Origin of the sequence: Stutzerimonas stutzeri, assembly GCF_002909485.1 — a bacterium.
Classification (GTDB): Bacteria; Pseudomonadota; Gammaproteobacteria; order Pseudomonadales; family Pseudomonadaceae; genus Stutzerimonas; species Stutzerimonas stutzeri_AH.
Map to the genome: position 1 here is coordinate 168,342 of NZ_PPXG01000005.1, position 113,880 is coordinate 282,221.

Below are 113,880 nucleotides of genomic sequence, written 5' to 3' on the forward strand. Positions count from 1 at the left end.
TCCAGGTCCGCCAGGTTGCGGTCACCCAGGGCTGCGAACTCTTGATCAATGAGCTCAAGGAGTTGGCGTGCTATGCCGATATCGTCGGCTAGCTGCTCAAGCAGGGCTGTGTCGTGCATTTCGGACTCTGGGCATTTTGCGTGGATGTTGGGTCCAGCCTCAGTGCTGCGTCTCGAATGCAAGCATCTTGGCTGCTACGCGCTGACTGTCGACTTGGTAGGAGCCATCAGCGATCGCCTTTTTCAGCTCTGCAACGCGCTCCTGATTGACTGTTGGTTGGTCATTGAGCTTGTCGGAAGCCTGCTGGAGGCGCTGAGCTTCTGGGCTCAGTTGTACTGTGTCGCTGGTGCTGGCGTTGCTGTTTACGGTGCCGGGCTTGGGCGCTTCGCTAGCAGGTGCCTGCTGAGGGCTACCAGTGCGCTCGTTACCTTGCACGCCGTTGCGCCCGCTAGGGGCATTCATAGGGCTGTTGGGCCGATTGAAGTCGATGACCATGATGCAAACCTCGAAGGGATCAGGACGCTTGCCATGTGTTCGGCAACAATGGACGAAACTTTAGCGCTTTTTTTCGAGAGGCACACTGGAAAACTGCATAGCCGGTTGAGTGGTTACATGGCTACTTCGACCTGGCCGGGCCCGGTTACCCGAGCCTTGATTGTGCGGCCAGATCGCTGGTTCTTCACAGAGATTTGTTTGCCTAGGGCGCCGCCGGCCATTGCCTCGCCGGGCATTCGGACGCTGATCGCGCCGCTTCTGGCGGTGATGACCACTTGGTCGCCTCTGCGGATCATCTCCGCCATTTCCAGCTGATTTGGCGAGATCACCTGATCTGGCTGTATTGGGCGAGTCAGCTTGTTGCCCATCACTTCGTCAAGTCGGGTCAAATAGCCTTGGTTGAGAACGGATATATCGCGTTCGGCGAGGCTAACGTCGCTGTCGCTGAGAATCGTATCGCGCAAAAGGGACTTGTTGGCGACGATGACTTCGCGATATAGCCGGACCTGCGCAGGAACGAAAACCGACCAAGGGCTACTGCCTTCGCAACTTACCCGCACCGTGACCCGTCCTATGGGGGGAGTGGTGTTGCTCAGCTTTGCGCCCAATGGCTGGTCGCATTGATTCAGGCGCAGTCGAGGATCAAGGCGGCTGACATTGACCTCATAGCGGGCTTCGATTCCGCTTCGGCTCAAATACTCGCTTACTTCGCGCTCAAGAAACTGCTCGGTCACGTCGATAAGCTGTTCAGGATGTGACATGGTTGATGCATGGGCGAGCTGTCCCATCGCGCAAAGCACGAGTAGCAGCACGTTTATGCTCAGCATTGGCCTGCCGCGCCGGAAAATAGTCATTTGGACGTTCATATCCGAACCCAAGCAAGGGGCGTGCCGCGTCTTTAATCGTCCGGCCCCGTTTATCTGCAAGCAGAGAGGAAGATTGGCATGGCCGGCGTACTGGATTCGGTTAACCAGCGTACCCAACTGGTAGGGCAAAACCGCCTGGAGTTGCTGCTGTTTCGTCTAGATGGCGACCAGCTTTATGGAATCAACGTCTTTAAGGTGCGCGAGGTACTGCAATGCCCGCGGCTGACCGTGATGCCGAAGTGCGGCAGGGTGGTACGCGGTGTGGCAAGCATCCGAGGCAGTACGCTACCTATCCTCGATCTGTCGCTCGCCACTGGCAAGTCGGCGCTGATGGACTTGGAAAACTCGTTCGCGGTAATCACCGAATATAACAACAGAACGCTTGGCTTCCTGGTGAGTTCTGTCGAAAGGATCGTCAACCTGAACTGGGAAGCCATTCTGCCACCCCCCAAGGGTGCTGGGCGGGACCATTACTTGACGGCTGTTACGCATATCGACAACAAGCTGGTGGAAATCATTGATGTGGAGAAAGTGCTGGCCGAGGTTGCACCCACTTCAGAAGAGGTTTCACCGGGCATAGTCGATGACGACACGCGCGCCAAGGCGCTCTCCTGCCGGGTGTTGGTTGTAGATGATTCGTCGGTGGCGCGTAAGCAGATTACCCGCTGTCTTGAAAATCTTGGCATTGAGGTCGTCCAGTTGAACGATGGGCGTGATGCGCTCAACTATCTTCGGCGCATGGCCGACGAAGGCAAAAAGCCCGCAGATGAATTCCTGATGATGATTTCCGATATTGAAATGCCGGAGATGGATGGCTATACCCTGACTACCGAGGTGCGACACGATCCGCGTATGCAAGGTATGCATATACTCCTGCATACTTCCCTCTCCGGTGTGTTCAATCAGAACATGGTGAAGCGGGCGGGAGCGGACGATTTCCTCGCCAAGTTCCAGCCTGACGATCTCGCCGCGCGGGTGGCAGATCGAATCAGGCAGGCGGATGCAAACTGAGGCTAGTTCCTCTAACGATGGTGAGGCTTTATTGGTGTCAGTCGATCTGGATTTCGAGCAGTTCCGGGTATTTCTTGAAAAGACGTGCGGCATTCTGCTGGGCACTAATAAGCAGTATTTGGTGACCAGCCGTCTGAATAAGCTGATGGAGCAGCAGGAGCTCAAGACGCTTGGCGACTTGGTCAGAAAGATCCAAGCGCAGCCGCGTAGCGGTCTGCGTGAGTTGGTCGTCGATGCGATGACTACCAACGAAACGCTATGGTTTCGCGATACCTATCCGTTCGAGGTGCTCAAGAGCCGGGTTCTGCCGGAGATGCTCAAGGCTGGATCTGGTCAGCGTCTGCGGATCTGGTCGGCTGCATGCTCGTCGGGTCAAGAGCCTTACTCGCTTTCAATGGCCATCGATGAGTTTGAGCGCAGCAGTCCCAGCCAACCGAAGACGGGTGTGCAAATCGTCGCCACTGAGCTCTCTGGGACGATGCTTGCCGCGTGCAAGGCGGCTGAGTACGACAGTCTGGCCATCGCTCGTGGCCTTTCGGCAGAGCGTTTGCAGCGTTATTTCGACGTAAAGGCCCCGGGGCGATGGGCTGTAAAGCCGCCCATCCGTTCAAGAGTCGAGTTCAGAGTGCAAAATCTTCTCGACAGTTATGCCGGCCTGGGCAAATTCGATATCGTTTTTTGCCGAAACGTGTTGATCTATTTTTCCGCCGACGTCAAAAAAGACATCCTCAAGCGGATCCATGCCACGTTGCGTCCCGGTGGCTATCTGTTCCTTGGTGCGTCCGAAGCGCTTAATGGCCTGCCGGAGCTGTACCAGATGGTGCAGTGCAGCCCGGGGATCATCTACAAGGCCAAGTGATCTGGTCGCTCTGGCGGCAGAAAACCGTCATGCAACATGACGGTTGCGGCAAAAAGGCGGTAAAGACTTGCCGCTTTTGACGCCGTGGGCCTTGGTCACGGTTCTTCATCCCTTTAAAATCAATGCTTTGCAATGAGTGGCACGAGCTTTGCTGGAGTATGCGCAAGCAGACTTGTATCCGGCAGAGGGCCAGATCATGAGCATCAGTTTCGACAAGGCATTGGGTATTCACGAAAAGGCGCTTGGTTTTCGCTCGCAGCGAGCCGAAGTGCTGGCCAACAATATTGCGAACGCCGATACGCCGCATTACAAGGCTCGTGATCTGGATTTCAGCAGCGTGCTTGCCCAGCAGTCGGCTCGTAGTCAGGGTGGGTTCGGCGTGGCGCTGACCAGCGACAAGCACATTGCGGCGGAGGGAATGGAGATCGCTGACGCCTCCCTGCGGTTTCGCATGCCCGCACACCCGTCGCTTGACCAGAACACCGTCGATCTGCAGATCGAGCAGTCCAATTACGCGAAGAACGCCATCGACTTTCAGGCGAGCTTCACCCTGCTCAACAGCAAGTTCAGGGGGCTTATGAGCGCCCTGCGTGGCGAATAAAGGAGCCTTCCATGTCCCTTAGCAGCGTATTCAACATTGCCGGCAGTGGCATGAGTGCCCAGAGCACCCGCCTGAACACAATTTCCAGCAATATCGCGAATGCCGAAACCGTTTCATCCAGCGTTGACCAGACCTACCGTGCCCGGCATCCGGTGTTCGCTACCGTATTTCAGCATGCCAACGGTCAGCCCGATCAGTCGCTGTTCGCTGGGCAGGATCAGGCGGGCGTCGGTGTCCAGGTGCTGGGCGTGGTCGAGGATCAAAGCGAGCTTCAGGCCCGTTACGAGCCCAATCATCCGGCTGCCGATGAGGCGGGGTATGTGTACTACCCAAACGTCAACGTGGTGGAAGAAATGGCCGACATGATCTCAGCCAGTCGCGCATTCCAAACGAATGCCGAGCTGATGAACACGGCTAAAACCATGTTGCAGAAAGTGCTGACGCTGGGTCAGTGATTGATACGAGAACGCACTTATGAGCACAACAGGCGGCGTCGGCGGTACCAGTTCGATACTCGACCAGTATCAGTTCGGTGAGAGCCGAGAGGCCAAGGGCAACGACCTCGGCAAGAATGAATTCCTTGAGCTGTTGGTCGCCCAGCTGAACAACCAGAACCCTCTGGAGCCCCAGGAAAACGGGGAGTTCATTGGTCAGCTGGCGCAGTTCAGCACGGTTGAGGGCGTCGAGAAACTGAACGCCAGCATGCAGACCATCCTGTCTGGCTATCAGTCTTCGCAGGCGCTGCAAGCGTCTTCGCTGGTAGGTCGCAAAGTGATCGTGCCAACGGATAAAGCCGTCGTGGATACCAGCGAAACCTTCAAGGCCAGCATGGTTTTGCCAACGTCCAGCAGCAACGTGTTCGTCAACATCTATGACAGCTCGGGGGCGGCGGTTGGCCGGGTCAACATGGGGCAGCAGGAGGCTGGAAACATCTCCTTCATGTGGGACGGCAAGGATTCCAGCGGCAATGTGTTGCCGCCTGGCACATATCGCTTCGAGGCGCAGGCTACGTATCAGGGTGAAACCAAAGGGTTGTACACCTTGCTACCTGCCAATGTCGACAGCGTCACCCTCGGTCAGAACGGCGGGGAGCTGATGCTCAATCTTGCCGGTATCGGCAGCATCGGACTTTCCCAGGTCCAGGTCATCGGACAATAACCGCCGGCACTCTCGGCAAAGGAGCGATTCAATGTCCTTCAATATCGGTCTTAGCGGCCTGCGTGCCGCAAGCAAGGACCTCAACATTACCGGCAATAACATTGCGAACGCCGGTACTGTTGGTTTCAAACAATCACGCGCAGAATTTTCCGACGTGTATGCGTCGTCGGTGCTGGGAACGGGGAAGAACCCGCAGGGCAGCGGTGTATTGATGTCCAACGTGTCCCAGCAATTCAATCAGGGCAACATCAACTACACCCAAAATGCGCTGGACTTGGCCATTAACGGCAACGGCTTCTTCCAGGTCAGCAACAACGGTGCGGTCAGCTACACCCGGGCTGGTTACTTCGGCACTGATCGCAGCGGTTTCCTGGTCGACAACTTCGGCTACAAACTGCAGGGCTTTCCGGTGGACGGTAACGGCAATCTGCAGAATGGTGTGGTTGGTGATCTGCAAATTCAGACCACCAATCAGGAGCCCAAGGCGACCACCAAGATTGATACGGCCTTCAATTTGAATTCGACGCAAAAGGCGCCTGCCACCTGGCAAGCCACTTATGATTCGGAATACGCCACCTGGATCAGCAACCCTGCGAACGTTGCCGATGTTGCGGCGCCGACTAATGCGGAAATGGTGCAGGCTGCCGCTTATGCGACGACGCAGGCCAGTGGGACGTTCAATCCGTCCGATCCGACCACCTATAACAATTCCACGTCCGTAAGAATCTACGATTCGCAAGGTAATGACCACGTCATGACGCAGTACTTCGTCAAGACTGGTGCCAATACCTGGGACATGAAGGTGCTCGTGGACGGTCGTAATCCGGCGGACCCTGCGCAGGAACCACCTCAGCCCTACGTTATGGGGCTGGGCTTCAACACCTCCGGTGCGTTGACTTCGATAGATACCGGTGGTTCTGCGCTGTTCAGCGTTTCGCCCGACCTGAAGGTGACGCTGAATTCAGCCACCGGCAATCCGCCCACTGGAGGCTGGATCCCCGCCATTTCCAACGGCGCCACGCCTGCTACCTGGTCCGCTAATGGCGCGCTCGCCAATCCGGACGGCATTGTGCTCGATTTTTCGAAATCTTCGCAGTATGCCAGCACCTTCGCGGTCAACAGTGTGAGCCAGGATGGTTACACCACTGGCGAGCTTGCAGGCTTGGAGATTGATGATAGCGGTGTGATTTTCGCGCGCTACACCAACGGCCAATCCAAGGTGCAGGGGCAGATCGTTCTGGCGAACTTCGCCAACGTTCAGGGCCTCACCCCGGTTGGCAAAACGCAGTGGGTGCAATCGTTCGAATCTGGCGAGCCTGTGGTCGGCACTCCGGGGTCCGGTACGTTGGGCGCGCTGCAGGCCGGTGCTCTGGAGGACTCGAACGTCGAGCTGTCGGATCAACTGGTCAACCTGATCGTCGCCCAGCGTAACTATCAGGCCAACGCCAAGACCATCGAAACTGAGAGTGCCATTACGCAGACCATCATCAATCTGCGCTGATAGGTACGGCAACGGAGCATTGCCGCCGACGGCAGTATTCCGCCGCTCTCGTAAAAGAAGGCCCGTCAGGGCCTTCTTCTTTTTAAGTAACCTTATTTGATTCAATCAGTTACGTTCCGATCGGAGTGGTGGCACGCGCCTTGCATTTTCTCTGATGAATAGAATCGCAAGTGTCAAACTCGCGTCTCGGAGATGTCGATGGACAAGATGCTCTACGTGGCCATGACCGGTGCCAGCCAGAATGCGCGGGCCCAGCAGGCCCATGCCAACAACCTGGCAAACATTACCACTACCGGCTTTCGTCGGGATTTCGAGCAAGCGCGCTCGATGCAAGTGTTTGGTGACAGCCATCCGGCGCGCGTCTATGCCATGTCGGAGCGACCGGGCACCGATTTCACCTCGGGTACGTTGCAGGAAACTGGCCGTGATCTGGACGTCGCTATCGAAGGAGAGGGCTGGATCGCTGTGCAGGCTCCGGATGGTAGCGAGGCGTATGTACGCACCGGCAGTCTGAATATTGACGCGCTCGGAATGCTGCGCACGGCGCAGGGCATGCCTGTTATGGGTAACGGCGGACCAATCGCGATTCCTCCGGAGGAGAAGATTGATGTTGGCCAGGACGGCACAATCAGTATCCGGGCTTTGGGCGAGAACCCGAATATCGTCGTTACGGTAGACCGAATCAAAATGGTCAATCCGGATCCGCAGCAATTGGAAAAGGGTACCGATGGCCTGATCCGCATGAAGGACGGTCAAGCCATCGAGCCGGACGCAAATGTACGAGTCGTTTCGGGCTTTCTCGAGGCAAGCAATGTGAATGCCGTAGCCGAAATGACTTCCATCCTGGCGCTGTCTCGCCAGTTCGAACTGCACGTAAAGATGATGCGCACCGCCGAAGATGATGCGGCTGCCATGGCGCGCGTACTGCAAATCAGCTAATAGCGTGGCGCCGGCGGCGCACGAGGAGAAAGCTCATGCTTCCAGCACTTTGGGTCAGCAAGACCGGATTGTCCGCTCAGGACATGAACCTGACGACCATATCCAACAACCTGGCCAACGTTTCCACCACCGGTTTCAAGCGCGATCGTGCCGAGTTTCAGGATCTGCTGTACCAGATTCGTCGCCAACCTGGCGGCCAGTCCAGCCAGGACAGTGAATTGCCGTCCGGTCTTCAGTTGGGTACTGGTGTGCGCGTGACCGGCACTCAGAAGATCTTCACGGCCGGTAGCTTGCAGACCACCGAGCAACCGCTGGACATGGCCATCAACGGTCGCGGTTTCTTCCAGGTGCTGCTGCCTGATGGCACCGTTTCCTACTCTCGCGACGGTAGCTTCCATCTAAGCTCCGATGGTCAGTTGGTGACCTCCAACGGTTACGCATTGGAGCCTGCCATCGTGGTTCCGCCGGAAACCCAGACGTTCACAGTGGGTGAAGACGGCACCGTGTCGGTGACGACGGTGGGCAACCCCCAGCCGCAGATCATCGGCAATCTCCAGACCGCCGACTTCATCAACCCGGCGGGCCTTCAGGCTATGGGGAGCAACCTGTTCCTTGAGACTGCTGCCAGCGGCGCGCCGCAGGTCAGCACACCGGGCCTGAACGGCCTGGGTACGGTTCTCCAGAACACTTTGGAAAACTCCAACGTCAGCGTCGTCGAGGAACTGGTGAACATGATCACCACCCAGCGCGCCTACGAGATGAATTCCAAGGTGATTTCCACCGCCGACCAGATGCTGTCGTTCGTCACGCAGCAGCTCTGATCGAGCGTTCGCCGTTGTATACGGGCACGCACCCTTGTGCTGCTCGCAGTAGTTTCGATGGCCTGTCATGGCTTGAGGTGTTTATGAGCCGTTTGTTGATTGTTGTCTCGCTGTCATCCGCCCTGGCGCTGGCCGGATGTGTTGCCCCTGCGCCGAAACCGAACGATCCGTACTACGCGCCGGTGCTGCCTCGTACGCCGTTGCCGGCGGCGCAGAACAACGGTGCGATCTATCAATCGGGCTTCGAAACGTTCCTCTATGGCGATCGCAAGGCTTATCGGGTCGGCGACATCATCACCATCACCCTCAATGAGCGAACTCAAGCCAGCAAGAACGCGACCTCGAAGCTTTCGAAGGACAGCAGCGCGAACATCGGCCTCGGCTCTTTGTTCGGTGGCGCGGTTTCGATGGCCAATCCGCTGACCGGCAATTCGATGAGCCTGGGTGCCGAATACGATGCGTCGCGGGATACCTCCGGGTCCGGCCAGGCGGGGCAGAGCAACAGTCTTTCCGGCTCGATCACCGTCACCGTTTCCGAGGTGCTACCCAACGGCATTCTGGCCATACGCGGTGAGAAGTGGATGACGCTCAATACTGGCGACGAGCTGGTGCGCATCGCGGGCCTGGTCCGCGCGGACGACATTGCCACTGATAACACCGTTGCATCCACTCGTATTGCCGACGCACGTATCACCTATTCGGGCACCGGCGCCTTTGCCGACGCCAGCCAACCTGGCTGGCTCGACCGATTCTTCTTGAGCCCAATGTGGCCCTTCTGACCGGAGCTGATGCTATGTGGAAAAAACTGCTTCTGCTCGCGGGTTTGCTCACGGTTTGTGCTGGCGCCCAAGCTGAGCGTTTGAAGGATGTTGCGACCATCCAAGGTGTACGCAGCAACCAGCTGATCGGCTATGGCCTGGTCGTCGGGCTGAATGGCAGTGGTGACCAGACCACCCAGACTCCGTTTACCGTGCAAACCTTCAACAACATGCTTGCCCAGTTCGGCATCAAGGTGCCGGCGGGCGGCAATATCCAGCTCAAGAACGTCGCTGCGGTATCCATTCATGCCGAGCTACCACCATTCGCCAAGCCCGGCCAGACCATCGATATCACGATCTCGTCCATCGGCAACGCCAAGAGCTTGCGCGGCGGCAGCCTGCTGATGGCACCGCTCAAGGGTATCGACGGTAACGTGTACGCCATCGCCCAGGGCAACCTGATAGTGGGCGGCTTCGATGCAGGCGGCGCGGATGGCTCGCGGATCACCGTCAATTCGCCGTCGGCCGGTCGGATCCCTGGTGGTGCAATGGTAGAGCGTCCCGTGCCAAGTGGTTTCAACCAAGGCAACACGCTGACCCTGAATCTGAATCGTCCCGACTTCACCACGGCGAAAAACATCGTCGACCAGATCAACGATCTGCTTGGCCCAGGCGTCGCTCAGGCACTCGATGGTGGCTCGATCAGTGTGACCGCGCCGCTCGATCCAAGCCAGCGCGTGGACTACCTATCGATCCTGGAAAACCTGGAAGTGGAGATCGGCCAGGCGGTTGCCAAGGTCATCATCAACTCCCGCACAGGCACCATCGTTATCGGCCAGAACGTGCGTGTTCAGCCTGCTGCGGTTACCCATGGCAGCCTGACGGTAACCATCTCGGAAGACCCCCAGGTCAGCCAGCCCGAACCGTTCTCGGACGGCCAGACGGTCGTCGTGCCCAACTCCCGGGTAAAAGCCGAACAGGAAGCCAAGCCGATGTTCAAGTTCGGCCCAGGTACCACGCTGGATGAAATTGTCCGGGCGGTGAATCAGGTTGGCGCTGCGCCCAGTGACCTGATGGCCATTCTCGAAGCTTTGAAGCAGGCCGGCGCGCTGCAAGCCGACCTGATCGTGATCTAAGGGTAGCGATATGGAAAATCGACTCGGAAACGGTGGCCGCGGCCTCGATAGCGGAAGCTACACCGACCTCAATCGTCTCAACCAGCTCAAGGTCGGCAAGGACCGGGATGGGGAAGAGAACGTGCGCAAGGTTGCGCAGGAGTTCGAGTCGCTGTTTCTCAACGAGATGCTCAAATCGATGCGTTCGGCTACCGAAGTCCTGGCCAAGGACAACCCGTTGAACAGTCAAGCGAGCAAGCAGTATCAGGAAATGTACGATCAGCAGCTGTCGGTCAGCCTATCGAAGGAAGGCGGCGGCATCGGGCTGGCGAATGTGCTGGTGCGCCAACTGAGCAAACAGACCGAAACGGTTACGCGTAATAACCCCTTCGCTCAGGTTGCGCAGACCGAAGGGGCAGCCTGGCCGAGCAAGCCAGCGGCGGCCGCCGAGTCTGCGCGAGATGATTCTCGACTGCTCAACCAGCGCCGTCTGGCGTTGCCGGGCAGGGCGAGCGAGCGGCAGGTGGCGAACGTATCGGCTGCCGTCCAAACGCCGGTTGCCGAAGGCGTACAGCCGCTGGTGGATATCGATTGGAAGCCAGCTACAGCGTTCGTGCCACCGAAGGACAAGCCGTTGACAGTTAACGGCGTCGAGAAGAGCGCGCCGAACGCGCCAAGCAAGACGCGTTTCGCCTCGTCCGAAGAGTTTATCGCCCATATGCTGCCGATGGCGGAGAAGGCTGCTGAGCGCCTAGGTATCGAGCCGCGTTTCCTCGTCGCGCAAGCCGCGCTGGAAACTGGCTGGGGCAAATCCATGATCCGTCAGAAAGATGGCAGCAACAGCCACAACCTGTTCGGTATCAAGGCCACCGGATGGAAAGGCGAGTCGGCCACTGTAATGACGACCGAGTATGTCAACGGCAAAGCCACCCGCGAAAAGGCTGGTTTCCGTGCCTATGAATCATTCGAGCAGAGTTTTGACGATTTCGTCAGCCTGCTGGAGAACAACGGCCGCTACAAAACTGCAATTCAGGTCGCTAGCAATACCGGCGATTCGGAGCGTTTCGTGAAAGAGTTACAGAAAGCTGGTTACGCCACCGACCCGCAGTACGCCCGCAAGATCACCCAGATTGCGCGCAAGATGCAGACCTATCAGACCGTCGCCGATGCGAATTCGGTGCCCGCCATGCGGACCAGAGGCTAAATCATGGCTGATCTATTGAGCATTGGCCTTTCCGGCCTGGCCGCCAGCAAAACCCAGTTGTCTATCACTGGCCACAACATCACCAACGTCAATACGCCTGGCTACAGCCGCCAAGATGCGACACAGGCTACTCGTTCGCCGCAGTTCAGTGGGGCCGGCTATATCGGTTCGGGTACTTCCCTGGTCGACATTCGCCGAACCTACAGCGAGTTCCTCACCAGCCAGCTGCGTAGCAGCACTTCGCTTAACAGTGACGTGAATGCCTACAAGAGCCAGATCGATCAGCTCGATTCATTGCTGGCTGGCACCACTACGGGTATCACCCCCTCGCTGCAGAAGTTCTTCTCGGCATTGCAGACCGCAGCCGAGGACCCAGCTAATATTCCGGCGCGCCAACTGGTGCTGGCCGAGGCCGAAGGACTGTCGCGGCGTTTCAATACCGTCTATGACCGTCTCTCTGAGCAGAACAACTTCACCAACAAGCAGATGTCCGCGGTCACCGATCAGGTCAACCGCCTGGCTGGCAGCATCGGTAGCCTGAACAATGCGATCGCCATCGCAGCGGCAAATGGCAAGCAGCCGAATGATCTGCTTGATGCCCGCGATGAAGCCGTACGCCAATTGTCCGGCTATATCGGCGTCACCGTGGTTCCGCAGGACGACAGCAGCTTCAACATTTTCATTGGCAGCGGGCAACCGCTGGTAGTGGGCAGCACGGTGGCACAACTCGCAGTAGTCCCAGGGCAGGGCGATCCAAACCGTCACGAGGTCCAGTTCATCAGTGGCGGCTCTCGGCAGGGCATTACCTCGCAGATAACCGGGGGTGAGTTGGGTGGATTGATCCGCTATCGCGAGGAAGTGCTGGATTCCACCATGAACTCGCTGGGGCGACTGGCGCTTGCCGTCAGTGATCAGGTCAATACTCAGCTTGGGCAGGGGCTGGATCTGAAAGGGCAGGTCGGCTCAGCGCTGTTTGGTGACTACAACGATCCGGCGCTGGCCAAGCTGCGCGTCAATGCGTTTGCCGGAAACAGCAATGCGCAACCAGTGTTGAATATCACCGACACCAGCGTGCTTACCACCAGTGATTATCTGATGGAGTACGACGCGAGCGGTCCAAAAGTCCGTCGCCTGAGCGACAACCAGCTGATGAACGTGACGGAAAATCCGGTCGGTACGCTATCCATCGCTGACAAGAATGGCCGTGATCAAGGGTTCCAGCTCGTGCTGGGAAGTCCTGCGCCGGCTGCAGGGGACAAGTTTACGCTGCAGCCTACACGGCGCGGCGCATCTGATATCAAGGCGACGCTGGATCAGGCCGATCAGCTGGCCTTTGCTGCGCCGGTGCGTGCGCAGAGTTCGCTGCAGAATAGTGGAACCGGTGCCATTGGGCAGCCAAACCTGATGTCCGCGCCGTCTCCGATTGATACTGCTGCACTATCGGCAGCGTTCGAAGGCTTGACGCTGACTTACGATGGCACCGGCCTGACACTACCGACCCCCGCACCGGCTGGCCTAACGCTGTCGCCGGCAAGCATCACGCCAGGGCAGACTAATACACTGAACCTGACACTCACCACCGGTACAGCGCCGAACGAACAGCAGTACAGTTTCGAATTCACGGTGAGCGGGAAGCCTGCAGCGAACGACACGTTCTCCTTCAATTTCAATCAGACCGGTGTCTCTGACAATCGCAATGCGCTGAAACTGGTGGACTTGCAAACCAAGCAGACTGTTGGCGTGGATACAGCGGTGAACGGTTCGGGTTTCAGCTTTACCGATGGCTACGGCGAGCTGGTCGAGCGCGTAGGCACGCTGACGGCGCAGGCACGGATGGACAGCGATGCGACCGGCTCGATACTCAAGCAGGCCACCGACAATCGGGACTCGTTGTCGGCAGTCAACCTGGATGAGGAAGCGGCCAACCTGATCAAGTTCGAGCAGTACTACAACGCTTCGGCTCAGATCATTCAAGTTGCCCGCTCTTTGTTCGATACATTGATCAGCACCTTCAGGTAATAGGCCCGTCATATGCGCATTTCTACCGTGCAAGCATTCAACAACGGCGTCGCCGGGTTGCAGCGCAACTATGCCAACGCGACCCGTACCCAGGAGCAGATCAGCACTGGCAACCGCATCCTCACACCTGCCGATGATCCGGTTGCTTCGGTGCGTCTGCTGCAGCTTGAGCAGCAACAGAATGTGCTGACTCAGTACAACTCCAACCTGACTGCCGCTAAGAATAGCCTTACCCAAGAAGAGGTCACGCTCGGGTCTTCGTATACCGTGTTGCATCGTGTACGGGAGCTCGCGTTGCAGGCTGGCAACGGTTCTCTGAGCGCAGAGGACCGTAAGTCCATTGCCGCTGAGCTGACTCAACGCGAGGACGAGCTGCTGTCTTTGATGAATACCCGTAATGCACGAGGCGAGTACCTCTTTTCTGGTTTTCAAGGGAAGACGCAGCCGTTCGTACGCACGGGCGATGGTAGCTATAGTTATCAGGGCGATGAGGGGCAAAGAAAGCTGCAAGTCGCCAGCTCGCTAAATATTGCCATCAGCGATAACGGTAAAGCAGTATTCGAAAATGTTACCAACTCAGGGCGCTATCAGGTATTACCCAGTTCGACCTTGAGCGTTTCCGCTCCGCTAGTTCAGGATGAGGTGGCAGTTGCGGGTAGTCCGGCATTCCCAGCTGCGGGCGTGGGCATCTATTTCACGTCTGATACCGATTACATCATTTACGATCGGGCCAACCCACCAGCAGATTTTGCCGATCCCTATGCCGATCCAACTCAGGTCATCGGTTCGGGGGTTGTCGATGGGAATGAAAAAACGGCCGACGAGCTTGTGTTCCGCGGCGTCATGGTTAAGTTCGATGGTGTACAGGCTCAAGGTCAGTCGGCAGAAATTCAGCTTAATCCGAATGTACAAAAGCAGGGCGTCCTCGACACGATCGCCAATCTTCGCAAGACATTGGAAGATCCGTCCTCTAGCAATATAGACATCCGCGATTCCGTGGCGGTGAGTCTGACCAATCTTGATTACGGCATGATCAGCGTGGATTCGGCTCGGGGTAATATCGGCGCGCGGCTCAACGTGATCGAGAGTACCCAGACGGACAACGAGGATGTAACGCTGGTAAACAAATCAGTCCAGGCCGAGCTACGCGAGCTGGACTACGCGGAGGCTCTGTCGAGATTGTCGTTCCAGACAATCATTCTCGAAGCGGCGCAGCAGAGTTACGTCAAAATCAGCGGGTTGAATTTGTTCAACGCTATGCGCTGAGGACCTTGACGAGGTTCGCAAAAAAGCGACCTCGTTTTGACTTTGCCTGGTAGGTAGCTAGATTGGCTGACGCGGAGCAGGAAGTCCCGCAATACGTACTTTACGACCTCATAAGGACATGACCATGCGCAAAGCATTTCTCACCGCTGCGGCTGTTGCCGCGCTTTCCTGCGTATCCTTCAGCGGTTTCGCCGCTCCCCAGGCACAGCCTGCACCAGTTGCTACTGTTGCCGTAGCTCAGGCCGCTGTAAACCTCAATACCGCCGATGCCGAGACGCTCTCTCGCGAGCTGCGAGGCATCGGTGCCACGAAGGCCAAGGCCATCGTCGACTATCGTGAAGAGCATGGCCCTTTTAGCTCGATCGACGAATTGCTTGAAGTGAATGGCATCGGCTCGGCAACGCTTGAGAAAATCCGCAACCAGCTCAGCCTTCAATAACGCGCTACCGAGGCCGATCGCAATGATCGGCCTTTTGCTTGATGTCGATCTCTCCGCGCTGCCCTGCGACTACCGATTTTGAAAGGGCGAACGCCCGCTGCCGCCACCAGTCGAAGTGCTTGTAAAGCCATTGACAATCTTCGGTTATGCACATTCGGAATAGCGCGTCTCTGGTTTTTCTTTCCCGCCGCTGTTTGATTTTCACCAACTCGTAAGTTGTTGATTTTAAATGCTTTGAGTTGCTGGATAAAAAAACACCGATCTGTTCAGCAGCCCCGTAGATAGGGCATTAGCGGCAGTCATCCATAAACTGTTCACAAGGTTATCCACAGGTTCGGTGGATAACGTTCTCAACGTCAGTGATGGCGCAGGCTGGAGGCATGAGATGAAGGCACCCTGGAATTTTCTGAGATATCTTCCACTCGCGCAGCGTCTGATCAAGCGCGGAAAAATTCCCGCACTGTTGCTTGCAGTGGCACGTAAGTCTTCGTCCAAGCGAGGGCTGCTCAAAGGGCTGAGAGAGGATCTGACTCTCTTGCAAGCGCTTTGCGTGGCCTGGTGGCGTGGAGAGTATCGGGCGATCAATCCGCAGGCTCTGGTGGCGGTGGTGGCGGGTCTGCTCTATTTCCTCTCGCCCATTGATGCAATTCCGGACTGGCTGCCGGGCCTCGGATTCGTCGACGATCTCGCTGTACTGAGCTGGGTGATGCGAAAGTGGGCGGGTGAGTTGGACGCTTTCAGGGCGTGGAAACAGGCCCAGAGCCCTGCGCGACAGGCCGGTCTGCAACAGCTCCCTGATTTAAATGAGGCAAAGGCTCCAGGCGAACCAATCTGATGCCGCGTTAGAGCGAGTGAGGAGTCCGTTGGTCGGTACCTGGCGCACATTTGCGGCGTCGATCTCGATTCGTTTCGGCATGCGGCAGCTTGGTAGCTTCAACGAGCCGCGTGGGCTGTTAAGATTCCGGCTCTGATCGACGAAGCCAGGGGAAAAGGGATGAATGTTCAGGTCATCATGCGTGACGGCGCGCCGGAGTACGCCGTACTGCCATGGGACGAGTATCAGGCGCTACTGAATGCGGTCGGCGTTCGTTCACCCGTCGCCTCCGTCCCTGCCTCTGAAGAGCAGCCCCGGCTACCATTGAGCAAGTTGCCTGCCCTGCGCGAGGCCAAAGGCCTGAGCCAGGAAGCTCTGGCCCGTCTGGTCGGGATCAGTCCTGCATACCTCGGGTTGATCGAGGTGGGCGAGCGCGAACCGGACGCCGCTATCCGCCGAGCGCTGGCCCGCGCGATGGATATCTCCGGCTGGGAGTGCGACGCTTGAACAAGCAGGCGGCGGTATCCATCAGTCGCCAGCACTGGCAGGCATTGATTGCCGAACTGGATGATGCGCGTCAGCAGCGACATCTGGTGACTTACCGTGCATTGGTCGAGCGCCTGCAGTTGCCTACACCAGCCATGCAAACCCTTACTGCGGCGCTGGAGCACCTCGCGGCATTGGATGCCCGCTCGGAACGCCCCTTGCGCAGTGCACTGGTCATCAGTCAGGGTGCCAGCCGTCTGCCCCGCATTGGCTTCTTTGAGTGTGCGTCGCGTCTAGGGCGTTTCGGCGGCCCGGTAGATGGTGCTGCGGCCGCGTCCTGGCATGCCGGAGAGGTGGCGCGGGTGTTCGAGTTCGATTATCCGGAGGAGCCCTGATGCTGGGGAGGTTACGTGCGCGGCTCGGCTATCTCGCTGCCCGCAAGATGATGATGTCGCACCATGCAGTCCAGCAGCCCAAACTCTGGCGCTGGATGGAAGGGCAGTTTGCACGAATGGCGGCGCTGGGAGACGTAGCAGCTCAGAGTTTCTATGGGCACATCCTGTATTTTCGCGGGCGCGGTTATGGCGCCAAGCAGGAAGGGGTCCGGCTCTTGCGGCTGGCGGCCACGGCTGGTGACATGAAGGCTGCTTACCAGATGGGTGTCGTCAGCCTTAGCGAAGATGCATCACATGGGCCTGACGGTAGCGAAGCCGCTCGCTGGTGGGCGAAGGCGGCGGAAGCCGGGCACCCGCTGGCTGCCGTCAGGCTCGAGCAGCTATACCGCGCTGGCGGCCATGGTTTGGTTGCTGATGTCCAGCAGGCAGACCGTTACAAGGCTAAGGCGGAGCAGCTGGGATTGTGATCGGCCTTCACCGGCTCGTCTGTATCAATGAGATGAAAGCTCGGGCCCTTAATTTGCTTCGCGTGGCGTTTGGCCTCTGAAGCCATAGCGGCCAGCCTGCCGGCATCCAGCCGATCAGTGTGTTCTGGGTGCACGTTTACTACACCTATGGATAGCGAAAGCAAGGCATAGCGCTGCTCAAAACCATCGCGACTGGATGAGATGAAATATTCGGTCTGGAGATGCTCTTGTTGATAGAACGCTCTGCTACGAAACATAAACTCACGCTGTAGTTGCTCAATGCGTTGCTGCCAATCATCGGTGCCGCTCAGTACCAGCATGAAGTCATCGCCGCCGATGTGGCCTACGAAATCCACGCGTGGGTCCACCCTCTCGTTTAGGCACTGAGCCAGGCACAACAGCACCTCATCACCTTTGGCGTAGCCGTAGAGGTCGTTGAAGGGCTTGAAGTTGTCGATATCCACATAGCAGACCAGTGCTCGCCGTCGTTGCAGCAACAGACGTGTCAGACATTGCTGGATTGGCACGTTGCCCGGAAGCAGTGTTAGTGGATTGGCGTAGCGCGCCTGCTGGATCTTCAGCTCAGTGATCAGTCTCAATACGTCGATCACACGGCCAAGGCCGTGGTAGCGCCCAGCTAGAGTAATGACGAAATCTTCCTCTATCCGCTGGCGAGCACGACTGGTTAGCAGCCGACTAACTTGCTGTAGAGATTGATCGAGACCGACGGCGAGGAAATCCTTGCTCATCAGCCGACTGAGTGGCTTGCGCGCCAGCAGGTCGGTAGCAAAGGGCTTCAATAGCGCATCAGAGATCAGATTGCGGTGGACGATGCCGACCGGCCTGGAGTCGCCGTCCAGCACTGCAATTGAGTTCAGGCTGGGCTGCAGACGAAACGCATCGAGGGCCTCGGCGACCGGGCGGTCTGCGGACATGGCCGGTTGCTGGACCAGCAGAGCGGACAGATTGACCGAGTCGTCGCTGAAACCAGTCTGCTGTATTTCTGAAGAAGGTAGTACTTCTTCGATATCTTGCGTTGGCAGCTCCTGCGGGCGTCCAAGCAGATAGCCCTGGACCAGATCGATGCCCATGCTGGCCAAAACCGCCAGCTCCTCCCGTAGTTCGATGCCTTCGGCAATGACTTGGGCGCGCGATGCCCGGGCGATCTTCAGGATTGATTCGACGAACTCGCGTTTCACCGGATCGAGGTGGATGCCGTCGATGAAATAGCGGTCGATCTTCACATAATCCGGTCGCAGTTCGGACCACAGGCGCAGACTCGAATAACCGGCACCCAAATCGTCGAGCGCGATGCCGAAGCCCATCGAGCGATAGTGGTGAAGCGCCTTGTCTAGCAGCTCGAGGTCATCGGCAGGTGCTTGCTCGGTAAGCTCGATGACCACCTTGTCGGCGGAAATTCCGTAGGCATGGAGCAGCTCGAGCGTACGTCCAGGCTTGTGCGTTGCGTCGAGCAAGGTTTCCGGGGAGGCATTGAGAAAGAGCTTGCCGCGCAGCGCACCCTGACTGTAGCGACGACATGCGGTTTCTCTGCAGGTCATCTCCAGCTCGTTGAGGCGGCCGGCATGGCGCGCGGTAGCGAGCAGGTTGATTGGGGAGTGTAACGGGCCGTTGGATGGACCGCGGCTGAGTGCTTCGTAACCGAGAATGCGACGTTCAGACAGCGAAACAATGGGTTGGAAGAGAGTGGTGATGTCGCCGTGAGCAAGGATATGTCCCAGCGTGCTCAACTGCTCGGTGACTGTCATGAGGTTCTCTGGGCGTGAAAGAAAAAAAGGGCCACGAATGTGGCCCTTCATTTCACGATGATGTGATGTCATTTTGATGACATCGGCTTCGCTAATTTAGATCAGTGCTTGGCCATGGCCGAGCTCAGACCCAGATAGTCCAGTAGGATACGCCCGCTTTCGGATAGATAGGCGTCGTCCTCAGGCTTGGGCTTCTCTGTTTCCTTGTGAGGTGTGGTTTCGTCTTCCTTCTCGAGCTTGTCCAGCGGTTGCTCGCCTTTGGCCAGCCGCAAGGCATTTTCCAGCGCCAGCTGACGCTTCTCGATATCGGCCTGTTGCGCGCGGCGCTTTGCTTCATTGAGGCTGACAGTCGTCTCGTGCATCAGCTCCTGAGCCAGCGCCAGGCGGTCGCGCGTGAAGACGAAGTCCGGGTTCTCTCCTGTGCGCGCTTCATGACGTGCCTTGAGTTCAGCAAGGAAGGGCTTGAACGGATTCATATCCGGGTTGATCGCTGCCTTGATGCTATCCCAGGGCAGGGCTTCCGGTAGCGCACTTTCTCCGATTTCCTTGGTGTCGACGTCGGCCGGATAGGCGATGTCCGGAATCACGCCCTGATGCTGGGTGCTCTGCCCGGAAACCCGGTAGAACTTGGCAAGGGTGAGTTTCAGTTCGCCGTGGTTCAGTGGCTGGATGGTCTGCACAGTGCCCTTACCGAAGGTCTGGCCGCCAAGTACGAGCGCGCGGTGATAGTCCTGCATCGCGCCGGCGAAGATCTCCGATGCGGATGCGGAGAGGCGATTCACAAGTACGGCGAGCGGGCCTTTGTAGTAAACGCCAGTTTGCTCGTCGGCGAGGACGTCCACACGACCGTCGCTATTGCGCACGAGCACTGTCGGGCCCTGGTCGATGAACAGCCCGGTCAGCTCGGTGGCTTCCTGCAGTGAGCCGCCACCGTTGTTGCGCAGGTCGATGACGACGCCGTCTACTTTCTCGGCTTCCAGCTCAGACAGCAGCTTCTTGACGTCCCGCGTGGTGCTCTTGTAGTTCTGATCTCCGGCGCGCAGGGCCTTGAAGTCGAGATAGAACGCCGGGATTTCGATGACGCCAAGCTTGAAGCTCTGCCCTTGATGATCGAGCTTGAGCACCGACTTCTTCGCCGCCTGCTCTTCGAGCTTCACCGCTTCGCGAGTGATTGCCACGACTTTGCTCTTCTGGTCGTTAGGTGCGTTGGTCGCAGGAATGACCTCCAGGCGAACCACTGAGCCTTTCGGGCCGCGAATCAGCTTGACCACTTCATCCAGACGCCAGCCGATTACATCGACCATATCGTCGTTGGCCTGGCCAACGCCGACGATTTTGTCAGCCGGAGCAAGCTGCTTGCTCTTCTCAGCAGGCCCTGCAGGCACCAGGCGTACGATCTTGACGTGCTCGTTATCGCTTTGCAGCACCGCACCTATGCCTTCGAGCGACAGGCTCATGTTGATGTCGAAGTTCTCCGCGTTGTCCGGAGAGAGGTACTGAGTGTGCGGGTCGTAGGACTGAGCGAATGCGTTGATGTATGCCTGGAATACGTCCTCGCCACGGGTCTGGTTCAAACGCGCCAGCTGGTTCTTGTAGCGCTTGGTGAGCAGCTCCTCAATGGCTTTGGGCTCCTTCCCCGCGATCTTCAATCGCAGGACTTCATCCTTCACGCGTTTGCGCCACAGGTCGTCCAGCTCGGCTGGATTCTTGGCCCAAGCGGCTTTCTCACGGTCGACCAGCAGTTCTTCGTCGACGGTGAAGTCGAAGCTATCGACGCCCTTGTCGAGCAGCCCCAATGCATAGTTGAGTCGGTTCTGCAGTCTCTCCAGATGACGCTTGTAGATGGCGAAGCCGGGCTCGAGGTTGCCGCCCTTGAGAAAGTCGTCGAACTGGTTACGCCACTTGCCAAACTCCTCGAGATCGGAGGCGAGGAAAAAGCTGCGTGACGGATCAAGCATCTGGATATAGCTGTCGAAGATCTTCGCAGAGCGCGCGTCGTTCAACGGTGGCTTGTTGTAATGATGACGCTTTAGCAGCTCGACGACGTTCAGGCTGGCAATCACCTGGTCACGATCAGGTTGCAGGTAGTCCCAGTTCTCAGGCGTGCTGACGGCTTTGGCCATCGCCAGGGAGGCATGGAGGCCGAAAAGGACGGCGAGGACGGTGCAGGTCAGCGATCGTTTCATGGCTTTGGGGCGACGTAAGGCTAGGGAATAACGCATATTAGGCCATCTAAAGTAAGCGCCGGTTCGGTTTTCCGTCCGGCGGTGGAAAGCACAAGCCCGATGGTACAGGTGGTCAAATAAGGCCAGCGAGCGATCAGTTGGGTGGGCACAGATAGGAACCACTATGGAGGCAGCATGAAGGCATTGCAAGGCATCGAGGGGCATCTGGACTGGGCCGAGCGTCCGGCTCCGGTATGTGGCGAAGGCGAGGTCCGCATACGCGTGGCTGCTGCGGGACTGAACCGCGCAGACCTGCTGCAGCGTGCCGGGCACTACCCGCCGCCTGCGGGTGTTACCGACATCCTGGGGCTGGAATGTGCTGGTGTTATCGCCGAGGTAAGCGGGCGCAGCCGCTGGAAGGTCGGTGATCGTGTCTGCACGTTACTGGCCGGAGGTGGCATGGCCGAGGAGGTGGTCGTCGATGCCCGTCATGCGCTGCCGGTTCCAGAAGGCATGTCGTTGCACGAAGCGGCAGTGATCCCCGAGGTGTATGCCACGGCTTGGCTCAACCTCTATCGGCTTGGCGCGTTGCTGGCCGGCGACAAGGTGCTGCTGCACGCTGGTGCCAGCGGTGTCGGCTCGGCGGCGATCCAGCTGTGCAAGGCGTTCGGTAATCCGTGTTGGGTCAGTGTCGGATCGGTGGAGCGATTGGCCTACTGCGAATCGCTGGGCGCGCAGGGTGGAGTGCTGCGTGGCGACTCGCTCGAAGCGCTGCGTGATTTCGGCCCGTTCGACATGATCCTTGACCCGGTTGGTGCCAAGTACGCGGCGCTTAACATGCAGCTGCTGGCTATGGATGGACGCTGGGTGATGATCGGTCTGATGGGGGGGCGCAAGGCCGAGATGGACCTGGCCGGCCTGTTGGCCAAACGCATCCAGTTGATAGGCTCGACCCTGCGCAGCCGTGACGCCGATTACAAGGCCGGGCTGCTGGCGGAAATGGAAGAGAAGGTGTGGCCGCTATTCACTCAGGGCAAGCTGTCCCCGCGCCTGGAGCGGACCTTTGCTATCGGTGATGTAGAAGCCGCGTTCGCCGCGCTGGCCAGCAACACTGTATCTGGCAAGGTGGCGCTGGTAATCGATAGCGCGCTTTCCTGATCCATGGGACCCGGTGCCGGCGCTAGGTAGCGCGCCGACCTCAGCACGCTGGCAGGCTTGCCCATAGCGCAAGCCTGCCAGTCGAGGGGTTAACGCTTCAAGGCAGCTGGCTGCTTGCGTAGAAGGCGGTCAGCACTTTGACCAAATGCGCCAGGTCCTGACTTCCTGCGAGTTCACGTATCGAGTGCATGGCGAAGGTGGGCAGACCGATGTCGACCGTGCGCACCCCGAGCTGGCTGGCGGTGATCGGGCCGATGGTCGAGCCGCAGCCCATATCGCTGCGGGTGACGAAGCTCTGCACCGGTACTTCGTTCTCCAGGCAAAGATGACGGAAGAACCCGGCGGTTTCGCTGCTGGTGGCGTAGCGCTGGTTGTTGTTGACCTTGATCACCGGTCCGGCGTTGAGCTTTGGCCCATGATTGCCGTCGTGTTTGTCCGCGTAGTTCGGGTGTACCGCGTGAGCATTGTCGGCAGAGATCAGCAGGGATTGGCTGATCGCGCGCTGGAAGTCGTCCTCGTCCGGCAGCAGGCGGCGTAGCACTTGTTCCAGAAAGGGTCCATCCGCGCCGCATAGCGAGGTGGAGCCTACTTCCTCGTGGTCGGTGCAGACCAGCACGCAGGTGTGTTCGGGATCGGCACCTAGCAGCGCCTGTGAGCCGGCGAAGCACGAAAGCAGATTATCCAGGCGCGCTCCAGCGATGAAATCACCGTGCAAGCCAATGACCGCGGCGCTTTGCGTGTCGTAGAAGCTCAGTTCGAAGTCCAATACCACGTCGGCTACCAAACCATGCTCGCGCCCGAGCTGATCGGCGAGCAGGGCGCGGAAGTCAGGGCTTTCCTGGCTGGCGACCTGCGCCAAAATCGGTGGCAGCTCGTTCTGAGCGTTGATCGCCCAGCCCTGATTAGCTTCCCGATTGAGGTGAATTGCCAGGTTCGGAATCGTCGCGATCGGCACCTTGAAGTCGATCAGCTGGCTTTCGATGCGGCCGTCGCGGCTGTAGGTGACACGACCGGCCAGCGACAGGTCGCGGTCGAACCAAGGGGCGAGCAGCGCGCCGCCATACACCTCGACACCCAGCTGCCAGAAGCCTTGACGCTGTAGCTCGGGCTGCGGTTTTACGCGTAGGCACGGGCTGTCGGTATGGGCGCCGACCATCCGCAGACCGTGCTCGACGAGCGACTTGCTGCCCAGTTGGAAAGCAATGATGGCCGAGTCATTGCGGGTGACGTAATAGCGCCCGCCGGCCTCGGTATGCCATACCTCGCGTTCGTCCAGTGCACGGTAGCCTGCAGCCTGCAGCGCCTGGGCGAGATTCTGGGTTGCATGAAAGGGGGTTGGCGAGACCTGCAGGTACTCGATCAGGCCTTGGTTGAGAGCTTTGCGCATTTCGGACTCCGGACTGCAAGCTTCGAAGTCTATCCCATCGCAATGCGCGGCTGCAGTCCTGAACCGAGGGAATGCTCAGGTGCGTTGCGCAACGACCTCGAATAGGTGCCAGTGCTTGCTGCGACCTATCGCGGTCTTGCCGTCGAATTCGAACTCATTGAGCTCCAGTAGGGTCCACTTTTCTAGCTGTCGTAACAGCTGCTCGCGGCTATGAATGGTGTATTCCTCCCCCGCCCAGCTGTCGCGAGGCCCGAAGAAATGGCCTGTAAATAAACCGCCTCGATGTAGGCAATGGTTTATCCGCGTCCAGAAATCGGTGAATGCAACCGGTTGGCAGAACGGCAGCGCGAAGCTGGCGTTTACGAGATCAACTGTGGGTAGCGGAGTGTTGTCCTCGAATGTCTGACACAGGGTAGTGAGCTTGCTGGACATGGCGCCGGCATGCGTATGCAGAGCTTTGAGGGCCTCGGAGGATCGGTCTACAGCCACCACCTCCCATCCGGCGCGTAGCAGGGCGAGGCTGTCGCGGCCGGCGCCGCAACCCAGGTCCAGAGCCAGGCCGGGAGATCCGCGCCACAGATCGAGCGCTTTGCGAAGGCTTGGGTGCTCTGGCGCGCCTTGGGTCGCTTCGAGAAAGCCGTCCATCAGAACGGAGCAGCGCACTCGAAGCGCAGACGCTCGCCGGTTTGCGGATGGGTCAGAGTCAACATGCTCGCATGCAGACACAGGCGTTCATAGGCTTGCAGCGCCCGCTCATGCGCGTACAAGCGATCGCCGAGCAGAGGATGACCGATCGACAGCATATGCACCCGCAGCTGATGGGAGCGGCCGGTGATGGGTGTCAGCTCGACACGACTGTAGTCGCCGCAGCGTTCGAGGACGCGCCAGAAGGTCAGGGCATGTTTGCCCAGCTCATGATCGACCACGTGGCGCGGTTTGGTCGGCGGGTCGTAGCGCAGCGGCAAGTCAATGCTGCCGCTGTCCTGTTCGGGCTGGCCCCAGCACAGGGCGGTGTAGGCCTTTTCCGTTTCGCGATCGTGAAACTGGCGGGACAGTTCGCGATGTGTGTCTGCATCGCGGGCGAGCACGATCAGCCCGGAGGTTTCCCAGTCCAGGCGATGCACGATGCGCGCTTCGGGATAGCCGTTTTCCTGCAGGCGGGTCACCAGACAATCGCGGTTGTCTTCAGCGCGGCCAGGCACGGAGAGCAGCAACGTTGGCTTATTGATCACCAGCAGGGCGGGGTCCTGATGGACGATCTCGATAGCGCTAAGAGGCATTCAATTTTCCACAAACGAAGACGGCGACCCGTGGGCCGCCGTTTCTGTACGCCGGTGCCGCTCAGCGATCCGGCAGGGTGATGTTCAGTTCGAGAATCGAGCAGCTGCCCTGATCCTCAAGTGCAACCTGGACCTGATCACTGTCGATGTTGACGTACTTGCGAATCACCTCGACCAGCTCTTTCTGCAGGGCCGGCAGGTAATCCGGCTCGGTGCGCTGGCCGCGCTCATGGGCGACGATGATCTGCAGACGCTCTTTGGCGATCGCAGCTGGGGATTCCTTCTTCTTGCGTTCACGGAAGAAGTCGAAGAGGTTCATTCGCGGCCTCCGAAAAGTCGTTGCAGGAAGCCAGGCTTCTTCACGTCGAGGAAGCGGTGTACCACTTCCTTGCCGAGCAGACGGTCCACGGCATCGCTATAGGCCTGGCCAGCATCGCTCTGGTCATCGAGGATCACCGGGATACCTTGGTTGGAGGCCTTGAGTACAGCCTGCGACTCGGGGATCACGCCAAGCAGGCGGATGGAAAGGATCTCCTCGACGTCCTCGACGCCGAGCATTTCACCCTTGGTAACGCGCTCGGGGTTGTAGCGGGTCAGCAGCAGATGCTCCCTGATGGGCTCCTCGCCGCTCTCGGCACGGCGGGACTTGCTGGCCAGCAGGCCGAGCATGCGGTCGGAGTCGCGTACCGAAGAAACCTCGGGGTTGGTCACCACGATGGCTTCGTCGGCGAAATACATGGCCAGGTGCGCGCCCTTCTCGATACCAGCAGGAGAATCGCAGATGACGTATTCGAAGTTCTTGCCCAATTCGTCGATGACCTTGCCGACGCCCTCCTGAGTCAGGGCGTCCTTGTCGCGAGTCTGGCTGGCAGCAAGCACGTAGAGGTTCTCTAGACGCTTGTCCTTGATCAGAGCCTGGGTGAGGGTGGCATCGCCGTTGATGACGTTGACGAAGTCATAAACCACTCGGCGCTCACAGCCCATGATCAAGTCGAGATTCCGCAGACCGACGTCGAAGTCGACGATGACGGTCCTGTGGCCGCGCAAAGCGAGACCGGTGCCGATGGCGGCGCTGGTGGTGGTTTTACCAACGCCACCTTTGCCGGAAGTGACTACGATGATCTTGGCCAAGGTGATTCACCCTAAAAATTAAAAAATCGGGACCTTCCGCTGATTTCAGCGTCAGGATTGCCCGTTTGGTCCTTGAAAATTCGCGGCAGTATCCGTTAAAGGCGGGTGATGTTCAACACATCGCCAGAGAGGCTGATCTGTACCGCTTCAGCCCAGAGAGGATCGCGTCGCAGGTCCTCGGCGACCTTGTATTGGCCGGCGATGGAAACCATTTCCGCTGCGAGTTGCTGGCAGAAGATTCGTGCCGTGGTGTCGCCTTTGATGCCCGCGAGGGCGCGACCGCGAAGCGGACCGTACACATGGATGTTTCCATCGGCGAGAAGTTCCGCACCCGGACTGACGGGAGCGAGAACGATCAGGTCGCCACCCTGCGCATACACCTGCTGGCCGCCGCGAATTGGCGTGGTAACGACTCGGGTAGGGCGATACACAGGTTCAGCGGGTTTAGCCGGGATTTTCGAATTCAGATCGACCTGGCGTTCACGTGCGCCGGAGGGCGGCAGAACCGGCAGGTCGAGCACTGCTGCCGCTTCGAGATGTGTGGGGTCGCTAGCCCGCAGTGCCAGCGTGCGCAGGCGGTGCTTGCGGCAGAGGCTGACCAGCGCAGCGATATCAATCTCGCGGGCGGACTCCGGCAGCTTGTCCAACGCCAGCACGAGCGGCGTGTTGTTGAAGAAGTCCGGCGCCTGCTCGACTTTGGCCGCAAGTTGCTCGTCGAGACGCTCGATGTCGTTGCTGGCAAGTTCTAGCACGGTGACGGCGAGCATGCTGCCCTTGAGCTGGAAGGCTGGGGACTGATCGGTGAGGTCGGCTTGGCTCATGGTCTGTCTGCTACGGTAAATGGCGAGGACTTATAACGGGGAGTGCCTACATCTGCAACCCGACCACGACCCCGCAGAGTGATCACCGGGATGGTGAGACTCGGTCAATGCTGGTTTTGTCGTTAGAATGCGTCGCTCAATCGGTTGTCGAGCTATTCATGGATCGTCCTCAGTTTCGTGCGTACTTCCTCCATCCGCGCTTCTGGCCGCTATGGTTGGGCTTGGGATTGCTATGGCTGCTGGTTCAGTTGCCTTATCCGCTATTGCTGAAGCTGGGGCGTGGTCTTGGCGCGCTGATGTTCCGTTTTGCCGGTTCGCGGCGCTACATCGCACGGCGTAACCTGGAACTGTGTTTTCCGGAGCTCAGTCAGGAGCAACGCGAACGACTGCTGCACGAGAACTTTGCGTCCAACGGCATCGCCTTTTTCGAGATGGCGATGAGTTGGTGGTGGCCAAAGGTGCGACTACAGAGCTTGGCTCGTATCGAGGGCCTCGAGCATCTGCAGCAGGCTCAGGCGGCGGGGCAGGGGGTGATCCTGATGGCGCTGCATTTCACTACGCTGGAAATCGGCGCGGCGCTACTCGGTCAGCGCCATACCATCGATGGTATGTACCGCCAGCACAAAAATCCGGTGTTCGACTTTGTCCAGCGCCGCGGGCGCGAGCGGCATAACCGCGACGCGAGTGCCATTGAGCGCGAGGACGTGCGCGCGATGCTCAAGGTGCTGCGCGCCGGTCGTGCCATCTGGTATGCGCCGGACCAGGATTACGGGCGCAAGCAAAGCCTGTTCGTTCCGCTGTTCGGTATTCAGGCTGCTACGGTTACCGCTACGACAAAGTTTGCGCGGTTGGGCAGGGCCAGAGTCGTGCCATTTACTCAGGAGCGCCTGGCGGATGGCTCGGGCTATCGGTTGGTGATCCATCCGCCGCTTGAGGACTTTCCCGGCGAGACTGAAGAAGCCGATTGCCGGCGGATCAATCAGTGGATTGAGGAGGCGGTCAGTGCTTTGCCGGAGCAATACCTCTGGGCGCATCGTCGTTTCAAGACCCGTCCGGTCGGTGAGCCTGGCCTTTATAAGAAGCGCAGGAAGCAATCGGCCGGTCGGTAGGCTCCGCTGGCTAAGCCGGCGCCGCGAGTCGATCTGCTCCTGTCAGGCCAGCTTTCCATCGCGAAAATCCCGCAGCGCTTGCTCGATCTCCTCGCGACTGTTCATCACGAACGGGCCGTATTGCACGATAGGCTCGCTCAGAGGGCGGCCGGCCAATAGCATCAGGCGAGCACCGAGTTCGCTACGTAACTGCACGTCGCCGTGGTCGGACAAGCGAGCCAGCTGGCCTTTGCCCACTTCCTGATCGCCTATATGCAGAGCGCCTTCGTATACATAGAGCAACAGGCGATGGCCATCCGGGATCTGCGGCGAAAATGTGTTGCCGGCCAAAAGGTGCAGGTCGAACAGGTAGGGTTCGGTATCCGGGCGTTGCACGATGCCGTGATGCTCGACCTCGCCAACCTTCAGGATTCCGGCGATGACCTTGGCCTGCATGCCGTCAGGTAGCGTCAACTGCGGTATTTCCGCCGGCGCAAAGTCCCGATAAGCCGGGTCGCCGAGCTTCGCATGTGAGGGTAGGTTCAACCACAGCTGAAAGCCTCGCATGGTGCCTTGCTGCTGCTCCGGCATCTCGCTGTGGATGACTCCGCGGGCAGCGGTCATCCATTGCACGCCGCCGCTTTCCAGCAAGCCAACGTTGCCCATGTGATCCTCGTGACGCATGTGCCCTTCGAGCATGTAGGTGATGGTTTCGAAGCCCCGGTGTGGGTGCGGCGGGAAGCCCGCGATGTACTCGTCCGGATTGTTCGAGCCGAACTCGTCGAGCATGAGGAATGGGTCGAAGCGCTCCGGTCCGGCGCCGCCGAAGACGCGGGTCAGGCTGACACCGGCGCCATCGGATGTGGGCTGGCCGGTGGTGATGGATAGAACTTCCCGTTGCGACATGATCGATGCCTCCTGGTTGAATGAGCCAAGGATAGGCGCGCCGTTTCGATCAATGGTTGCTTATTTTTGCTACAAACAATCGGTAAGTTAGATTATTCCTCGACTAGCAGCTCTCGTGCCCGACTGTAGACATAGCGGACTTTTTCATACTCGAAAGGCGAATTGAGCTGCCCATAACGGAAGCTGGTGACATGGCGCGCATTGATTGCGCGTAGCGCGGTCAGGCTGAGCTCGCCGCCGGTGGTTTCGGAGTACTGCAGAAAGTCGATTTGCCTCTCGACGGCGAAATCGGCAACGCGACCTGTGGTATCGCGTAGGTTCGATGGGCCGAGCGCCGGCAAAATCAGGTATGGCCCCTGGGGGACGCCCCAGTAACCAAGCGTCTGCCCGAAGTCTTCGCTCTGCCGTACCAGCCCCATGCGAGTAGCCGGGTCCCAGACGCCGCCCACGCCGAGAATGGTGTTGAACAGAAAGCGCGCAGTGGCGTTCGCGGCGCGCTGGCCTTTCAGCTGGGCGAGGCTGTTGAACAGCGTGGGCACCTCGCCCAGGTTGCTGAAGAAGTTGCTTACACCTGTGCGTACTGGTTGCGGTGTGACATAGCGATAGCCGCGCACCACCGGCAACATGACCCACTGATCGAGCCGGTAATTGAAGTGGTAAATACGACGGTTGACCGACTCGAACGGGTCGTATACGTCCAGTGCCTGAAAGGTGGCACGCTCGAACTCGCGCTGATCCAGCCCAGGATTGAATTCCAGGTTGCGCAGCGGATGGGTAAAGCCATCTTCATCGACGGTCGGCGTGTCGGCAAAGGCCAGGCCACTGGCCAGAAGCAACGGCAGCAGCATTCCTTTAGCCACGGAAAAACTCCAGCATATGTTGGGCGTTGACGCGGTAACTGAGGTTGCCGCAGTGGCCGCCACGTGGATAGAGGGTAAGGCGTTCGCCGAAGGTGCGGCGCAGGAAGCCGATGTCGCCAGCGCCCAGTATCAGATCATCAGCGTTATGCATCACCGCAATTTTCGGGCTCTCGCGCAAATAATCCTCGAGCGCATACAGGCTGACCTGCTGGATCAGCTGGGCCAGGCTGCCGCCATCGTATTGTGCTCGCCACATCGGAATTACCTGCTCGGTGATGTAGCAGTCGAAACTGCATAGCAGGGCGCGTTTGAAGAAGGGTTCCAGGCGCGTGCCCTGGTTGATCGGATAGTCCGGTGGAGTGATGAGCCCGCGGCGGTTGATCAGGTCGGAGGTAAAGGTGATATCCGCGGCGGAAAAGCGAAATACCGAACCGATCAACATGGCCAACTGCTCGTCGCTGAGTTTCAACTGTGATTGCTGAAAGTCATAGAGCATCGCCTCGTCGAGGTCGATGTAACCCTTCTGCTGGTAGTAACGGGTGAGCTTCTCAAGCACCACTTCATAGAAGGTGGTGTTGTCGTCGATGCCTTCGACGCGCGTCTGTACCAACTTGTCCAGGTTGCTGACCGATGTGTATAGATTGACTGGCGGATTCAGGAGCAGCACGCGCTTGAAGTTGAAACTGCGTCGCGTCTCGTCCAATTGGCTGACGAATGCTGCATTCAGGGCGCCGAGGCTGTAGCCGGTGAGGTGGTATTCGGTGACGGGCAATTTGTAATGCTGTGCCCGAATAGCCTGCATGACCCTGTACAAATCCTTGGCATCGTCGCTGCTGATCCCAGGCGTTGCGTAACGCGACGCGGCGGACATGAAGTCGTAGCTAGTTGGCGAGGATAGCTGCACAACGTGGTAACCGGCGCCGTAGAACAGGCGTTTGAGTGCCTCTGTCTTGCCGGCGGAATAGCGCGCGCCGGTGCCGGAAATGATGAAGATCAGCGGCGCGGGGCCGCTTTGGCGCGCGAGCCTGTAACGCAGTTGCTTAACGGGCCAGAAGTTGTCCGGGAGGGTGAATTCGCGCTCAGGTCGCAGGCGCAGGCTGTAGTCCGCCTGGTCGATATCGTCGTCGCTGGGAACTTCGGCGCGTAACTCAGCCGGTGTTCCGGCAATCGTGGCTGCGAAGGGGTTGGCCAAAGGATAGCCATACTCCTCGACGCTAAGGTCTGCCGCATGCACTGGCGCGATGGCCAGGGCGAACAGTGCAGTCAGGCGCAACAACAGCTGCATGGTACTTCTCCATTAACAGGCCATTCGCGGCCTGCAGCGAGGTGGCTGCGGGCATCTCGTGCCACCTGTCCTAATCAGATATGCATTGGCTGCACAGTGCAAGTCAACATCACTATGGCAGCGCTGCGCCAAATTCGATCCATGCCCAGAAGTAGAAATGACGACGGCTCGCCAGATGCAGGCGAGCCGTCATGTTCAGGCAGACGCCAGAGCGGGTGTCATGCCTGATGGTGCAGCCATGCGTGTGCTGGGATTGGCTGATTACGCCGATCACGGCGTTCGAAGCGCTGCCAGATCTTCTCGTGGAAGTAGAAACCTACCGAGTTGCACAGTGGTTCGACCGCTGCGAGCAGCCCACTCACGGCGATGCTGCCGGTCAACGCGTAGGTGACGGAAAAAGCGATGCAAAAGTGCATCAGGGTAAACGTCACGGTCTTGAGCATGGCATGCCTCCTTGTGCGATCGAGAACTGTTCTCAGGTTTTCGCAGTCTGCACGGGGCTCGCCAATGTCTGAAATCAACATTTCGCATGTGCGACATAGCGCCACACTATTTGTGTTTGGAATTGTTGCGAAGCCGCATTCTTCGCGGTTAGAGGCTCTACGGCGGGAGTTGCAGGGAACTGCCTTCAGACCAAAGTCGGGTGGTGCTGGCTTTGCCCGGACCTACAGTAGCCGCCCTGCTCCCGCCTGGGGGGCAGCGACCGTGAAGAGATAATTCCAATGAACAATGAAGACGTTTACCGGCAGATCTATGCCAACCCGCGTTTCCAGGAGCTGGTGGCGAAGCGCGGCCGTTTTGCTTGGCTGCTGTCCGCCGTAATGCTTGGCGCCTACCTGGCATTCATCCTGCTGATCGCTTTCGAACCGAAGATCCTGGGCATTCCGCTTTCGGCTAATAGCGTCACGACCTGGGGAATCCCGGTGGGCGTTGGCGTGATCTTCATGGCCTTCATCCTGACCGGTGTCTACGTGCAGCGCGCCAACGGCGAGTTCGATCGCATCAACCAGGAAATCCTCAACGAGGCACAGAAATGATAATCGTGCGTTTCCTGATGGCTGCCCTGCTGTTGGCAGTCTCGCCCGCGCTGCTCGCCGATGCCATTACCGGCGAGGTCGAGAAGCAGGCCACCAACTACACCGCCATCATCATGTTCGTGGTGTTTATCGCGTTCACCATGGGCATCACCAAGTGGGCGGCGAAGCGCAACACCTCCACTGCTGACTACTACACGGCGGGTGGCAGCATCACCGGCTTTCAGAACGGCCTCGCAATTGCCGGTGACTTCATGTCGGCAGCGTCTTTTCTCGGCATCTCTGCGCTGGTCTACACCAGCGGCTACGACGGCCTGATCTACTCCATCGGCTTTCTCGTCGGCTGGCCGATCATCCTGTTCCTGATGGCCGAGCGGCTGCGCAACCTGGGCAAGTTCACCTTCTCCGACGTGGCCTCGTATCGCCTTGGCCAGACGCAGATTCGGCTGCTCTCGGCATTCGGTTCGCTGATAGTGGTGGCCTTCTACCTGATCGCGCAGATGGTTGGTGCCGGCAAGTTGATCCAGCTGCTGTTCGGCCTGGACTACTACGTGGCAGTGGTATTGGTCGGTGTGCTGATGGTCATGTACGTGCTGTTCGGCGGCATGCTGGCGACCACCTGGGTGCAGATCATCAAGGCGGTCCTGCTGCTGTCTGGCGCGAGCTTCATGGCCATCATGGTGATGAAGAGCGTGGGCTTCGATTTCGGCAGCCTGTTCGCCGAAGCGGTGAAGATCCACGAGAAGGGCGCGCAGATCATGAGCCCGGGCGGCCTGGTTTCCGATCCGATTTCGGCAATCTCTCTCGGTCTGGCGCTGATGTTCGGTACGGCCGGTTTGCCGCACATCCTGATGCGTTTCTTTACCGTGTCCGATGCCAAGGAAGCGCGCAAGAGTGTGTTCTACGCCACCGGCTTCATTGGCTACTTCTACATCCTGACCTTCATCATCGGCTTCGGCGCGATCCTGCTGGTCAGCACCAACCCGGACTTCAAGGACGTGACCGGCGCCATCGTCGGCGGCACCAACATGGTCGCTATCCACCTGGCCAGCGCCGTGGGCGGCAACCTGTTCCTCGGCTTCATCTCCGCAGTCGCCTTCGCCACCATTCTCGCCGTTGTGGCGGGTCTGACCCTGGCCGGTGCCTCTGCGGTTTCCCATGACCTCTATGCCTGCGTGATCAAGCAGGGCAAGGCGCGGGAAGAGGACGAGATGCGCGTGACCAAGCTGACCACCCTGACTCTGGGCGTGGTGGCGATTCTGCTCGGCATCATCTTCGAGAAGCAGAACATCGCCTTCATGGTAGGCCTGGCGTTCTCCATCGCCGCCAGCTGCAACTTCCCGGTGCTGTTCCTTTCCATGTACTGGAAGGGCCTGAGCACCCGTGGTGCGCTGTTCGGCGGCTCGCTGGGGCTGTTCACCGCGTTGCTGCTGACCATCATCAGCCCGACCGTGTGGGTCGACGTATTCGGCTTCGCCGAAGCGATCTTCCCCTACAAGTACCCGGCGCTGTTCTCGATGGCTGCGGCATTCGCCGGCATCTGGTTCTTCTCGGTCACCGACAAGTCCAAGCGTGCCGGCGAGGAGCGTGAGCGCTTCTTCGCCCAGTTCGTCCGTTCGCAGACTGGCCTGGGTGCTACCGGTGCCGTTGCGCACTGACCTGATTACAGGCAGGAACAAGGGCAGCCCTAGGGCTGCCTTTTTGTTGGTGGCGCAAGCAGTTCGCGAAGCTGCAACAAGCCCATGCTGCCGCCATAGTGCCTGCCCGGAACCTTGCGGTCAGCCCCATGCGCCGCGGGTTTGCCAAGGGCATTCATCAATCTGATGGATGCCGGTACGTGCCGCTGCATTCGCTACTCTCTGCCACTACCCGAACAACAAAAGGCAGCAGAACAATGCACAACCGCATGATGATTACCGGTGCCGGCTCCGGGCTAGGTCGCGAGATTGCCCTGCGCTGGGCGCGTGACGGCTGGCGGCTGGCGCTTTCCGATGTAAATGAAGGCGGCCTGGCGGAAACCCTGAAAATGGTTCGTGAGGTGGGTGGTGACGGTTTCACCATGCGCTGCGACGTGCGTGACTACAGCCAGTTGATCGGCTTCGCCCAGGCCTGCGAGGAAAAGCTCGGCGGCATCGATATCGTGGTCAACAACGCCGGCGTGGCTTCGGGCGGCTTCTTCGACGAGCTGTCGCTGGAGGACTGGGACTGGCAGATCGCGATCAACCTGATGGGCGTGGTCAAGGGCTGTAAAGCCTTCCTGCCGCTGGTGCAGAAGAGCAAGGGCAAGATCATCAACATCGCCTCGATGGCGGCTCTGATGCAGGCGCCTGGCATGAGCAACTACAACGTGGCCAAGGCTGGTGTGGTGGCGCTGTCGGAAAGCCTGCTGGTCGAGCTGCGCCAAGCAGAGGTTGGCGTGCACGTGGTCTGCCCGTCGTTCTTCCAGACCAACCTGCTCGATTCCTTCCGTGGCCCGACGCCGAACGTGAAGGCGCAGATCGGCAAGCTGTTGGAGTCTTCGCCGATAACCGCGGCGGACATCGCCGACTACATCCACCAGCAAGTCGCCAAGGGCGAGTTCATGATCCTGCCGCACGACGAGGGCCGCATGGCCTGGAAGGTCAAGCAGCAGAGTCCTCAGGCGATCTACGACGAGATGGCCACGCTGGCCGAGAAGAAGCGCGCCAAGAGTAAAGCGTTCTGAGATTGACCGGCTGCTTCGGCAGCCGCTGCGGTTGCCTCGGGAGAGGGCTGGGAGTAGGGTTGCCTGTCAGGCTTTTTTCGCCGTAACCCTATGGAACGCTTGTGAATTTTCCCTCCCGTGGGCTGTTGATGCTGGCCCTGGTCCTGGCTGCGATCAACCTACGCCCTGGCATTACCTCCTTCGCTCCGCTGATCGAGCGCATCGCCGAAGAACTGTCGCTTTCCCGCGGGCTGATCAGTCTGACGACGGCGTTGCCGGTTCTGCTGATGGGCCTGCTGGCGCCCCTGGCGCCGCGGCTGGCCGTACGGTTCGGGCTGGAACGCAGCATCGCGCTGTGCCTTGGTCTGATCTGCCTGGCGCTGCTGCTGCGGCTGTTCGGCCATAACGCAGTTTTGTTGATCGGCACTGCCGGACTGGTCGGTGCCGGCATTGCCATTGCTGGCCCGTTGCTGTCCGGCTTTATCAAACGCTATTTCCTCGAGCGCATGGGCCAGACCGCTGCCTGGTACTCGCTGAGCATGGCAGTAGGGGGCACGCTCGGCGTGGTCGTGACCGCACCAGCCACCGAGGCAATGGGCCAGGATTGGGCGCGAGGCCTGGCGCTCTGGGCATTGCCGGCTCTTGCGGCGTTGCTGATATGGTTGCGCCTGCCGAATCAGCCGGAAGCGGCCAGCGAGAGCCGCGCCGGCTTACCCTGGAAGGAACCGCGGGCTTGGCTGCTGAGCATCTACTTCGCCCTGCAGGCCGGGTTGTTTTATGCGCTGGCGACATGGTTGGTGGCGCGCTATCACGAGGTTGGTTACAGCCTGCTGCAGAGCAATGCATTCTTCAGCGGCTTCATGCTCATCGGTCTGCCAAGCGCTTTCGCCATGCCCTGGCTGGCACAGAGGCTGGGCAACCGGCACCGGATCATGGCGGCATGCGGGGTGCTGGCGACGCTATGCCTGGCGCTGATCGCCTTGGCCCCGAACTGGCAGCCGCTGGTGATATGCATGCTGCTCGGCGTCGCGCTCAATGGCACCTTTTCCCTGGCGCTGATCTCGCCAATGTACGAAGCCGGTACTCCGCTGGCCGTCAGCCGCCTCACCGCAATGATGCTCTGCACCGGCTACAGCCTTGCCTGCCTGACGCCGGTGCTGGCCGGCCTGGGGCGTGATCTGGCGGGTGACTACCGCGTGCCGTTCCTGGTGCTGACGGGCATGGCGGCGTGCATGTCGCTGCTGGCGATGCGCTTGCGGCCAAAGCACGTGGGCGGCTGAAAACGCTCAGGGCTGTGGCCTGTTTCACCACTTCCCAAGCCGCGGGTGACCCGCCCGCTGCGCTGTGCTAGAAAGCTCGCCGTTCTGTCCCATCCCGCGTTCCGGAGTTTCGAGTGGAGTCTGAATCCATCGTTTACGGCTGCATCCGTGATTGGCCTTCCGCCGACCCCGAGCAGTGCCGCCAGCGCCGGGCGAGCAATCTCGCGGCCGTTCAGGCGCTGCCGCAGGGTGAGGCCTGGCCGTTCATCGGTCGTGAGATGTTTTCCTTCTGCCGTAACGAAGAGCTAGGCCTGTACCAGACCCAGGTAATCCACTTCGGCGCCAGTTACCGTGCCGTCGAGTACGAATGGGCACTGTGGGTGCAGCGTTTCGAGGCACTGCTCAAAGAGCTGTACTGGACCAGCGCCGTGGTGCATCTGGAAACGGAACTGAACGGCACCCACACCTTTCGCTGGCAAACCGAGGCGGGTAGCCACAGCCCGCAGCAGAGCGACTTGCGCATGCGCTGCGCCTGGGAGCGTGAGAGCGGCCTGTTCGGCTAAAACCGATTTCGGGGTGGCAGATGGTGTTCAGTCCAGCCATTGGCGCGGCACGTCACGCTTGAGTGCCAGCTGGCATTGTTGGCTGTCTGCGTCGAACACGATCACCGCCTCACCCTTGTCCAGTGCCCGTCGCACCCGTGCCACCCGGGTCTCAAGCGGCGTTTCGTCGCCATTGTCGGTGCCCTCGCGAGTGACGAAGTCTTCGATGAGGCGGGTCAGTGTGTCCGGTTCGAGCTGGTCGTAAGGTATGAGCATGGGGTTTCTTCGGTAAAGCAGGGGCGGGCAAACTACGTAGCGCCGCCCTGCAGGTAGCTGTCCAGACAAGCATACAGTTGCTGGCTCTCCAGCGGTTTACCGATGAATTCGTCCATTCCTGAGTCCAGTCCGCGCTGGCGGTGCTCAGCCAGTACGTGGGCAGTTACTGCAATGATGGGTACGGCTTGCAGCTGTCGGTCGGCCTCCAGCTTGCGGATCTGCCGACTCGCTTCGAAACCGTCTACCTCCGGCATTTCACAGTCCATCAGAATCAGCTGCACGGCGCCGGGATCGCGCCGGTAGAGATCTACTGCCTGGCGCCCGTTGTCGGCGAGTTGAACGGCGTAGCCGCGCTTCTTCAACAGGCCACGTACCACCATCTGATTTACCGGGTTGTCTTCGGCCACGAGGATGCAGGGCTCGCTGTGCGAATGCGCCGTTCTGTTATCGCCGTCTTCGGCATGTGCTTGCGGCTCCTGCTCGTAGAGCGTCTGCAATGCCTCACGCAGGGGAGCACTTTGCAACGGCAGCGCGAGGCTGATCAGGCGTAGCCCGGGTGACTGCGGCGGCGGCTCGTGAATCGGCGAGTAGAACATGAGAACCCGCTGGTTCTCCTCCAGCTCCGGGCGCAGGCGCTCCAGCCATTGGCTCGGGCTGCCCGGCCAGGGCGCCAGCAGGACCAGCAGCGGCGGCGCGGTGAACTCTGTGAGGTAGTCCGGCAGACGTTCCGGGGTCTGGCAGCGCTCGGTGCGCATGCCCCAGCGCCGCAGCAGATGGCTCAAGGCTTCGAGGCCCTGGGGATCCTGTGAAGCGAGCAATGCCGGACGACCCGCCAGTAGTTGGGCGAGTGGGTCTTCCAGATCGACGGCGGCTTGCAGGGGGATTTCGAAGCAGAAACGACTGCCCCGGCCTGGTGCACTTTGCACCTCGATATGGCCGTTCATCATCTCCACCAGCTCTTTGCTGATTGCCAGGCCGAGCCCGCTGCCACCATAGCGTCGTGTGGTGCTCGAATCGCCCTGGGAGAATGATTCGAACAGCTGCGCCAGCACTTCCTGACGCATGCCAATACCGCTGTCGCTGACGCAGAACACCAGGCGCCGGGAGTCTTCCTGGGTCTGACGGCACGACACCTCGAGCAGCACGTGACCATGCTCGGTGAACTTCAGTGCATTGCTCAGCAGGTTCATCATGATCTGCTTGAGCCGCGTCGGATCTCCCCGGATGCGTCTTGGCACGCCAGGCTCCAGCCCCACATGCAGGCTCAACTGCTTTTCCAGCGCCTGCGCGGTGAACAGTCTGATGGTTTCGGAAATGAGCACTTCAAGATCGAAATCGATGTCCTCGAGGCTGAGCTTGCCCGAGCCGATTCGGGCGTAGTCGAGGATGTCGTTGATCACCGCCATCAGCGAGTTGCCGGAGCTGGAGATGGTATCCAGATAGAACTGCTGGCTGCGGTCGAGGGGGGTTTCACGCAGCAGTTGCAGCATGCCGAGTACGCCATTCAATGGCGTGCGGATCTCGTGGCTCATCTTGGCCAGGAAGCGGCTCTTGGCCTCGTTCTCGCTGGCGGCCCGCTCCGCGGCTTCGCGGGAGCGATAGCCCTCTTCTTTGAGCAGGTTTATGCGGTCGGCCAGCCCGATGGACAGAGTGATCAACTCGAAGGCGACACTGGCCTTGACCACCGCCGCGCCGTACAGGCCGAACAATTCAAAGCCCAGCGAACCGGCGGTAACGAGGATGAAGGACGCCAGCAGCACGCCCCAGGCCATCGTGTAGTAAACGCCATAACGCACGCCACGGCGCCAGACGAAGGCACCGGTCAACAGCAGTCCGACCGAAGCTACGATCACCGTAACACTGGCCAGAATGCTCCAAGTCTGAACGTCCAGCAGTAAACCGGAAATCATGCTGCCGAGGGCGATCAGCAGCGTGCAGCGCAACACCAGATCGAGCCGCGGAAAGAGTTCGCGGGTGTGCAGGAAGTGCCGACTGAACTGAATGGCGATCAGGCAGTGGCTGAACATCAGTGCGTAGATGCCCAGCGCGACCAGCCCACCGTCGTCGGCCAGCCATTTGACCAGCAGCCCATCGAAGGAGAGAGCGAACAAGCCGACATTGAGGGTGTAGACCAAGTACCAGAAATACGCAGGCTCGCGCAGTGACGCGAAGAGAAACAGGTTGTAGCAGAACATGGCGAACAGCACGCCGTAGAAGGCACCGCTGAGGCCGCTCAGTTCCTGCTGTTGGGCTGCGCTGGCGTTGTAGGTGCTGAAGTACAGCGGCACGTAGAGGGTGCTGGTGGTCTTGATGCGCAACAGTACTGTGGTTTCACCCGGAGGCAGATCGACCGGGAACCAGAAATCGCTGACCTTTACCGGCCTATCCGCAAAGGGATATCTGTCCCCGGTCAACTGCCGGGTGATGCTGCCGTCAGGATGTTGCAAAAACAGCTCGATATGGTCGAGCAGCGGGTAGTTGATTTCGATGAAGCCGCCCAGGTGCAAGCCGAAGTGGTTGACCAGGCTGGCGCGCAGCCACCAGGTCGAACTGTTCTTGCCCTCATTGACATGGCCACCCCTGACCGGCTGCATGCGCTCGGCGGGTAGAGCGAAAACTTCGTCGGCACTCAGCTCCCCGGCGGGGTCTTCCAGATAGAGAGTACCGCTGCTGAGGGACTGGCGTGTATCAAGCGAATCGAGCACGACGGGCGTGAATGCCCATGCTTGAAGCGACAGGCAAAAGAGCAGCAGAGCCAGGCATGAACGCGGCAACATGTTCCAATCCGGAAGGGTGCATCCCCTGAGCCAGGGCGATACTTATTAGTAGAGCGGTGTGACGGTACCGATTCCTTCGGGCTCTACATGGCGCCTTCAGAGTGCCGCACGTCCTTGTTGGGGGCTAACTTTGCCGAGTTACGTGCCCAGCGGCAAGCCTCGCCTGCACGAAGCAGGCGACTTGTCACGTAACCCAGCCGCTCAGTTGCCGCGTTCCTGTGGATCGGCGTGGCGGCCGATCAGGGTATCGACCGGCGGCACGCGGGTGTCGTTCTCCATTTGAGCGTCATGTTCCAGTTGGTGACTGAAACGCTCCAAAGAGTCCTTGGAGTGCTGCGAATCGCTGGCGAAGACCGGCTGGCTGAGCATGTAGCCGCATAGCAGGCGACTCATGGCGGCGAGGCTGTCGATGTGGGTACGCTCGTAGCCGTGAGTCGCATCGCAGCCGAACGCCACCAGCGCGGTGCGTATGTCGTGTCCGGCCTCGACGGCAGACTGGGCGTCGCTGTGGTAATAGCGGAAGAGGTCACGACGTACCGGGATCTCGTGCTCGCCGGCAAGCTTGAGCAGATGGCGCGAGAGGTGGAAGTCGTATGGCCCGCCGGAATCCTGCATCGCCACTGTGACGGCATGCTCACTGGATGCCTGGCCCTTGGCGGCCGGGGCGATGTCGATGCCGACGAACTCACTGACGTCCCAAGGCAGCGCGCCTGCCGCGCCGGAACCGGTTTCCTCGGTGATGGTGAACAGCGGATGTACATCGATGGGCGGTTCGCGGCCACTTTCGACGATAGCCTTGAGGGCGGCGAGCAAGGCTGCAACACCAGCCTTGTCATCCAGGTGACGGGCACTGATGTAGCCGCTCTCGGTGAACTCCGGCATTGGATCGAAAGCGACGAAGTCGCCGATGTTCACGCCCAGCGCGCAGGTTTCGTTGCGGCTGTAGGTGTAGGCATCCAGGCGCAGCTCTACGTGATCCCAGCTGACAGGAGCTTCATCTACTGCGGTATTGAATGCATGCCCCGATGCCAGCAGCGGCAGGACGCTGCCGCGGATCACCCCGGTGTCGGTAAATACGCTGACACGGCTGCCCTCGGCGAAACGGCTCGACCAGCAGCCTACCGGGGCCAGCCCCAGGCGACCGGTATCGTGAACTTCCCGCACGATGGCGCCGATGGTATCCAGATGCGCTGCGACGGCGCGGTCCGGACTATAACGCCGGCCCTTGAGCGTCGCGCGAATGGTGCCGCGGCGAGTCAACTCGTAGGGGATGCCCAGCTCGGTAAGACGCTCGGCAACGTAGCGCACGATGGTATCGGTGAAGCCGGTCGGGCTCGGAATGGCGAGCATCTCCAGCAACACGCGTTGCATGTAGTTGAGATCGGGTTCGGGTAATTTTGCGGTCATGGGAGCTCCCGTTGACGGCGGCTTGTTCAGCCACCGGATGGAGTGAATGTCGAGAATGGGACCAGCCGATAGCAGCGGACAGATCGCCGCGACCCGGACAGCACCGGGCCGCGTCAGGCTCAGCCAGCCGTACTGAGCGGGAAGAGCAGATCGATGAAGCGTTCCGCCGTCGGTTGCGGCTGGTGATTGGCCAGGCCGACGCGCTCGTTGGCTTCGATGAAGACGTACTCCGGTTGATCCGGCGCCGGCACCAGCAGATCCAGGCCGACCACCGGAATATCCAGCGCCCGGGCGGCACGTACTGCCGCGTCGATCAGATCGGAATGCAACTGCGCGGTCACATCTTCCAGCGTGCCGCCGGTATGCAGATTGGCGGTGCGGCGTACGGCCAGGCGCTGGCCGTCGGGCAGGACGCTGTCGAAATCGAAACCGGCATCGCGCAGGCAGCGCTGGGTTTCCTCATCCAGTGGAATGGAGCTTTCGCCCCCGGTCGCGGCCTGGCGACGACGGCTCTGCTTCTCGATCAGCGAGCCGATGCTGGTGCGGCCATCACCAATGACTTCCGCCGGCCGGCGTATTGCAGCAGCGACCACTTCGAAGCCGATCACCACGATGCGCAGGTCGAGCCCCGGATGGAAGCTCTCCAGCAGCACTCGGCTGTCGTACTGCTGGGCACGCTGGATGGCATCTTCCATTTCGGCGGCGTCGCGCAGGTCCACGGCAACGCCCATGCCCTGTTCGCCGTCCACCGGTTTGACCACCACGCTGGCGTGCTCGGCAAGGAATGCGGCATTTTCCTTGGGGCCGGCAGCCAGTTGTTGCGCTGGCAGGCAGATGCCGGCATGGGAGAGGGTGCGATGGGTCAGGCGTTTGTCCTGGCACAGCGTCATGCTGACAGCCGAGGTCAAGTCGGACAGCGATTCCCGGCAGCGAACCCGCCGTCCACCCTGGGTCAGGGTGAACAGGCCGGCTTCGGCATCATTGACTTCGATCTCGATGCCGCGGCGGCGCGCTTCGTCGACGATGATCTTGGCGTACGGATTTAGCTTCGCTTCAGGGCCCGGACCAAGGAATAGCGGCTGGTTGAAGCTGTTCTTGCGTTTTACGGTAAAGGTCTGCAGATCGCGGAAACCGAGTTTGGCGTAGAGCGCCTTGGCCTGCTGGTTGTCGTGAAGCACCGACAGGTCCAGATAGGCCAATCCGCGGCCCATGTAATGTTCGATCAGGTGGCGAACCAGCGCCTCGCCGACGCCCGGCCGCGGGCAGCTCGGCGAAACGGCCAGGCACCAGAGGCTCGAACCGTTCTCCGGATCATTGAACGCGCGATGGTGATCAATGCCCATGACGCTGCCAATGATTTGCCCGGAGGTTTCATCTTCTGCCAGCCAATACACCGGCCCTCCCTGTTCGCGTGGCGTGCAGCGCTCCGGATCGACCGGCATCATGCCGCGGGACTGGTACAGACCGTTGATGGCATGCCAGTCCGCCTCGTTCTGCGCACGACGTACGCAAAAACCGCGGAAGCGCTTTTGCGAAGGACGGTAGTCGGTGAACCAGATGCGCAGCGTGTCGGAAGGGTCGAGGAATAGCTGTTGCGGGGCGTAGGAGAGCACTTGGTGTGGTGCTGCGACGTACAGTGCGATGTCCCGCTCCCCGGCCTGTTCGTTGAGTAATTCGGTGGCGAGCTGTGCTGGGTCGGAGTAGGTGTGACCGACCAGGATGCGGCCCCAGCCGCAATGCAGGATCACCGGGCCGCAGGGTTCTTCCTGACCGTCCTCTGCCAGGCGAGCCTGCAGCCGTTGGTAGGTCGGAGCCTGTCCGCGCAACAGACGCTGGCCGTAGGCTTGGGACTTCTGCATGGTGCGTTCCTTGATGCTAAGTCACGAACCGGCGAGCGGTGGAGCGAGGCGTTCGCCCCGGTGGCGCGTGGCAACCGCAGCCGTTCGTGAGCGGGTTATTGGGGCCGTCGTGGCCTGGCGCCTGCATCGGCCACCGTTAAAGGCCCTGTTCGCTCAACCATAGGTTGACCGCCGCGAGCTGCCAGAGTTTTGAACCGCGCAGCGGAGTCAGCTGGCCATCCGGATCGGCGAGCAGTTTCTCCAGCGCCTGCGGGTTGTAGAGGCCACGTTCCTGGCTGGGGTCGAGCAACATCTCACGAACCCAGTTCAGCGTCGCACCCTGCAAGTGCTTGAGGCCCGGCACAGGGAAGTAGCCCTTCGGCCGGTCGATTACCTCGGCAGGAATCACCTGGCGCGCGGCCTCCTTGAGCACGTATTTGCCGCCCTCCGGCAGCTTGAACTTGGCCGGGATGCGTGCCGACAGTTCGGCCACGCGATAGTCGAGGAACGGTGTGCGCGCCTCCAGGCCCCAGGCCATGGTCATGTTGTCCACGCGCTTGACCGGGTCATCGACCAGCATCACGGTGCTGTCGATGCGCAGCGCCTTGTCCACAGCGGCATCCGCACCAGGCTGGGCGAAGTGCTGGCGGACGAAGTCGCCGGAGAAGTCGCCTTGGACCCACTGCCGCTGCACGGTCTCGGCATATTCCTCGTACGTGCGATCACGGAACGCGGCGAGGTAGGCCGCCACCGGGTCCTCGGCGCCATCCACCAGCGGATACCAGTGGTAGCCGGCGAATAGCTCGTCGGCACCCTGGCCGCTCTGCACTACCTTGCAGTGCTTGGCCACTTCCCGCGAGAGCAGGTAGAAGGCAATGCAGTCATGGCTAACCATCGGCTCGCTCATCGCCTGGAAGGCGGCCGGCAGCTGTTCGAGGATTTCCTTTTCCTGGATGCGCAGCTGGTGGTGGCGCGTGTTGTAGTGCTTGGCGATCAGGTCCGAGTACTTGAACTCGTCGCCGCGCTCGCCGCCGGCATCTTCGAAGCCGATGGAGAAGGTCAGCAGGTTGTCGGCCACGCCGGCTTCGCGCAGCAGACCGACCAGCAGGCTCGAGTCGACACCACCGGAGAGCAGCACGCCGACATCCACCGCGGCACGCTGACGGATCGCCACGGCCTCGCGCATGGTGTCCAGGGTGCGCTGCTTCCAGTCTTCGAAACTGTAGTTGCGCTCCTCTTCACGGGCGCCGAATTCCAATTCCCACCAGCGCTGGGTGGTGGTCGCACCATTGGCGTCGACGCGCATCCAGCTTGCCGGCGGCAGCTTCTCGATCCCGGCGATCAACGTGTCCGGCGCCGGAACCACGGCGTGGAAGCTCATGTAGTGATTCAGCGCCACCGGATTCAATACGCCGGCAATATCACCACCCTTGAGCAGTGCCGGCAGCGACGAGGCGAAGCGCAGGCGCTGATCGGTGCGTGACAGATACAGCGGCTTGACGCCGAGGCGGTCGCGAGCGATGAACAGCTGCTGGGTATCGCGCTCCCAGATGGCGAAGGCGAACATGCCGTTCAGGCGCGGTAGTAGCGCCTCGCCCCAGGCGTGGAAGCCCTTGAGCAGCACTTCGGTGTCGCCTTCGGAGAAGAAGCGATAACCCAGGCCTTCGAGCTCTGCGCGCAATTCGGGGTAGTTGTAGATGGCGCCATTGAAGACCATCGACAGGCCAAGAGCCGAGTCGATCATCGGCTGGCCGGAAGCCTCGCACAGATCCATGATCTTCAGGCGTCGATGACCCAGAGCGAGAGGGCCCTGACTATGGAAACCGCACGCGTCGGGGCCGCGCGCAGTCAGGTGTTGAGTGATGCGTTCAACCGCAGCCAAATCGGCCGGGCGGTTATCGAAACGAAGTTCTCCAGCTATGCCACACATAAGATCCTTACCGGTTTTGCCGTTGGGGAGTGTGACTGACCCGTCACCCGCGAAGTTCAGCTTTTCGGACAAGCGAAGCGGCTGCAATCCGGTAGGTGGAAGGTCAGTCAGCTTTTTACACCAAAACAAAAAAATGCTTTGATGTCAAAGTTAGATGTTATTAAAAGGCTTTAATATGGCGGAAGAAACAGTTTCAGGTGGAATCAATGGTGCGCAGCTCGAAGCATTCGAAATGCCGTTGTTTCAGGCCATGCGCAGGCTGCAGCAGGACGCCGAGGTGCATGCCAAACGACTGGCGCGGTACGGCGGACTGAGCCCGGTACAGCTGATGATCCTGCAGGTGCTGGCCAGCGACGGGCAGATGACTGCCAGTGCCTTGAGCCGGCGGGTAAGCCTCACCGCCGCGACGCTATCCGGCCAGCTCGATCGCCTTGAAGAGCGCGGGCTGTTGCAGCGCCAGCGCGATGACCAGGATCGCCGCCGCCAGTGGCTGCTGCTCAGTGCCAGCGGCCGGGAACTGCTGCAGGAGGCGCCAGCGTTGCTAGCGCCGGAATTCCGCGCGCGTTTCGCCGCATTGCCGCAGTGGGAACGCCACTCGCTGACTGCCGCGCTGCTGCGCGCGGCCGAGCTGTGCGGCGATATGGAGTGACGCAACCTAGCGTGTGTTCTCCAGGCTCTTGACGGTCAGTTCCAGCGCTTTGCGCATGTCCAGCCGCGCGGAGCGGCCGACGTCGTTGTCATCCAGCCGATAGCCGCGCTCCGACGGCAGGATCGGCGCGGTAAGGTCATCCGCCTCGGCCGGCTCGAAATCCGAATCCCGGCCGATGGTCATGGCGCTACGGCGCAACAGTTCACGCACCTGATCGGGCTCAAGGCCGGGGTTGACTGAAAGCATTGCGCCCACTGCGCCGACGACCAGTGGCGTGGCATAGGATGTGCCGCAATGCACGTCGCCGCGTTGCTCGGGATCGAGCGTGGCGGCACGGGTACAGGCCGCGGCAGTGATGTCCACTCGCATGTCCACATTTGACGACTTGCGCTTACGTACATAGTCGGGGTGGTCGATCGAAACTTTTGTCTTGTCATTGCGCTCATGGCCGCCGACTACCAGCAGCTGCTCGGTGATGAACGAGGAGGGCAGCCGATAATCATCGCGCCCGGTATGCGCCGAGCCGTTGCCGGCGGAGTTGATGACCAGCACGTCAGGATGCTCGCGGCGCAGCCAGAGAAAGAATTCTTCCAGCAACTCCTCGTACCCGCTCATGGCAACGCCTGAGCGCAGTAGCGAGTCCACCGGTTCGCCGTCTACATCTACCGTGCCGATACGGTGAATGCCCCAGCTCCAGTTGAGGATGTGCGCGCCGTCCTCCACCAGATTCACCGAGGCCGCGACATTGGCGGTGATGCCGGCGTCCGAGTTGCGCTCGACGATCACCTCGAAGCCCGGCCCGGTGCCGTCCAGTGCGCTGAGAAACCCCTGGTCGCGCGCATCGCTGGCGTGGGCGGCGAGGATGCCAGCCACGCTGCTGCCGTGGTTGTCCGGCCGGTCGGCGTCGCGGGCGTAGAGGCAGGTGCGTTGCTTGTGCGGATCGCAGGGCTGGAGGTATTCGGCGAAATGCGGTGCATCGAAATCCACTGCGCGCTCGATGATGCCGATACGCACCGGTTGTTTTTCTCCGGCGCGTTGGCCGGCGGAAATGCGTTCGCGGTAGTAGTCCACTGCATCGAGGAAGCGATTGGCGGCCCATTCGCGGTTCTGCGGGCGCTTCTGATCCGCGGTCTTGCCGGCTTCCTGCTCGTCGTTCTCGGCGGCCGATTCCTCAATCACCACGGCATCCACGCCTACCTCGCTGCCCAGGCGCAGCACCATGGCGTCGCGTTCGGTCAGATTCTTGACCGGCAGACGCAGCTGGTAGGTATTCAGCGGCGGTATGGCGCCGATTACTTCGGCGCCGTATTTCTCGGCCAGCTGCCGCGCTTTTTTCAGCCCCTCGTGGTCCTCCTCGATGATCAGGCTGACCAGGTCGACATAGGTAGTCAGGTCGTCCATGTTGCGCGCCACTTCATCGGGCGTGGCGGCGAGTACCTGGCTGCGTCCGGCCGAGAGCCAGACCGGGTTGCTGCGCTTGCCGTCGTGTTCAAGCCACAGCGGCCCGCTGCGTACCGCATCCGGCGCGACGGTCAGGCGCAACTGGTTGCCGTCGCGTTGGAGCTTGTCGGCGCTCAGCTGCTTGCCGTCCAGATACAGCTTCACGTCTGAACGGGGCAGGCCTTTGGCATGCAGACACCAGCTCAGCGAATCTTCGGCAAAGAGGTCGCCGCAGCGCTTGAGCTGGGTGATGCGCATTGACTCTTCAGCTGCTGCTGCTGCTGGGAGGGAGGCGAGGGCGCTGAACAGCCCCAGGCCAAAGGTAAACAGGGTGAAAGATCGTGCTGGCATGGATCAACGTCGCTCGAGGTAGTTAACGCTGAACAATCCGCGCCGGTCGGTCCACTGCCCACGGCAGTCGAAGCCGGAGGCGTTCGCCAATGCGGCGAAGGAATCGAGCGTGTATTTGTAGGAATTCTCCGTGTGCAGGCTTTCCCCTGCATCGAAGTGGAAGCGTCGGCCTTCGATGGTCACGTCCTGCGCGGCTGGGCTGATCAGGTGCATCTCGATGCGTGATTCGGCCTCGTTGAAGAAGGCGTGATGGAAGAAACGCGACGGGTCGATGTCGCTGTCCAGCTCGTTGCGGATGCGCTGCAGCAGGTTGAGGTTGAACGCGGCGGTGACATGGGCGCGGTCGTTGTAGGCCGCTTCCAGCACAGCACGATCCTTGACCAGGTCGACGCCGATCACCAGCCCGCCGCCGGCTGGCAGCACATCGTGCAGGCGCTGGAGAAAAGCCGCCGCCTCGCTTGGGGTGAAGTTGCCAATGCTGGAGCCGGGAAAGAACATCAGTGGATGCTCGCTGGAAAAATCATCCGGCAGGTTCAGCTCGTGGGAGAAGTCGGTGCAGGCAGCATGCACCTCCAGCCAGGGATAATCGGCGGCCAGACGCTGGGTGCTGCTGAGCAGGAAGTCCTCGGAGATGTCGATGCCCAGGTAGCTGGTCGGGTGCAGCGCCTCGAGCAGCAGGCGCACCTTGCGGCTGGCACCGCTACCCAGCTCGATCAGATCGCTGTTGGGGCCGGCGATGTCGAGGATGTCGTTCGCCGCCTCGGCGAGGATCTGCTCCTCGGTGCGGGTGATGTAGTACTCCGGCTGGCGGCAGATCTGTTCGAACAGCTCGGAGCCACGCCGATCGTAGAAAAATTTCGGAGATGCCCATTTCGGGCTTGCGGCGAACCCGGCAAGGGTTTCGTCGCGCAGTGAGGCATCGTGCGGCTGTTGCAGCTGATCGTGAAAATGAATAGCCAGCGCCATATTCAAAGCCCTCTGGCCAGGCGCAGCCCGGCGAACTGCCAGCGCATCGCCGGCTGAAAAAAGTTGCGGTAGGTGACCCGCACGTGGGATTCCGGTGTGGCGCAGCAGCCACCACGCAACACCATCTGGCCGGACATGAATTTGCCGTTGTATTCGCCAAGGCTGCCGTCCAGCGGGCGGAAGCCCGGGTAGGGCAGGTAGGCGCTCGCCGTCCACTCCCAGACGTCTCCGAACAGTTGCCGGGGCCCGTCGTGACCCAGCAGGGCGGCGACCGGTTGCAGGTAGTCGCTTTCGAGGAAGTTGCCGCGCAGCGGTTGGTCGGCGGCGGCGACTTCCCATTCGGCTTCGCTCGGCAGTCTTGCACCGGCCCAGCGGGCGTAGGCATCGGCCTCGTAATAGCTGATGTGGCAGACCGGCGCTTCCAGGTCCAGTGGGAGCAGGCCGCCAAGGGTCATTTCGTGCCAGCTGGTTTCTTCGTGCAGCCAATACAGCGGCGAGTTCCAGCCGGCCTGCTGGATCAGATCCCAACCATCCGACAGCCACAGCTCCGGACGGGCGTAACCACCGTCGGTGATGAACGACAGGTATTCGCGGTTGGTCACCGGCCGTTCGGCAAGCTGAAAATCCTCGACGAACTGACGGTGCCGCGGGGTTTCGCAGTCGAAGGCGAAATCGCTGCCGGCATGTCCAATGTGCTGCACGCCGCCGGCAAACTCATGCCAGCGGGCCCGCTCCGGCGCGGTCGGTAGCGGCTTGGCGAGGTCGTGGCGATAGACCGGATGCAGCGGGTTCTGCGCCAGGATGTGTTTGATGTCCATCAGCAGCAGTTCCTGGTGTTGCTGCTCATGCTGAAGGCCCAATCCGACGCGACGGACGATCTCGGCAGCCTGCTCACGAGGCGGGCTGCTCAGCAGCTCGCCCATGGCCTGATCGACGTGCCGGCGGTAGCGATAGATATCTTCCACGCCCGGGCGTGACAGCACACCGCGGCGCGCCCGCGGAAACGGCAGGCCATGGGTCTGGTAATAGGAGTTGAACAGGTAGTCGTAAGCGTCGCTCAGCCGTCGATAGCTGGGCAGATAGGGCAACAGCAGAAAGGTCTCGAAGAACCAGCTGACATGGGCCAGGTGCCATTTCGGCGGGCTGACCTCCGGTGTGCTCTGTATGACGTAGTCCTCGACCTGTAGCGGCGTACAGATCGCCTCGCTGGTAGCGCGCACCTGTTGGTAGCGCTGCAACAACAGGTCGAGCTCGGCCAGCGCTGGATGCGGATTTGGCTGCTCTGCCAGGTTGCCCATTGGCTCTCCCCCTACGGTTTGACGACCGAAACGGCCTCCCATAGCGACCCGGTGCGTCGGGTAAAAGTTTCTGCCGACTGGCCTGAACTCGACCTCGGCCAAGTCACTCCTTGTAGAAGCAAAGCAGGAGAGCAAGCCATGCGAAAGTTAGTCATCCTGGGTTCCGCGGCGCTGTTGGTTGCCTGCGGGCAACACAACACGGCGTCTTACACCGATGCTGCCGGGGCACCGAAAAGCGCAGAGACTCGCACGTTGGAGGCTGGGGCCAAGCTGCTGCAGGGCAAGGCGCCACTGGATGCGGTGAGCGCCTATCTCAACGGCTTTCACTTCTACAACGGCGACATGAACGGACAGATGGAGGCGCACCATTACGTCACTCGCGTGAATGAGGACGTGATGCAGGCGCTGATCTACGACGGCAATGGCAGCGATGCCAAGCTCATGGGCGTCGAATACATCATCAGTGCCCGCCTGTTCGAAAAGTTGCCCGAGGATGAGAAGAAGCTCTGGCACAGCCATGATTACGAGGTGAAGTCCGGCGCGCTGGTTGCGCCCGGCCTGCCGCAAGTGGCGGAAAAGCGGCTGATGGAGCAGGTGGTCAGCACATACGGCAAGACCTGGCACACCTGGCATACCGACCGCGACAAGGACCTGCCCTACGGTATCCCGGCGCTGATGATGGGCTTTACCGCGGACGGGCAGCTGGATCCGGTACTGGAAAAGGCCCGTGACGACCGCATCGGGGTGGATACCCAGGCGATCCGTCGCAGCCGTGAGTCGATTCCGCAGCCCAATGTCGATCCATCTGCCAATGCCTGGGAGAAAGGTGAAGTGATTCAGCTGCAGCGGGTGCGCGGCGCCGGCGAGCACCGCCACGGTAATACCGCTGGCAAGGCCGAGATCAACGAATCGGGACGCATGCAAAAACAGCGGCAGCGCAGCGAAACGCGCTGAGCGCCGCTTACGCTCCTCCCGCAATGCTGGACCGGAGCGAGTTTTGCTTCAGTTTCGTAGGTGGGATTTAACCCACCAAACTGCCAAGTCAGGCGACATGCGGCGTGCTGAAGTCCACCCTACGGTCGGCGTGGGATGCTGCAATTGAGCAGTGTTCTGAGCGCCGCGCCACGCTCACTGCTTGTCCTGGAGAGGCGGCGTCGGGCGGATCAGGATTTCATTGACGTCCACGTGCGCCGGTTGTGACAGCGCATAGACCACCGCGCGGCCGATGTCTTCCGGTTGCAGGGCATAGGCTGGCGGCTCGTCGAACAGCGGCGTGTCGACCATGCCCGGCTCGATCAGTGTGACCCTCACGCCGGTCCCGCGCAGCTCCTCTCGCACGCTCAACCCCATGCCGGTCACCGCCCATTTGCTGGCGCTGTACATCGACCCGGGAATGACGAAGCGCCCGGCGGCCGAACCGGTGAGCAGCAGGTGCCCACGGCTGGCCTTGAGCGCGCCCAGGGTACAACGCAAGGTCAGACCGACGCCGTAGACATTGGTCAGCAGCATGGCTTTCCATACCTCGGGATCGGCGCCGCTAAAGCCGCCTTCGCTGCCGGGGATACCAGCGTTGGCATAGACGGCATTGAGCTGGCCATAGTGACCCAGCACTCGCTGCACCATGGCCTGCTGTGCGGCGTAATCGGTCACGTCACAGCGAATGGCGAGGGCACGTTGCGGCCCGATCTCGTCAACCAGATGCTGCAGCTTGTCTTCGGAGCGGGCGGCGAGCGCCAACCTATAACCGGCGGCCGCCGCCATGCGGGCGGTGGCCGCACCGATGCCGGAGGAGGCGCCGGTGATCAACAGCACAGGGCCGCTCATCTCAGTCCTCAGTAGTTTGGAGTGGTTTCCGGGATAGAACTGTCGTCGGTAATGAACGGCATGCTCCAGGGCTCCAGAGCGCAACCTTTGTCGAGTAACTCCTGACGGGTCTGCTCGATTACCTGCGCCATGCGCAGCGGGTCGGCGTAGTCACGCACTTGCGGCACTCGGGCAAGTTCTTCGCCTGCCCCGTTCATCACGGTGAAGCCGAAGCTGTCATCTTCGGTGTTGGCGCTGGTCACGCAACCGCAGGGCAGAAAAGCTTCCGAAGCCAGTTGCATGGCGTTGTCCAGACTGAGCGGGGTAGTGGTCATGTTTATCTCCGTTTCGTTGCAGATGTCTGAAGTTGACCGCCATATCCGGCAGCCGTTTCCCCGTCGCCGACCGGCTGTCGCTTGTACAAAGGCGAGCCCAGCACCATATTCATCGGCATGACCGCCTCTTATCCCGATCCTCTGAGCTGTTTCCATCCCGCTGTGGCGGGCTGGTTTTCTCGCAGCTTTCCTGCACCGACACCGGCGCAGGCAGCTGCCTGGCCGCTGATCCGTGCAGGACATTCGACATTGGTCGCCGCGCCGACGGGCTCGGGCAAGACGTTGACGGCCTTTCTTGCCGCCCTCGATGCGTTGGTGCAGCAGGGTGTTGCAGAGGGCGGGCTGGCTGATGCCACGCGGGTGCTCTATGTGTCACCGCTTAAGGCGCTGTCCAACGACATTCATATCAACCTCGAAGCGCCGCTCGCCGGAATTACCGCGGAGCTGGCGCGGCTCGGGCTGGCGCCGCTGGAAATCCGCACCGCGGTGCGCACCGGCGACACACCGCAGGCCGAGCGCAATGCCATGCGCAAACGGGTGCCGCACATCCTGGTCACCACGCCGGAATCGCTGTATGTGTTGCTCGGCTCGGCATCCGGCCGCGAAATGCTCGCTGATGTGCAGAGCGTCATCGTCGATGAGATTCACGCCATCGCCGGCAACAAGCGCGGCAGTCATCTGGCGCTGTCGCTGGAACGACTGGAAGCGCTATGTGGCAGGCCGTTGGTGCGCGTCGGCTTGTCGGCTACGCAGAAACCAATCGATGCTGTGGCGCGCTTTCTGGTCGGCGTCGGGCGACCGTGCGAAATAGTCGATATCGGTCATGGTCGCGCTCGCGATCTGGCGCTGGAAGTGCCGCCCGTGCCGCTGGAAGCGGTGATGAGTAACGATACCTGGGCACTGGTCTATGACCGCCTTGCGGCGTTGGCCAGCGAGCATCGCACCACGCTGGTGTTCGTCAACACGCGGCGCATGGCCGAGCGCACCACGCGGTATCTGGCCGAACGGCTGGGCGCCGCGGTGGTGGCTGCGCACCACGGCAGCCTGGCCCGCGAACAGCGGCTAAGCGCCGAGCAGAAGCTCAAGCGGGGCGATCTGCGGGTACTGGTCGCGACGGCCTCGCTGGAGCTGGGTATCGACATCGGTGATGTCGAGTTGGTCTGTCAGCTGGGCTCGCCGCGCTCGATCTCGGCCTTCTTGCAGCGGGTCGGGCGGGCCGGGCATCAGGTCGCCGGTGTCTCCAAGGGGCGGCTGTTTCCCAGCTCCCGCGATGACCTGATCGAGTGCGCTGCACTGCTCGACGCGGTGCGTCGGGGCGAACTGGATACCCTGAAGATCCCGCAGGCGCCGCTGGACGTACTGGCGCAGCAGATTGTCGCCGAGGTGGCCTGTCGCGAATGGGGCGAGGATGCGTTGCTGCAACTGTTCCGCCGGGCGATGCCCTATGCCGCGCTCGACGAGGCGACTTTCCAGTCGCTGCTGCGAATGCTCTCCGACGGCTACACCACGCGCCATGGAACGCGCGGTGCCTACCTGCATCGTGACCTGGCGACGCGCAGCCTGCGTGGTCGGCGTGGCGGGCGACTAACCGCGTTAACCTCCGGCGGCACCATTGCCGACAACGCCGACTATGCGGTGCTGCTGGAACCGCAGGGGCTAAATATCGGCACGGTGAACGAAGACTTCGCCGTGGAGAGCCTGACCGGCGATGTGTTCCAGCTAGGCAACACGTCGTATCGCATCCTCAAAATTGAATCTGGGCGGGTGCGTGTCGAGGACGCCCAGGGCATGCCGCCGAGCATCCCGTTCTGGCTGGGCGAGGCGCCGGGGCGCAGCGACGAGCTGTCCTTTGCCGTAGCGCGGTTGCGTGACGAGATTGATCGGCGGTTGACTGAGGGCGCTCCTTCCCCCTACGCAGGGCGCCCCAACCCTCTCCCCAAGGGGGAGAGGGAGCAGGCTGAGGCTGCTGGAACGAATGATGAAGGGCCAGGCACCGGAAGGGTTGCGACTGCTGCTCAAAGCGGCGAAGCCCCACGCGTGGGTGATGAACAAGCTTCCCTGCCTGTCCCAGCGGCGGACCAGGCGCCCTCTCCCCTCCGGGGAGAGGGCTGGGGTGAGGGGGCGGCGGTGGGTAGAGTGGACCTATCGCCCGCGATCGATTGGCTTACCGGCACCCTTGGCCTGGCGGAAACCGCCGCGCGACAGATCGTCGAATACCTGGCGCGTGCCCGCTCCGCACTAGGCGCCTTGCCGACTCAGCAGCGGCTGGTCATGGAGCGCTTCTTCGACGAGTCCGGTGGTACCCAACTGGTCATTCATTCGCCGTACGGCAGCCGCATTAACCGCGCCTGGGGGCTGGCGCTGCGCAAGCGGTTCTGTCGCACCTTCAACTTCGAGCTGCAGGCAGCTGCCACGGAAGACGCCATCATCCTCTCGCTTTCTACCAGCCACAGCTTCCCGCTGGCCGAGGTGTGGCGCTACCTGCACTCGGCCAGCGCCGAGCAGGTGCTGATCCAGGCGCTGCTGGACGCTCCGCTGTTCGGCGTGCGCTGGCGCTGGATTGCGACTACGGCTCTGGCTTTGCCGCGCATGGCTGGCGGGCGCAAGGTCGCTCCTCAGCTGCAACGTATGAAGAGCGACGACCTGCTGGCGACGGTGTTTCCTGACCAAGTGGCGTGCCTGGAAAACATCGTCGGCGAGCGAGAGATTCCCGACCATCCGCTGGTGCGGCAGACCCTTGATGACTGCCTGCATGAGGCCATGGACAGCGAAGGCTGGCTGGCACTGTTGCGCCGCATGGAGGGTGGCGAGGTGGAGCTGCTGGCACGGGATCTACCTGCACCATCGCCGCTGGCCATGGAGATTCTTGGCGCACGTCCCTATGCCTTTCTCGACGATGCACCGCTGGAAGAAAGACGCACTCAGGCGGTACTCGCGCGGCGCTGGAGCGATCCTGAATCGAGCGACGACTTGGGCGCGCTGGATCCTGAGGCCATCGCTGCGGTGCGCGAAGAGGCTTGGCCCGAGGCGCGCAATGCTGACGAACTGCACGAAGCGCTGACGGCAATGGGCTGCATCGCCGAGTCCGAGGCTGCCGCTCGGCCGCATTGGCTGCAATGGCTGGCCGAGCTTGCGCACGGCAGGCGCGCGACGCGCATGCAGGTGGCCCATGATCGCGCCCTTTGGCTTCCGCTCGAGCGGCTAATGCTGCTACGCGCGGTCTATCCGCAGGCACCGTTCGAGCCGCACCTGCAGGCACCCGCCGGATACGACCAGCCGATCACGGAAGATGAGGCGCTGGTGGATTTGATTCGAGCCCGCCTGAGCGGCTTCGGACCGATGCCGGTTGCGTTGATCGCACGGCCGTTAGCCTTGCCTGCCTCTGTCGTCGCGATGGCGCTGACCCGCCTGGAAAGCCAAGGCTACGTGCTGCGCGGTCGTTTTACCGCTGGCGCGATCGAAGATGAGTGGTGCGAGCGACACCTACTGGCGCGTATTCATCGCTACACGGTCAAGCGATTGCGCAGGGAGATCGAACCTGTCGAACGCACCGATTTCATGCGCTTTCTCGGTGACTGGCAGCATCTTTCCGGCGCCACGCGCATGCAGGGCCGCGAGGCGCTGGTCACGGTCGTCGAGCAGCTGGAAGGTTTCCAGGCTGCCGCCGCGGCTTGGGAAGCGGATCTGCTGCCGACGCGGCTCAAGGACTATGGCGGCACCTGTCTGGACGAACTCTGCCGTTCCGGGCGTATCGTCTGGACACGGCTTGCCGGACGCCTCAAGGCCAGCGCGGGCCCGGTGCGTGGCACGCCGATCGTTCTACTGCCGCGTCGGCGGTTGAATGCCTGGCTAGCACTGGCGGCCGATGCACCGGCGCCAGAGCTTTCGTCACGGGCCCAACGGGTTTTCGATTGCCTGCAAACCCAGGGCGCATTGTTCTTCGATGAGCTGCAGCATGACGCGCACCTGCTGCGCAGCGAGCTGGAAGACGCCCTTGGCGAGCTGGTCGCGGTGGGGCTGGTGAATGCGGACAGCTTTGCCGGTCTGCGCAGCCTGTTGGCACCCGCCAGCAAGCGCTCGCGAGCGGCCCGCCGGACACGTGGCGGCGCCTTCATTGGTGGCATGGAAGATGCCGGGCGTTGGGCGTTGGTGCGCAAGTCAGGGGCCGGTGACGAGAAGGTTAAGGCGCGGGCAACGTTCGATCCTGAGGCGCTGGAACACATCGCCAGGGTGCTGCTGCGGCGCTACGGGGTAGTGTTCTGGCGCTTGCTGGCGCGTGAAGCTGACTGGTTGCCGCCCTGGCGCGAACTCTTACGGGTCTATCACCGGCTGGAAGCTCGCGGCGAGATCCGTGGCGGACGCTTCGTCTCAGCCGTGGCGGGTGAGCAGTTCGCGCTGCCGGAGGCGCTCGGATTGCTGCGCGAGGTGCGCAAACGGCCAGCGTCCGGCGAGCTGCTGGCGGTATCGGCGGTCGATCCGCTGAACCAGTTGGGCACTTTGTTGCCGGGCGTCAAGGTGCCGGCGTTGGCGGCCAATAGAGTGCTTTTCCGCGACGGCATGCCGGTGGCTGTGCTGGTGGCGGGCAAGCTGCAATGGCTGACGGAGTTCGATGAACACGGTCAGCGCGAGGCACGGCGGTTACTGACGGCAACAGGACGCTGAGCAGCAAAGGTTCTGCTTAAGCAGCAGGCGCCAGGCATTTCAGGTTGCCGAAGTCGGTCCGCAATTGCGCCAGGCGCCCAGTGAGGTGCTTGCGCTGCCCATCGTCGGCGAGGGCGTAGAGGTCAGCCACCAATTCCAGGCCGGCCTGCTCGGCACGCTGCAACGTGGCCCGATCGCTTTCGTTCATCAGCGCCTCGCGTTCCTGCAGGAGTTGCGCGATGCGGGTATCGAAATCGTCGTTGTGACGTTCTTCGACAGCAGCAAGCAACATCGTCTGCCAACGCTCGCGATTCTCCAGCCAGCGGCTGTTCTGTTCGCGCAGGGCATGCGCCCAGACCAGCACGCGCTGGCGCTGCTCTGCATTGAGCTGCCCAAACCAGTACTGCAAGCGCTCCTGCATGCGCTCGGCGCGTTCACGAATCTGCTGGTCAAGTGGCGGCGTCAGGTACTTTTCCCGGTGTTCGCGTCGGTTTTCCTCCAGCCCTTTGCGCAACTCAACGACTTGTTTGTCATTCAGCGCACGGAGAACGTTGCTGGCGGTCGGGGTGATTTCCACGGCAACGGCATGCATGGCTTCCCGAACGGCGCGGTAGTGTGGCTCAAGGTCGCTGTGATCGAGCTCGCCGTCAGCGCTATCGCGCTCAAGCTGCTCGACGCTGGCGAGAAGCTCCGGCAGCTGCGTGCTGCAATGCCAGGCCAGGTGTTCACGCAGCCGTTCGCGTAGCTCGCGCTGCTGACCGCGATCAAGGTCCAGATAATCGTTGAGTGTCCAGGGCACCAGCATGTCGATATTGCGATAGACCAACGTAACGCGGCTGCAGCCGGCCAACAACAGCGTGGCGAACAGGGTCAGCAGAAGCAGGCTGGTGGTAGGGCGCATCGTCTCTTTCCTCCCGGTACGGCGCTTTTCTGTAGAGCAGTGGCGGCGCCAGGGGTTCGCCCCAGGGAATGTTTCGTCGGTGCAGGCGAGTAAAGGCGCCCGGCGTGTGGTCTCCATTAAATGCGCCAGCATCGCGGAAGCGAGGTGGTAGTCCTATCCCAGCAGCAATGGAGAAATGCCATGACCTCTCAAGTCAAACATCTCAGCGGCGACGACGTGCCCAAGGCCTGGCGCCCGACCTGGGCCGTGTGTTGGGTGGTGGAGTTGAATGGCACCGTCGTCGGCGGTCCCTACGCCACCGAAGAAGAGGCTCGCGCAGTGCTAGAGGGCAAGGAGGAACCGCGTATTTCACAAACCCCTGCGCCCTGACCGTCACACAAGCCTGAGCCCGTAGCTAGCGTGACTGCTCCAGGCAGTGCTGCGGGCAAGGCGCTTGATAGGGCACCGATGGCGGAGGCGGTGCGACCAGCTGGTTCACCAGTTCCAGCGATTTGTCGAATGAGGGATATCCGCTACGCGCCACGTCCAGCTCACCGTAGGCCTGTTTGTAGCGATCGGCTTTGGCTGGATCGGCTACGTCCAGCAGATAGGGCTCCTGGTAAATCTTGTAGAGCAGCGCCACCGCATGTGGATGGCCTTTGCTCTTGGCCTTCTCCAACAGCTGCAGCACCTCCGAAGGCTCCGGTCCTTGCCGAATCAGCAGCAATGCCTGATAGAACTCGGTCTCGCCGCGCCGATCCAGTTTCGCGCTGCGATCAAGCAGAGCCTGGGCCAGCTCATAGCTATCTTCATCGGCGATAGATATGAGAATTTTCGCCTGCATCAAGTCGTTCTGATACAGCAGACGTTCGGCACGACAGTCGTCGTTCCAGAGGCGATCGCAGGATTGGCTGGCGCAGCCGCCAAGGGTCAACAGCAGGCCGAACAGCAGTGCCTTTTTCATGGCTGACTCATTCTCCGTTTCTTTTTAGCCAGTATGGGCCGTGCCAGCTTCGATCCGCTATAGGCGCTTACGTTCGCTCAAAAATAGGAGCAGGGCGCATTCATTGGCTGCAGGCCGTAGCGCCTGAGCAGGGTCTGCCAGCGCGCACTGTGCGGCAGGTCGGCAATGAGCTGCTGCACGAACTGAGTGGTGTCCGCGTTCAGACTGGCTGTCATGAGCACATGGCGATCGAATGCATACAGCGGGATTGGCGAAACGTACAGCTGCTCATCAGGTACTTCCGTCAGGCTGTAGAACAGCCGGGACGACCGGGGAATCAGCGCTACATCTAGGCGCCCGGAGAGCAGTTTGTTCAGATTCTGCAGATCGCTGTGCACATCCTCGCGATGAATCAGGTCCTTTTCGATGTCGTTCTCCAGGGCGCGATAGCGGTGCCCGAGAACCCCGCCCAAACGCATGCCGTGCAATGAGCGCGGCCCGTCATAGTCGACTGGCGCATCGCTGCGAGAGACAAAATCCTGAATATCGCACAGTAGCGGACGAGTCCAACTGGCGTGGGCCGTCAGCCGTTCGGGAAAGAACTCCGGCGTGGCCCACAGCAGAATGCCGGGCTCATTGGTGGCGAGCCGTGCGTCGAGACGCTTGCGTGGCAGTTGTGTCAGCTGGAAGTCGTAACGACCGTGATTGGTCGGATGCTCGTTGAGCAGCTGTACCAGCGCTTCGGAAAGCCCATGGCTGTGCCCGGAGGCGAAAGGCGGAGATGGCTGATAGGCCCAGACGGCGACGGGCTCGGCGGCCAGAATGTGCAGTGGAAACACGGTCAGCAGCAAGAGCAGCAATTTCTGCATCGCGATCCTGTCGTAGCGAAAAACCGTCGTGGCGAATTGCCTCAACGAGCCCGCCAAGACTGATTCAGCGAAGCGTGTAAAGCAAGCACACTCCGTCACTCGGGGGCGAGGGGAGATGCTGGCTAGGGTTCAGAACCGTTCGTGCTCGCCCAGAAAACGCCACTGGTTGAGCGGCAGCTTGGCCATCGACAGGCGACCAATGCGAATACGCTTCAGAGCGACTACATGCAGGCCAATGGCTTCGCAGAGCATGCGGACTTCGCCTGGTGCGGGTTCCTTGACCACCAGCCGCAGGCGGTTTTCGCTCTGCCAGCTGACTTTGGCCTTGGGCAGTATTCTGCCGCGATGGCCGATACCTTTGGCAAGCAGCGCCAGCCCGTTCGTTTCAGCTTCGCCGCTGACTTCGACGACGTATTCCTGTTCCAGCTTGTCACGCGTGCTGGTCAGCAAGCGGACCACATCGCGCTGCTGGCTGAAGATGGTCAGGCCGCTGGCATCATCGTCCAGCGGCAGCAGCAGGTTCTGCTGGAGCAGGTGCCGCTTTAGCGGCTCGATTCGGCTGGGATCGTCATTCCAGTGGTCGCTGGCCAGCAGAGCGCGGCGAGTGCTTTCGACCTCCACGCCGATCACTGTGTCGGCGGGCTTGTGCAGCAGCAGTGTCACTGGCGGAATTTCTTTCGCCGTGGCACCGGCCTGCAACTCGATGTGTTGTTCCGGTCGCACCTTGAGGAAAGGCGCTTCGACCAGTTCGCCGTCAACGGTTACCCAGCCACCCTCGATAAACAGCTCTGCTTCGCGCCGGGAACAGCCGAGTTGTTCGGCGAGGCGTTTGGCAAGGCGTACAGGGTCGGTCATGGTGCGCTCGGGACGGGGAAGGGGGGTGGAACGCGGCGAGCCATAACTGCGCTGGCTCGCCGAAGGCGGTTCGATTTCAGACCATCACTTCTTGCTGATGGTGATCTGCCGGGACGGGCCCTGGGTCTGGCCACTCACGCCGTTGGGGATGGACTGGACCTCACCGCCTGCCTTGATAAAGGCGGCCATTTGAGCAGCAAGAGACTGGCTGGTTTCAGAGGCGGGTTCGGGTTTGCGCTTGGCGCTGGTGGTTTTCGTGGCCATTGGATCACTTGTCCTTGAATCAGTCGAACCGGGCATTATACAGATTTGATCAAATTTTGTTCAGTTTTTTATGCCCGGTCATTTCTTGAAGCGTTTTTGCAACCACCGAACGCGCTGTCTGGTCTTCAATGAAGCCGCGAAACGTGGGTTTCACGACTGAACCGCCTACCCGGAGGACCAACATGCTGCGCCATGCCATTTGTACCACGCTCTGCGGTTTCGCCATTGCCGCTTCGTCCCAGGCCATTGCCGAGCCGCAGCGCTATGCCAGCGAGGCCGGTCAGGTGACAGTGAAGGAAATTGCTTCGGGTCTGGAGAACCCTTGGGGGTTAGCCTTTCTGCCGGACGGCGAGCGCATGCTGGTGACCGAGCGCCCCGGTCGCTTGCGTGTGGTTGGCCTGGACGGCAGTCAGTCCGATCCGCTCAGCGGCGTGCCGGAGGTGTACGCGAAGGCCCAGGGCGGTCTGCTCGATGTGCGCCTGTCGCCGGGTTTCGACGAGGATCGTCTGGTTTACCTAACCTATGCCGAGGAAGGCGAGCAGGGTAAAGCCGGGACCGCAGTGGGCCGCGGACGGCTGAGCGACGATCTGTCCCGGTTGGAAAATTTCGAAGTGATCTTCCGCCAGATGCCAAAGCTGTCCACCGGTATCCACTTCGGTTCGCGGCTGGTGTTCGATGATGATGGGCATCTATTCGTCGCGCTAGGCGAGAACAATCAGAGACCGACCTCGCAGGAACTCGACAAGCATCAGGGCAAGGTGGTGCGCATTGGGCTGGACGGCAGCGTGCCGGACGACAATCCGTTTGTCGGTAAGGACGGCGTGCAACCGGAAATCTGGTCCTACGGTCACCGCAACCAGCAGGGCGCGGCACTCAATCCGTGGAGCGGCGTGCTGTGGACCAACGAACACGGTCCGCGTGGCGGCGACGAGGTCAACATTCCCCAGGCAGGAAAGAACTATGGCTGGCCGCTGGCGACCCATGGCATCAACTACAGCATGCTGCCGATCCCCGAAGCCAAGGGTAAGACCGTCGACGGGACGGAGTCGCCGCACCATGTCTGGGAGAAGTCACCTGGCGTCAGCGGCATGGCGTTTTACGACGCGCAGCGCTTCCCTGGCTGGCAACACAGTCTGTTCATCGGTGCGCTGGTGGACCAGTCGCTGATCCGCTTGCAGCTTGATGGCGACCGCGTGATTGGTGAGGAGCGACTGCTCAAGGAGCTGGGCGCGCGCATCCGTGACGTCCGCGTCGGGCCTGATGGTTACCTCTATCTGCTGACCGATGCGGGAAGTGGCAAATTGCTGCGGGTTGGTCTGGAAGAGCAGTGATCTATTGATTGTCGACGAGGCCGCTGGCCTCGTCGTTTCCGCTGCATCATGCCAATCTCCGCTGCGCACGGAGCTATCCCGCTCATCGCCTGTCCCACTCTCATCGACGGCCACTTCTGCTGGCCTTCGGAGTGTTTTTGCGGGTTCGATAACAAGATCGAGGGAGAAAGGCCGTGGCTGTGGTTATCAGCGGATTGTTCTGCGTCATTGTCGGGCTGGCGCTCGGCGTCGGAGGGGCGAAGGTCATCAGCCTGGGAGGTACTTGGTACTTTGCCGTAGTGGCGGCCGGTTTTCTGCTGACTGGCGTGTTGCTGCTGATGCGCCGCCGAGCGGCGCTGTGGGTCTATGCGCTGCTGATGCTCGGTGCGCTTGGCTGGGCGCTGTACGAGGTGGGGCTGGACTGGTGGCAACTGGCGCCGCGCGGCAGCATCATCGCGCCACTCGGGCTGTGGTTGCTGATGCCATCGATCGCGCGCCGTCTCGGCTGGCAGCACTTTGGCTTTCGCGCCTGGGGCGGCGCCGCACTGCCGCTGATGCTGGCGGTCTTGCTCTGGGGCGTGGCGGCGGTTTATGCGGTGGGGCATGACAGCCACGACATCAAGGGCATGCTGCCGCCACCCTTGGCCGAAGCGCCGGTCGCCGAGGACAGTGTTCCGGCCGGTGACTGGCATGCATACGGGCGCACCCAGCACGGTCAGCGCTATTCGCCGCTGGCGCAGATCACGCCGCAGAACGTCGAGCGCCTGGAGCCGGTCTGGCATTACCAGACCGGCGACGTCCGCCGCCCGGAGGATCCCGAGGAAACCACCTATGAAGTCACGCCGCTGAAGGTCGATGACAGTCTGTACCTGTGCACGCCACACAATCTGGTGATCGCCCTGGACGCCGAAACTGGCCAGGAGCGGTGGCGCTTCGATCCCGAGGTGCCGCACTCGGTCAATCGTCAGCATCTGACCTGCCGAGGCCTGTCTTACCATGCCGCTCCGCAGGCTAGCAGTGAGCAGGCATGCCGGCAGCGGCTGTTCATGCCAACTGCCGACGCCCGGCTGATCGCCCTGGATGCCAAGACCGGTGAAGTCTGCCCGGGCTTCGGCGATAACGGCGAGGTGGACCTGTGGGCGAACATGCCGCACGTCAAAGAAGGCTTCTACTACTCCACCTCGCCGCCGGTAGTTGCACGAGACGTGGTGATCATTGGCGGGGCGGTGAATGACAACGTGCGGGCCAACGAGCCGTCCGGTGTCATTCGTGCCTATGACGTCTATAGCGGCGAGTTGAAATGGAACTGGGACCCGGGTAATCCTGATGAAACCGCGCCCATTGCCAGCGGGCAAACCTACAGCCCCAGCAGTCCGAACAGCTGGAGCATCTCCAGTGCCGATGAAACCTTGGGCATGGTCTATGTGCCGCTGGGTAATCAGGTGCCAGATCAGTGGGGCGGGCGGCGTAGCGAGAACAGCGAGCGCTTTTCGTCCTCTATTGTCGCGTTGGATCTGGATAGCGGCCGGCTGCGCTGGGTGTTCCAGACCGTGCGTCATGACCTCTGGGATATGGATGTGCCGGCGCAGCCAAGCCTGGTCGACATCCAGACCAAGGACGGCCCGGTGCCGGCTCTGGTGGCGCCGACCAAGCAGGGTGACATCTACGTACTCGACCGCCGTAGCGGCGAGCCTATTCTGCCGGTAAACGAAGTGCCGGCCCCACAGGGGGCCGCCGAAGGCGATTGGGTCGCCAAGACGCAGCCGGCGTCGGCGCTGTCCTACGAGCCGCCGAAGCTCCAGAGCAAGGACCTGTGGGGCGCCACGCTGATCGATCAGATGATGTGCCACATCCAGTTCCATTCCCTGCGCTACGAAGGGCGCTACACGCCGCCGTCTACCCAGGGCACGCTGGTCTACCCGGGCAACTTCGGCGTATTCAACTGGGGCGGCGTGGCTGTCGACCCAGTGCGGCAAATGATCTTCAGTACACCAGCGTACCTGGCCTTCACCTCACGGCTGATTCCTCGCGAGGATGCAGAGACGACCTACGTGTCGGAGGAGGAGCCGTTTCTCAACGAAAACTTCGGCTCGCCGTTTGCCGTCGAGCTGAAAGCATTCGTCTCGCCCATCGGGCTGCCATGTACCGCGCCGCCGTGGGGCTACGTGGCCGGTGCCGATCTGCGCACCGGCAAGACCCACTGGCTGCGCAAAAATGGCACCGTGCGTGATCGCTCCCCGATCCCGCTGCCGTTCAAGATGGGCGTGCCGAGCCTCGGCGGACCGATGATCACGGCCGGTGGCGTCGCGTTCTTGAGCGGCACGCTGGACTACTACCTGCGCGCTTATGATGTGGGTACTGGTCGTGAGCTGTGGAAGGCGCGTCTGCCGGCCGGTGGGCAGGCTACGCCAATGACCTATGAGAGTCGCTCGGGTCGGCAGATGGTTGTCGTGGTCGCCGGTGGACATGGCTCGCTGGGTACTAAAGCTGGCGATTCGGTGATCGCCTATGCACTGCCACGCTGACTGGCGCTAGAATCGCCGCCTTTATATTCGGGACCGCCCAAATGGCCGCAATCGGACGTTACAACAGCCTGCAAATCGTCAAGCACACCGGTTTCGGCCTCTATCTCGATGGCGGCCCGGACGGCGAAATCCTGCTGCCTAACCGTTACATCCCCAAGGACACGCCGACCGAGGTGGATGACTGGCTGAACGTCTTCATCTACCTCGACAGCGAGGACAAACTGATCGCTACCACGGAGAAACCCAAGGTGCAGGTCGGTGAGTTCGCCAGTCTGAAAGTAGCCGAGATAAACCGCGTCGGGCTGTTCCTCGACTGGGGACTGCCCAAGGACTTGCTGCTGCCGCATTCCGAAGAGAAGCGGCCGCTGCAGGTTGGCGATTACTGTGTGGTCTACGTTTACATCGACAAGCGCACCCGACGTATCACCGCCACCGCGCGCCTGGACCGCTACCTTGACAAGACGCCGGCGAGCTACAAGGTGGGCGAGGCGGTGGACCTGTTGATCGTCGAGCCCACCGACCTCGGTTACAAGGCAATCATCAACGGACAGCATTGGGGGCTGATCCACAAGAACGAGGCGTTCAAGTTCTTGCGTGGCGGTATGAACGAGCGCGGCTTTATCAAGGAACTGCGTCCTGACGGCAAGATCAGCCTGAGCCTGCAGCCGGTGGGTAGCGAGGCGACCGATGCCTTGCAGGCGTTGATCCTGCAGCGGCTTGAGGAAAACCGGGGTTCACTGGATGTGAGCGACAAGAGCCCGGCGGAAGAAATCGCTCGCCGCTTTGGCGTCAGCAAGGGCAACTTCAAGAAGGCCATCGGTGGCCTGTACAAGCAAGGGCGTATCGTCATCCACCCGGATCGTATCGAACGCGCGTGACGGAATGCCGGGGCGGTCGCAATGACCGCCCAGCGGCAAGCTCAACGCAGCTACAGATCCAGATCGATCTGCCTGCTGCCGATTCCCTTTCTCAGTGACTCCCCGCCACGAGCCGCATAGCTTAGCTGTCCACCGATCAGTCGAGCTGGGGCGGTAAAAGGGTGGGGCGCAGGCGGCTTCTCGTCCTGAATGTGTAGCACTTCGATACCGCGGGTTTTCAACACGTCCGACACCAGCGAGCGATGACAGCGCCACCAGAGCACTTCCGCACACATCATCGCGGTGCGTTCATTGGCAGCCATTTGCAGCAGGCATTGCAGGCCCTGGCCAAATTCGGCGCTCTGCAGGTGGTCGGCGTAGCCCTGAAACGAGCTATTGCGCCACGCCAAGTTGGTTGAATCTTTCACGGGACGGCGCCGGCCGCCCAACTCCTCGATCCAACAATAGTGCACTCCATGCGCCGCCAACGCTTCGCGTAGCGCATTTTCGCCGAACTGTGGAAGTCGCCTGGAGCCTGGGAAACGCCGGACATCGGCGATGGCTTCGATCTGGTGGTGGCGCAGCACATCGATGAACTGCTCCAGCGTGCGTGTGGAGTGGCCGATGGTCCACACCGTCATTGGATGAGTCATGACTCAGTCCAGCTTTCGCAGTGCCGACTCTTTATGCATCGCCACATGGTCGGTCTTGTCGCTCTTGATCTCGTACTGCGGCGCATCTGGGCTGGCGCGTCGTGTGCGGCCCATGAACTCGGTATCGGCTGTATGCACGCGAATGATGCGGCCATGGACCCGCCCTGCCTCGGAATTCCAGCTCACATGATCACCCACCTTGTAACGCTGGCTCATGGGGGCCTCCTTAATTTGCCTGTTCAGTCCGCGTTGGACCACGGGCAGCTGGCGACGATCAACCGGAAGACCCGACACCCGCAGCGTGCAGACAGAGGGGGAATTTTGCCGCGAAGGCATATACCGTTCGTCGCCAAGTTAAATAGCGATTAATGCTTCGATAGCCCTCATCGATTCAAAAAAACGGCGCTTTTACAGCGCCAAATTACCAACTAAAGCGGTTCGGCGTAGTATCACTTAGACATCTTGAGCCAAAGGAGTAGTGGCAACTTAATGTTAATTGCAAGTTTGTGGCGTTTTATTGGCGATCTAATAACGGCTAAAAATTTCCATTCTTTTTCGAAACCTATTATAAAGCCGGCACGCAAGACGATTACCGGTTTGTTCAGGGGGTGGACGACGGAGGTTTCTTGTTGAACGGTTCGTACGTTGTGATACCGCGGCTTAGTTACAAGCATCGCCCACGACTTATCGACCTCCCGTCACTTTTTAAAGGCTCTGCCTTTGAAGTAGTAAGTTCCGGAGAGACTCAATGTCCACCAACCTGTTTTTCGGTGCTCGTAAGGCACTCGTAGCGTCCATCACCATGGCTGCCCTCATGGGCGGTTTTACCGTTGCAACCACTCCTTATGCTGCTGCATCCGCTACGGTTGCTACTGCATCGGCTTCTGCCAAGGTCAACGCTTTCACCAACGCCGATTGGCTCAATGGTGTATGGCGTACTGGCGCGGGATTCTCGATCCCTGCTACTGCGGCGAACCAGGCTGCGTTCAAGGCTGGCGTTTCGGTTAGGCTGGCTGACGGCCAGGTGCGCAAGATCAGCCGGGCGCAAATCGTCGGCAGCAACATGAGCATCTTTCTGGAAGGTGCGAAGCTGGATGGCAACAAGGTCGGCGCGCCGCAGGTGGTCACAATCGGTAGCACGACCACTGCTCCGGTAACTTCCACACCATCGACTACTGCCCCGGTGGCGATTGCTGCGCACTCCACCAGCATTAATGCCTTCAGCAATACCGATTGGCTCAATGGCGTATGGCGCAAGTCGCCGGGCTTTTCCATTCCGGCCAACGATGCCAATAAAGCTGCTTTCAAAGTTGGCGCTTCGGTAAAACTGGCAGATGGCCAGGTTCGCAAAGTTACTCAGGTTCAAGTGGTCGGCGCCAATATGAGCGTCTATCTTGATGGCGCGGCGGTAAACGGAAGCGTGGTAGGTGCACCTAATAAGTTGTCGACCGCTGGCACCACGACCGCCACTCCGGCTCCTACTACGCCGACAACTTCGGTCATTGCTACTAGCAATCTGAACAACTTCACCAACACCGATTGGCTCAATGGTGTCTTCCGCGCATCTGCGGGCTTCTCCATCCAGGCAAGCAGTGCAAACGTCGCGGCGTTCAAGGCTGGCGCTTTGGTGAGGCTGGCTGACGGCCAGACGCGCAAGGTGCTGCGCCAGCAGGTTGTTGGCAGCAACATGAGCGTTTTCCTTGAGGGTGCAGCAATCAACGGCACATCCCTCGGTTATCCGAAAACCGTATCGGTAGTCAGCACGTCGGCTGGTACTCCTTCGTCCCCCGCGCTCACCACGCCGCCAGCAGCGGTGGCGCCGGCGCCGACTCCTTCGGCACCAGATACCACCAATGGCAAACCGCTGCTGGTTGGCGTCAACCTGTCCGGTGCAGGCTTTGGTCCCTCGGTAGTCCCGGGCACCCACGGCACCAACTACACCTACCCGGCCGAGTCTTACTACAAGAAGTATGCTGATCTTGGCATGCCGCTGGTTCGCCTGCCGTTTCTCTGGGAGCGTATCCAGCCCAAGCTGGGCACTCCGCTGAACACTGTGGAGCTGGCGCGTCTGAAGCAGTCGCTGGATTTTGCCCAGAAGCACAATGTCAAAGTGATTCTCGACCTGCATAACTACTACCGCTACTTCGGTAAGTTGATCGGCTCCAATGATGTACCGATCAGTTCCTTCGCCGCAGTTTGGAAGCAGATTGCGCAGGAAGTGGTCAATCATCCCGCCGTGGAAGGTTACGGTCTGATGAACGAGCCGCACTCCACCAATGGTCTCTGGCCGCAGGCTGCCCTGGCTGCTGCTCAGGCGATCCGTACCGTCGACTCCAAGCGCTGGATCTACGTAGCAGGTGATCGTTGGTCGAGTGCCTTCCACTGGCCTCACTACAACACTCAGCTGATCACCAACCCGTGGATGCGCGACCCGAAGAACAACCTGGTATATGAAGCACACATGTACGTGGACAAGGACTTCTCGGGTAACTATTTCGACAAGAACGAGAAGTTCGACCCGATGATTGGCGTAAACCGTGTAAAGCCCTTCGTTGATTGGCTGAAGCAGAACAAGCTGCGCGGTTACATCGGTGAGCACGGCGTACCGGACTTCTCGCCCTCGGCCATCGTCGCAACTGACAACCTGATGACATACCTGCGTCAGAACTGCATCCCCAGCACCTACTGGGCTGCTGGTCCCTGGTGGGGTGAGTACGCACTGTCCCTGGACGTTGTGAGTGGCAAGCACCGCCCGCAGCTTCCGGTCCTGCAGAAGCACGCCAAGACTGCACACAACTGCACCAGTATCGGTCCGCTGTAACGGTCAGATACCCTCGCAATTCAAAACGGGCCTTCGGGCCCGTTTTTCGTTTCAGCCGCTGGTAACGGCCCTGCAGCTCGTCGGCCCGACCTGCCTGCGTTGTTTATCTCACAGCTGACCAGTCAGTCAGCTTAGTGGTGATATCTGCCGTTTCGCTTGCTATCTCCGCTCTGACCTTCAACCCGCTTGGCATGCCGCCCGCACGAGTGCCGTAGGCATATAGCCAGTAGCTCGTTATTTCGCTTCGCCCGGGTTGCTAAATAATCAACCCCGCGCAAACCCGGCGATAGCGCCTTGAACCGCTTGGCTAAAACCACGGAACTCGAAATTTTGGGTCCGGTCACCATTTATGTGCGCACTGAAATTGCACGGCCGCGGCAACCCCGCATTGCTGTGCTTCAACGGACCGTGGTCATCCGGCCAAATCCTATGAACCTATAAAGGTGGACAAAATGACGACACCCGATGAAGAGATCACAGGTTACGGCGGCCAAGCCAAAACCGATTCCCCGCTGACGGGCGCGCCGTCCGGACAGACCAGTCCCCAAGCGAGCGCTGCTGGTTCTGATCGGATGAGCGGCTCCGGTGCTGCTCCGAGCGCGGAGGACTTGAAGGCGAAAGCCCGTGAGGCTGGCGAACAAGTCAAGACCCAGGGGAAAGCCCAGCTCGATAGTTACCGCGGCACTGCTGCCGACGAGCTTGAGAAGGTCGCGCAGAGCGTGAAGGCTGCAGCCGGTGAGCTGGAGAATCAGGACAGCACCGGGCTCTCGCATTACGTTTCAGATATGGCGCAAAGCATGGTCGACCTGGCCGACAACCTGCGCGGCAAAAGTGTCGATGAGCTCGTCGGTGACGTAAACCGACTGGCGCGGAACAATCCCGGGTTGTTCATCGCGGGTAGCATCGCGTTGGGCTTCGGGTTGACCCGTTTCGCCCGCGCATCGAGCCATCGTGCCAGCTCTGCGGCCCGAGAACCTACTACCGACTACGGACACTCCGATGCCAGCCGTCCGCATCCCACCTCACCGTTGGGTGTCCCTGCTGACGTGACCGCTGAAACCTTGCCGAGCCAGTCCGAACTGGACTCGCGTATCGCAATCGGTACGCCAAGCACGCCTGTTGGCGGCAACCCAGGCATGTCACCGACTACCGGCACCACGACCGGCGTCGGCAGCAACGGCAAAGGTACAAACGGAGGGCTTAATCAATGAACGAGCAACGTAATCTCAACACGCCTTATGAGCCGGGCAACGCCGAGCATGACAATTCGATCGGGGGCTTGTTGCGGCAGCTGACCCGCGAAGTGCCATCGCTTTTTACCAAAGAGCTGGCACTGGCCAAGGCTGAGCTGAGCGAGTCGCTACAAGCCACCAAGGCTGGCGCCGCTAGTGTCGCGACCGGTGGTGCGGTTTTGCTGGCGGGCTTCATCATCCTGTTGATGTCGGCCGTCTACTTTCTCAGCACCATGATGGAGCCCTGGTTGGCGGCCTTGATTGTCGGGGTTGTTGTCGTCGTCATTGGCATGGTCATGGTTTCGGCTGGCAAGAAGAAGTTCGAAGCCTCTTCACTCAAACCCGACCGCACCATTCATTCGCTGCAGAAGGATAAAGAAGCAGTCAGGGGGCACGCATGAGCACACATAACCAAGTAGATGTAGAAGCGCAAAAGGACCCAAGCACGCTGGAGCGCGAGATCGACCAGCAGCGTGCAGAAATCGGCAACATCGTCCATGCGCTGGAGAGCAAGCTTTCTCCCGGCCAGATGATCGATACCGCACTGGGCTATGCCAAAGGGGGCGGTGGGGAATTCCTGCATAACCTTACCGATACGGTTAAAGCCAATCCGGTGCCGACCCTGCTAACTTCCATCGGGTTGGTCTGGCTAATGGCAGGGCAGAATCGCCGTCCGGACTACAGCGCAAGCACGTCCACGGGACCTTCCATGACGGATAAGCTCGCCGCCAAGGCCACTGGCATCAAGCAGCAGGGCACCGGCATTAAGGACAAGGCAGCTCAGATGAGCCATGACGCGTCCAGTTCACTTGATAACGCGCGCCATCGGGTCAGTGACTCCAGCCGTCACGCGGCGGAGAGCCTGCGGCACACCGCAGATCGCGCGCGGGGCGGCTTTACACAGTTGCTGAACGAACAGCCACTCGCGCTTGGCGCCATGGGCGTCGCGCTGGGCGCTTTGCTGGCTGCATCCGTACCGCCAACCCGTCGTGAGGACGAGTTGATGGGGCAGCAGAGCGACGAGCTGACCGGCAAAATCAAGGATAAAGCTCGCGAAGGCTACGAAATGGCCAGCGCTGAAGGCGAACAACTGGCGAGTCAGGTCAAGCACGATATCGAGCGCGACCACGGCCAACCGGCTTCACGACCTCACTGACTAGCCGTGCTTTGAGTACTGGATGCGGAGTTTTTCATCGGGGACCTGCACGGGGTTGAGTCCGGTCGCAGAACCTCCGATAATCCGCCGCCTGGCGCCGGTGTAGCTCAGTAGGTAGAGCAGCGCATTCGTAATGCGAAGGTCGCAGGTTCGACTCCTGTCTCCGGCACCAAAGGAATAAAAAAGGCCCGCAGCGATGCGGGCCTTTTGCTTTGGGGCGCTAGTAGCTCCTACAGGATTGCGGCTAAGGCAATTATTTCCTGCGTGTGCTCAGCGCGACGCCGGCGGATGCGACGGCGAGCAAGGCGACTACTACGATCATCACTGTCACGAACGCGCCCTCGAACGCCCCTTTTGCCAAGGTGATCAGAGGAATGGCAATGGTGTCGGGTAGTGTCTCTGCAACGATCAAGGCGCCGTCGAGGCTGTCCCGGGCCAGCGCCGGTGCCTGCATGCCGGCGGGCGTGATGAAAGCCGCGGTGTAAACCGCGGACATCACGCTGCCCAGAATGGCGATTCCCAGTGCGCCACCCAGTTCATAGGACACTTCTTCGATGGATGCGGCCATGCCAGCGCGATCGGGTGGTGCGTGCAGCAGCATGGCGCTGGACGCGGCGGTCATTGCTGCGCCGACGCCGAATCCAAGGAGGCTGAACGACAATATCTGCACCCATTGCTCAGCTCCATAACCCAGTAGATAAAGCAGGGCGCCGGCGGCGGACAGCGCCAGGGACGTGCTCAGGATGCGCTCCGCACCGATACGCGGCAACGCCAGGCCCGCTAAGGGTCCTGCGATAAAGGCACCGAGCGGGATAGGTAGAATGGTCAGGCCGGCCTGCAGGGGCGACAGGCCCACCACCAGTTGCAGCCGCTGGCTGACGACCAGCTCCATGCCCATCAGGGCTGCCGAAGCAACCGAAGCGGTGACTACGCCAGCCGAGAAGCTGCGGTCGCGGAAAAGCGTGAAATCGATCATCGGTACGGCGGTCTGCCGTTGGCGGCGCAGGAAGGCCAGCGCGCAAATGATGGCGGTGATTGCCGCTATGCAGGCTTGCAGTGCGGAAGGGTCCGCCTTGCCGGCTTCCTTGATGGCCAGCGTCAGCCCGACCAGTGCGCCCATCACCCATAGCGACGCGAGCAGATCGAACGGTCGCTTGGGGTTGCCGGGGCGAGCCGGCACCCAGATCACGGCAAGTACCAGCGCCAGCATAACGATGGGTACGTTGATGATGAACACCGAGCCCCACCAGAAGTGTTCTAGCAGCACACCGCCAACCACCGGGCCGAAAGCTGCGCCACCCGATGCAATGGCCGCCCAGATGCCGAATGCCAGAGCGCGCTCACGGGTGTCTTCGAAAACGTGGCGAATGATCGCCAGTGTCGCAGGCATCATCATCGCCGCACCTACGGCGAGCGCTACACGGGCTCCTATCAGCACCTGGGGCGACGGGGAAAAGGCCGCGCCAAGCGAGGCGCAGCCAAATACCACCAGGCCGGCGACGAACATGCGTTTGTGACCGAAGCGGTCACCCAACGCACCCATCCCGGGTAGCAGGCCGGCGACTGTGAGGGCATAGGCGTTCACAATCCAAAGTTTTTCGTTGGCCGATGCTTGCAGCTCGTAGGTCAGGCTGGGCAGGGCCAGGTAGATTACCGTCATGTCGATGACGATCAGCAGCAGGGCACTGGACAAGATACTCAGCACCAGCCAGCGCAGAGGGGAATTCACGGGGCAATCCTCGGTACGGTGCAGCAGCTCGATTGGCGGTAGTAAAACGCTACGGCATAATATAAATACATACGTATTTAATTGAAAGGGGCGCATGTGGGCAGAAAGAGAACGATCGACCGCGAGGCGCTGCTGGATGTGGCGGAAGGCATCGTCAATCGGCAGGGCGCTGCAGCGTTGACCATCGATGCCGTTGCTAAGGCGGCAGGCATTACCAAAGGCGGCGTGCAGTACAGCTTCGGTACCAAGGATGACCTTATCAATGCGATGTTCGAGCGTTGGGGCAAGAGCTATACCGAGCAGTTCCAACACATCGCCGGGGATACGCCCGACCCATTGACGGCGGTGCGCGCGCACGTGGAGGCGACGCGTGCTTCGGATTCCGGATCGCACGCCAAGGCGGCAAGTCTGATGGCTGCGCTACTGCAGACCCCCGAGCATCTGGCATCGACTCAGGCCTGGTATCAGGAGCGTCTTGCGGGGCTTGACGCCACTACGGAAGAAGGTCGCCGTGCCCGGCTCGCCTTTTTCGCCACTGAAGGGATTTTCACGCTGCGCTTTTTTCGCCTGATGGATATAGGCGAGGAGGAATGGGCGGATGTCCTGAGCGACATCGCCGCGCTGGTTCGCCCGGACAACTGACCGGGCAAACGCAAAGCCTGGGAGATTATTCATCGGCTTAGCGGCAGGGGGGGGCGGCCAGTCGCGCGACATCCAGCGATGGAGTTGCGCTAGTACCTCGGTTCAGATGAAGTCGCCCCACTCAACGGCGAGGGGAGCACACGAAGCGCTGCTCCCCGTGGGGCATTACAGCGTGATCGAAATGCCCGCCTGTAGCGTGCGCGGCTCACCAGGATAGGCCCATGCGTTCCAGGCGCGTTCCTCGTAGTGCTTGTCGAACACATTGTTCAGGTTGAGGTTCAGACGCACGTTCTCGGTCAGGGGGTAGTAGGCCAGCAGGTCGACCAGGCCGTAGCCATCCATGTCGTAGGTGTTGTTGCTGGTCTGGCCCTTGCGCTCGCCGACGTATTTCATGCCAACGCCCAGGCCGAGGCCAGCCAGCGGGCCGCCGGCGAACTCGTAGGTGTCGAGCAGGTTGAAGCTGTGCCGTGGCACGTTGCCCAGACGCGAGCCCACCGGCATGTTGGCGCTGGTGCTTTCGGTGACTTCGGCGTCCACGTAGGCATAGCCGCCGATCACGCGCCACTGCGGGGTGATATTGCCAGCGACGTTGATGTCCAAGCCCCGGCTGCGCACCTCGCCAGCGGCGATCTGGAAGGATTCAGCGCCGGTGTTGCCCGGATCGTTGGTCAGTACGTTTTCCTTGACGATATGGAACAGCGCCGCCGTCAGGCTCAGGTCGCGATCGGCCATGTCGTACTTGATGCCGACTTCGTGGGCCACGCCTTTTTCCGGATCGAATGCTCCGCCTTGGCGGTCAGCCCCGCGGTTGGGCTTGAACGAGCGCGAAGTGTTGGCAAACATCGCCAGCTCCTCGGTGAGGTCGTAGATCAGGCCGAAGCGCGGGGTGACGGAGTTGTGCGCTTGATCCCAGTCGCCGTTGGGATTGAGCTTATCCACGTAACTCTGCTCGAAACGCTCGATACGTGCGCCCACTTGTGCTTTAAGGCGTTCGGTCAGCGCGACCTGATCCTGCAGGTAGAAGGCGTAGGACTTGAGCGTCTCGCTGTCATGGGTGGTGGTGCGGGTTAGCGCCGGTAGCGGCTGGCCATGCACCGGGTTGTACAGGTCGATGGGGTAAGCACCGCCACCCGGCGAGCGGATGATCAGCGAGTTGTAGTTGAACTTGTCGTACTCGACGCCCACCAGCAGGGTGTGGGCGAAGCCGCCGAGATCGAAGTTGCCTTCAGCATTGGCCTGGGCGTTGACGTCGTTCCAGTTCAGCCAGCGCTCGTTGTAGTTACGTCCGACAGTAGTGGAGCCCGGCACCAGACCAGCGGCATAGCTGTTGCTGTTGTTCTCCACGGCGCCGCCGTAGAGCTCGCCATCGAGGTACTGCACGCCGCCGCGCAGGGTCCAACTGTCATTGAGCAGGTGTTCGATGCGCAGTTGCGTGGTGGCGTTCTCGTTAGTCAGCTTGCCCGCGGCCTTTTCGCCGAGGAAGCGATCACGCGGCAGTTTGCCCTGCTGGTTGGCGTAGCGGGTAACGCCGCGGTCGAGCGGGTGGCGGTTATGCAGGTAGTCGCCTTCGAGGGTGATGGCGGTGTCGTCGTTAAGCTGCCAGCGCAGCACCGGGGCGACGTTGTAGCGCTCGCTCTCGACATCGTCGCGGAAGCTGTCGCCGCCTTCGGCCACCAGATTCAGGCGGTAGGTGAAGGCGGCCTGCTCATCCAGCGCGCCGGTGGTGTCCAAGGTGCCGCGACTCAGGCCCTCACTGTTGACCTGGCTGCCCAGCACGGTGCGTCGCTCGGCCTGTGGCTGCTTGCTGACGATGTTGAAGGTGCCGCCCGGATCACTGCGGCCGTAGAGCATGGCAGCCGGGCCACGCAGCACTTCGATGCGTTCGATGGTGTTGGCATCGGGCATGTTCGGGTAGCCACGGTTGACGGCGAAACCGTTACGGTAGAACTCCTGGCTGTTGAAGCCACGGATGAGAAACTCGGTCAGGCCCTGGCCGCCAAAGTTGTTGCCGCGCTCCACGCCGCCCGCATAGTCGAGCGCGTCCTCCAGGCGCGTTGCGCCGATGTCTTCGACCACCTGCGCTGGGACGACGCTGATCGATTGAGGTGTTTCATGGATGGCGGTGTCGGTGCGCGTGGCGCTGGCCGAGCGTGTTGCTCGATAGCCTTGCACGGGGCCGTCGGCGCGCTCGGCCGATGCGGTGACTTGCATCTCCTCAAGCGCCAGCGGGGTTGTCGATTCGTCGTTGGCAAAGGCATTGATATGGCAGGTAAGGGCGGGAACAGCGAGCATCGGGACGAGAAGGCGCCGCATCGATTGATCCTTGGACGGAGGGACGAGGGCGGGCATCCTAATAGCAACGAAAACGATTATCAAATAGAAGCTAATCTCAGTTGTCTGCTTCAGCTTGCTATGGGTTTGGACACGGCCGGTGGCACATCTTGCCGCAGCAGACAGGCGCTCATCTCGGCCGTTACAAGCCGGGCAGCCAGCTGGTAACTTCAGCTGGTTGTTACGTCGATATGACGATAATGCGGTCGCGACCTGCTCTTTTCGCCTGATACAACGCATCGTCCGCCGCTTTGAATGTGGCTTCGTCGGTTGGATAGCTACCCCTGCAGGCAATACCGACGGATACCGTTATCGGGGCTCCGGTCGGGCTGGCAGTCTGCCTAAGGCGAGTGAGCAGTCGTTCCGCGGCAATGCTGGCGCCGGTTGCGTCGGTGTCGGGCAGCAGCATCAGGAACTCTTCGCCACCCATCCGGCAAAGCACATCTGTGGGGCGTGAGCATTCCCTCATTTCCGACGCAAGGAAACGCAGTACCTCGTCACCCACATCGTGGCCGTGCTGGTCGTTGACCTGTTTGAAGTGGTCGATATCCAGTGCCAGTGTGGCGTAGTGCTGATCGAGCAGGTCGAACTGCTTGAGCGCAAGCTCCAACCCGCGGCGGTTGCGCAGGCCGGTCAGTGGATCGGTCATGGATGCTGCTTCCAGCGCGCCCATCTTCTGCTGCAGCAGGGATACGCCGGCAAGCATCGCGACTTTCAGTCGAGAGACCTCGAAGTACCAGGAATTGACCGTCGAGATGCGGCTGCTTGCTTCCGGAGCGCCCCAGTGCTCGGCGGTGTCGGCAAGCGCGCGGATTGGGCCGGATATGAGCTTGGAAAGCCACCAGAACACGGCAAGCGATGCGATGGTGAAAGGCACGGCGTTGAGCAGTGTCGAGCGCGCCAGTTGGGAGAGTTTGGCGGTGATTGCCGAAGTGGGGCGCTGGGCGACGATGCCCCAGCCAGTGCTCTGGACAGGCGCGAAACCTGCCAGCATGTCCACACCGCGGGTATTGACCACGCGCTGACCGCCTTCCTCACCCAGCAGGACCTTTTTGACTACGTCGTTACTTGATACCTGTTGGCCGACGCGCTGGTCGTCTTCGTGAAAGATCAGATGGCCCTGGGTATCGACGACGTACAAGTAGGAGCCGTCGTGGTAGTAATGCACGCCCAGAAGACCATGTAGCGCATTTCGTTCGCGCAGGAACAGCGAGGCGCTGATGAACCCCAGATAACTGCCGTCCGAGGCGAAGATCGGGTGGGTCACTGCGATCAGGTAGGTGCCATCGGTGGCGACATAGGGGTCGCTGATCAGCGGCGTTCGCTCGGCCAGCGCGCGTGTCGCTCCCACACTGTTCACCTTTACGCCAACCAGCGAGGCGCTTTCCGGAGACGCGGAGACAATTTCCCCGGCAGCACTGACAATCATGGCCCGGCTGAACTGGTCGCTCTTGAGCTTGAGTCGCTCGGTTTCGCTATCGCGCGCATCTGGGTCATCGAACCGCGTCGAAAGTACCTGCGCAGCATAGGCAAGCTCACGACGGCTGTTGAGGAAGAACTGGTCGGTGGTCTCGGCCAGCTTGCGTGCATAGGCCCGGTTTGCCTCCAAGGTCTGCTCGAACAACTGGTCTCGCTGGGAGCTGTAACCGGCGAAGAAACTGTTGCCGAAGGTCAGCAGCCCAGCCACCAGAGCCAGCAGCAGTGAGAGTTTCTGTAGATCCAGCCGGGACATGACGCTTCCATCTCCGAATGCATGTTTGGCGTAGCGCCAATGGAGGTTGCTGTCAGGCTTCGTGTCGAGCGCAAGCCAAAGGGCGGGAATCATACAGGCACCGTGCTGCTAACGAGCGGCTGCAGGCCGAATCGACTCAAGCGACTGGTGCTGGATTGCGTTGTGGATAATAATCACTCGCATTAAATGCAGCCTTGACTCTCCATGCCCGACACTACCGCGCCCGCTCCCCGGCTTCTCGCCGTGGAAGATGACCTCGTCTTTGCCCGTCATCTAATTGACCATCTGGAATCCATCGGTTACTCGGTCAGCCACTGCCTGGATGGCGACGACGGCCTGTCGCGTGCGCAGGCTGAGCATTTCGATCTGATCCTGATGGACATCATGCTGCCCGGCAGCAGCGGGCTCGAGGTGTTGCAACAATTGCGGCGCCGCCGCGGCGTGCCGGTCATTCTGATGTCCGCATTGGGCAATGAGCAGGACCGTATCAGCGGCTTTAGCCACGGTGCCGACGACTATCTGCCCAAACCCTTCAGCTTGCGGGAGCTGAGCGTTCGCATCGAGGCCGTGCTGCGCCGGGTGGCATACGAACGCTCGGACGGACAGCCCGCGCCCGACTGCGGCCAGCTGCACTTCGACGAGCAGAGGCGGGACGTGGCGGTAGGCGCGCTTTGGGCCGGCCTGACGCCCAGCGAATATCGAGTGCTCGTGATGCTGTGGCAAAACGCCGGGACGGCGCTCAGCAAGGCCTACCTTTATCAGCAGGCATTGCACCGCAATTACTCCAGCCACGACCGCAGTCTGGACATGCATGTCAGCCATGTGCGCCGCAAGCTGAAGGCGCTCGGTTGCACCGCGCTGCAGCTGGACACCGTGTGGGGCACTGGTTATATGGTCACCCGAGGCGAACAATGAGCCTGCCTTCGCGTCACTCGCTGTTCTGGCGGCTGGCGTTGTTACAGGTCGGTTTCTGTCTTTCGTTGATCTCGCTGAGTCAGTCCTGGACGCAATATGTATACGAGCGCAGCAGTTACCTTCCGGTTGGATCACGGGAGCAGCTGGTGCGCTATGCAGCGGGCGCCGAGCAAGCCTGGCATAGCGGCGGTAGCAATGGCGTGCACCGCTGGCTGGAAGATTTTCGCCAGGCTCAAGGCTGTTGGGCTGCCGTACTGAGCCCCGACCTGCATTCGCTGAGCGTCCAGCCGCTTGGCGCCGATGACTACGCGCGATTGAAGATGGTGCGCGGGCTGGACTGGCGGATTAGCCGACGCAGTGCTGAACCTCCTTATATAAGCGTGCCGTTTCCGACGAGCCCCGACCACGGGCAGTTGATCCTGCAGTTGCCCGAACGGTTGATGCCTAGTACATCAATGTTCCTGCTGCAGGTACTGATCAACGTCGTGATGCCCGGCGTGCTGGCGCTGCTGCTCTGCGTGCTGATCTACCGGTTGCTGATCCGGCCTTTGGTGCAGCTGCAAGCGCAAGCCAATGCCCTCCGAGCGGATCGGCTCGGGATGCGTGGTGGGGAGCTGATGAGGCGTCGCGATGAACTCGGTGAGCTGTCGCAGGCGTTCGACCATATGGCTGAACGTCTGCAGAGTGCCGTGTCCTTTCAACGCCAATTGCTGCGTGACCTTTCCCATGAACTGCGTGCGCCGCTCAGTCGACTGCGCGCAGCTGCTGAGCGTGAGCCCGTCGCCGACGCACTGAGCTGCCGAGTAACCCAGGAAGTGCAGGGCATGGAGCGACTGATTGGCGGCAGTCTCGAATTGGTCTGGCTGGACACCGAGCGTCCATCGCTGCCGCGTGAAGAGGTCGATGTGGCGGCGCTGTGGGACGTGCTGCGTGATAACGCCTGCTTCGAATCCGGCTGGGACCCAGGTCGACTGCCCTGCGATTTACCGGAGGACTGCCGGGTCTACGCGCATCTGAACGGTCTGGCGCAGGCGTTGGAGAATATCCTGCGTAATGCCATCCGGCATTCGCCGGCAGACGGTATCGTGCGCCTGGGTGGCCGATTGGAAGAGGGGCACTGGCATCTGTGGGTCGAGGACGCCGGCCCCGGAGTGGGGCCTGATCAGCTCGAGCTGATCTTTCGTCCCTTCACCCGGCTCAATGCTGCTCGCCCCGGAGGCGACGGCTATGGGCTGGGTCTGGCCATTGCTCGGCGCATGGTGCGCCTGCAAGGCGGCGAGCTATGGGCGGAAAACCTGGGCCTGGGGCTACGAATGCACCTGACTTTGGCAACTGTATAGTTTGTAAATGCACTTTACTCTCAAATGAGAATGTATAGCATTGCTGCCGGCGTGACGGCCCGCTTCGCCGCCACGCCTAACCTGCGGTCGTTTGACGGACCGCGGAAGACGCAATCGCTTCTCAGGGGGACTGGTGTAAATGGTGCTTTTCAATCGACAACGGCTGGCTTGCGCGATTGCTGCAGCCTGGGTGAGTGCGCCGGCATTTGCGCAAGATCCTATAGAGCTGCAGCCCACCACAGTGGTCACCGCGGCCGGTCACGAGCAGAACATCGCAAAGGCTCCTGCCAGCATTTCGGTGATCACGCGCGAGCAGCTTGAGGCTCAGTCCTACACCAGCGTTATCGATGCGATGAAGAACGTCCCAGGCGTTTACGTTTCCGGCGGTGGAAACCAGCAGGACATCACCATCCGCGGCATGGGCAGCGAGTACACCCTGGTACTGGTGGATGGGCGCCCGATTTCCGCCGGGCGTCAGACGCAAACCAACGGTACATCGGGTGGCAAACAGCAGCTGGCATTGCCGCCGCTTGCCATGATCGAGCGTATCGAAGTGATTCGGGGGCCGATGTCTTCGCTTTACGGCTCCGAAGCCATGGGCGGTGTGATCAACATCATCACTCGCCAGTCTTCCGGCGAGTGGGCGGGTACTGTTCGCGCTCAGAAGATGTTCTCCCAGAACGACTACAACGAAGACGAATATCACACCGAGCTTTTCGCCGGCGGCGCGCTGATTCCCGGGCTGGTGGGATTGCAGTTGAGCGGTGCCTATACCCACACCTACGAAAGCGACTACGTCGGCGGCGAAGCCTTCAATTCGGGTGAAAGCAAGCCGGAGGCCCGCGAAAGCAACGTCGGCGCGGACCTGTTCCTGACGCCGACCGACGCCGACCGGTTCACTCTGGGTTACCGAGAAGTCACGCAGAAATCCCGCCATACCGCCGGTAAGAGTTCGCCGGTGACGACAAGCCTGCCCGAGGGAGAGGCAACGACGAACCGTTTCGAAAAAGAGGTTTGGACGCTGTCGCACGAAGGCAACTATGGCGACTGGCTGGTCAACAGCTATTTGCAGCGGGACGTGTCCGAGCGTGTGCAGGACCTGTCGATGAAAGAAACGGTCAACCTGTTCAACACTCAGGGTACGTATTTCTGGGGGGCGCACACGATCACCCTCGGCGCTCAGTACAAGGACGAGGAATTCGTCAACGGCCAAAACGTGCTGTTCAACGATGGCATTGCCGGTGGGGTGCACGAAGCCGACCGCTGGCTGGCGGCGGTTTACGGGGAAGTGGAGTGGGGCATCACCGATGACTTCGCACTGACTACCGGGCTGCGCTACAACGATGACGAATTCTTTGGCGGACATTTGTCCCCACGCATCTATGGCGTCTACAGCCTGAGCCCCCTCTTGACCCTGAAGGGCGGCGTTTCGACCGGCTACAAGCAGCCGACTCTCAGCCAGGCTACAGAGGGCTTCGGTGGCCGTACCGGCGGCGGTGGGTCGCCGAATGTCGGTTCCAATGGCCAGGCATTGCCGCGCGCGTTGAGTATCGGTAACGCTGATCTGGATCCCGAAACCAGCACCAGCTATGAAGTCGGATTTGTCTTCGACGACCCATCGATCGGCCTGGGAACCAGCGTGATGCTGTTCCATACGATCTACAAGGACAAGATCGCAGAGGATCGCTTCTGCACCAGCCCGAATGCTGCCAACAACAATGATGTCGCCAACTATGCGTGCAACTTCGGCGGCAACAACTTCTACTTCCTCAGCACCACTCGCAACATCGATGAAGCGGTCATTCAGGGCGTCGAGTTCACCCTCGACTACGACATTACCGATGCCCTGAGCTGGATGACCAGCTACACCTTCACCGACTCGGAGCAGAAGAGCGGGGAGTTCAAAGGTGAGCCGCTCAATAAGCAACCCCGGCACATGTTCAACAGCCATTTGGACTGGCGAATGACGGACAAGCTCAACCTCTGGTCGCAATACAACTACCGCAGCCGTACCTCCGATTACCTGAGCCGTACCAGCATGAGCGAAGGCACGCCGGGTTACGGGTTCGTCGATATTGGTGCGGTGTACGGACTGACCAGAAACGTCGATCTAACCGCCGGGTTGTACAACGTCGCTAACAAGGAAGTGACCAATGATGACTATGCGGTCGTGCTCGATGGCCGCCGCCTGGTCGTAGGGATGACTGTCGACTTTTAAAAAGTCAGACGCGAGTGGCGTGGTCAGAAAGCCCGCGAAACCGCATCGAACCCACTGCCCGACCGGCCGAAAAGCCAGTGTCGGGCGTTTTCGTATGACTTCAGCCGTTTCCCACCCGGAGCCTGTCGTGACCCGTTCCGTACCCCAATCGAAAAGTGCATGGCGCGATATCGCCATGCGAACTGTTCTGGCCATTCTGGGTGGCTATGCATTCACCTACGCGTTCACTGCCGCCCTGGCAAGGCTGCTACCGCTGGCACCGGTTGATGCCCTGATCGTCGCGACACTGCCGTCTTATCTCGTTTACACCGCCGCAATTCTTTGGGCGTTTGCCGCTCGCAGTTTGCGGCACGTGTGGTACGGCGCGCTGTTGGCGCTACCGTTGGCCCTGATCGGCTTCTGGCCGCAACTGGTGGAGCGCATCGGATGAAGAAGCAGAGCTTCACGCAATCGATGTCCTGGCTGCATACCTGGGGCGGCCTGCTGCTGGGCTGGCTGCTGTTCGCCATCTTTCTGACCGGCACCCTGGCGGTGTTCGACAAGGAAATCGATGGTTGGATGCGCCCTGAGGTGCCGGCCTATACGGGCAGCCAACAGGAGGCGCTGCAGCGCGCGGTCGACTTCCTGCAGGCACGGCACCCCGATGCGCCAAGCTGGAACATCAATCTGCCGACAGAGCGTTCGTCCAACCTCAGCGTATCGACGGGCGAGCAACGTCGCGGTGGCGGGCAGCTGCTTGACGCGGCAACTGGGGAGCCGATCACGGCTCGTGAAACGGCAGGCGGCGGCTTCTTCTTCCGCTTCCACTTCTCGCTGAACATGCCACGCAACATCGGCATCTGGCTGGTGGGGCTAGCAGCCATGGCGATGTTGGTGGCGCTGATCAGCGGGATCGTCATCCACAAGAAGATATTCAAGGACTTCTTCACTTTCCGCCCCGGCAAGGGGCAGCGCTCTTGGCTCGACGCGCATAACGCCAGCGGCGTGCTGTTGCTGCCGTTTCACCTGATGATCACTTACACCGGGCTGGTGATCTTCTTCCTGCTCTATATGCCTGCCGCGGTGGATGCGCTTTACGCTGGCGACCGCGAGGCGGCCATCCGCGAACTGCGTGGCGGTGCGGCGGAGCAACAGGTTGAGCGAGCAGCCGAGCAGCGTGGTGAAGCCCGACAGCAAGGCAGAAATGGCGAGCGTGCCCAGAGTCGAAACCGCGACGCCGGCCAAGATCAGCAAGGCCGCGCAGAAGCGGCGACTCGGCCAATGGCGACGGTTCCTGCTGCGCCCCTCGCGCCCCTCGCGCCGCTCGGGCCGATCCTGGCGCAGGCTGAAGCGGCCATGGGACCGGTGGGCGGGCTTTCCATCCAGAACCCGGGGCGACCCGATGCGCGCATCGAAGTACGCCCCGTGCTTGGCAACCGAATCGAGCTGACGAAGGGCCGCAACATGCAGTTCGACGGTACCAGTGGCGCTGTGCTGCGCATGCCTGCTGAAAGTCGACCGAGTCTGCTCACGCAAAGGGTTCTGGTCGGGTTGCACTTCGCCCAGTTCGGAGGCTACCCGATGCGCTGGCTTTACTGGCTGTGCGGGATGGTCAGCTGCGCCATGATCGCCACCGGACTGGTGCATTTCTGCATCAAGCGCCGACGCAAGTACGCCGAACAGAGTCCGGGGTCCCGGCGTTTCCATCGTCTTGTCGAATCGCTCAATCTGGCGGCGGTAGCAGGGCTTTCGTTGGCCTGCATCGGACTGCTCTGGGCGAACCGCCTGCTACCGGTGCAGCTGGCGCAACGTAACGACTGGGAGGTGCGAGTGTTCTTCCTCGTCTGGGTGGCGGGCTTGGTCCATGCCCTATGGCGTCCGACATTGCGTGGTTGGGCCGAACAATTGGCCTTGCTGGCGCTACTTTGCCTGACGTTGCCATTGCTCAATATGGCCACCGTTGGCGGGTTGCCTTGGGCGGATGCGCCGCGACTGTGGCTGGAACTGACTTGTGTGGCCATGGGCGCGATGCTCCTGTGGCTGGCGCGCAAGGTTGCGTTGCGTGCCGGCGACAGGTTGCCGGCGCCTCGCCGCGCCACCATGAAACTGAAGGAGATGCACCCATGATGCTGCCGTTCGTGGCTGGCCTCTTGCTCGCCTATGGCGGCATGGTCGCGTTGTGTCAGGGCATGGAGCGCAACTTCAAGCTGGTCTGGCAGTGCGAGCCTTCGCCGCTGCTGCGCCGTGCCTTGCGATTGCTGGGCTGGGGCCTGTTGCTGGCAAGTTATGTCAGTTGCGTCTGGGCCTGGGGTTGGGCGATGGGGCCGGTCGGCTGGTTCGGTGTTATTTCGCTGGCCGCGCTGGTGGTGGCGTGGCTGCTGCCGTATCAAGCGCGGATCGCCGTGATCTTTCCTGTCGCGGGCATTCCGCTGTGGCTGTTGGTCTGGGCAGTGGTCGGCTGAGCTCAACACAGCAACAGGCTCGCAATTGCGGGCCTGTTGTGTTTGGCAGTCAAGGCGACTGTCAGCCCTGGTGATAGCTCGGCGCGAGCTTGTAGACCGAGGTATCCAGCCCCTCGAAGCGTGCCTTCAGTTGCAATGCCAGGTACAGCGAGTAGTGCCGCGACTGGTGCAGGTTGCCGCCGTGGAACCAAAGGTGCTGCTGCTGGGTGGGCTTCCACATGTTACGCAGTTCACCTTCGTACGGGCCCGGGTCCTTGGTGGTGCCGGAACCCAGCCCCCAGCAGCGGCCGACCTTGTCAGCGACTTCCTGGGAGATCAAGCGAGCCGCCCAACCGTTCATGGAGCCGTAGCCGGTGGCGTAGACGATCAGGTCGGCCGGCAGGCGGCTGCCATCGTTGAGTACCACGGCATCCGCCTCGATGTGATCGACGCCGAGCCCAGGCCCGCTCTTCAGCTTGATGGTGCCGTTGGCGATCAGCTCGCAGGCGCCGACGTCGATGTAGTAGCCAGAGCCGCGGCGCACGTACTTGAGGAACAGACCGGATTCATCATCGCCAAAATCGAGCATGAAGCCCGCTGCAGTCAGCCGGTCGTAGAAATCTTTATCCCGCTCTTTGACCTGCTCGAAAGCCTGGCGATGGAACTGCGGCAGTACCTTGTAGGGGATCGAGGCGAACAGCATGTCGGCCTTGTCGGTGGTCAGCCCGTTTTCGACGGCATCCTCGGAATAGAGCGGGCCGAAGACCACTTCCATCAACGTATCGGAGCGCACGATATGGGTGCTGGAACGCTGCACCATGGTGACGTCCGCGCCGTTTTCCACCAGGTCCGCACAGATGTCATGGGCCGAGTTGTTGGCACCGATGACCACCGCGCGCTTGCCGCGCCAGGCATCGCCGCCAGGGTGCTGGCTGGAGTGGTGTTGCTGGCCGGCGAAGGTTTCCGCACCTGGGTAGACCGGCACGTTGGGCACACCGGACATGCCGGTGGCGAGGATCAGCTGTGCGGGCTTGAGGGTCATCGGTTTGCCGTCGCGCAGCACCTCGACCGTCCAGCGGCCTTCGGCTTCATCGAAGCTCGCTTTCACACATTCGGTCTTGGCCCAGTAGTTGAGCTCCATGACCTTGGTGTACATCTCCAGCCAGTCGCCGATCTGATCCTTGGGCGTGAAGACTGGCCAATGGTCGGGGAAAGGCAGGTAAGGCATATGGTCGTACCAGACCGGGTCGTGCAGGCACAGCGACTTGTAGCGCCCGCGCCATTGATCGCCGGGGCGCTCGGCCTTGTCGACGATCAGCGTCGGTACGCCGAGACGCTTGAGTCGCGCACCGAGGCCGAGGCCGCCCTGGCCGCCGCCGATGACCAGGCAGTAGGGCTGCTCGGTGATGCCTAGCGAGGCTTCCTCGTCGCGGCGCTTTTCCAGCCAGTTGCGCTTGTCGGCCAGGCCGTGGCCGTGTTCGGCGCCTAGTGGGCGACGACGACCGAGCGGTTCCTCGTGCCCCTTCAACTCGCGCATGGTGGTCAGCAGCGTCCAGCACAGGCCGTCCTTCAGGCGTACATAACCCTTGCCGCGTGCGACGTTGGTCTCCAGGCTGATCCAGCCTTCGAGCACGCCGCCGGCGAGGCTCGCTTCACCTTCGAGCTTCCACTTGTCCGGCTGGGTGGCTTCGAGCTGGTTTTCCAGCATGTCGCGGATATCAGCCTTGCCCTCGAGGGTGACCAGGTTCCAGCTGAACAGCACCAGATCGCGCCAGTGGCAGTCGTCGGCGAATAGCTCCAGGGTGGCGTCGATATCACGCTGGGCCAGGCGCTGGCCAAGGCGTTCGACCCAGGCGGTCAGTTGTTCGGTGGGGGAGTGGGTGGCAGTGGCCTGGCTGTCGCCGCCTAGGTCGCTGCCGTTATCGGTTTTCAGATCGAAGGGGACGTCGTTGCTGGGACGCATGGTGGTTCTCCTGGTCATTGTTGTTATTCACGGGAATACCGTGCTTGCAGCAGAGCAAGCAGTGGGCCAGGGAGCGTTGCACCGCATGGTGGCTGGGCTTGGGTCGTATCGAGACTTATCGGTCGAGGCTGCGATGTGTCATTTCGGGTACGGCGTGGGTGACACTCTGTACCAGCCATGGCACAGCATGCGGGGCCCAGGCATTTGGCCTATGCTGGGCGCAAACCCGCCTCGAAACACCCGCGGAGAACAACAAGAATGACCTCTCGCCTCAGTCAGCATGCACACCAGGTCCTGAGCTTTGGTGAAGGCAGTTCCGCCAGCCAGGGCCCGGCTGCCGATCCCGCCATTGCGCGTTCCTGGCGCCGCTGCCTGGAACAGCATCAGCTCGATCCGACCAGCCCGCGCGCGCCCTGCGTGATCGAGCGGCCGCGGCTCAATGAGCATCGCGAGCGGCTGGACCGAGTTATCGCCGTTGCCCACTGGCAGATGAACAGCCTGCACCAGCAGTTGGGCAGCAGCGGCCATGCGGTGTTGCTGACCGACGCCAGCGGCGTGGTGATCGACAGCGTGGCGGATCAGGCCGAGCGGGCGGAATTCCAGCGTGCGGGGCTGTGGCTCGGTGCGGTGTGGAACGAGGCGACCGAGGGCACCAATGGTGTTGGCCTGTGCCTGCTGGAGCGCCAGGCGCTGACCATCCGCCGTGACGAGCACTTCCGCGGCCGGCACGCGGCGCTGACCTGTTCGGCAAGTCCGGTGTTCGATGCCGAGGGTGGCCTGCTTGCGGTGCTCAACGTGTCGTCGGCACGTGAGGACCTGTCGCGACAACGACGCTTTCACACCATGGCGCTGACCAATCTCTCGGCCAAGCTCATCGAAAGTTGCTTCTTCCTGCAGCATTGCGAGGGCGACTACCTGCTGCGCTTCCATGCTCAGCCCGAATACATCGGCCTGCTCAGCGAAGGCCTGCTGGCGTTCGATGGCGACGGGCGCATCACGACCATCAACGAAACCGCGCTGAACCTGCTGGCGAGCAACCGCGAAGCACTAGTGGGCCAACCGCTGGAAACCGTGCTCGATGTGCGTCTGGATCAGTTGCTGCAGCGCGCCAGACCGCAGCCCGGCACTTGCTGGCCACTGCATACCCATGACGGTCAGCGGCTGTTCTGCCAGCTGCGCGGGCCGCAGATGCGCGTGGTTGTCGCGCCGCGCCAGGAGCCGGCCGACCTGCCGGGCCTGTGCCTGCTCGATACATCAATGCGCAGTGGTTTCAGCCGCGCGCTCAAGGTGCTCGAACGGGACGTTCCGGTGTTGCTGCAAGGCGAAACCGGTACTGGCAAGGAGGCGTTCGCCAGCGCGCTGCATCGAGCCAGCAGCCGCGCCGCCCGGCCATTCGTGGCGCTCAACTGCGCGGCGATTCCGGAGACGCTGATCGAAAGCGAACTGTTCGGCTATCGCGGCGGCAGCTTCACCGGCGCGCGTCGCGAGGGCATGGTCGGCAAGCTGGAGCAGGCCAACAGCGGCATTCTCTTTCTCGACGAGATCGGCGACATGCCGCTGGCGCTGCAGACGCGGTTGCTGCGTGTGCTGGAGGAGCGCAAGGTCACCCCGTTGGGGGCTGCCGTGCCGACCGAACTGAACATCCGCCTGATCAGCGCCAGCCATCACGATCTGCGCGCACTGGTGGCCAGCGGTGCATTCCGTGAGGACCTGTATTACCGGCTCGGCGGGCTGATGATCGCGTTGCCGCCACTGCGCGAGCGCAGCGACAAGGCGGCGCTGCTCGATCACCTGCTGGCGGAAGAAGCGCAAGGCGAATCGATCTGCCTTGAGACGTCCGCACGGCAGGCCTTGCTGCGCTACAGCTGGCCGGGCAATGTACGGCAGATGCGCAACCTGTTGCGCACGCTGGTGGCGCTGAGCGAGCTGGGCCGCATCGGTTTGGACGAAGTGGTAGCCGTGCTGCCGGCCGAAATGGGCGAACTCGAGGTGCCACGGGACCCGCTGCAGTCGGCCGAGCGCGAAGCCCTGCTCACGGTGCTGCGCGAGCGGCACTGGCAGGTGAGTCGTGTCGCCGAGCAACTGGGGATCAGTCGCAACACGCTCTACCGCAAGCTGCGCAAGCACGGCATCTCGCGTAACTGAACTGGCGGACGCGACGCCCGCCGTTAGTGGGTCAGAGCGCGGTGGACAGGGTGATCGAGCCGAACTGGTCGTGCTCCTGCTGGCCCTGGAATTCGCGGGTGCGCCATACGTTGGCGAACGCCAGCTGCCAGCGGCTCCAGGTCAGCGCCACGCCGACCTTGGCATCACCAACCCACTCGCGACGGTCCACCGAATGGCTGTCCTCGAAGGTGTTGCCGTCCAGCAGCATGTTGTGCGCCATGTAGCGGCCTTCGACATTGGCAAAGCCGTACCAGGCGAAGTCGCCGCCGGGGCGGAAGAACTGGCTGCCGCTTTGCGCCGGTGTCACCGCCGGGATGCTGAAGCTGCGCTGCAGGTTCTGCCCCAGGCGCAGGCCCAGCCCGGCCGAGCCGTAACTGTAGAGGTTACCGAGGGCAAAACCGAGGCTCGGGCCGTACTCCATTTCCAACCCGGCGAAGTGCTCCTGCAGCCACCAGCGATGCTGATAGCCCAGATTTACGAAGGGTTCGTTCTCCAGCTGGTTATCCCAGCCGTTGGGTTCGTCGCTGCTCGTGACCTTGTGCACGGCGCGCTGCAGGCGCTTGCCGCCAGCGGCCGGACCGACGATGCCGACATCCAGGTGCAGGCCCTGAGCCGCACGCCAGCCATCGTGCTGCGTATCGGAGAACATCGACATGCCAGCGAACAGCAGGCCGGCATAGGGGCGGTCATCTTCGATCAGCCCTCGGGTTTCGATTTCCTCCGGCGTATAGATCTGATGGCCGAAGCGGTAGGCGACGTTGTCGACTGTGGCACCTGACCAGCCGGGGAGCAGATCGGCGAAGCGCCGCGTCCAGCTCTGGTTGTCCGGTTCGAAACCCCAGATCACCTCCAGCCCATTGCTGTAATGACCATCGCTGCCCCTGGCGATGATGTCGTTCTCAACCTTGATGGAGAGGATGTCGGCACGGCTGACGACGGGTGTGGCGATGGTTGCGGCGAGCAGGCACGAGCACAGCAAAGAACGAGAATGCATGATCTGACTCCTGGCTTACGTTCTTGTTTGTATGTACTTGTTCTCGGACCGTCGCCGCTCCCGGCGGTTCGCTTGAGGTCAGGGCGTGTCGAATACGCCGCTGCCGGCCAGTGTCGATTCACCAAGCCTAGCCTGCTCCGCCTCGCGCAGTTGCTCGGCAAGCGCCTCGGAAAAGCCTTGCACGGCAGACCAGCGCAGGTGAATGGCGTCAACGAAGGCAGCAGGTGGGGCAACCCATTCCCGGTCGGCGTTCCAGTATTGCGCGCCCGTATTTCCGGCGATGACGGCATTCAGCTTGGCGTCGAAGCGGGTCAGAAAGCTGCCGTCGGCATCGACCTTCGCCTTCCACTGCGGGTGCAGCGGCGTGGAGACCACCAGCAACTGGCGCTGCTCGTCCTTCAGGCGTTTTGACAGCTTGCCCAACGCGGCGAAGCAGCTGTCATCCAGTGAATCGGGCTTGCCGTAGAACAGGCCGCGGTCGCCCCGTGGCTCCAGCGGCCCATCGCCGTGACGGGTGAATACCAGCGGGTCCCATTCGATCTCGTTGGCTCGTTGCGCCTTCACCGTCTTCGCGTTGCGCAGTAACGAGCGCGGCGAGAAATAGCGCATGTAATAACCCCAGCGTGAGGCCTGCTGATAAACGTAGTGATCGGCATCCTCGCGGTCGAATACCGCATCCGGCACCTTCCAGCAGCCGGCAAAGTCCAGTGGGTCGACGATCATCACCACCTGGCGAACGGTGGGCTCGCGGTCCAGCAGCCAGTTGGCGACATAGGTCGACTGATTGGCGTGCAGGCCGCAGAACGCACCGTTGAGCGGACGCACACCCGGCGCCTGTTCGATCAGCACATCACCGTCGACATGGCGCCAGGCGACCGAGGAGCCGACGATCAGAAGGTTTGGATCGGCGATGGGGTTGTGCCGCAGAAAGCGCAGCTTTTCGTCCACGCACAGGCTGTTGGAAAAAGCCGGTGGCGGCAGGTTGTCGGTGTGATTGAGCCAGGCAAGCAGGGCGGCAAAGCCGCCGAGCATCCCGAACAGCCCGGCGAACATGCCCAGCAGGTAGCCGGCACGGAACGGCCGCCGGTCTGCCTCGGCCCGGGCGGCATCGCCGCCCGGGCATGTATCGACGGATCTGGCCATGACTCAACGCCCTCCGAGTTTGGTCTGGATCAGCTGGGCGAAGTGGCCAACGTTCTTCAGCGATTCCAGTTCGGCGGTGCGGAACTTGATGCCGAAGCGTTGCTCGGCGGCCACGATCAGCAACACATGGGTCTGACTGTCCCAGCCATCGATGTCGTCGGCGGTGGTTTCGGGCGTGAGGACGATATCGTCAGCATCGAACACGTCGTGGAAGATCTGGGTCAGCGCCTGGAGAATTTCCTTTTCGTTCATGCTTGCACCTGGATGTGATGGTGGATGGAAGCGCGCGAGGCCAGCTCGTAGCGCCAGAAACTTGCATCGGCGATTGCGTTTGCAGGGGCGGGGCGCTGCTCGAAGCCCAGCCGCGGATAGTGCTCGGCGACCATGCCGTTGCGTTCGGTGGGGCGATATTCGCCAACCAAGGCGCCCCAGCCCGCAGCGGTTGCCGCGTCGACCAGCACCTCAAGCACCGCCGCTTCGACCTGGCGACCCAGTACGCGGCAGCTCATCAGCCAGCTGTCGATCAGCAGCTCATCGGCTCCGAGAGCTGCATCGGGTCTTGCCAGCATCACGCTGATCAGGCCGTTGTCACCGAACTTGTCCTCCAGCCGCAGGGCCAGGGCGATGGCTCGTGGATCGCTGGCCATGCGCTCGACTTCGGCTTCGGTATAGCGGCGGGTGGTCAGGTTGAACTGGTTGGTCTTGTTGATCAGCTGGGTGGCGCGGGCCAGTTCGGTGGCGCCGATGTTGCTGACGCGCAGGACCATCTGCAGCCCGCGCAGGTAGCCCTCCATGTCCGTGGCCTGGCCCTGCGCGGCCTTGCGCTCGGCGTTAAGCGCATAGCTGCGACCGCGCGCGGCGTCATCGAAGGTAAAGGACACGGCTTCAAAATAGCCGGCCGCGGCGATGCATGCGGGGTAGTCGGCGACATCGTCGGGCAGTTCTGGAACGGCGACTTCCGGCAGCTCGCGGCGCACGATGTCGCGCTCGGCCGGGTTGTCGTCGACGAAGACGAGGCTGTCCAGACCGATATCCAGCATGCTCGCGATGCGCCGCAGATTGCCGGCCTTGTCTTCCCAGTTGGCAACAAAGGCTGCGATATCGCTGCGTTTGAGTGCCATTTCCGGGTGCGCGAATGCCGCTTCGGCGACGTGCAGGTCGTTCTTGCTGCACACCGCCAGAATCACCCCGCGACAGGCCAGTTGAGCGGCGTAGTGCTGGAAGGCCAGATATGCCTCGCCGCTGGCGCTGCCCTGGCCGAGGTGGATGCCGTCGATGCCGTCATCACCGATCACACCGCCCCAGAGGGTGTTGTCCAGATCGAGTACCAGGCATTTGCGTGACAGTCCGGCGGTGGCCGCTGCGATGCGCGCCAGCTGCTCGCCGTAAAGCGGTGCCAGCGTCGGGCTGACCAGCTGCTTGGCCTGGTGCCAGCGCACCGGCTCGGCCAGGCCATCGCCATACGCGGTTGCCTGCCAGGCCAAGTCGAGCAGCAGCACGCCATCCTCGCGGGCAGCGGCTCGGATAGCAGTGTTCAATCGTTCGATGACTGCCCGTGGCGAAGCCGGCACCAAAGCTTCGTAAGAGCCGAACAGCGACGGTGCGACCGGCACCAGGGTTTGCTGCACCACCTGCGCGGCATAGCGTTCGCGGGCCCGGCGCCAGAGCATGCGCAGCTCATCGACGCGTTCCGCCACGGCGGCATCCACCTCCGCCTGGCCTGCCTGCAAGGGCAGTTGCAGCGGCGCGTCATGGGCGTCCAGCGCCAGCAGCACCAATTGCGGGGCAAAGGCGTTCAGCGCCGGGTCATCAGCAAGCAGGGCCTGGCGGTACATGCCGTAGGGCGCCACGTGCAGCGAAAGCGCCAGCCGCCGCTGCAACCCGGCCACGCGGATGGCCGGCAGCAGGTGATCGACCGTATGCGAGGACAGCAATGCCAGCCGCAGCGGCGTCAGTCGTGCCGCCGCGGCGTGCTGTTCGATGCCGGCGGCGGCCAGCTTGTCCTGGCGTGCCGTCAGGGTGAAATCTCGCTGAAAATTGGCCAGCCGTGCGGCCTCGCACAGCCGCTGCAGCGGATCGTCGATGCGCTTGGCTTGGCTGATCGCGCCGGATAGATCCGGGTGCGTCGGCAGCCAGGGGAGTTGTGCCATGCCTGTGACTCCTTGTCGTGGTCAGAACTGGAAATAGAGGAATTCGGTCGGCGCCATGGAAAAGGCGATCGCCAAGGCAAAGAAACCGAGCACACCCACCGCCAGGCCGTGAATTGCCGTCGGGCGCCAGGCGCTGGCCGGCAGCAATCGTTCGGTCCAGTGCGGCTGGGCCTTGTAGTTGAGTGCGGTACGGAAGTGGCCCATCCACTGCTGCACGTTCGGCATGCCCCAGACGAACACCAGCAGCGCGGCGATATAGACGAAATCGGAGCGATCCATCGCCGCGCTGGTCGGGCTCAGGCCGAGCATGCCGGCGAGGATTGCCATGGCCGTAGGCACGTCACTGGCGCGGAAGAACACCATCGCCACGACGACGCAGCCAAAGGTCAGGGCGACTGCTGGTGCCTTGTGCCACCAGATATCGCTGTCCAGCTTCCAACCCTGACGCGCCTTCCAGGCACGCCAGCCGTGGGCCAGCACCAGGTACAGGCCATGTAGCAGGCCGAATGCGACGAAATGCCAGCCGGCGCCATGCCAGATACCGGAAATGAACATGGTGAACACGGTGGGGTAGGCGACCAGAGCGAAGAAGGTGCCGGCGGTCATCTTGCCGCGCCGTGGCTGTGGCTTGCCGGCGGCCATGCGGGCGCGGGTCACGCGCAGCACGATGGGGTTGTAGATGTAGGCGGTGAGAAAGCGTGTCAGCGTCATGTGCCAGCGCGACCAGTAGTCGATAACGTTGCGCGCCTTGAACGGGCTGTTGAAGTTGGCTGGCAGGCTGATACCGAACAGCAACGCCAGGCCGATGGCCATGTCGCTGTAGCCGGAGAAGTCGAAGTAAATCTGCAGCGTGTAGGTCAGCGCGCCGGTCCAGGCGTCGTAAAACGCCGGGATGGTGCCGTCGGCGGCCAGGCTGAACACCGGCGTGGCTTTCAGCGCGAGGGTGTCGGCGATCACCACCTTCTTGAACAGGCCGAGCAGAAACACCGTGGCGCCCAGCGACAGGTTGTCGATGCGCGCGCGGAAGCTGTCGCGGTCGTTGAACTGCGCAAGCATCTCACCGTGGTGGGTGATCGGCCCGGCGATCAGCTGCGGGAAGAAGCTGATGAACAGGCAGTAGTTGGCGAAGTCGTGCTCTTCCACCACACCATCGTTGGCATCGACCAGATAGGCGATCTGCTGGAAAGTGAAGAAGGAGATCGCCAGCGGCAGGATGATGTCTTCGACGCGCCAACCGAGATCCAGTGCTGCATCCAGCGTGCCGAGCAGGAAGCCGGTGTACTTGTAGTAGACCAGTAGCAGCACGTTGGCCGTGACCGCCAGCCCGAGTGCCAGGCGTGAGGGGTGCCGGCGCAGGTAGCCACCGAGCAGATAGTTGACCAGCATGCTGCCGACCAGCAGCGGTACATAGACCGGGTTCCACCAGCCGTAGAACACCAACGAGACGACGGTCAGCCAGATCACCGCGAGCCGCTGTCGGCCCGATCCGGTCAGCACGAAGAATCCAATCAACACCACCGGAAGAAAGCCGGCGATGAACTCCAATGAATTGAAAAGCATCTTCCCTATCCCTGCTCAGCGTACGTGCATCGCTGCTCAGGCCGCTGGTGAGGCGGGGCGAGTCATCCATTCAGTCCTAGCGTCACGCTGCCGGCAACCCATCCTGGTCGGCGTTGCGACATCCTCGGTCCATCATTGGGTGCTCGCTCGGGCTAAGGCCATCTTGGCCGCCTTCCCCTGAGCTCCTATGGCTCCGACTGGAAGATGTAAAAAAAAGTTTCAGTTTCGTACGGTGCCGTCGGGCGCCTTGTTAAATCAGGTCAATCAGCCCCCGGCTGGCAAGGGCTGCAGGCCATTTCCGTCGGTCGGCAAAGTTCCTTTGCCTGGTTGGAAAGGTGTCAAGGAGGGCAAATCACGAGCGTAAAAAAGGCCGACTTTGACGGGTGACCCATCTTTGAATCGGCCTTGTATCCAGCTCGCAATAACTTAGCGAGCAGTACTCAACCCCACGCTTGGAGTGCGCACTCGCTGAGACGGTTTCGGCCTCGCGGTCGGAGGCTCGATCTTGCTTTGCAAATGCCTGACCGTACGCTTGAGGCGCATCACCTTGTCTTCCAATTGAAAGACCTTGCGGTTGTTGTAGAACATGCCCAGCACGAACCCCACCGAAGTGAAGACCAGGCCATAAATGAGTGCGGCTTCATAGAGATAGCTGGAAAACATCCTGTCATCCTCTGCGGGTAATGGCTGTATCACGTTGCGTAATGCAGCCCAGAACGGCCTGATGCCAATCTGCCCCTATGTGACATGGCGCACATTAAAAACGTTCCCGACTGGTGCGCACTCCGGGGATGCCAATCTCAGCGGGCGGACGCGGACATTGCGATGGCGGCGGCGGCCGTTCGCGTCTCAACGCCGAGTTTCACGTAGACATGTTCCAGATGCTTGTTCACCGTCCGCGGGCTAAGCCCGAGGATATCGCCGATATCGCGGTTGGTTTTGCCGCAGGATACCCAGTGCAGAACTTCAACTTCTCGCCCGGTTAATTGATAGCGCTGGGTTAGCATGGCCTGAATCTGCCTGTTATCTGCGGGGGGCGTCTGAGTTGAGATAAGGCGAGCGTTCTGCAAGGCGCGGGCAGTGCGTAGGTGTGCAGCCACTCGGGCCAGGACCTGTTCCGGGTGGATAGGCTTGGTCACGTAGTCGATGCCGCCCGCCTCGAAGCCGGCAAGCACATGCTCGCTTTCGGTCAGGGCAGTCATGAACAGCACCGGCACGTCTTCCAGCTCGGTCTGCGCCTTGATCCGGCGGCAGGTATCGAAACCGTCCAGCCCGGGCATCATGGCGTCGAGCAGAACGATATCCGGCTTCAGCCGCTGCATTCGCTCCAGCGCGCTGAGGCCGTCCAACGCCACCAGCACCATGTAGCCGGCCTGATCCAGTGCGCCGGAGAGCAGGGCGAGGTTGTCGGGCACGTCATCGACGATCATCACGATGCCCTGATTCTGCGGATGATCAGCTGGATGCATGGGTGTTCTCCATGGTCGTCTGAATCTCGTTGGTCATGGCCTGATCCAGGCGCTGGCCCAGTTCGTTCAGCTGGAAACGTCTGGCCAGTTGGCGCAGTTCCTGGAGTTGCGCGGCGGCGGCCGGCAGGTCGTGTTCGAGCTGGTCGAGCAGTTCGAGCACGCCGCGTACATATCCGAGCGAGGTCTGTTGCTGCAGCGCGTGCAGTGCATCGAGCGGCAGGGCAGCGGCCATCGAAGCGGAGGCGTCCGCATCGCGTCTGAGCCATTCCAGCGCCAGCTGCTGGCGAATCTTGTCCAGCAGCACCGGGGCATGCACCGGCTTGGGCAGGTAGTCACTGCAATCGGCGGCGACACTCGCTCCGTCGACGAAGGCATTGGCGGAAATGACGATGATCGGCGCCGTCGAACCCACCGAGCGGCGAATCAGCCTGGCGGTCTGCCAGCCGTCGAGCTGCGGCATGGAAAGGTCCATCAGGATCAGATCAGGGTTGTGCAGCGATACCTGGCTGAGCGCTTCCTGGCCGTTGCTGGCCATGAGTATTTCGAAGCCCAATGGCTCGAGCATGCCGGCCAGCACCTTGCGGTGTTCGATGTGGTCGTCGACCACCAGCACTCGGCGGCGCGGGCCGTGGTAGCCGATGATGTCGTGTTCGACATGGACCACCGCCTGCGGCACGCGCACTTCGGAGAGGAACAGGCGCAGCTGGAAGACGCTGCCGCGACCTTGCTCGCTCTTCATCGACAGCTCGCCGCCCATCAACGCGGTGAGCATGCGGGTGATGGTCAGGCCGAGGCCCAGGCCGCTGTCCTGGCGCAACGGATTGCCTCGCTCGAACGGCTGGAACAGTCGCTCCACCTGCTCGGGGGCGATGCCGATGCCGGTGTCGGCGATCTCGAAGGTCGCCGTTTCGCGCAGGTAGCTGGCGCGCAGGGTGATGCTGCCGGCGTCCGTGTAGCGCACCGCGTTGCCGAGTAGGTTGATGAGGATCTGCCGCACACGTTTCTCATCACCACGCACCACGGCCGGGATGCGGCCCTGGGTTTCGAAGTGGAAGCGCAGACCTTTTTCCTCGGCCTGCGGCGCGATCATCTGCCGTACCTGCAGGAGAAATTCGGGAAAGGCGATCTCGGAGGGCTCCAGATTGAGTTTTCCGGCCTCGATCCTGGCCACGTCGAGCAACCCGTCGATCAGCGAGAGCAGGTGAGCGCCGCTGCGATGGATGGTGCCCAGCGCTTCCTTGTGTCGCGTCGGCAGCTCGCCATCGCGCAACAGGATCTGCGCATAGCCGAGGATGCTGTTGAGCGGGGTGCGCAGCTCATGGGACAGGCCGGTCACATAGCGGCTCTTGGCGGCATTGGCTGCCTCGGACGCCTCCTTGGCCTTCTGCAGCTGTTCGTCGGTCTTGCGGTGGGCTTCGATTTCCTGCATCAGCAGGTGGGTCTGGCGATCCGATTCCTGCTGGGCGACGTGGCGGCTTTCGCGGGTAAGCACCACCCACCAGGCGAGAATGCCGGCGAACAACGAGAGCACCAGGAACGCCTTGAGAAACGCCTGATAAAGGGTTTCTCCCGCCTCCTGCGAGCTGGCCACGACACTCGGCGAGACCTGGCTGTAAATCAGCCAGAGCGCCAGCGAAAGCAGGCCGATGATCAGGCCGAGCACACCGAGGTAGTGCGCCAGGCGGGTGTGTAGCCGCGGGATGGACACCTGTGGGAAGGCCCAGCGAACGAAGTTGTCCCACTGCGCCGAAAGCCGGGCGTGCGGCTTGCACAGGTCGCCGCATCGGGCGTCTAGCGAGCAGCACAGCGAGCAGATCGGCGCACCGTAGGCGGGGCAGAAGGCGGTGTCCGGCTCCTCGAAGGCATTGCTGCACAGCACGCAGGCGATCTTGCCGCGCTCGGTATAGGGGTAGAGCAGCTCTGGCTGGCGTTTACGGGCGATATAGAAGCGCCCGCCGGTGAGCCAGGCGATCAGCGGTGCGCAGACCAGCGCGGTGCCCAGCGCGATCATCGGTGAGGCTGCCTGGACCAGTGCACCGAGCGCGCCGCTGTGGGCGAGGATCGCTAGAAACGAGGCGATCAGCATGGCGCCGACGCCCACAGGGTTGATGTCGTAGAGGTGCGCGCGCTTGAATTCGATCTGCCGCGGCGACAGGCCCAGCGGCTTGTTGATCACCAGGTCCGCGACTAGCGCGCCGATCCAGGCGATTGCGACGTTGGCGTACAGTCCGAGCACCTGCTCGATGGCCTCGAACACGCCCAGCTCCATCAGCATCAGCGCGATCGAGACGTTGAATACCAGCCAGACCACCCGCCCCGGATGGCTGTGGGTGACGCGCGCGAAGAAGTTCGACCAGGCCAGGGAGCCGGCATAGGCGTTGGTCACGTTGATCTTCACCTGCGAGACGATGACGAACAGCACCATTGCGCCCAGCGCCCATTCCGGCGAGGCGAACACGTAGCTGAAGGCCACCAGATACATCTGCGTCGGTTCGGCCGCCTTGTCCACCGGGATTTCGTGCTGCAGTGCGAGAAAGGCAAGAAAGGCGCCGGCGAGCATCTTCAGCGCGCCGGGGATGATCCAGCCGGGGCCGGCGGCTAGCATCGCCAGCCACCAGCGGACGCGGTTCTGTCGGGTCTTCTCGGGCAGGAAGCGCAGGTAGTCGACCTGCTCGCCGATCTGCGTGATCAGTGCCAGCGCCACGGTGCAGGCGGCGCCGAAGGACAGTAGGTTGAACGAGCCGCCGTCGCCTTCGCGGCCGGCGAAACTGGTCAGATCGCTCAGCGCTTCTGGGTTCTTGGCGATGACGAAGATGTAGGGCAGCAACAAAAGGATCAGCCAGACCGGTTGCGTCCAGAGCTGCAGGCGGTTGATCAGGGTGATGCCGTAGGTCACCAGCGGCACGATGATGATCGAGCAGATCACGTAGGCCAGCGCCAGCGGGATGCCGAAGTACAGCTCCAGCGCCAGCGCCATGATCGCCGCTTCGAGGGCGAAGAACAGGAAGGTGAAGCTGGCGTAGATCAGCGAGGTGATGGTCGAGCCGATGTAGCCGAAGCCGGCGCCGCGGGTCAGCAGGTCCATGTCCACGCCGTAGCGCGCCGCGTAGTAACTGATCGGCAACCCGGTGAGGAAAATCACCAGCGCCACCGCGAGGATTGCCCAGAGCGTATTGGTGAAACCGTAGGAAAGGGCCAGCGTGCCGCCGATGGCTTCCAGGGCAAGGAACGAAACCGCACCGAGCGCGGTGTTGGCGATACGAAATTCCGACCACTTGCGAAACGACTTGGGAGTGAAACGCAGGGCGTAGTCTTCCAGCGTCTCGTCGGCGACCCAGCTGTTGTAGTCGCGGCGGATCTTGACGATGCGCTGTGTGCCTGTGATCTGCACGCTGGCGGCCCCGGCTGGTTGTCGTTTCCCTGGTTTGAGCAACTTCCGTGCCCCCGTTCGGCACTGCTGATGACTCGCGGCGAAGCACGGAACGCATGCCGGCGCAGCGCTGCCGTGATCGGCAGGGGTGAGGGTTGCCGCTGCTGCCGTGCTCCATACCGGCGCAAGGATGCACCAGCAGTGCACCTGCTACGGATACGTCAGATGACGTACCCGCTTACGTCATCCTGCGTATACCCCGCCCAGACCGCCGAGCCCATTCTTGCTCCCGACCCGATGCCGGCCCGCAGCAGCAATGTTGCAGCAAGCCAAGCACGGCCCACCGAGACAGGAGCAATCATCATGGATTCAAAACTGACGGGTTCGTCACGCCGCCTTCCCCGCCGGCTTGCGCAGGGGGCTGCGGCACTCTCGATGCTGGCAATGAGCATCTTCGCCTCAAGCGCCAGCGCCGAGGTCAACACCACCGGCTTGGCGGTCACCGATACGGAAGTGGTGGTCGGGCAGCTGCATTCGGCGACGGGCACCATGGCCATCTCCGAGACCGGCTCGATCCAGGCCGAGCGACTGGCCATTGAGCAGATCAACGCGGCAGGCGGCATCCTCGGCCGGCAGATCAAGGTGGTACAGGAAGACGGTGCGTCCGACTGGCCGACCTTCGCCGAAAAGGCCAAGAAGCTGCTGGAGCGCGACAAGGTCGCCGCAGTGTTCGGCTGCTGGACCTCGGCCTCGCGCAAGGCGGTGCTGCCGATCTTCGAGCGGGAGAACGGGCTGCTCTACTACCCGACCTTCTATGAAGGCCTGGAGCAGTCGAAGAACGTCGTCTACACCGGCCAGGAGGCCACCCAGCAGATCCTCGCCGGCCTCGACTGGGTCGCCAAGGAGAAGGGTGCCAAGACCTTCTACCTGCTTGGCTCCGACTACATCTGGCCGCGCACCTCAATGAAGATTGCCCGCAAGCACATCGAGAACGTGCTCGGCGGCAAGGTGGTGGGCGAGGAGTACTACCCGCTGGGCAACACCCAGTTCGGCTCGCTGACCAACAAGATCAAGCTGAAGAAGCCTGACGTGATCTTCGCCGCCGTGGTCGGTGGTTCCAACGTCGCCTTCTACAAGCAACTCAAGGCCGCCGGCATCACCGCGGACAAGCAGACCCTGCTGACTCTCTCGGTCACCGAGGACGAACTGCTCGGCATCGGCGGCGAGAACATGGCCGGCTTCTACGCCTCGATGAAGTATTTCCAAAGCCTGGACAACCCGAACAACGCCGAATTCGTCAAGGCGTTCAAGGCCAAGTACGGCAGCGACGCGGTGATCGGTGACGTCACCCAGGCCGCCTATCTCGGCCCCTGGCTGTGGAAGGCCGCGGTCGAGAAGGCTGGCAGCTTCGACGTCGACAAGGTGGTCGCCGCCTCAGCCGGGCTGGAGCTGAACACCGCGCCGGAAGGCTACGTGAAGGTGCATGAGAACCAGCACCTGTGGAGCAAGACGCGCATCGGCCAGGTGCAGGCCGACGGTCAGTTCCAGGTGGTCTTCGAGTCCGACCTGATCGAGCCGAACCCCTTCCCGAAAGGCTACCAGTAACCCTCTCTGCGCCGCGTGCCGGCAGGCCCGCGGCGATCTCTTTTGCCATCAGGAGACATCATCATGGAATGGCTATCGGAGTTTGGTGCCATCGCGGCCATGCAGGGTTTCAACGGCTTGTCGGTGTTCTGCGTGCTGCTGCTGATGGCTCTGGGTCTGGCGATCATCTTTGGCCAGATGGGCGTGATCAACATGGCCCATGGCGAGTTCCTCACCGTGGGTGCCTACACCACCTACCTGGTTTCGGTGCTGACGCTCAAGTACCTGCCTGAGCTGCAGCCCTACTATTTCTTCGTCGCCATCGCGCTGTCATTCGTGATCGCCGGTGCGCTTGGCTGGCTCGCCGAATGGGCGCTGATCAGCAAGCTCTATCACCGCCCGTTAGACACGCTGCTGGCGACCTGGGGGCTGTCGCTGGTGATGCAGCAGGCGTTCCGTTCGATCTTCGGCGCACGTGAGGTCAGCGCCACGCTGCCGGACTGGCTGATGGGGTCCTGGATGCCCACTGACACCATCGACATTCCGCTCAACGGGCTGTTCGTGATGGCGCTGACACTGCTGCTCACCACGGCGATCTTCGTCCTCATGTACCGCTCGCGCTGGGGCCTGCAGGTGCGCGCCACGGTGCAGAACCGGGTGATGGCACGTTCGGTGGGCATCAACACCAAGAAGGTCGACCGCACGACCTTCGCCCTGGGCTGCGGCGTGGCCGGGGTCGCCGGCGCGGCGTTCACCACCATCGGTTCGACGGGCCCGACCTCGGGTTCGCTGTACATCGTCGACACCTTCCTGGTGGTGGTCTTCGGCGGCGCGGCCAGTCTGTTCGGCACCATCGCCTCGGCGTTCTCCATCGCCCAGACGCAATCGATGGCCGAGTTCTTCATCAGCGGCTCGATGGCCAAGGTGCTGACCCTTTCTGCGGTGATCCTGATCCTCATGCTGCGTCCGCAGGGGCTGTTCACGGCCAAGGTGCGCAAATGATGAACAGTTTTTTGGTGGCGATGGCAAACGACGTGAGGGCCAAGGCATGAACTCGACACTCGATAAATTCTTCGGCGGAAAGCAGGGCGGCATCGGTCTGCTGATCCTCGCGGCGCTGCTCCTGCTGGTGTTTCCGCTGCTGCTCGACAGCTTCCGCCTGAACATGGTGGGCAAGTACCTGACCTACGCCTTCGTCGCCGTTGGACTGGTGCTCTGCTGGGGCTACGGCGGCATTCTCAGCCTGGGGCAGGGGATCTTCTTCGGCCTCGGCGGCTACTGCATGGCGATGTTCCTCAAGCTCGAGGCATCCGATCCGGAAAGCACCAGGATCCAGTCCACGCCCGGCATCCCGGACTTCATGGACTGGAACCAGATCACCGAACTGCCGTTGTTCTGGCAGCCCTTCCAGAGTTTCGGCTTCACCCTGCTCGCCGTGGTCGCGGTGCCGGCGATTCTCGCGCTGATCATCGGTGTGGCGATGTTCAAGCGCCGGGTGGGTGACGTGTACTTCTCCATCGTCACCCAGGCCATCGCGGCGATCCTGACCATCCTGATCATCGGCCAGCAGGGCCTGACCGGCGGGGTGAACGGCATCACCGACCTGAAGACGCTGCTCGGCTGGGACATTCGCACTGACGAGGCGAAGACCATCCTCTACTTCGTGAACGCGGCGCTGCTCATCGGCTGCATCCTGATCGGGCGCTTCATCCTCGCCTCGAAGCTCGGGCGCCTGCTGATGGCCATGCGTGACAAGGAAGAGCGAGTGCGCTTCTCCGGTTACGACGTGGCCAGCTTCAAGATCTTCGTGTTCTGCGTGGCGGCGAGCTTCTCGGCCATCGGCGGGGCGATGTTCACCCTGCAGGTGGGCTTCATGTCGCCGAGCTTCGTCGGCATCGTGCCGTCGATCGAGATGGTCATCTTCGCCGCCGTGGGCGGGCGCATGTCGCTGCTCGGTGCGGTGTACGGCGCGCTGCTGGTCAACTACGGCAAGACGGTGTTCTCCGAGAGCTTCCCCGAACTCTGGCTGTACTTCATGGGTGGCCTGTTCATCGCTGTGGTCATGTATTTCCCCAACGGTCTGGCAGGCCTCTGGCAGAGCCATGCCCGCCCCTGGCTGGCGCGTGTGCGGCTGCCGGATCGGCGTCAGCCATCGATGAAGCCCAAGCCGCCGGCGGAGCAGCCGGGGGTGGGCGGTACGACGATCGATGCGGTTCCCGCCAAGCAACTGGAGAGCACGCCATGAGTGGATTTCAGATGCCCAAACCGGTGCTGGCCATCGAGGGCCTGACCGTTTCCTTCGATGGTTTCAAGGCTGTCGATGACCTGAACCTCTACTTGGACCGCAACGAGGTACGCGTGGTGATCGGCCCCAATGGCGCCGGCAAGACCACGGTGCTCGACCTGATCTGCGGGAAGACCCGCGCCACCGGCGGCTCGATCCAGTTCGACGGACGCGAGCTGACGAAGATGAAGGAGTTCGACATCGTTCGCGCCGGGGTGGGGCGCAAGTTCCAGAACCCGTCGATCTACGAAAACCTCAGCGTGTTCGAGAACCTGGAAATGTCCTATCCGGCCGGGCGCAAAGTGTTCGGCGCGCTGTTCTTCAAGCGCAGTGCCGAGGTCGTCGCCCGGGTGGAGGAGATCGCGGCGGAAATCGGCCTCACCGGGCAGCTGTACAGCGAGGCGGGCCTGCTCTCCCACGGCCAGAAACAATGGCTGGAGATCGGCATGCTGCTGATGCAGGACCCGGAGTTGCTGATGCTCGACGAGCCGGTGGCCGGCATGAGCGTCAGCGAGCGGGCACAGACCGCCGAGCTGCTCAAACGCATCAGCCAGGGCCGCTCGGTGCTGGTGATCGAGCACGACATGGAGTTCGTCAAGAGCATCGCCCACAAGGTCACCGTACTGCATCAGGGCAAGGTGCTGGCCGAGGGCAGCATGGAAGCGGTGCAGAGCAATCCCAAGGTCATCGAGGTTTATCTGGGGCATTGAGGCGGTGCGGGCCCTGGCACGCGTGGATAACGCTTCGCGGTTATCCACCCTACGCCGACGGCTGGTCCGCGCACCGTAGGGTGGACATCGCCGCAGGCATGTCCACGCGTGTCGCACCCAACAGATACAAAAAGGAGTTCAGCATGTTCCAGATCAGCAGCCTCGCCTCGGGCTACGGCCAGAGTCAGATCCTTCACGACCTCAATCTCAAGGTCGAAAAACAGGAAATCGTCGCGGTCATGGGCCGCAACGGCATGGGCAAGACCACACTGTTCAAGACGCTGATGGGCATCGTCCCGCAGACCGCAGGCAGCGTGCAGGTGGACGGGCAGGAAGTCGCCGGGCTGGAGACCCATCAGCGGGTCGCCAGCGGTGTGGCCTACGTGCCCCAGGGGCGGATGATATTCCCCAGCATGACGGTGCTGGAGAACATCCAGACCGGTCTGCCTGCAGCCGCTAGCGGCAAGGTGCCGGATGATCTCTACGCGCTGTTCCCGGTGCTGCACGACATGCGCAAACGCAAGGGTGGCAACCTGTCCGGCGGCCAGCAACAGCAGCTGGCAATCGCCCGGGCACTGGCGACCAATCCCAAGGTGCTGCTGCTGGACGAGCCGACCGAGGGCATCCAGCCGTCGATCATCAAGGACATCGCGCGCACGCTGAAGGAGATCCGCTCGCTTCGCGATCTCACCATCGTGGTTTCCGAGCAGGTGCTGTCGTTCACCATGGAAATCGCCGACCGCTTTCTGGTCATCGAGAAGGGCCGCTTCGTGCTGGAGGAAAGCGCGGCCAATGCCGACGAGGCGACCATCAGCCGTTACCTCTCGGTGTAAGCGCGCTAGTTCGTGGGGCGCCCCTGGGCGCGAACCGTGCAGGCTGGTTCGCGCGCCAAGGGCCTTTCACGGAGCGATGGGGCGACGCAATTCTTCTCTTTTTCCTGATCCTCAGGCCGGTGTGCATCTCCCTGCACGCCGGCCTTCACCTGCCTGCCCGAAAGACCTGCAAGCCTCGCATTTGCTGGCTCCGCGCATACGTCATCCAACGTATTTCGGAAAAGCTGGCGACGGAAAAGACTAGCCCCGTGTTCAGCGCAACGCTGATGTCCTTCCAACGCAAAGGAGCTTCGTCATGACCGATACTCTGATCAAGGTCGACTTGAATCAGCCTGCCACCGAGAACGAGCAGATCCACAACCGCTGGCATCCGGACATTCCGATGGCTTGCTGGGTCAAGCCGGGTGACGACTTCATTCTCGAGACCTACGACTGGACCGCTGGCGCGATCAAGAACGACGATGATGCATCCGACGTGCGCGACGTCGACCTGACCACCGTGCACTACCTGTCCGGCCCGGTCGGGGTCGAGGGCGCCGAGCCGGGCGACCTGCTGGTGGTGGACCTGCTCGACATCGGTGCCAAGCAGGACTCGCTGTGGGGCTTCAATGGCTTCTTCTCGCAGCAGAACGGCGGCGGCTTCCTGACCGACCACTTCCCTCACGCGCAGAAATCCATCTGGGATTTCCAGGGCCTGTTCACCAGCTCCAGGCACATCCCGGGCGTGCGTTTCGCCGGGCAGATCCATCCCGGCCTGATCGGCTGCCTGCCGGACCACAAAATGCTGGCGACCTGGAACGAGCGCGAGCAGGGCCTGATCGACACCAATCCCAACCGCGTCCCGCCGCTGGCCAATCCGACATTCGCCGCTACCGCACACATGGGCAAGCTCACCGGCGAGGCGCGTGACAAGGCCGCGGCCCAGGGCGCGCGTACCGTGCCGCCCCGCGAGCATGGCGGCAACTGCGACATCAAGGACCTTTCGCGCGGCTCGAAGATCTTCTTCCCGGTCTATGTCGATGGCGCCGGGCTCTCGGTCGGCGACCTGCACTTCAGTCAGGGTGACGGCGAGATCACCTTCTGCGGCGCCATCGAGATGGCCGGCTGGGTGCACATGAAGGTCGAGCTGATCAAGGGCGGCATGGCCAAGTACGGCATCAAGAACCCGATCTTCAAGCCCAGCCCCATCGTGCCGACCTACAAGGACTACCTGATCTTCGAAGGCATCTCGGTCGACGAGAGCGGCCAGCAGCACTATCTGGACGTCAACATCGCCTACAAGCAGGCCTGTCTGAACGCCATCAACTACCTGACCAAGTTCGGCTACTCGCCGGCGCAGGGTTACTCGCTGCTCGGTTCGGCGCCAGTGCAGGGCCATATCAGCGGTGTGGTTGACATCCCCAATGCCTGCGCAACGCTTTGGCTGCCGACCGAGATCTTCGAGTTCGACATCCACCCGAACGCGTCGGGGCCGACCCGGTTCCTCGACGGCAGCATCGACCTGCCGATCGCCTACGACAAATGAGTTCGTTCATCCGGGCGGGGCAGGTGCTCTGGACGGCGGCCTGGCCCGCCCGGATGGAGGGACACGGAGGATGATGCGATGCCAATCTATGAATACGACTGCGACGCCTGCGGTGATTTCACCGCGCTGCGCCCGATGAGCGTGCGTAGCGAACCCTGTGATTGCCCGGCCTGCGGCACACCCAGCCCGCGGGTGATTCGCACCTCTCCAGGGTTGGCAACCATGGCCGGCAGCACCCGGGCGGCGCACGAGACCAATGAGCGCGCCAGCCACGCGCCCAAGACAGTCGCCGAGTACGCCGCCAGCAAGCACCACCCGGCTGGCTGCAGCTGCTGCGGCCCGACCAAGCCGGTGGTGCCGACCAAGGCCAATCCCCATGCCCTCAAGGCCAACCCATCGAATCGCCCGTGGATGATCAGCCACTGAGGCGTCACTTACCCCGTGGAGGGCCTCGGCTGCAGCGCCGGAGCAATGCGGCAAAAGCCGCTCCCACGAAGCACTGACTCGATAATCAAGGGGAGGCACCCATGCGTCACGGTGATATTTCCAGCAGTCCCGATACCGTCGGCGTAGCCGTCGTCAACTACAAGATGCCGCGCCTGCACACCCGCGCCGAGGTGCTCGACAACGCGCGCAAGATCGCCGAGATGATCAAGGGTATGAAGCTCGGCCTGCCGGGCATGGACCTGGTGGTGTTCCCCGAGTACAGCACCATGGGGATCATGTACGACCCCGGCGAGATGGTGGACACCGCCACCACCATTCCCGGCGAGGAAACCGCGATCTTCTCTGCTGCCTGTCGCGAGGCACGGACCTGGGGCATCTTCTCGCTCACTGGCGAGCGCAACGAAGACCCGGGCAAGGCGCCTTACAACACGCTGGTGCTGATCGACGATCAAGGCGAGATCGTGCAGAAGTACCGCAAGTGTATCCCCTGGTGCCCGATCGAGGGCTGGTATCCGGGTGACCGCACCTACGTCAGCGATGGCCCCAAGGGCATGAAGATCAGCCTGATCATTTGCGACGACGGCAACTATCCCGAGATCTGGCGCGACTGTGCGATGAAGGGCGCCGAACTGATCGTGCGCTGCCAGGGCTATATGTACCCGGCCAAGGAGCAGCAGGTGCTGATGTCCAAGACCATGGCTTGGGCCAACAACTGCTACGTAGCGGTGGCCAACGCCGCTGGCTTCGACGGCGTCTACAGTTACTTTGGCCACTCGGCGATCATCGGCTTCGACGGCCGCACCCTGGGCGAGTGCGGCGAGGAGGAAATGGGTATTCAGTACGCCCAGCTGTCCATCTCGCAGATCCGCGACGCCCGGGCCAACGACCAGTCGCAGAACCACCTGTTCAAGCTGCTGCACCGCGGCTACACCGGCGTCTACAACTCCGGTGACGGCGACAAGGGCGTGGCCGACTGTCCGTTCGAGTTCTACCGCACCTGGGTGCTGGATGCGCAGAAGGCGCAGGAAAACGTAGAGGCCATGACCCGCACCACTGTCGGCGTCGCCGACTGCCCCGTGTACGAGCTGCCGCACACGGGGCGGGAGCGGACGCTGGGTTGAGGGGCGCACGTTCAATACTCTGCACCGGGGCCCATGCCGTTCGTGAATGAACTGATCGATCACAACCGTACCCAGATCGCGCAAGCCGGTGATCGGGCGAGCCACGGGCCGATGCGGACGTCACGCTTCCTGTTCGAGGTCGAGACCGTCATGGCACTGCTGCGCAGCCGCATCATCGGCCAGGACCCTGTGCTGGACGAGATCGAAGCCATGCTTCGCGTGATCAAGGCCGGGATCAGCGATCCCGAACGGCCGTTGACCGTCAATCTGTTCCTCGGCCCGACCGGGGTCGGCAAGACGGAGATCGTGCGCCTACTGGCCCAGGCCATTCATGGCAAGCCGGATGCGTTCTGCCGCATCGACATGAATACCCTGGCGCAGGAGCATTATGCTGCCGCGCTCACAGGGGCTCCCCCCGGTTACGTAGGCAGCAAGGAAGGCACGACGTTGTTCGATGCCGAGGCCATCGCCGGTAGTTTCAGTCGGCCCGGTATCGTGCTGTTCGACGAACTGGAGAAGGCCAGCCGGGAAGTCGTACGCAGCCTGCTAAACGTGCTGGATAGTGGAAGACTGACGCTCGCTGCCGGCAGCCGAACCCTGGATTTCCGCAACGCGCTGGTGTTCATGACCAGCAATATCGGCTCACGGCAGGCTGCACGGTGGGAGCGCTGGCCGATACCGCCCATGGGCCGTGCCGCCTTGCGAAGCCGCAGCTTCGGGCAAGCGCTGCATCGGCAGTTCGATCCGGAGTTCCTCAATCGCCTCGACCGCACGCTGCAGTTCGAGAGCATCCAGGGCGACCGGCTGCTGGCGGTGCTTGATGTCGAGCTGGGCAAGCTGGCACAGCGCCTGGCCCGGCAGGGCGTACAGCTGCAAGTCGATGACGCCGTAAAACGCGCCATCTGCCGCGGTCACGACTCGCGCTTCGGCGCGCGCGACCTCAGTCGGAGAGTGCGCGCGCGCCTCGAGCCAGCATTGGCGGAAGCCCTGCTGCGCGATCCCGTCGGGAGGGGATGGCGAGCGGTGCTGCACGAAGGCTCGATCCGCGTAGAGCCGCTCGCGAGCGACTAGCAGCGAACTCTCCAGCAGAGCGGTCGTCCCATTTTCTAGACCGCACATTCACCGACTGGGGAAAATACCAATGGCCATGCTGGACACCCGCGGCATCGGGGCCTTCACCTTGTTAAAGCGCACCGTCAAGGAATTTGGCGACGACGACATGTCGACCTATGCCTCGGCGCTGGCGTATCGCGCCTTGTTTGCAATGTTTCCGTTCATGGTGTTTTTGATTGCCCTGCTGGGATTTCTCGACCTGCAGGAGTTCTTCGATTGGTTGCGCTTGCAGGCCGAGCTGGCACTGCCTCCGATGGCCATGGAGCAGATTAATCCGGTGATTGAGCAACTGCAGGAGCAACAGGCCGGGTTGTTGTCCTTCGGTATTCTGGTGGCATTGTGGACCGCATCCATCGGTTTCCGCTCGCTGATGATCGCCATGAACAAGGCCTACGATGTCGAGGAGGGGCGACCGAGCTGGAAGCTGATCCTGCTGTCGCTGGGCTACACCGTGGGCGTGGCAATATTGCTGCTGTTCACCGCCGGACTGATGATTATCGGTCCGCAGGCCATGGAGTGGCTGGCGGGGCAAGTCGGCATGCGTGATGTGGTAGTGGTGCTTTGGACCTGGCTGCGTTGGCCGGTGATTGTGCTGATGCTGATGCTGGTCGTGGCGCTGCTGTATTACGTCACGCCGGACGTGGAGCAGGACTTCCGCTTTATCACACCCGGTTCGGTGATGGCCGTGCTGGTGTGGATCATGGCCTCGATCGGCTTTGGTATCTACGTGCAGAACTTTGCGGATTACAACGCAACCTACGGCAGCATCGGGGCCATTATCGTGCTGTTGCTCTATCTCTATATTTCCGCTGCCGTGTTGCTGTTTGGTGCCGAGCTCAACGCGGTCATCGAGCATGCTTCGGTGGAAGGCAAGGACGAGGGCGACAAGCAGCTCGACCGCTGAGGCGCCGTCTAGCGCTCTGCGGCGAACAACCCTTGTACGTAACGGTCATCTATTTCATTACAGAATTATTCCGCAAGGATGCGGAGCAGGCCGCCATTGGGCGGCGTGGCCGGCGGTAGACCGGGTTCTGCAACGGAACGGACCGGAGAAGTACCTTGCATATCGCGGATGTGACCATGTTTTACGCGCCCGCTAGTGGTGGCGTGCGCACGTACCTCGAGGCCAAGCATCGCAGGTTGCAGCTCTATTCGGGCGTGCGCCATAGCATTCTGGTACCGGGCGATGACTACCACCATAACGATGGCATCTATCAGGTGCCGGCGCCCATTCTGCCGTTCGGCAAGGGCTATCGCTTTCCGATCAGACGTGCGCCATGGCGCAACCTGTTGCGGTCTTTGCGACCTGATCTTATCGAGGTGGGTGACCCTTACATGACGGCCTGGGCGGCGCTGGACGCCGGGCGTCGACTGAATATTCCGGTGATTGGTTTCTATCATTCCGATCTGCCGCTGTTGGTCAGCAACCGCATCGGCGGCTGGCTGGGGCCCAATTTCAACGGGTACGTCTCGCGGCTGTACGGCAGCTTCGACCGGGTGCTTGCGCCCAGCGAAGTGATGGCTGACAAGCTGATTCACCTAGGCGTCAAGAATGTATTCGTACAGCAGTTGGGGGTCGATCTGGATACCTTCTGCCCCGAGCGTCGTGATCCGAACCTGCGCCGCGAACTGGGATTGGCCGACGACACCCGGTTGATGATGTTTGCCGGCCGCGGTTCGCGGGAGAAAAACCTGCATATCTTGCTAGAAACCGCGCGCCAGCTTGGCAAGCCGTACCACCTGTTGCTGGTGGGTTCGAGCATGCCGCAGCGCGTGCCGGACAACGTCACGGTGATCGACCGCTTCTGTTCCGCCAGCGAGGTGGCGCGCTATATGGCTAGCTGTGACGTGCTGCTACACGCCGGCAATCAGGAAACCTTTGGCCTGGTGGTTCTGGAGGCTATGGCGTCGGGCATTCCAGTGGTGGCTGCGCGGGCCGGAGCGCTGCCGGAGCTCGTGCCTTTCTACAGTGGGCGACTGTGTCGACCGCTCGACTCCAGGGCAATGGCGCATACCGTGCGCGAGTTGTTCGAAGACGATCCGCGACTGCTCGGGCAACAGGCCCGTCAGCATGTCGAGGCGCACCATGCCTGGGATGCCGTAGTGGCCGGGCTGCTTGCCCACTACCATGCAGTGCTGGGCACTGCAGATCTGCCGGTGGCCGTACATGGGTGAGGCTGCTCTGACGCTGGTGCTGCACGATGTAGCCGCGGAAACCTGGCCCGATTACCAGCCCTTCGTCGAGGCGGTGGACGCCATCGGTGGTGTGCCGATCACTTGGTTGGTAGTTCCGGATTTTCACCAACGCAATCCGCTGGAGCAGCAGCCGGACTTCCGTCGTGTGCTGGACGAGCGCGTGCAGCGCGGCGACGAGCTGGTGTTGCATGGTTGCTACCACGCCGATCTTGAGTCCGCGCCGAAGACGCCGAAGGACTGGTTCATGCGCCGGGTCTATACCCATGAGGGTGAATTCTATGGCCTTGATGAACAGTCCGCCGACGAGCGCCTGGAACGAGGAATGGATCTGTTCAGGCGCCATCGCTGGCCGCTGCATGGATTCGTCGCACCCGCCTGGCTGATGAGCGAGGGCACCCGCCGAGCACTGGCCCGCAGCGGATTGGTCTACACCAGCGATCCAGGTCATCTTTATCTGCTGCCCGATTTCTCCGCAATCACCGCTCCCGGGCTTGTCTGGAGTGCTCGCAGCCCTTGGCGGCGTGGGGTGTCCTGGCTGGTCAGTGAACGCCAGCTGCGCCAGAGTCGCAGCGCGCCATTGCTGCGCCTGGGTTTGCATCCGGTGGATATGCGCCATGAATTCTCCCGTCGTTACTGGTTCGATGTGCTCGAGCGCTTGTTGGAGGACGGGAGGCGACCGATGACCAAGATCGATTGGCTGCGCCAGTACCGGTCGATGAGCGCAGTGGCATGAACCGTCGTTGGTGGATTTTGGGCGGCGCGTTGCTCGGCGCGGCCATGGTGCCGCTGTTGCTTGGCGGTACCGGCCTGTTCGAGCGGCTACGAAATTTTCCAGGCAGCTTGCTGGCGATCATGCTCGGCATGGTGATCGTCGGCTGGAATCTCAATGCGCTGCGCTTGCGCTTGCTTCTGGGGTGCTGGCAACTGGGCCAGCGCCGCGCATTCGGCATCGTAGTTGCGACCGAGTTTGCCATTTGCGCCACACCCGGCGGCGCCGGCGGTCCGCTGACGCTTATGGCACTGTTGATGCGCCAGGGCGTGGCGCCGGCCAAGAGTACGGCGACCTACGCGGTCGAGCAGTTGAGTGATTTGCTGTTTTTCGCCTGCGCATTGGTCGGCGTGCTGTTCTATGCACTGACTCATAAGTTGAATGCGCATATCGCCAGCCTGCTGGGTTTCAGCGTAGCGCTACTGATCGGTGTGATGGTGCTGCTGGCGCTGCTGGGGCGCTTTCATCGGCGAGTTTTCTTGCTCAACGGTTGGCTGGTCAGTCGGCTGGGTATGAAGGAATCGCGCAAGCGCCGTTGGGCCCGCAAGGTGTTGGGGTTCCGCAATGCGCTGATCGATTGTTTTCGCTTGCCACGTCGCGTCTTGTTGGCGGTGTTTGGCCTGACCACGCTGCACTGGCTGCTGCGTTTCAGTGTGCTTTACCTGACCCTGCAGGGGCTGGGTAGCGAACTCGCCTGGGCGTGGACCTTCCTCGTGCAACTGCTCGCATTGACTGCCGGCCAGCTCAGCCTGTTGCCGGGTGGGGCGGGTAGTGCAGAGTTGGCCTCGGCGGCGCTGCTGACGCCGATGGTGGGCAAGTCGACAACCGCGGCGGCGATTCTGATCTGGCGCTTCGTGACCTATTACTTTTATCTCATCGTAGGTGCGCCGGTATTTCTGCACTTGGCCGGGCGCCCGCTGCTGCGCCGATTGATGCCGTCGCGTCATGCCTGAGTCGCTCTGGCCCGATGGCCGGGGGAAACTATCGCTTCGTTTGGGCGGTCAACCCTATGTCACCCAATGAATAAGCTAGGAGTCCGCCATGAGCAGTACCGAAGACAAGATCAAGGGCAACACTAACGAAGCCGTTGGCAAGATTAAGCAAGGCGTAGGCGAAGCGACTGATAACGAGCGCATGAAAGGCGAAGGCCAGCGCCAGGAGATCAAGGGCGAAGCCCAGCAGGTCAAGGGTGATGTGAAAGACACCCTGAAAAAAGGCATCGACAAGGCCTGACCTGTCGCTGCTTAGGCAGCCACACATGAAAATGCCCGCATCGCTGCGGGCATTTTTTTGTCCTGATACGCTTGGTATCAGCGCTCCAGGTGCTGCAGTTTATCCTTCACGCCATCCCACTCTTCGGCATCCGCCAGCGCATCTTTCTTCTCGGTGATGTTCGGCCAGACTTCCGCCAGGTCGGCATTGAGCTCGATGAACTCCTGCTGATCCTCCGGTACCTCGTCTTCGGAGAAGATTGCCTGGGCCGGGCATTCGGGCTCGCACAGGGCACAGTCGATGCACTCGTCCGGATGGATCACCAGAAAGTTCGGGCCTTCGTAGAAGCAGTCCACCGGGCAGACTTCCACGCAATCGGTGTATTTGCACTTGATGCAGTTGTCGGTGACGACGAAGGTCATGTCTTGCTATCTCCTCAGGCGTGTCAGGTAGGCGTTACGGTGACGCCCCTGTGAGTAGGCGGCACAGGCAAATGCCGCTTATCAAAAAAATGCGCGCGATTCTAGCAGCTTTCGCGGCGTATCAAATGCGTGATTTCAAGCTGTATAGCAGTTCCAGCGCCTGGCGCGGCGTTACATCATCGGGATTGATCCGTCCCAATTCCTCGAGCACCGGGTGTGGCAGGCTGGCGAACAGGTCGCTCTGCATCGGTGGCGCTGGCTGGCCGGGCGCTATTCTCGGCGCTTCATGGGCCAGGCTGGTGGTTTCCAGGCGCGACAGATGGTCGCGTGCACGCTGGATGACTTCGCCCGGCACGCCGGCCAGCTGTGCCACCGCCAGTCCGTAGCTCTGGCTCGCCGGTCCCGGTAGCACGTGATGCAGAAAGACGATGCGCTCGTTGTGCTCGGTGGCCGAGAGATGCACGTTGGCCACCACCGGCTCGCTTTCAGGCAGCACGGTCAATTCGAAGTAGTGGGTGGCGAACAGGGTAAACGCGCGCAGCTTGGCTAGGTGCTCGGCGGCTGCCCAGGCCAGTGAAAGACCATCGAAGGTACTGGTGCCACGGCCCACTTCGTCCATCAACACCAGGCTGCGATCACTGGCATTGTGCAGGATGTTGGCGGTTTCGCTCATTTCCACCATGAAGGTGGAGCGGCCACCGGCCAGATCGTCCGAGGAGCCGATGCGGGTAAATATCCGGTCTACCAGCGACAGCTCGCACGCTGCCGCAGGAACGAAGCTACCAATCTGTGCCAGCAGCACGATCAGCGCGGTCTGGCGCATATAGGTCGACTTACCACCCATGTTCGGCCCGGTGATGACCAACA

The 113,880-nt window shown here is 61.4% G+C and carries 104 protein-coding genes and 1 tRNA gene (2 of these 105 running past the window's edge); 59 read left to right on the top strand and 46 right to left on the bottom strand.

What is annotated here, in order from left to right; all coding sequences use genetic code 11:
• The 3 genes from CXK91_RS13505 to flgA all read right to left on the bottom strand — a co-directional run.
• A protein-coding gene (locus CXK91_RS13505) for a flagella synthesis protein FlgN (protein ID WP_103456645.1) crosses the window boundary here: on the bottom strand, nt 1-119 show its 5' portion. It extends 352 nt beyond the left edge of the window; the window shows 119 of its 471 coding nt (coding positions 1-119); its start codon is at nt 117-119; the stop codon falls past the left edge of the window.
• Between the two features lie 40 nt (nt 120-159).
• A complete protein-coding gene (flgM, locus tag CXK91_RS13510; RefSeq protein ID WP_103456646.1) occupies nt 160-495 on the bottom strand; it encodes a flagellar biosynthesis anti-sigma factor FlgM in 336 nt (111 codons plus the stop codon).
• A 113-nt stretch (nt 496-608) separates the two neighbouring features.
• Complete coding sequence (flgA, locus tag CXK91_RS13515) at nt 609-1,361, bottom strand: flagellar basal body P-ring formation chaperone FlgA (RefSeq protein WP_256055724.1); 753 nt, start codon at nt 1,359-1,361, stop codon at nt 609-611.
• Between the two features lie 78 nt (nt 1,362-1,439).
• On the opposite strand from flgA, the gene CXK91_RS13520 reads away from it, so the two are divergent.
• The 18 genes from CXK91_RS13520 to CXK91_RS13605 all read left to right on the top strand — a co-directional run bounded on the left by CXK91_RS13520 (nt 1,440) and on the right by CXK91_RS13605 (nt 17,214).
• The gene (locus CXK91_RS13520) at nt 1,440-2,372 is read left to right on the top strand and encodes a chemotaxis protein CheV (RefSeq protein ID WP_103456648.1); all 933 of its coding nucleotides are present in this window, start codon (nt 1,440-1,442) and stop codon (nt 2,370-2,372) included.
• Nucleotides 2,362-3,231, top strand: a complete 870-nt coding sequence (cheR, locus tag CXK91_RS13525) for a protein-glutamate O-methyltransferase CheR (RefSeq protein ID WP_103456649.1) — start codon at nt 2,362-2,364, stop codon at nt 3,229-3,231. The genes CXK91_RS13520 and cheR overlap by 11 nt, the downstream gene beginning before the upstream one ends.
• A 196-nt stretch (nt 3,232-3,427) precedes the next feature.
• Nucleotides 3,428-3,832, top strand: coding sequence for a flagellar basal body rod protein FlgB (flgB, locus tag CXK91_RS13530; protein WP_103456897.1), 405 nt, complete (start codon nt 3,428-3,430; stop codon nt 3,830-3,832).
• 11 nt (nt 3,833-3,843) lie between these two features.
• Nucleotides 3,844-4,287: a flagellar basal body rod protein FlgC gene (flgC, locus tag CXK91_RS13535; protein ID WP_103456650.1), complete on the top strand. Its 444-nt coding sequence runs from the start codon at nt 3,844-3,846 to the stop codon at nt 4,285-4,287.
• 19 nt (nt 4,288-4,306) lie between these two features.
• Nucleotides 4,307-4,990: a flagellar hook assembly protein FlgD gene (gene flgD, locus CXK91_RS13540; RefSeq protein WP_103456651.1), complete on the top strand. Its 684-nt coding sequence runs from the start codon at nt 4,307-4,309 to the stop codon at nt 4,988-4,990.
• A gap of 31 nt (nt 4,991-5,021) precedes the next feature.
• Nucleotides 5,022-6,491, top strand: a complete 1,470-nt coding sequence (locus CXK91_RS13545; protein WP_103456652.1) for a flagellar hook protein FlgE — start codon at nt 5,022-5,024, stop codon at nt 6,489-6,491.
• Between the two features lie 198 nt (nt 6,492-6,689).
• Nucleotides 6,690-7,430: a flagellar basal-body rod protein FlgF gene (gene flgF, locus CXK91_RS13550; RefSeq protein WP_103456653.1), complete on the top strand. Its 741-nt coding sequence runs from the start codon at nt 6,690-6,692 to the stop codon at nt 7,428-7,430.
• A gap of 35 nt (nt 7,431-7,465) precedes the next feature.
• On the top strand, nt 7,466-8,251 hold the full coding sequence (gene flgG / locus CXK91_RS13555) for a flagellar basal-body rod protein FlgG (protein WP_102825158.1): 786 nt from the start codon (nt 7,466-7,468) through the stop codon (nt 8,249-8,251).
• Nucleotides 8,252-8,334: 83 nt separating this feature from the next.
• Nucleotides 8,335-9,030, top strand: a complete 696-nt coding sequence (flgH, locus tag CXK91_RS13560; RefSeq protein WP_103456654.1) for a flagellar basal body L-ring protein FlgH — start codon at nt 8,335-8,337, stop codon at nt 9,028-9,030.
• Nucleotides 9,031-9,044: 14 nt separating this feature from the next.
• Entirely contained in the window at nt 9,045-10,145 is a 1,101-nt protein-coding gene (locus CXK91_RS13565; protein WP_103456655.1) for a flagellar basal body P-ring protein FlgI, read from the top strand.
• Nucleotides 10,146-10,155: 10 nt separating this feature from the next.
• Entirely contained in the window at nt 10,156-11,328 is a 1,173-nt protein-coding gene (gene flgJ / locus CXK91_RS13570) for a flagellar assembly peptidoglycan hydrolase FlgJ (RefSeq protein WP_103456656.1), read from the top strand.
• Between the two features lie 3 nt (nt 11,329-11,331).
• Complete coding sequence (gene flgK / locus CXK91_RS13575) at nt 11,332-13,347, top strand: flagellar hook-associated protein FlgK (protein WP_103456657.1); 2,016 nt, start codon at nt 11,332-11,334, stop codon at nt 13,345-13,347.
• 12 nt (nt 13,348-13,359) lie between these two features.
• The gene (flgL, locus tag CXK91_RS13580; protein WP_103456658.1) at nt 13,360-14,613 is read left to right on the top strand and encodes a flagellar hook-associated protein FlgL; all 1,254 of its coding nucleotides are present in this window, start codon (nt 13,360-13,362) and stop codon (nt 14,611-14,613) included.
• 124 nt (nt 14,614-14,737) lie between these two features.
• On the top strand, nt 14,738-15,052 hold the full coding sequence (locus tag CXK91_RS13585; RefSeq protein WP_103456659.1) for a ComEA family DNA-binding protein: 315 nt from the start codon (nt 14,738-14,740) through the stop codon (nt 15,050-15,052).
• Nucleotides 15,053-15,437: 385 nt separating this feature from the next.
• The gene (locus tag CXK91_RS13590) at nt 15,438-15,887 is read left to right on the top strand and encodes a YkvA family protein (protein WP_103456660.1); all 450 of its coding nucleotides are present in this window, start codon (nt 15,438-15,440) and stop codon (nt 15,885-15,887) included.
• A gap of 159 nt (nt 15,888-16,046) precedes the next feature.
• Nucleotides 16,047-16,373 carry a helix-turn-helix transcriptional regulator gene (locus CXK91_RS13595; protein ID WP_103456661.1) on the top strand — a complete coding sequence of 109 codons (327 nt, stop codon included), beginning with the start codon at nt 16,047-16,049 and terminating at the stop codon, nt 16,371-16,373.
• Entirely contained in the window at nt 16,370-16,747 is a 378-nt protein-coding gene (locus CXK91_RS13600) for a hypothetical protein (RefSeq protein ID WP_103456662.1), read from the top strand. The genes CXK91_RS13595 and CXK91_RS13600 overlap by 4 nt, the downstream gene beginning before the upstream one ends.
• Nucleotides 16,747-17,214, top strand: a complete 468-nt coding sequence (locus CXK91_RS13605) for a sel1 repeat family protein (RefSeq protein ID WP_103456663.1) — start codon at nt 16,747-16,749, stop codon at nt 17,212-17,214. The genes CXK91_RS13600 and CXK91_RS13605 overlap by 1 nt, the downstream gene beginning before the upstream one ends.
• Here CXK91_RS13605 and CXK91_RS13610 read toward each other — a convergent pair.
• Nucleotides 17,181-18,980 (bottom strand): bifunctional diguanylate cyclase/phosphodiesterase, encoded by a 1,800-nt coding sequence (locus CXK91_RS13610; protein WP_103456664.1) that lies wholly within the window; start codon nt 18,978-18,980, stop codon nt 17,181-17,183. The genes CXK91_RS13605 and CXK91_RS13610 overlap by 34 nt on opposite strands.
• A gap of 101 nt (nt 18,981-19,081) precedes the next feature.
• The gene (locus CXK91_RS13615; RefSeq protein ID WP_103456898.1) at nt 19,082-21,166 is read right to left on the bottom strand and encodes a carboxy terminal-processing peptidase; all 2,085 of its coding nucleotides are present in this window, start codon (nt 21,164-21,166) and stop codon (nt 19,082-19,084) included.
• A 174-nt stretch (nt 21,167-21,340) separates the two neighbouring features.
• Here CXK91_RS13615 and CXK91_RS13620 point away from each other — a divergent pair, with 174 nt between their 5' ends.
• The gene (locus CXK91_RS13620; protein WP_103456665.1) at nt 21,341-22,303 is read left to right on the top strand and encodes an NAD(P)H-quinone oxidoreductase; all 963 of its coding nucleotides are present in this window, start codon (nt 21,341-21,343) and stop codon (nt 22,301-22,303) included.
• Nucleotides 22,304-22,400: 97 nt separating this feature from the next.
• Here the strand turns inward: CXK91_RS13620 and CXK91_RS13625 are convergent, their stop codons facing one another.
• The 6 genes from CXK91_RS13625 to minC form a co-directional block, all read right to left on the bottom strand.
• On the bottom strand, nt 22,401-23,690 hold the full coding sequence (locus CXK91_RS13625; protein WP_103456666.1) for a M18 family aminopeptidase: 1,290 nt from the start codon (nt 23,688-23,690) through the stop codon (nt 22,401-22,403).
• Nucleotides 23,691-23,765: 75 nt separating this feature from the next.
• Nucleotides 23,766-24,335, bottom strand: coding sequence for a class I SAM-dependent methyltransferase (locus CXK91_RS13630; protein WP_181003958.1), 570 nt, complete (start codon nt 24,333-24,335; stop codon nt 23,766-23,768).
• Entirely contained in the window at nt 24,335-24,970 is a 636-nt protein-coding gene (locus tag CXK91_RS13635) for an RluA family pseudouridine synthase (protein ID WP_103456668.1), read from the bottom strand. The genes CXK91_RS13630 and CXK91_RS13635 overlap by 1 nt, the downstream gene beginning before the upstream one ends.
• Nucleotides 24,971-25,031: 61 nt before the next feature.
• Nucleotides 25,032-25,289, bottom strand: coding sequence for a cell division topological specificity factor MinE (minE, locus tag CXK91_RS13640; protein ID WP_003285611.1), 258 nt, complete (start codon nt 25,287-25,289; stop codon nt 25,032-25,034).
• The gene (gene minD, locus CXK91_RS13645) at nt 25,286-26,101 is read right to left on the bottom strand and encodes a septum site-determining protein MinD (RefSeq protein ID WP_103456669.1); all 816 of its coding nucleotides are present in this window, start codon (nt 26,099-26,101) and stop codon (nt 25,286-25,288) included. The genes minE and minD overlap by 4 nt, the downstream gene beginning before the upstream one ends.
• A 95-nt stretch (nt 26,102-26,196) precedes the next feature.
• A complete protein-coding gene (gene minC / locus CXK91_RS13650) occupies nt 26,197-26,922 on the bottom strand; it encodes a septum site-determining protein MinC (protein WP_103456670.1) in 726 nt (241 codons plus the stop codon).
• Between the two features lie 158 nt (nt 26,923-27,080).
• Between minC and CXK91_RS13655 the strand changes: the two genes are divergently transcribed.
• Nucleotides 27,081-28,031: a lipid A biosynthesis lauroyl acyltransferase gene (locus CXK91_RS13655; protein WP_103456671.1), complete on the top strand. Its 951-nt coding sequence runs from the start codon at nt 27,081-27,083 to the stop codon at nt 28,029-28,031.
• A 42-nt stretch (nt 28,032-28,073) separates the two neighbouring features.
• Here the strand turns inward: CXK91_RS13655 and CXK91_RS13660 are convergent, their stop codons facing one another.
• The 4 genes from CXK91_RS13660 to CXK91_RS13675 form a co-directional block, all read right to left on the bottom strand.
• Nucleotides 28,074-28,916, bottom strand: coding sequence for a pirin family protein (locus CXK91_RS13660; protein WP_103456672.1), 843 nt, complete (start codon nt 28,914-28,916; stop codon nt 28,074-28,076).
• Between the two features lie 92 nt (nt 28,917-29,008).
• Complete coding sequence (locus tag CXK91_RS13665; RefSeq protein WP_103456673.1) at nt 29,009-29,764, bottom strand: MlaA family lipoprotein; 756 nt, start codon at nt 29,762-29,764, stop codon at nt 29,009-29,011.
• 4 nt (nt 29,765-29,768) lie between these two features.
• Nucleotides 29,769-31,061: a serine/threonine protein kinase gene (locus CXK91_RS13670; RefSeq protein WP_103456674.1), complete on the bottom strand. Its 1,293-nt coding sequence runs from the start codon at nt 31,059-31,061 to the stop codon at nt 29,769-29,771.
• Between the two features lie 218 nt (nt 31,062-31,279).
• Complete coding sequence (locus CXK91_RS13675; RefSeq protein WP_103456675.1) at nt 31,280-31,504, bottom strand: DUF2061 domain-containing protein; 225 nt, start codon at nt 31,502-31,504, stop codon at nt 31,280-31,282.
• Nucleotides 31,505-31,783: 279 nt separating this feature from the next.
• Between CXK91_RS13675 and CXK91_RS13680 the strand changes: the two genes are divergently transcribed.
• The 5 genes from CXK91_RS13680 (at nt 31,784) to CXK91_RS13700 (ending at nt 36,600) form a co-directional block, all read left to right on the top strand.
• Nucleotides 31,784-32,098 (top strand): DUF485 domain-containing protein, encoded by a 315-nt coding sequence (locus tag CXK91_RS13680; protein ID WP_103456676.1) that lies wholly within the window; start codon nt 31,784-31,786, stop codon nt 32,096-32,098.
• Nucleotides 32,098-33,753 (top strand): cation acetate symporter, encoded by a 1,656-nt coding sequence (locus CXK91_RS13685; RefSeq protein WP_103456899.1) that lies wholly within the window; start codon nt 32,098-32,100, stop codon nt 33,751-33,753. Before CXK91_RS13680 ends, CXK91_RS13685 begins: the two co-directional genes overlap by 1 nt.
• Before the next feature lie 236 nt (nt 33,754-33,989).
• Nucleotides 33,990-34,799 carry an SDR family oxidoreductase gene (locus CXK91_RS13690; RefSeq protein ID WP_103456677.1) on the top strand — a complete coding sequence of 270 codons (810 nt, stop codon included), beginning with the start codon at nt 33,990-33,992 and terminating at the stop codon, nt 34,797-34,799.
• A gap of 128 nt (nt 34,800-34,927) precedes the next feature.
• The gene (locus tag CXK91_RS13695; RefSeq protein WP_103456678.1) at nt 34,928-36,058 is read left to right on the top strand and encodes a CynX/NimT family MFS transporter; all 1,131 of its coding nucleotides are present in this window, start codon (nt 34,928-34,930) and stop codon (nt 36,056-36,058) included.
• 113 nt (nt 36,059-36,171) lie between these two features.
• Complete coding sequence (locus CXK91_RS13700) at nt 36,172-36,600, top strand: hypothetical protein (RefSeq protein ID WP_103456679.1); 429 nt, start codon at nt 36,172-36,174, stop codon at nt 36,598-36,600.
• A gap of 27 nt (nt 36,601-36,627) precedes the next feature.
• Here CXK91_RS13700 and CXK91_RS13705 read toward each other — a convergent pair whose 3' ends face one another.
• From CXK91_RS13705 to CXK91_RS13725, 5 genes are all read right to left on the bottom strand, one after another.
• Entirely contained in the window at nt 36,628-36,855 is a 228-nt protein-coding gene (locus tag CXK91_RS13705; RefSeq protein WP_103456680.1) for a YheU family protein, read from the bottom strand.
• A 32-nt stretch (nt 36,856-36,887) separates the two neighbouring features.
• Entirely contained in the window at nt 36,888-39,632 is a 2,745-nt protein-coding gene (locus CXK91_RS13710) for a hybrid sensor histidine kinase/response regulator (RefSeq protein WP_103456681.1), read from the bottom strand.
• Between the two features lie 201 nt (nt 39,633-39,833).
• A complete protein-coding gene (locus tag CXK91_RS13715; protein WP_103456682.1) occupies nt 39,834-41,039 on the bottom strand; it encodes an osmoprotectant NAGGN system M42 family peptidase in 1,206 nt (401 codons plus the stop codon).
• Between the two features lie 119 nt (nt 41,040-41,158).
• Nucleotides 41,159-42,898 carry an N-acetylglutaminylglutamine synthetase gene (ngg, locus tag CXK91_RS13720; protein ID WP_103456683.1) on the bottom strand — a complete coding sequence of 580 codons (1,740 nt, stop codon included), beginning with the start codon at nt 42,896-42,898 and terminating at the stop codon, nt 41,159-41,161.
• Between the two features lie 136 nt (nt 42,899-43,034).
• Nucleotides 43,035-44,807, bottom strand: coding sequence for an N-acetylglutaminylglutamine amidotransferase (locus CXK91_RS13725; protein ID WP_103456684.1), 1,773 nt, complete (start codon nt 44,805-44,807; stop codon nt 43,035-43,037).
• Between the two features lie 175 nt (nt 44,808-44,982).
• Between CXK91_RS13725 and CXK91_RS13730 the strand changes: the two genes are divergently transcribed.
• A complete protein-coding gene (locus tag CXK91_RS13730) occupies nt 44,983-45,456 on the top strand; it encodes a MarR family winged helix-turn-helix transcriptional regulator (protein WP_103456685.1) in 474 nt (157 codons plus the stop codon).
• A gap of 6 nt (nt 45,457-45,462) precedes the next feature.
• On the opposite strand, the gene CXK91_RS13735 is transcribed toward CXK91_RS13730, so the two are convergent.
• Genes CXK91_RS13735 through egtB form a run of 3 tightly spaced genes read right to left on the bottom strand, consistent with a single transcriptional unit; the run spans nt 45,463 to nt 49,511 of the window.
• A complete protein-coding gene (locus CXK91_RS13735; protein ID WP_103456686.1) occupies nt 45,463-47,247 on the bottom strand; it encodes a S8/S53 family peptidase in 1,785 nt (594 codons plus the stop codon).
• Nucleotides 47,248-47,250: 3 nt separating this feature from the next.
• The gene (gene egtD / locus CXK91_RS13740; protein ID WP_103456687.1) at nt 47,251-48,213 is read right to left on the bottom strand and encodes an L-histidine N(alpha)-methyltransferase; all 963 of its coding nucleotides are present in this window, start codon (nt 48,211-48,213) and stop codon (nt 47,251-47,253) included.
• Between the two features lie 2 nt (nt 48,214-48,215).
• A complete protein-coding gene (egtB, locus tag CXK91_RS13745; RefSeq protein WP_103456688.1) occupies nt 48,216-49,511 on the bottom strand; it encodes an ergothioneine biosynthesis protein EgtB in 1,296 nt (431 codons plus the stop codon).
• Between the two features lie 138 nt (nt 49,512-49,649).
• Between egtB and CXK91_RS13750 the strand changes: the two genes are divergently transcribed.
• Nucleotides 49,650-50,465 carry an OBAP family protein gene (locus tag CXK91_RS13750; protein WP_103456689.1) on the top strand — a complete coding sequence of 272 codons (816 nt, stop codon included), beginning with the start codon at nt 49,650-49,652 and terminating at the stop codon, nt 50,463-50,465.
• A gap of 174 nt (nt 50,466-50,639) precedes the next feature.
• Here the strand turns inward: CXK91_RS13750 and CXK91_RS13755 are convergent, their stop codons facing one another.
• The gene (locus tag CXK91_RS13755) at nt 50,640-51,335 is read right to left on the bottom strand and encodes an SDR family oxidoreductase (protein ID WP_103456690.1); all 696 of its coding nucleotides are present in this window, start codon (nt 51,333-51,335) and stop codon (nt 50,640-50,642) included.
• Between the two features lie 8 nt (nt 51,336-51,343).
• The gene (locus CXK91_RS13760) at nt 51,344-51,649 is read right to left on the bottom strand and encodes a hypothetical protein (protein ID WP_103456691.1); all 306 of its coding nucleotides are present in this window, start codon (nt 51,647-51,649) and stop codon (nt 51,344-51,346) included.
• 117 nt (nt 51,650-51,766) lie between these two features.
• Here CXK91_RS13760 and CXK91_RS13765 point away from each other — a divergent pair, with 117 nt between their 5' ends.
• Complete coding sequence (locus CXK91_RS13765) at nt 51,767-56,311, top strand: DEAD/DEAH box helicase (RefSeq protein WP_103456900.1); 4,545 nt, start codon at nt 51,767-51,769, stop codon at nt 56,309-56,311.
• Between the two features lie 16 nt (nt 56,312-56,327).
• On the opposite strand, the gene CXK91_RS13770 is transcribed toward CXK91_RS13765, so the two are convergent.
• Nucleotides 56,328-57,191, bottom strand: a complete 864-nt coding sequence (locus tag CXK91_RS13770; RefSeq protein ID WP_103456692.1) for a DUF6279 family lipoprotein — start codon at nt 57,189-57,191, stop codon at nt 56,328-56,330.
• 180 nt (nt 57,192-57,371) lie between these two features.
• On the opposite strand from CXK91_RS13770, the gene CXK91_RS13775 reads away from it, so the two are divergent.
• Complete coding sequence (locus CXK91_RS13775; protein WP_103456693.1) at nt 57,372-57,560, top strand: hypothetical protein; 189 nt, start codon at nt 57,372-57,374, stop codon at nt 57,558-57,560.
• Between the two features lie 25 nt (nt 57,561-57,585).
• Here the strand turns inward: CXK91_RS13775 and CXK91_RS13780 are convergent, their stop codons facing one another.
• From CXK91_RS13780 to CXK91_RS13795, 4 genes are all read right to left on the bottom strand, one after another.
• Complete coding sequence (locus CXK91_RS13780) at nt 57,586-58,134, bottom strand: hypothetical protein (protein WP_103456694.1); 549 nt, start codon at nt 58,132-58,134, stop codon at nt 57,586-57,588.
• Between the two features lie 77 nt (nt 58,135-58,211).
• Nucleotides 58,212-58,982, bottom strand: coding sequence for a substrate-binding periplasmic protein (locus tag CXK91_RS13785; protein WP_103456695.1), 771 nt, complete (start codon nt 58,980-58,982; stop codon nt 58,212-58,214).
• Nucleotides 58,983-59,111: 129 nt separating this feature from the next.
• The gene (locus CXK91_RS13790; RefSeq protein ID WP_103456696.1) at nt 59,112-59,837 is read right to left on the bottom strand and encodes an RNA pseudouridine synthase; all 726 of its coding nucleotides are present in this window, start codon (nt 59,835-59,837) and stop codon (nt 59,112-59,114) included.
• A gap of 84 nt (nt 59,838-59,921) precedes the next feature.
• Entirely contained in the window at nt 59,922-60,101 is a 180-nt protein-coding gene (locus CXK91_RS13795) for a hypothetical protein (RefSeq protein WP_103456697.1), read from the bottom strand.
• A gap of 182 nt (nt 60,102-60,283) precedes the next feature.
• Here CXK91_RS13795 and CXK91_RS13800 point away from each other — a divergent pair, with 182 nt between their 5' ends.
• From CXK91_RS13800 to CXK91_RS13810, 3 genes are all read left to right on the top strand, one after another.
• The gene (locus tag CXK91_RS13800) at nt 60,284-61,432 is read left to right on the top strand and encodes a PQQ-dependent sugar dehydrogenase (RefSeq protein ID WP_103456698.1); all 1,149 of its coding nucleotides are present in this window, start codon (nt 60,284-60,286) and stop codon (nt 61,430-61,432) included.
• A gap of 173 nt (nt 61,433-61,605) precedes the next feature.
• A complete protein-coding gene (locus CXK91_RS13805; RefSeq protein WP_103456699.1) occupies nt 61,606-63,936 on the top strand; it encodes a glucose/quinate/shikimate family membrane-bound PQQ-dependent dehydrogenase in 2,331 nt (776 codons plus the stop codon).
• A 41-nt stretch (nt 63,937-63,977) separates the two neighbouring features.
• A complete protein-coding gene (locus CXK91_RS13810) occupies nt 63,978-64,814 on the top strand; it encodes a CvfB family protein (protein ID WP_103456700.1) in 837 nt (278 codons plus the stop codon).
• 50 nt (nt 64,815-64,864) lie between these two features.
• Here CXK91_RS13810 and CXK91_RS13815 read toward each other — a convergent pair whose 3' ends face one another.
• Nucleotides 64,865-65,446, bottom strand: a complete 582-nt coding sequence (locus tag CXK91_RS13815; RefSeq protein WP_103456701.1) for a DUF488 family protein — start codon at nt 65,444-65,446, stop codon at nt 64,865-64,867.
• Between the two features lie 3 nt (nt 65,447-65,449).
• Nucleotides 65,450-65,662: a DUF2945 domain-containing protein gene (locus tag CXK91_RS13820; protein WP_103456702.1), complete on the bottom strand. Its 213-nt coding sequence runs from the start codon at nt 65,660-65,662 to the stop codon at nt 65,450-65,452.
• Nucleotides 65,663-66,194: 532 nt separating this feature from the next.
• On the opposite strand from CXK91_RS13820, the gene CXK91_RS13825 reads away from it, so the two are divergent.
• The 5 genes from CXK91_RS13825 (at nt 66,195) to CXK91_RS13845 (ending at nt 70,827) form a co-directional block, all read left to right on the top strand.
• On the top strand, nt 66,195-68,267 hold the full coding sequence (locus CXK91_RS13825) for a glycoside hydrolase family 5 protein (RefSeq protein WP_103456703.1): 2,073 nt from the start codon (nt 66,195-66,197) through the stop codon (nt 68,265-68,267).
• A 452-nt stretch (nt 68,268-68,719) separates the two neighbouring features.
• Nucleotides 68,720-69,478 (top strand): hypothetical protein, encoded by a 759-nt coding sequence (locus CXK91_RS13830; RefSeq protein WP_103456704.1) that lies wholly within the window; start codon nt 68,720-68,722, stop codon nt 69,476-69,478.
• The gene (locus tag CXK91_RS13835) at nt 69,475-69,900 is read left to right on the top strand and encodes a phage holin family protein (protein WP_103456705.1); all 426 of its coding nucleotides are present in this window, start codon (nt 69,475-69,477) and stop codon (nt 69,898-69,900) included. Before CXK91_RS13830 ends, CXK91_RS13835 begins: the two co-directional genes overlap by 4 nt.
• Nucleotides 69,897-70,655: a DUF3618 domain-containing protein gene (locus CXK91_RS13840; protein ID WP_103456706.1), complete on the top strand. Its 759-nt coding sequence runs from the start codon at nt 69,897-69,899 to the stop codon at nt 70,653-70,655. Before CXK91_RS13835 ends, CXK91_RS13840 begins: the two co-directional genes overlap by 4 nt.
• Before the next feature lie 96 nt (nt 70,656-70,751).
• A tRNA-Thr gene (locus CXK91_RS13845) sits at nt 70,752-70,827 on the top strand.
• Nucleotides 70,828-70,908: 81 nt separating this feature from the next.
• Here CXK91_RS13845 and CXK91_RS13850 read toward each other — a convergent pair.
• A complete protein-coding gene (locus tag CXK91_RS13850) occupies nt 70,909-72,384 on the bottom strand; it encodes an MFS transporter (RefSeq protein WP_103456707.1) in 1,476 nt (491 codons plus the stop codon).
• 96 nt (nt 72,385-72,480) lie between these two features.
• Between CXK91_RS13850 and CXK91_RS13855 the strand changes: the two genes are divergently transcribed.
• Nucleotides 72,481-73,026, top strand: a complete 546-nt coding sequence (locus CXK91_RS13855) for a TetR/AcrR family transcriptional regulator (RefSeq protein WP_103456708.1) — start codon at nt 72,481-72,483, stop codon at nt 73,024-73,026.
• A gap of 165 nt (nt 73,027-73,191) precedes the next feature.
• On the opposite strand, the gene CXK91_RS13860 is transcribed toward CXK91_RS13855, so the two are convergent.
• Nucleotides 73,192-75,339, bottom strand: a complete 2,148-nt coding sequence (locus CXK91_RS13860; RefSeq protein ID WP_103456709.1) for a TonB-dependent siderophore receptor — start codon at nt 75,337-75,339, stop codon at nt 73,192-73,194.
• Between the two features lie 199 nt (nt 75,340-75,538).
• Complete coding sequence (locus tag CXK91_RS13865) at nt 75,539-77,089, bottom strand: sensor domain-containing diguanylate cyclase (RefSeq protein ID WP_103456901.1); 1,551 nt, start codon at nt 77,087-77,089, stop codon at nt 75,539-75,541.
• 204 nt (nt 77,090-77,293) lie between these two features.
• On the opposite strand from CXK91_RS13865, the gene CXK91_RS13870 reads away from it, so the two are divergent.
• From CXK91_RS13870 to CXK91_RS13895, 6 genes are all read left to right on the top strand, one after another.
• On the top strand, nt 77,294-78,004 hold the full coding sequence (locus CXK91_RS13870) for a response regulator transcription factor (protein WP_103456710.1): 711 nt from the start codon (nt 77,294-77,296) through the stop codon (nt 78,002-78,004).
• On the top strand, nt 78,001-79,344 hold the full coding sequence (locus CXK91_RS13875; protein ID WP_103456711.1) for a sensor histidine kinase: 1,344 nt from the start codon (nt 78,001-78,003) through the stop codon (nt 79,342-79,344). The genes CXK91_RS13870 and CXK91_RS13875 overlap by 4 nt, the downstream gene beginning before the upstream one ends.
• A gap of 139 nt (nt 79,345-79,483) precedes the next feature.
• Nucleotides 79,484-81,562 (top strand): TonB-dependent receptor domain-containing protein, encoded by a 2,079-nt coding sequence (locus tag CXK91_RS13880; RefSeq protein WP_103456712.1) that lies wholly within the window; start codon nt 79,484-79,486, stop codon nt 81,560-81,562.
• 175 nt (nt 81,563-81,737) lie between these two features.
• Nucleotides 81,738-81,992 carry an iron transporter gene (locus tag CXK91_RS13885; RefSeq protein ID WP_103456902.1) on the top strand — a complete coding sequence of 85 codons (255 nt, stop codon included), beginning with the start codon at nt 81,738-81,740 and terminating at the stop codon, nt 81,990-81,992.
• Nucleotides 81,989-83,668 carry a PepSY-associated TM helix domain-containing protein gene (locus tag CXK91_RS13890; protein WP_103456713.1) on the top strand — a complete coding sequence of 560 codons (1,680 nt, stop codon included), beginning with the start codon at nt 81,989-81,991 and terminating at the stop codon, nt 83,666-83,668. Before CXK91_RS13885 ends, CXK91_RS13890 begins: the two co-directional genes overlap by 4 nt.
• On the top strand, nt 83,665-84,003 hold the full coding sequence (locus CXK91_RS13895; RefSeq protein ID WP_103456714.1) for a DUF3325 domain-containing protein: 339 nt from the start codon (nt 83,665-83,667) through the stop codon (nt 84,001-84,003). The genes CXK91_RS13890 and CXK91_RS13895 overlap by 4 nt, the downstream gene beginning before the upstream one ends.
• 61 nt (nt 84,004-84,064) lie before the next feature.
• Here the strand turns inward: CXK91_RS13895 and CXK91_RS13900 are convergent, their stop codons facing one another.
• Nucleotides 84,065-85,945, bottom strand: coding sequence for an NAD(P)/FAD-dependent oxidoreductase (locus CXK91_RS13900; RefSeq protein ID WP_256055725.1), 1,881 nt, complete (start codon nt 85,943-85,945; stop codon nt 84,065-84,067).
• A gap of 258 nt (nt 85,946-86,203) precedes the next feature.
• On the opposite strand from CXK91_RS13900, the gene CXK91_RS13910 reads away from it, so the two are divergent.
• On the top strand, nt 86,204-88,090 hold the full coding sequence (locus CXK91_RS13910; RefSeq protein ID WP_103456716.1) for a sigma-54-dependent Fis family transcriptional regulator: 1,887 nt from the start codon (nt 86,204-86,206) through the stop codon (nt 88,088-88,090).
• A 31-nt stretch (nt 88,091-88,121) separates the two neighbouring features.
• Here CXK91_RS13910 and CXK91_RS13915 read toward each other — a convergent pair whose 3' ends face one another.
• The 8 genes from CXK91_RS13915 to CXK91_RS13950 form a co-directional block, all read right to left on the bottom strand.
• Nucleotides 88,122-89,105 carry a lipid A deacylase LpxR family protein gene (locus CXK91_RS13915; RefSeq protein WP_103456717.1) on the bottom strand — a complete coding sequence of 328 codons (984 nt, stop codon included), beginning with the start codon at nt 89,103-89,105 and terminating at the stop codon, nt 88,122-88,124.
• A gap of 78 nt (nt 89,106-89,183) precedes the next feature.
• Nucleotides 89,184-90,248, bottom strand: coding sequence for a hypothetical protein (locus CXK91_RS13920; protein WP_103456718.1), 1,065 nt, complete (start codon nt 90,246-90,248; stop codon nt 89,184-89,186).
• A 3-nt stretch (nt 90,249-90,251) separates the two neighbouring features.
• Nucleotides 90,252-90,500, bottom strand: a complete 249-nt coding sequence (locus tag CXK91_RS13925) for an acyl carrier protein (RefSeq protein WP_103456719.1) — start codon at nt 90,498-90,500, stop codon at nt 90,252-90,254.
• Nucleotides 90,497-92,398, bottom strand: a complete 1,902-nt coding sequence (locus CXK91_RS13930) for an HAD-IIIC family phosphatase (protein WP_103456720.1) — start codon at nt 92,396-92,398, stop codon at nt 90,497-90,499. The genes CXK91_RS13925 and CXK91_RS13930 overlap by 4 nt, the downstream gene beginning before the upstream one ends.
• A gap of 21 nt (nt 92,399-92,419) precedes the next feature.
• Nucleotides 92,420-93,958, bottom strand: a complete 1,539-nt coding sequence (locus CXK91_RS13935; protein WP_103456721.1) for an MBOAT family O-acyltransferase — start codon at nt 93,956-93,958, stop codon at nt 92,420-92,422.
• A gap of 426 nt (nt 93,959-94,384) precedes the next feature.
• Nucleotides 94,385-94,621 carry a hypothetical protein gene (locus tag CXK91_RS13940; protein ID WP_103456722.1) on the bottom strand — a complete coding sequence of 79 codons (237 nt, stop codon included), beginning with the start codon at nt 94,619-94,621 and terminating at the stop codon, nt 94,385-94,387.
• A 137-nt stretch (nt 94,622-94,758) separates the two neighbouring features.
• On the bottom strand, nt 94,759-95,427 hold the full coding sequence (locus CXK91_RS13945) for a response regulator (RefSeq protein ID WP_103456723.1): 669 nt from the start codon (nt 95,425-95,427) through the stop codon (nt 94,759-94,761).
• The gene (locus tag CXK91_RS13950) at nt 95,414-98,818 is read right to left on the bottom strand and encodes an ATP-binding protein (RefSeq protein WP_103456724.1); all 3,405 of its coding nucleotides are present in this window, start codon (nt 98,816-98,818) and stop codon (nt 95,414-95,416) included. The genes CXK91_RS13945 and CXK91_RS13950 overlap by 14 nt, the downstream gene beginning before the upstream one ends.
• A 414-nt stretch (nt 98,819-99,232) precedes the next feature.
• Here CXK91_RS13950 and urtA point away from each other — a divergent pair, with 414 nt between their 5' ends.
• The 14 genes from urtA to CXK91_RS14020 all read left to right on the top strand — a co-directional run bounded on the left by urtA (nt 99,233) and on the right by CXK91_RS14020 (nt 112,612).
• Entirely contained in the window at nt 99,233-100,402 is a 1,170-nt protein-coding gene (gene urtA, locus CXK91_RS13955) for an urea ABC transporter substrate-binding protein (protein ID WP_423833966.1), read from the top strand.
• Nucleotides 100,403-100,465: 63 nt separating this feature from the next.
• On the top strand, nt 100,466-101,383 hold the full coding sequence (gene urtB, locus CXK91_RS13960) for an urea ABC transporter permease subunit UrtB (RefSeq protein ID WP_103456726.1): 918 nt from the start codon (nt 100,466-100,468) through the stop codon (nt 101,381-101,383).
• A gap of 46 nt (nt 101,384-101,429) precedes the next feature.
• A complete protein-coding gene (urtC, locus tag CXK91_RS13965; protein ID WP_103456727.1) occupies nt 101,430-102,626 on the top strand; it encodes an urea ABC transporter permease subunit UrtC in 1,197 nt (398 codons plus the stop codon).
• Nucleotides 102,623-103,375: an urea ABC transporter ATP-binding protein UrtD gene (gene urtD / locus CXK91_RS13970; RefSeq protein ID WP_102825234.1), complete on the top strand. Its 753-nt coding sequence runs from the start codon at nt 102,623-102,625 to the stop codon at nt 103,373-103,375. The genes urtC and urtD overlap by 4 nt, the downstream gene beginning before the upstream one ends.
• 143 nt (nt 103,376-103,518) lie before the next feature.
• The gene (urtE, locus tag CXK91_RS13975) at nt 103,519-104,208 is read left to right on the top strand and encodes an urea ABC transporter ATP-binding subunit UrtE (protein WP_103456728.1); all 690 of its coding nucleotides are present in this window, start codon (nt 103,519-103,521) and stop codon (nt 104,206-104,208) included.
• A 295-nt stretch (nt 104,209-104,503) separates the two neighbouring features.
• On the top strand, nt 104,504-105,733 hold the full coding sequence (fmdA, locus tag CXK91_RS13980; protein ID WP_103456729.1) for a formamidase: 1,230 nt from the start codon (nt 104,504-104,506) through the stop codon (nt 105,731-105,733).
• 78 nt (nt 105,734-105,811) lie between these two features.
• Nucleotides 105,812-106,159, top strand: a complete 348-nt coding sequence (locus CXK91_RS13985) for an FmdB family zinc ribbon protein (protein ID WP_103456730.1) — start codon at nt 105,812-105,814, stop codon at nt 106,157-106,159.
• A 101-nt stretch (nt 106,160-106,260) separates the two neighbouring features.
• Nucleotides 106,261-107,301, top strand: coding sequence for an aliphatic amidase (locus CXK91_RS13990; protein WP_103456731.1), 1,041 nt, complete (start codon nt 106,261-106,263; stop codon nt 107,299-107,301).
• Between the two features lie 33 nt (nt 107,302-107,334).
• Complete coding sequence (locus tag CXK91_RS13995; RefSeq protein WP_103456732.1) at nt 107,335-108,372, top strand: AAA family ATPase; 1,038 nt, start codon at nt 107,335-107,337, stop codon at nt 108,370-108,372.
• A 70-nt stretch (nt 108,373-108,442) separates the two neighbouring features.
• Nucleotides 108,443-109,318 carry a YihY/virulence factor BrkB family protein gene (locus tag CXK91_RS14000; protein ID WP_103456733.1) on the top strand — a complete coding sequence of 292 codons (876 nt, stop codon included), beginning with the start codon at nt 108,443-108,445 and terminating at the stop codon, nt 109,316-109,318.
• A 155-nt stretch (nt 109,319-109,473) separates the two neighbouring features.
• Nucleotides 109,474-110,589, top strand: a complete 1,116-nt coding sequence (locus CXK91_RS14005; RefSeq protein WP_103456734.1) for a glycosyltransferase family 4 protein — start codon at nt 109,474-109,476, stop codon at nt 110,587-110,589.
• Nucleotides 110,582-111,343, top strand: coding sequence for a DUF2334 domain-containing protein (locus CXK91_RS14010; protein WP_103456735.1), 762 nt, complete (start codon nt 110,582-110,584; stop codon nt 111,341-111,343). The genes CXK91_RS14005 and CXK91_RS14010 overlap by 8 nt, the downstream gene beginning before the upstream one ends.
• Nucleotides 111,340-112,332, top strand: coding sequence for a lysylphosphatidylglycerol synthase transmembrane domain-containing protein (locus tag CXK91_RS14015; protein WP_103456736.1), 993 nt, complete (start codon nt 111,340-111,342; stop codon nt 112,330-112,332). Before CXK91_RS14010 ends, CXK91_RS14015 begins: the two co-directional genes overlap by 4 nt.
• A gap of 88 nt (nt 112,333-112,420) precedes the next feature.
• Nucleotides 112,421-112,612, top strand: coding sequence for a CsbD family protein (locus CXK91_RS14020; RefSeq protein WP_003285706.1), 192 nt, complete (start codon nt 112,421-112,423; stop codon nt 112,610-112,612).
• A 77-nt stretch (nt 112,613-112,689) separates the two neighbouring features.
• Here CXK91_RS14020 and fdxA read toward each other — a convergent pair whose 3' ends face one another.
• Together fdxA and mutS are read right to left on the bottom strand one after the other, a co-directional pair.
• On the bottom strand, nt 112,690-113,013 hold the full coding sequence (gene fdxA, locus CXK91_RS14025; protein WP_037053831.1) for a ferredoxin FdxA: 324 nt from the start codon (nt 113,011-113,013) through the stop codon (nt 112,690-112,692).
• Nucleotides 113,014-113,134: 121 nt separating this feature from the next.
• A protein-coding gene (gene mutS / locus CXK91_RS14030) for a DNA mismatch repair protein MutS (protein WP_103456737.1) crosses the window boundary here: on the bottom strand, nt 113,135-113,880 show its final stretch. 1,834 nt of this gene lie beyond the right edge of the window; 746 of the gene's 2,580 nt are visible here — the last part of the coding sequence; the start codon falls outside the window, past its right edge; its stop codon occupies nt 113,135-113,137.

Bases quoted from the DNA above. Each gene is read 5' to 3' on its own strand.
- CXK91_RS13990 (WP_103456731.1), top strand. From the start codon at position 106,261: ATGCGTCACGGTGATATTTCCAGCAGTCCCGATACCGTCGGCGTAGCC.
- minC (WP_103456670.1), bottom strand. From the start codon at position 26,922: ATGAGCCAAGCCGACCTCACCGATCAGTCCCCAGCCTTCCAGCTCAAG.
- flgB (WP_103456897.1), top strand. From the start codon at position 3,428: ATGAGCATCAGTTTCGACAAGGCATTGGGTATTCACGAAAAGGCGCTT.
- urtC (WP_103456727.1), top strand. From the start codon at position 101,430: ATGAACTCGACACTCGATAAATTCTTCGGCGGAAAGCAGGGCGGCATC.
- CXK91_RS13945 (WP_103456723.1), bottom strand. From the start codon at position 95,427: ATGCATCCAGCTGATCATCCGCAGAATCAGGGCATCGTGATGATCGTC.
- CXK91_RS13840 (WP_103456706.1), top strand. From the start codon at position 69,897: ATGAGCACACATAACCAAGTAGATGTAGAAGCGCAAAAGGACCCAAGC.
- CXK91_RS13635 (WP_103456668.1), bottom strand. From the start codon at position 24,970: ATGCCTCTTAGCGCTATCGAGATCGTCCATCAGGACCCCGCCCTGCTG.
- CXK91_RS13705 (WP_103456680.1), bottom strand. From the start codon at position 36,855: ATGCTCATACCTTACGACCAGCTCGAACCGGACACACTGACCCGCCTC.
- CXK91_RS13680 (WP_103456676.1), top strand. From the start codon at position 31,784: ATGAACAATGAAGACGTTTACCGGCAGATCTATGCCAACCCGCGTTTC.
- CXK91_RS13825 (WP_103456703.1), top strand. From the start codon at position 66,195: ATGTCCACCAACCTGTTTTTCGGTGCTCGTAAGGCACTCGTAGCGTCC.
- flgL (WP_103456658.1), top strand. From the start codon at position 13,360: ATGCGCATTTCTACCGTGCAAGCATTCAACAACGGCGTCGCCGGGTTG.
- CXK91_RS13900 (WP_256055725.1), bottom strand. From the start codon at position 85,945: ATGCGTCCCAGCAACGACGTCCCCTTCGATCTGAAAACCGATAACGGC.
- urtA (WP_423833966.1), top strand. From the start codon at position 99,233: ATGCTGGCAATGAGCATCTTCGCCTCAAGCGCCAGCGCCGAGGTCAAC.
- CXK91_RS13865 (WP_103456901.1), bottom strand. From the start codon at position 77,089: ATGTCCCGGCTGGATCTACAGAAACTCTCACTGCTGCTGGCTCTGGTG.
- CXK91_RS13630 (WP_181003958.1), bottom strand. From the start codon at position 24,335: ATGGACGGCTTTCTCGAAGCGACCCAAGGCGCGCCAGAGCACCCAAGC.
- CXK91_RS13830 (WP_103456704.1), top strand. From the start codon at position 68,720: ATGACGACACCCGATGAAGAGATCACAGGTTACGGCGGCCAAGCCAAA.
- CXK91_RS13915 (WP_103456717.1), bottom strand. From the start codon at position 89,105: ATGCATTCTCGTTCTTTGCTGTGCTCGTGCCTGCTCGCCGCAACCATC.
- egtD (WP_103456687.1), bottom strand. From the start codon at position 48,213: ATGGCGCTGGCTATTCATTTTCACGATCAGCTGCAACAGCCGCACGAT.
- urtD (WP_102825234.1), top strand. From the start codon at position 102,623: ATGAGTGGATTTCAGATGCCCAAACCGGTGCTGGCCATCGAGGGCCTG.
- fmdA (WP_103456729.1), top strand. From the start codon at position 104,504: ATGACCGATACTCTGATCAAGGTCGACTTGAATCAGCCTGCCACCGAG.
- CXK91_RS13665 (WP_103456673.1), bottom strand. From the start codon at position 29,764: ATGCTGCTGCCGTTGCTTCTGGCCAGTGGCCTGGCCTTTGCCGACACG.
- flgA (WP_256055724.1), bottom strand. From the start codon at position 1,361: ATGAACGTCCAAATGACTATTTTCCGGCGCGGCAGGCCAATGCTGAGC.
- flgC (WP_103456650.1), top strand. From the start codon at position 3,844: ATGTCCCTTAGCAGCGTATTCAACATTGCCGGCAGTGGCATGAGTGCC.
- cheR (WP_103456649.1), top strand. From the start codon at position 2,362: ATGCAAACTGAGGCTAGTTCCTCTAACGATGGTGAGGCTTTATTGGTG.
- CXK91_RS13620 (WP_103456665.1), top strand. From the start codon at position 21,341: ATGAAGGCATTGCAAGGCATCGAGGGGCATCTGGACTGGGCCGAGCGT.
- egtB (WP_103456688.1), bottom strand. From the start codon at position 49,511: ATGGGCAACCTGGCAGAGCAGCCAAATCCGCATCCAGCGCTGGCCGAG.
- CXK91_RS13755 (WP_103456690.1), bottom strand. From the start codon at position 51,335: ATGAGCGGCCCTGTGCTGTTGATCACCGGCGCCTCCTCCGGCATCGGT.
- CXK91_RS13590 (WP_103456660.1), top strand. From the start codon at position 15,438: ATGAAGGCACCCTGGAATTTTCTGAGATATCTTCCACTCGCGCAGCGT.
- CXK91_RS13995 (WP_103456732.1), top strand. From the start codon at position 107,335: ATGCCGTTCGTGAATGAACTGATCGATCACAACCGTACCCAGATCGCG.
- minE (WP_003285611.1), bottom strand. From the start codon at position 25,289: ATGAACCTCTTCGACTTCTTCCGTGAACGCAAGAAGAAGGAATCCCCA.
- fdxA (WP_037053831.1), bottom strand. From the start codon at position 113,013: ATGACCTTCGTCGTCACCGACAACTGCATCAAGTGCAAATACACCGAT.
- CXK91_RS13860 (WP_103456709.1), bottom strand. From the start codon at position 75,339: ATGCGGCGCCTTCTCGTCCCGATGCTCGCTGTTCCCGCCCTTACCTGC.
- flgH (WP_103456654.1), top strand. From the start codon at position 8,335: ATGAGCCGTTTGTTGATTGTTGTCTCGCTGTCATCCGCCCTGGCGCTG.
- CXK91_RS13565 (WP_103456655.1), top strand. From the start codon at position 9,045: ATGTGGAAAAAACTGCTTCTGCTCGCGGGTTTGCTCACGGTTTGTGCT.
- CXK91_RS13760 (WP_103456691.1), bottom strand. From the start codon at position 51,649: ATGACCACTACCCCGCTCAGTCTGGACAACGCCATGCAACTGGCTTCG.
- CXK91_RS13910 (WP_103456716.1), top strand. From the start codon at position 86,204: ATGACCTCTCGCCTCAGTCAGCATGCACACCAGGTCCTGAGCTTTGGT.
- CXK91_RS13930 (WP_103456720.1), bottom strand. From the start codon at position 92,398: ATGGCACAACTCCCCTGGCTGCCGACGCACCCGGATCTATCCGGCGCG.
- flgG (WP_102825158.1), top strand. From the start codon at position 7,466: ATGCTTCCAGCACTTTGGGTCAGCAAGACCGGATTGTCCGCTCAGGAC.
- CXK91_RS13695 (WP_103456678.1), top strand. From the start codon at position 34,928: ATGCTGGCCCTGGTCCTGGCTGCGATCAACCTACGCCCTGGCATTACC.
- CXK91_RS13730 (WP_103456685.1), top strand. From the start codon at position 44,983: ATGGCGGAAGAAACAGTTTCAGGTGGAATCAATGGTGCGCAGCTCGAA.
- CXK91_RS13800 (WP_103456698.1), top strand. From the start codon at position 60,284: ATGCTGCGCCATGCCATTTGTACCACGCTCTGCGGTTTCGCCATTGCC.
- CXK91_RS13670 (WP_103456674.1), bottom strand. From the start codon at position 31,061: ATGCAGCTGTTGTTGCGCCTGACTGCACTGTTCGCCCTGGCCATCGCG.
- CXK91_RS13585 (WP_103456659.1), top strand. From the start codon at position 14,738: ATGCGCAAAGCATTTCTCACCGCTGCGGCTGTTGCCGCGCTTTCCTGC.
- CXK91_RS14010 (WP_103456735.1), top strand. From the start codon at position 110,582: ATGGGTGAGGCTGCTCTGACGCTGGTGCTGCACGATGTAGCCGCGGAA.
- CXK91_RS14000 (WP_103456733.1), top strand. From the start codon at position 108,443: ATGGCCATGCTGGACACCCGCGGCATCGGGGCCTTCACCTTGTTAAAG.
- CXK91_RS13795 (WP_103456697.1), bottom strand. From the start codon at position 60,101: ATGGCCACGAAAACCACCAGCGCCAAGCGCAAACCCGAACCCGCCTCT.
- flgM (WP_103456646.1), bottom strand. From the start codon at position 495: ATGGTCATCGACTTCAATCGGCCCAACAGCCCTATGAATGCCCCTAGC.
- CXK91_RS13615 (WP_103456898.1), bottom strand. From the start codon at position 21,166: ATGAAACGATCGCTGACCTGCACCGTCCTCGCCGTCCTTTTCGGCCTC.
- CXK91_RS13985 (WP_103456730.1), top strand. From the start codon at position 105,812: ATGCCAATCTATGAATACGACTGCGACGCCTGCGGTGATTTCACCGCG.
- flgJ (WP_103456656.1), top strand. From the start codon at position 10,156: ATGGAAAATCGACTCGGAAACGGTGGCCGCGGCCTCGATAGCGGAAGC.
- CXK91_RS13715 (WP_103456682.1), bottom strand. From the start codon at position 41,039: ATGACCGCAAAATTACCCGAACCCGATCTCAACTACATGCAACGCGTG.
- CXK91_RS13690 (WP_103456677.1), top strand. From the start codon at position 33,990: ATGCACAACCGCATGATGATTACCGGTGCCGGCTCCGGGCTAGGTCGC.
- urtB (WP_103456726.1), top strand. From the start codon at position 100,466: ATGGAATGGCTATCGGAGTTTGGTGCCATCGCGGCCATGCAGGGTTTC.
- CXK91_RS13725 (WP_103456684.1), bottom strand. From the start codon at position 44,807: ATGTGTGGCATAGCTGGAGAACTTCGTTTCGATAACCGCCCGGCCGAT.
- CXK91_RS13880 (WP_103456712.1), top strand. From the start codon at position 79,484: ATGGTGCTTTTCAATCGACAACGGCTGGCTTGCGCGATTGCTGCAGCC.
- CXK91_RS13925 (WP_103456719.1), bottom strand. From the start codon at position 90,500: ATGAACGAAAAGGAAATTCTCCAGGCGCTGACCCAGATCTTCCACGAC.
- CXK91_RS13770 (WP_103456692.1), bottom strand. From the start codon at position 57,191: ATGCGCCCTACCACCAGCCTGCTTCTGCTGACCCTGTTCGCCACGCTG.
- CXK91_RS13920 (WP_103456718.1), bottom strand. From the start codon at position 90,248: ATGGCCAGATCCGTCGATACATGCCCGGGCGGCGATGCCGCCCGGGCC.
- CXK91_RS13790 (WP_103456696.1), bottom strand. From the start codon at position 59,837: ATGACCGACCCTGTACGCCTTGCCAAACGCCTCGCCGAACAACTCGGC.
- CXK91_RS13595 (WP_103456661.1), top strand. From the start codon at position 16,047: ATGAATGTTCAGGTCATCATGCGTGACGGCGCGCCGGAGTACGCCGTA.
- CXK91_RS13815 (WP_103456701.1), bottom strand. From the start codon at position 65,446: ATGACTCATCCAATGACGGTGTGGACCATCGGCCACTCCACACGCACG.
- CXK91_RS13895 (WP_103456714.1), top strand. From the start codon at position 83,665: ATGATGCTGCCGTTCGTGGCTGGCCTCTTGCTCGCCTATGGCGGCATG.
- CXK91_RS13940 (WP_103456722.1), bottom strand. From the start codon at position 94,621: ATGTTTTCCAGCTATCTCTATGAAGCCGCACTCATTTATGGCCTGGTC.
- CXK91_RS13545 (WP_103456652.1), top strand. From the start codon at position 5,022: ATGTCCTTCAATATCGGTCTTAGCGGCCTGCGTGCCGCAAGCAAGGAC.
- CXK91_RS13710 (WP_103456681.1), bottom strand. From the start codon at position 39,632: ATGTTGCCGCGTTCATGCCTGGCTCTGCTGCTCTTTTGCCTGTCGCTT.
- CXK91_RS13750 (WP_103456689.1), top strand. From the start codon at position 49,650: ATGCGAAAGTTAGTCATCCTGGGTTCCGCGGCGCTGTTGGTTGCCTGC.
- CXK91_RS13775 (WP_103456693.1), top strand. From the start codon at position 57,372: ATGACCTCTCAAGTCAAACATCTCAGCGGCGACGACGTGCCCAAGGCC.
- CXK91_RS14020 (WP_003285706.1), top strand. From the start codon at position 112,421: ATGAGCAGTACCGAAGACAAGATCAAGGGCAACACTAACGAAGCCGTT.
- CXK91_RS13625 (WP_103456666.1), bottom strand. From the start codon at position 23,690: ATGCGCAAAGCTCTCAACCAAGGCCTGATCGAGTACCTGCAGGTCTCG.
- CXK91_RS13520 (WP_103456648.1), top strand. From the start codon at position 1,440: ATGGCCGGCGTACTGGATTCGGTTAACCAGCGTACCCAACTGGTAGGG.
- CXK91_RS13810 (WP_103456700.1), top strand. From the start codon at position 63,978: ATGGCCGCAATCGGACGTTACAACAGCCTGCAAATCGTCAAGCACACC.
- CXK91_RS13890 (WP_103456713.1), top strand. From the start codon at position 81,989: ATGAAGAAGCAGAGCTTCACGCAATCGATGTCCTGGCTGCATACCTGG.
- CXK91_RS13610 (WP_103456664.1), bottom strand. From the start codon at position 18,980: ATGACAGTCACCGAGCAGTTGAGCACGCTGGGACATATCCTTGCTCAC.
- CXK91_RS13765 (WP_103456900.1), top strand. From the start codon at position 51,767: ATGACCGCCTCTTATCCCGATCCTCTGAGCTGTTTCCATCCCGCTGTG.
- CXK91_RS13885 (WP_103456902.1), top strand. From the start codon at position 81,738: ATGCGAACTGTTCTGGCCATTCTGGGTGGCTATGCATTCACCTACGCG.
- urtE (WP_103456728.1), top strand. From the start codon at position 103,519: ATGTTCCAGATCAGCAGCCTCGCCTCGGGCTACGGCCAGAGTCAGATC.
- CXK91_RS13655 (WP_103456671.1), top strand. From the start codon at position 27,081: ATGGATCGTCCTCAGTTTCGTGCGTACTTCCTCCATCCGCGCTTCTGG.
- CXK91_RS13835 (WP_103456705.1), top strand. From the start codon at position 69,475: ATGAACGAGCAACGTAATCTCAACACGCCTTATGAGCCGGGCAACGCC.
- flgD (WP_103456651.1), top strand. From the start codon at position 4,307: ATGAGCACAACAGGCGGCGTCGGCGGTACCAGTTCGATACTCGACCAG.
- CXK91_RS13780 (WP_103456694.1), bottom strand. From the start codon at position 58,134: ATGAAAAAGGCACTGCTGTTCGGCCTGCTGTTGACCCTTGGCGGCTGC.
- CXK91_RS13660 (WP_103456672.1), bottom strand. From the start codon at position 28,916: ATGTCGCAACGGGAAGTTCTATCCATCACCACCGGCCAGCCCACATCC.
- CXK91_RS14015 (WP_103456736.1), top strand. From the start codon at position 111,340: ATGAACCGTCGTTGGTGGATTTTGGGCGGCGCGTTGCTCGGCGCGGCC.
- flgF (WP_103456653.1), top strand. From the start codon at position 6,690: ATGGACAAGATGCTCTACGTGGCCATGACCGGTGCCAGCCAGAATGCG.
- CXK91_RS13870 (WP_103456710.1), top strand. From the start codon at position 77,294: ATGCCCGACACTACCGCGCCCGCTCCCCGGCTTCTCGCCGTGGAAGAT.
- ngg (WP_103456683.1), bottom strand. From the start codon at position 42,898: ATGCAGAAGTCCCAAGCCTACGGCCAGCGTCTGTTGCGCGGACAGGCT.
- CXK91_RS13735 (WP_103456686.1), bottom strand. From the start codon at position 47,247: ATGCCAGCACGATCTTTCACCCTGTTTACCTTTGGCCTGGGGCTGTTC.
- CXK91_RS13605 (WP_103456663.1), top strand. From the start codon at position 16,747: ATGCTGGGGAGGTTACGTGCGCGGCTCGGCTATCTCGCTGCCCGCAAG.
- CXK91_RS13785 (WP_103456695.1), bottom strand. From the start codon at position 58,982: ATGCAGAAATTGCTGCTCTTGCTGCTGACCGTGTTTCCACTGCACATT.
- CXK91_RS13820 (WP_103456702.1), bottom strand. From the start codon at position 65,662: ATGAGCCAGCGTTACAAGGTGGGTGATCATGTGAGCTGGAATTCCGAG.
- flgK (WP_103456657.1), top strand. From the start codon at position 11,332: ATGGCTGATCTATTGAGCATTGGCCTTTCCGGCCTGGCCGCCAGCAAA.
- CXK91_RS13935 (WP_103456721.1), bottom strand. From the start codon at position 93,958: ATGCTTTTCAATTCATTGGAGTTCATCGCCGGCTTTCTTCCGGTGGTG.
- CXK91_RS13875 (WP_103456711.1), top strand. From the start codon at position 78,001: ATGAGCCTGCCTTCGCGTCACTCGCTGTTCTGGCGGCTGGCGTTGTTA.
- CXK91_RS13675 (WP_103456675.1), bottom strand. From the start codon at position 31,504: ATGCTCAAGACCGTGACGTTTACCCTGATGCACTTTTGCATCGCTTTT.